This is a genomic window from Variovorax cryoconiti (assembly GCF_051216395.1).
Taxonomy (GTDB): domain Bacteria; phylum Pseudomonadota; class Gammaproteobacteria; order Burkholderiales; family Burkholderiaceae_C; genus Variovorax.
Map to the genome: position 1 here is coordinate 169,416 of NZ_JBPJZI010000008.1, position 94,637 is coordinate 264,052.

General features: G+C 67.7%; 94 protein-coding genes (1 of these 94 only partly in view). 43 read left to right on the top strand and 51 right to left on the bottom strand.

Annotation, left to right across the window (positions count from 1 at the left end; genetic code table 11):
- Both ACSFA2_RS19210 and ACSFA2_RS19215 read left to right on the top strand, forming a co-directional pair.
- Positions 1-261, top strand: partial view of a fumarylacetoacetate hydrolase family protein gene (locus tag ACSFA2_RS19210; protein WP_435456917.1) — the end only. 486 nt of this gene lie to the left of the window's left edge; 261 of the gene's 747 nt are visible here — the last part of the coding sequence; the start codon falls outside the window, past its left edge; it ends in the stop codon at positions 259-261.
- A gap of 29 nt (positions 262-290) precedes the next feature.
- Entirely contained in the window at positions 291-1,265 is a 975-nt protein-coding gene (locus ACSFA2_RS19215; RefSeq protein WP_435456918.1) for a Bug family tripartite tricarboxylate transporter substrate binding protein, read from the top strand.
- Positions 1,266-1,290: 25 nt separating this feature from the next.
- Here the strand turns inward: ACSFA2_RS19215 and ACSFA2_RS19220 are convergent, their stop codons facing one another.
- On the bottom strand, positions 1,291-1,596 hold the full coding sequence (locus ACSFA2_RS19220; RefSeq protein WP_435456919.1) for a hypothetical protein: 306 nt from the start codon (positions 1,594-1,596) through the stop codon (positions 1,291-1,293).
- Between the two features lie 202 nt (positions 1,597-1,798).
- On the opposite strand from ACSFA2_RS19220, the gene ACSFA2_RS19225 reads away from it, so the two are divergent.
- The gene (locus tag ACSFA2_RS19225; protein ID WP_435456920.1) at positions 1,799-2,779 is read left to right on the top strand and encodes a Bug family tripartite tricarboxylate transporter substrate binding protein; all 981 of its coding nucleotides are present in this window, start codon (positions 1,799-1,801) and stop codon (positions 2,777-2,779) included.
- Positions 2,780-2,818: 39 nt separating this feature from the next.
- On the opposite strand, the gene ACSFA2_RS19230 is transcribed toward ACSFA2_RS19225, so the two are convergent.
- The gene (locus ACSFA2_RS19230) at positions 2,819-3,550 is read right to left on the bottom strand and encodes a LysR substrate-binding domain-containing protein (protein WP_435456921.1); all 732 of its coding nucleotides are present in this window, start codon (positions 3,548-3,550) and stop codon (positions 2,819-2,821) included.
- A 90-nt stretch (positions 3,551-3,640) separates the two neighbouring features.
- Between ACSFA2_RS19230 and ACSFA2_RS19235 the strand changes: the two genes are divergently transcribed.
- Together ACSFA2_RS19235 and ACSFA2_RS19240 are read left to right on the top strand one after the other, a co-directional pair.
- Entirely contained in the window at positions 3,641-4,807 is a 1,167-nt protein-coding gene (locus ACSFA2_RS19235) for a mandelate racemase/muconate lactonizing enzyme family protein (RefSeq protein WP_435456922.1), read from the top strand.
- Between the two features lie 30 nt (positions 4,808-4,837).
- Positions 4,838-5,815, top strand: coding sequence for a tripartite tricarboxylate transporter substrate-binding protein (locus ACSFA2_RS19240; protein ID WP_435456923.1), 978 nt, complete (start codon positions 4,838-4,840; stop codon positions 5,813-5,815).
- A gap of 38 nt (positions 5,816-5,853) precedes the next feature.
- Here the strand turns inward: ACSFA2_RS19240 and ACSFA2_RS19245 are convergent, their stop codons facing one another.
- From ACSFA2_RS19245 to ACSFA2_RS19255, 3 genes are read right to left on the bottom strand one after another with little or no spacing between them, the layout of a single operon-like run.
- Entirely contained in the window at positions 5,854-6,618 is a 765-nt protein-coding gene (locus ACSFA2_RS19245) for an amino acid ABC transporter ATP-binding protein (RefSeq protein ID WP_435457009.1), read from the bottom strand.
- A gap of 29 nt (positions 6,619-6,647) precedes the next feature.
- Positions 6,648-7,538, bottom strand: coding sequence for a dihydrodipicolinate synthase family protein (locus ACSFA2_RS19250; protein ID WP_435456924.1), 891 nt, complete (start codon positions 7,536-7,538; stop codon positions 6,648-6,650).
- A 28-nt stretch (positions 7,539-7,566) separates the two neighbouring features.
- Positions 7,567-8,508 (bottom strand): dihydrodipicolinate synthase family protein, encoded by a 942-nt coding sequence (locus ACSFA2_RS19255; protein ID WP_435456925.1) that lies wholly within the window; start codon positions 8,506-8,508, stop codon positions 7,567-7,569.
- Positions 8,509-8,679: 171 nt separating this feature from the next.
- Between ACSFA2_RS19255 and ACSFA2_RS19260 the strand changes: the two genes are divergently transcribed.
- Genes ACSFA2_RS19260 through ACSFA2_RS19290 form a run of 7 tightly spaced genes read left to right on the top strand, consistent with a single transcriptional unit; the run spans position 8,680 to position 14,944 of the window.
- A complete protein-coding gene (locus ACSFA2_RS19260; protein ID WP_435456926.1) occupies positions 8,680-9,690 on the top strand; it encodes a LacI family DNA-binding transcriptional regulator in 1,011 nt (336 codons plus the stop codon).
- 8 nt (positions 9,691-9,698) lie between these two features.
- Positions 9,699-10,094: a tautomerase family protein gene (locus ACSFA2_RS19265; protein WP_435456927.1), complete on the top strand. Its 396-nt coding sequence runs from the start codon at positions 9,699-9,701 to the stop codon at positions 10,092-10,094.
- Positions 10,091-11,233: an acyl-CoA dehydrogenase family protein gene (locus ACSFA2_RS19270; RefSeq protein WP_435456928.1), complete on the top strand. Its 1,143-nt coding sequence runs from the start codon at positions 10,091-10,093 to the stop codon at positions 11,231-11,233. Before ACSFA2_RS19265 ends, ACSFA2_RS19270 begins: the two co-directional genes overlap by 4 nt.
- Before the next feature lie 13 nt (positions 11,234-11,246).
- Positions 11,247-12,836: an acyl CoA:acetate/3-ketoacid CoA transferase gene (locus ACSFA2_RS19275; protein WP_435456929.1), complete on the top strand. Its 1,590-nt coding sequence runs from the start codon at positions 11,247-11,249 to the stop codon at positions 12,834-12,836.
- Positions 12,837-12,841: 5 nt separating this feature from the next.
- Positions 12,842-13,300 carry a MaoC family dehydratase gene (locus ACSFA2_RS19280; protein ID WP_435456930.1) on the top strand — a complete coding sequence of 153 codons (459 nt, stop codon included), beginning with the start codon at positions 12,842-12,844 and terminating at the stop codon, positions 13,298-13,300.
- A 60-nt stretch (positions 13,301-13,360) separates the two neighbouring features.
- Complete coding sequence (locus ACSFA2_RS19285) at positions 13,361-14,200, top strand: ABC transporter substrate-binding protein (RefSeq protein ID WP_435456932.1); 840 nt, start codon at positions 13,361-13,363, stop codon at positions 14,198-14,200.
- A gap of 36 nt (positions 14,201-14,236) precedes the next feature.
- A complete protein-coding gene (locus tag ACSFA2_RS19290) occupies positions 14,237-14,944 on the top strand; it encodes an amino acid ABC transporter permease (protein WP_435456933.1) in 708 nt (235 codons plus the stop codon).
- Here the strand turns inward: ACSFA2_RS19290 and ACSFA2_RS19295 are convergent.
- Positions 14,934-15,890 carry a LysR family transcriptional regulator gene (locus tag ACSFA2_RS19295; RefSeq protein ID WP_435456934.1) on the bottom strand — a complete coding sequence of 319 codons (957 nt, stop codon included), beginning with the start codon at positions 15,888-15,890 and terminating at the stop codon, positions 14,934-14,936. The two genes, ACSFA2_RS19290 and ACSFA2_RS19295, sit on opposite strands and share 11 nt — an antisense overlap.
- A 210-nt stretch (positions 15,891-16,100) precedes the next feature.
- Here ACSFA2_RS19295 and ACSFA2_RS19300 point away from each other — a divergent pair, with 210 nt between their 5' ends.
- From ACSFA2_RS19300 to ACSFA2_RS19320, 5 genes are all read left to right on the top strand, one after another.
- On the top strand, positions 16,101-16,946 hold the full coding sequence (locus ACSFA2_RS19300) for a transporter substrate-binding domain-containing protein (protein WP_435456935.1): 846 nt from the start codon (positions 16,101-16,103) through the stop codon (positions 16,944-16,946).
- A gap of 78 nt (positions 16,947-17,024) precedes the next feature.
- Positions 17,025-17,798, top strand: a complete 774-nt coding sequence (locus tag ACSFA2_RS19305; protein WP_435456936.1) for a helix-turn-helix transcriptional regulator — start codon at positions 17,025-17,027, stop codon at positions 17,796-17,798.
- A gap of 104 nt (positions 17,799-17,902) precedes the next feature.
- On the top strand, positions 17,903-18,922 hold the full coding sequence (locus ACSFA2_RS19310; RefSeq protein ID WP_435456937.1) for a Bug family tripartite tricarboxylate transporter substrate binding protein: 1,020 nt from the start codon (positions 17,903-17,905) through the stop codon (positions 18,920-18,922).
- 10 nt (positions 18,923-18,932) lie between these two features.
- The gene (locus tag ACSFA2_RS19315) at positions 18,933-19,835 is read left to right on the top strand and encodes a PhzF family phenazine biosynthesis protein (protein ID WP_435456938.1); all 903 of its coding nucleotides are present in this window, start codon (positions 18,933-18,935) and stop codon (positions 19,833-19,835) included.
- Positions 19,832-20,314, top strand: a complete 483-nt coding sequence (locus ACSFA2_RS19320) for a RidA family protein (protein ID WP_435456939.1) — start codon at positions 19,832-19,834, stop codon at positions 20,312-20,314. Before ACSFA2_RS19315 ends, ACSFA2_RS19320 begins: the two co-directional genes overlap by 4 nt.
- Here ACSFA2_RS19320 and ACSFA2_RS19325 read toward each other — a convergent pair.
- The 5 genes from ACSFA2_RS19325 to ACSFA2_RS19345 all read right to left on the bottom strand — a co-directional run bounded on the left by ACSFA2_RS19325 (position 20,311) and on the right by ACSFA2_RS19345 (position 28,427).
- Positions 20,311-21,087, bottom strand: a complete 777-nt coding sequence (locus ACSFA2_RS19325) for an HpcH/HpaI aldolase family protein (protein ID WP_435456940.1) — start codon at positions 21,085-21,087, stop codon at positions 20,311-20,313. The genes ACSFA2_RS19320 and ACSFA2_RS19325 overlap by 4 nt on opposite strands.
- Before the next feature lie 2 nt (positions 21,088-21,089).
- Positions 21,090-22,502: a dihydropyrimidinase gene (hydA, locus tag ACSFA2_RS19330; protein ID WP_435456941.1), complete on the bottom strand. Its 1,413-nt coding sequence runs from the start codon at positions 22,500-22,502 to the stop codon at positions 21,090-21,092.
- Complete coding sequence (locus ACSFA2_RS19335) at positions 22,499-23,452, bottom strand: dihydrodipicolinate synthase family protein (protein ID WP_435456942.1); 954 nt, start codon at positions 23,450-23,452, stop codon at positions 22,499-22,501. Before ACSFA2_RS19335 ends, hydA begins: the two co-directional genes overlap by 4 nt.
- 485 nt (positions 23,453-23,937) lie before the next feature.
- Complete coding sequence (locus tag ACSFA2_RS19340) at positions 23,938-28,023, bottom strand: hypothetical protein (RefSeq protein WP_435456943.1); 4,086 nt, start codon at positions 28,021-28,023, stop codon at positions 23,938-23,940.
- Between the two features lie 5 nt (positions 28,024-28,028).
- The gene (locus tag ACSFA2_RS19345; RefSeq protein ID WP_435457010.1) at positions 28,029-28,427 is read right to left on the bottom strand and encodes a BrnA antitoxin family protein; all 399 of its coding nucleotides are present in this window, start codon (positions 28,425-28,427) and stop codon (positions 28,029-28,031) included.
- 469 nt (positions 28,428-28,896) lie between these two features.
- Here ACSFA2_RS19345 and ACSFA2_RS19350 point away from each other — a divergent pair, with 469 nt between their 5' ends.
- Genes ACSFA2_RS19350 through ACSFA2_RS19385 form a run of 8 tightly spaced genes read left to right on the top strand, consistent with a single transcriptional unit; the run spans position 28,897 to position 34,876 of the window.
- A complete protein-coding gene (locus ACSFA2_RS19350) occupies positions 28,897-30,096 on the top strand; it encodes a CaiB/BaiF CoA transferase family protein (RefSeq protein WP_435456944.1) in 1,200 nt (399 codons plus the stop codon).
- 16 nt (positions 30,097-30,112) lie between these two features.
- Positions 30,113-31,276: an acyl-CoA dehydrogenase family protein gene (locus ACSFA2_RS19355; RefSeq protein WP_435456945.1), complete on the top strand. Its 1,164-nt coding sequence runs from the start codon at positions 30,113-30,115 to the stop codon at positions 31,274-31,276.
- A 34-nt stretch (positions 31,277-31,310) separates the two neighbouring features.
- Complete coding sequence (locus ACSFA2_RS19360; RefSeq protein ID WP_435456946.1) at positions 31,311-31,712, top strand: MaoC family dehydratase; 402 nt, start codon at positions 31,311-31,313, stop codon at positions 31,710-31,712.
- Between the two features lie 20 nt (positions 31,713-31,732).
- Positions 31,733-32,173, top strand: a complete 441-nt coding sequence (locus ACSFA2_RS19365; RefSeq protein ID WP_435456947.1) for a MaoC family dehydratase — start codon at positions 31,733-31,735, stop codon at positions 32,171-32,173.
- Positions 32,170-32,493 (top strand): hypothetical protein, encoded by a 324-nt coding sequence (locus ACSFA2_RS19370; protein ID WP_435456948.1) that lies wholly within the window; start codon positions 32,170-32,172, stop codon positions 32,491-32,493. The genes ACSFA2_RS19365 and ACSFA2_RS19370 overlap by 4 nt, the downstream gene beginning before the upstream one ends.
- A 4-nt stretch (positions 32,494-32,497) precedes the next feature.
- Positions 32,498-33,007, top strand: coding sequence for an ureidoglycolate lyase (locus tag ACSFA2_RS19375; RefSeq protein ID WP_435456949.1), 510 nt, complete (start codon positions 32,498-32,500; stop codon positions 33,005-33,007).
- Between the two features lie 55 nt (positions 33,008-33,062).
- A complete protein-coding gene (locus tag ACSFA2_RS19380) occupies positions 33,063-33,623 on the top strand; it encodes a hypothetical protein (protein ID WP_435456950.1) in 561 nt (186 codons plus the stop codon).
- Positions 33,620-34,876 carry a PrsW family intramembrane metalloprotease gene (locus tag ACSFA2_RS19385; RefSeq protein WP_435456951.1) on the top strand — a complete coding sequence of 419 codons (1,257 nt, stop codon included), beginning with the start codon at positions 33,620-33,622 and terminating at the stop codon, positions 34,874-34,876. Before ACSFA2_RS19380 ends, ACSFA2_RS19385 begins: the two co-directional genes overlap by 4 nt.
- On the opposite strand, the gene ACSFA2_RS19390 is transcribed toward ACSFA2_RS19385, so the two are convergent.
- Together ACSFA2_RS19390 and ACSFA2_RS19395 are read right to left on the bottom strand one after the other, a co-directional pair.
- The gene (locus tag ACSFA2_RS19390; RefSeq protein ID WP_435456952.1) at positions 34,803-36,746 is read right to left on the bottom strand and encodes a DNA/RNA non-specific endonuclease; all 1,944 of its coding nucleotides are present in this window, start codon (positions 36,744-36,746) and stop codon (positions 34,803-34,805) included. The genes ACSFA2_RS19385 and ACSFA2_RS19390 overlap by 74 nt on opposite strands.
- Before the next feature lie 47 nt (positions 36,747-36,793).
- On the bottom strand, positions 36,794-40,288 hold the full coding sequence (locus ACSFA2_RS19395; protein ID WP_435456953.1) for a hypothetical protein: 3,495 nt from the start codon (positions 40,286-40,288) through the stop codon (positions 36,794-36,796).
- A gap of 142 nt (positions 40,289-40,430) precedes the next feature.
- Between ACSFA2_RS19395 and ACSFA2_RS19400 the strand changes: the two genes are divergently transcribed.
- Positions 40,431-41,528: an MBL fold metallo-hydrolase gene (locus ACSFA2_RS19400; RefSeq protein ID WP_435456954.1), complete on the top strand. Its 1,098-nt coding sequence runs from the start codon at positions 40,431-40,433 to the stop codon at positions 41,526-41,528.
- A gap of 32 nt (positions 41,529-41,560) precedes the next feature.
- Here ACSFA2_RS19400 and ACSFA2_RS19405 read toward each other — a convergent pair whose 3' ends face one another.
- The 5 genes from ACSFA2_RS19405 to ACSFA2_RS19425 all read right to left on the bottom strand — a co-directional run bounded on the left by ACSFA2_RS19405 (position 41,561) and on the right by ACSFA2_RS19425 (position 46,556).
- Positions 41,561-42,520, bottom strand: a complete 960-nt coding sequence (locus ACSFA2_RS19405; protein ID WP_435456955.1) for a Bug family tripartite tricarboxylate transporter substrate binding protein — start codon at positions 42,518-42,520, stop codon at positions 41,561-41,563.
- A gap of 22 nt (positions 42,521-42,542) precedes the next feature.
- The gene (locus tag ACSFA2_RS19410; protein WP_435456956.1) at positions 42,543-43,418 is read right to left on the bottom strand and encodes an amidohydrolase family protein; all 876 of its coding nucleotides are present in this window, start codon (positions 43,416-43,418) and stop codon (positions 42,543-42,545) included.
- A 3-nt stretch (positions 43,419-43,421) separates the two neighbouring features.
- Positions 43,422-44,618: a CoA transferase gene (locus ACSFA2_RS19415; protein WP_435456957.1), complete on the bottom strand. Its 1,197-nt coding sequence runs from the start codon at positions 44,616-44,618 to the stop codon at positions 43,422-43,424.
- A 14-nt stretch (positions 44,619-44,632) separates the two neighbouring features.
- A complete protein-coding gene (locus ACSFA2_RS19420) occupies positions 44,633-45,622 on the bottom strand; it encodes a tripartite tricarboxylate transporter substrate binding protein (protein ID WP_435456958.1) in 990 nt (329 codons plus the stop codon).
- Between the two features lie 64 nt (positions 45,623-45,686).
- On the bottom strand, positions 45,687-46,556 hold the full coding sequence (locus ACSFA2_RS19425; protein ID WP_435456959.1) for an HpcH/HpaI aldolase/citrate lyase family protein: 870 nt from the start codon (positions 46,554-46,556) through the stop codon (positions 45,687-45,689).
- 75 nt (positions 46,557-46,631) lie between these two features.
- On the opposite strand from ACSFA2_RS19425, the gene ACSFA2_RS19430 reads away from it, so the two are divergent.
- A complete protein-coding gene (locus ACSFA2_RS19430; protein WP_435456960.1) occupies positions 46,632-47,531 on the top strand; it encodes a LysR family transcriptional regulator in 900 nt (299 codons plus the stop codon).
- A gap of 23 nt (positions 47,532-47,554) precedes the next feature.
- Here the strand turns inward: ACSFA2_RS19430 and ACSFA2_RS19435 are convergent, their stop codons facing one another.
- On the bottom strand, positions 47,555-48,220 hold the full coding sequence (locus tag ACSFA2_RS19435) for a carboxymuconolactone decarboxylase family protein (protein WP_435457011.1): 666 nt from the start codon (positions 48,218-48,220) through the stop codon (positions 47,555-47,557).
- An 88-nt stretch (positions 48,221-48,308) separates the two neighbouring features.
- A complete protein-coding gene (locus tag ACSFA2_RS19440) occupies positions 48,309-48,764 on the bottom strand; it encodes a (R)-mandelonitrile lyase (protein ID WP_435457012.1) in 456 nt (151 codons plus the stop codon).
- Positions 48,765-48,897: 133 nt separating this feature from the next.
- On the opposite strand from ACSFA2_RS19440, the gene ACSFA2_RS19445 reads away from it, so the two are divergent.
- Positions 48,898-49,803, top strand: coding sequence for a LysR family transcriptional regulator (locus ACSFA2_RS19445; RefSeq protein ID WP_435456961.1), 906 nt, complete (start codon positions 48,898-48,900; stop codon positions 49,801-49,803).
- A gap of 12 nt (positions 49,804-49,815) precedes the next feature.
- Here ACSFA2_RS19445 and ACSFA2_RS19450 read toward each other — a convergent pair whose 3' ends face one another.
- Complete coding sequence (locus ACSFA2_RS19450; RefSeq protein ID WP_435456962.1) at positions 49,816-50,721, bottom strand: LysR family transcriptional regulator; 906 nt, start codon at positions 50,719-50,721, stop codon at positions 49,816-49,818.
- A 160-nt stretch (positions 50,722-50,881) separates the two neighbouring features.
- On the opposite strand from ACSFA2_RS19450, the gene ACSFA2_RS19455 reads away from it, so the two are divergent.
- The 7 genes from ACSFA2_RS19455 (at position 50,882) to ACSFA2_RS19485 (ending at position 58,170) form a co-directional block, all read left to right on the top strand.
- Positions 50,882-52,030: an alpha/beta hydrolase gene (locus tag ACSFA2_RS19455; RefSeq protein WP_435456963.1), complete on the top strand. Its 1,149-nt coding sequence runs from the start codon at positions 50,882-50,884 to the stop codon at positions 52,028-52,030.
- Positions 52,031-52,119: 89 nt separating this feature from the next.
- Entirely contained in the window at positions 52,120-53,250 is a 1,131-nt protein-coding gene (locus ACSFA2_RS19460) for an MFS transporter (protein ID WP_435457013.1), read from the top strand.
- 23 nt (positions 53,251-53,273) lie between these two features.
- Positions 53,274-53,726 (top strand): cyclophilin-like fold protein, encoded by a 453-nt coding sequence (locus ACSFA2_RS19465; RefSeq protein ID WP_435456964.1) that lies wholly within the window; start codon positions 53,274-53,276, stop codon positions 53,724-53,726.
- A 79-nt stretch (positions 53,727-53,805) separates the two neighbouring features.
- A complete protein-coding gene (locus ACSFA2_RS19470; protein ID WP_435456965.1) occupies positions 53,806-54,627 on the top strand; it encodes a 2Fe-2S iron-sulfur cluster-binding protein in 822 nt (273 codons plus the stop codon).
- On the top strand, positions 54,614-55,606 hold the full coding sequence (locus ACSFA2_RS19475; protein WP_435456966.1) for an FAD binding domain-containing protein: 993 nt from the start codon (positions 54,614-54,616) through the stop codon (positions 55,604-55,606). Before ACSFA2_RS19470 ends, ACSFA2_RS19475 begins: the two co-directional genes overlap by 14 nt.
- 13 nt (positions 55,607-55,619) lie before the next feature.
- Positions 55,620-57,812, top strand: coding sequence for a xanthine dehydrogenase family protein molybdopterin-binding subunit (locus ACSFA2_RS19480; protein WP_435456967.1), 2,193 nt, complete (start codon positions 55,620-55,622; stop codon positions 57,810-57,812).
- A gap of 1 nt (position 57,813) precedes the next feature.
- Positions 57,814-58,170 carry a cyclophilin-like fold protein gene (locus ACSFA2_RS19485; protein ID WP_435456968.1) on the top strand — a complete coding sequence of 119 codons (357 nt, stop codon included), beginning with the start codon at positions 57,814-57,816 and terminating at the stop codon, positions 58,168-58,170.
- Here ACSFA2_RS19485 and opgC read toward each other — a convergent pair.
- From opgC to ACSFA2_RS19515, 6 genes are all read right to left on the bottom strand, one after another.
- Positions 58,145-59,302: an OpgC domain-containing protein gene (gene opgC, locus ACSFA2_RS19490; protein WP_435456969.1), complete on the bottom strand. Its 1,158-nt coding sequence runs from the start codon at positions 59,300-59,302 to the stop codon at positions 58,145-58,147. The two genes, ACSFA2_RS19485 and opgC, sit on opposite strands and share 26 nt — an antisense overlap.
- 167 nt (positions 59,303-59,469) lie before the next feature.
- Positions 59,470-59,787, bottom strand: coding sequence for a hypothetical protein (locus ACSFA2_RS19495; RefSeq protein WP_435456970.1), 318 nt, complete (start codon positions 59,785-59,787; stop codon positions 59,470-59,472).
- A gap of 81 nt (positions 59,788-59,868) precedes the next feature.
- Positions 59,869-60,057, bottom strand: coding sequence for a hypothetical protein (locus tag ACSFA2_RS19500; protein ID WP_435456971.1), 189 nt, complete (start codon positions 60,055-60,057; stop codon positions 59,869-59,871).
- Positions 60,058-60,066: 9 nt separating this feature from the next.
- The gene (gene parC / locus ACSFA2_RS19505) at positions 60,067-62,460 is read right to left on the bottom strand and encodes a DNA topoisomerase IV subunit A (protein ID WP_435456972.1); all 2,394 of its coding nucleotides are present in this window, start codon (positions 62,458-62,460) and stop codon (positions 60,067-60,069) included.
- A gap of 34 nt (positions 62,461-62,494) precedes the next feature.
- Positions 62,495-63,310 (bottom strand): lytic transglycosylase domain-containing protein, encoded by an 816-nt coding sequence (locus tag ACSFA2_RS19510; protein WP_435456973.1) that lies wholly within the window; start codon positions 63,308-63,310, stop codon positions 62,495-62,497.
- Between the two features lie 40 nt (positions 63,311-63,350).
- Positions 63,351-65,327 (bottom strand): DNA topoisomerase IV subunit B, encoded by a 1,977-nt coding sequence (locus ACSFA2_RS19515; protein WP_435456974.1) that lies wholly within the window; start codon positions 65,325-65,327, stop codon positions 63,351-63,353.
- A 157-nt stretch (positions 65,328-65,484) separates the two neighbouring features.
- Between ACSFA2_RS19515 and ACSFA2_RS19520 the strand changes: the two genes are divergently transcribed.
- The 6 genes from ACSFA2_RS19520 to ACSFA2_RS19545 all read left to right on the top strand — a co-directional run bounded on the left by ACSFA2_RS19520 (position 65,485) and on the right by ACSFA2_RS19545 (position 70,348).
- Complete coding sequence (locus ACSFA2_RS19520; RefSeq protein WP_435456975.1) at positions 65,485-66,708, top strand: MFS transporter; 1,224 nt, start codon at positions 65,485-65,487, stop codon at positions 66,706-66,708.
- A gap of 4 nt (positions 66,709-66,712) precedes the next feature.
- Positions 66,713-66,853, top strand: a complete 141-nt coding sequence (locus tag ACSFA2_RS19525; protein ID WP_435456976.1) for a hypothetical protein — start codon at positions 66,713-66,715, stop codon at positions 66,851-66,853.
- The gene (locus ACSFA2_RS19530) at positions 66,838-67,428 is read left to right on the top strand and encodes a class I SAM-dependent methyltransferase (RefSeq protein ID WP_435456977.1); all 591 of its coding nucleotides are present in this window, start codon (positions 66,838-66,840) and stop codon (positions 67,426-67,428) included. The genes ACSFA2_RS19525 and ACSFA2_RS19530 overlap by 16 nt, the downstream gene beginning before the upstream one ends.
- 1 nt (position 67,429) lies before the next feature.
- Positions 67,430-68,356 carry a 4-hydroxy-tetrahydrodipicolinate synthase gene (gene dapA, locus ACSFA2_RS19535; protein ID WP_435456978.1) on the top strand — a complete coding sequence of 309 codons (927 nt, stop codon included), beginning with the start codon at positions 67,430-67,432 and terminating at the stop codon, positions 68,354-68,356.
- A gap of 112 nt (positions 68,357-68,468) precedes the next feature.
- The gene (gene bamC / locus ACSFA2_RS19540; protein ID WP_435456979.1) at positions 68,469-69,560 is read left to right on the top strand and encodes an outer membrane protein assembly factor BamC; all 1,092 of its coding nucleotides are present in this window, start codon (positions 68,469-68,471) and stop codon (positions 69,558-69,560) included.
- 11 nt (positions 69,561-69,571) lie between these two features.
- Positions 69,572-70,348, top strand: coding sequence for an MBL fold metallo-hydrolase (locus tag ACSFA2_RS19545; protein WP_435456980.1), 777 nt, complete (start codon positions 69,572-69,574; stop codon positions 70,346-70,348).
- An 11-nt stretch (positions 70,349-70,359) separates the two neighbouring features.
- Here ACSFA2_RS19545 and rlmB read toward each other — a convergent pair whose 3' ends face one another.
- Positions 70,360-71,106 (bottom strand): 23S rRNA (guanosine(2251)-2'-O)-methyltransferase RlmB, encoded by a 747-nt coding sequence (gene rlmB / locus ACSFA2_RS19550; protein ID WP_435456981.1) that lies wholly within the window; start codon positions 71,104-71,106, stop codon positions 70,360-70,362.
- 21 nt (positions 71,107-71,127) lie between these two features.
- Positions 71,128-71,826, bottom strand: coding sequence for an ABC transporter ATP-binding protein (locus ACSFA2_RS19555; protein ID WP_435456982.1), 699 nt, complete (start codon positions 71,824-71,826; stop codon positions 71,128-71,130).
- Positions 71,827-71,866: 40 nt separating this feature from the next.
- On the opposite strand from ACSFA2_RS19555, the gene ACSFA2_RS19560 reads away from it, so the two are divergent.
- Entirely contained in the window at positions 71,867-72,490 is a 624-nt protein-coding gene (locus tag ACSFA2_RS19560) for an arylesterase (RefSeq protein ID WP_435457014.1), read from the top strand.
- A 78-nt stretch (positions 72,491-72,568) separates the two neighbouring features.
- Here ACSFA2_RS19560 and ACSFA2_RS19565 read toward each other — a convergent pair whose 3' ends face one another.
- From ACSFA2_RS19565 to ACSFA2_RS19670, 22 genes are all read right to left on the bottom strand, one after another.
- Positions 72,569-72,772, bottom strand: coding sequence for a hypothetical protein (locus ACSFA2_RS19565; protein WP_435456983.1), 204 nt, complete (start codon positions 72,770-72,772; stop codon positions 72,569-72,571).
- Positions 72,773-72,841: 69 nt separating this feature from the next.
- A complete protein-coding gene (locus ACSFA2_RS19570; RefSeq protein WP_435456984.1) occupies positions 72,842-74,035 on the bottom strand; it encodes a PLP-dependent transferase in 1,194 nt (397 codons plus the stop codon).
- A 36-nt stretch (positions 74,036-74,071) separates the two neighbouring features.
- Positions 74,072-74,596 (bottom strand): phosphoribosyltransferase, encoded by a 525-nt coding sequence (locus ACSFA2_RS19575; RefSeq protein ID WP_435456985.1) that lies wholly within the window; start codon positions 74,594-74,596, stop codon positions 74,072-74,074.
- A 16-nt stretch (positions 74,597-74,612) separates the two neighbouring features.
- Positions 74,613-75,944: an adenylosuccinate synthase gene (locus tag ACSFA2_RS19580; protein WP_435456986.1), complete on the bottom strand. Its 1,332-nt coding sequence runs from the start codon at positions 75,942-75,944 to the stop codon at positions 74,613-74,615.
- A 20-nt stretch (positions 75,945-75,964) separates the two neighbouring features.
- Entirely contained in the window at positions 75,965-77,116 is a 1,152-nt protein-coding gene (locus ACSFA2_RS19585; RefSeq protein WP_435456987.1) for an ATP phosphoribosyltransferase regulatory subunit, read from the bottom strand.
- 83 nt (positions 77,117-77,199) lie between these two features.
- Positions 77,200-77,388, bottom strand: a complete 189-nt coding sequence (locus ACSFA2_RS19590; RefSeq protein WP_435456988.1) for a DUF2065 domain-containing protein — start codon at positions 77,386-77,388, stop codon at positions 77,200-77,202.
- Positions 77,389-77,396: 8 nt separating this feature from the next.
- Positions 77,397-78,293, bottom strand: coding sequence for a protease modulator HflC (gene hflC, locus ACSFA2_RS19595; protein WP_435456989.1), 897 nt, complete (start codon positions 78,291-78,293; stop codon positions 77,397-77,399).
- A gap of 16 nt (positions 78,294-78,309) precedes the next feature.
- Positions 78,310-79,641, bottom strand: coding sequence for an FtsH protease activity modulator HflK (gene hflK / locus ACSFA2_RS19600; protein WP_435456990.1), 1,332 nt, complete (start codon positions 79,639-79,641; stop codon positions 78,310-78,312).
- Positions 79,642-79,716: 75 nt separating this feature from the next.
- On the bottom strand, positions 79,717-80,886 hold the full coding sequence (gene hflX, locus ACSFA2_RS19605) for a GTPase HflX (protein ID WP_435456991.1): 1,170 nt from the start codon (positions 80,884-80,886) through the stop codon (positions 79,717-79,719).
- A gap of 59 nt (positions 80,887-80,945) precedes the next feature.
- On the bottom strand, positions 80,946-81,191 hold the full coding sequence (gene hfq / locus ACSFA2_RS19610; protein WP_162566896.1) for an RNA chaperone Hfq: 246 nt from the start codon (positions 81,189-81,191) through the stop codon (positions 80,946-80,948).
- Positions 81,192-81,360: 169 nt separating this feature from the next.
- Positions 81,361-82,695, bottom strand: a complete 1,335-nt coding sequence (gene der, locus ACSFA2_RS19615; RefSeq protein WP_435456992.1) for a ribosome biogenesis GTPase Der — start codon at positions 82,693-82,695, stop codon at positions 81,361-81,363.
- A 21-nt stretch (positions 82,696-82,716) separates the two neighbouring features.
- Positions 82,717-83,859 carry an outer membrane protein assembly factor BamB gene (gene bamB, locus ACSFA2_RS19620; RefSeq protein WP_435456993.1) on the bottom strand — a complete coding sequence of 381 codons (1,143 nt, stop codon included), beginning with the start codon at positions 83,857-83,859 and terminating at the stop codon, positions 82,717-82,719.
- An 8-nt stretch (positions 83,860-83,867) separates the two neighbouring features.
- Positions 83,868-84,551 carry a YfgM family protein gene (locus ACSFA2_RS19625; protein ID WP_435456994.1) on the bottom strand — a complete coding sequence of 228 codons (684 nt, stop codon included), beginning with the start codon at positions 84,549-84,551 and terminating at the stop codon, positions 83,868-83,870.
- Positions 84,552-84,557: 6 nt separating this feature from the next.
- On the bottom strand, positions 84,558-85,856 hold the full coding sequence (gene hisS, locus ACSFA2_RS19630) for a histidine--tRNA ligase (protein ID WP_435456995.1): 1,299 nt from the start codon (positions 85,854-85,856) through the stop codon (positions 84,558-84,560).
- Between the two features lie 19 nt (positions 85,857-85,875).
- Entirely contained in the window at positions 85,876-87,153 is a 1,278-nt protein-coding gene (ispG, locus tag ACSFA2_RS19635; RefSeq protein ID WP_435456996.1) for a flavodoxin-dependent (E)-4-hydroxy-3-methylbut-2-enyl-diphosphate synthase, read from the bottom strand.
- Entirely contained in the window at positions 87,150-88,031 is an 882-nt protein-coding gene (locus tag ACSFA2_RS19640) for a helix-turn-helix domain-containing protein (RefSeq protein ID WP_435456997.1), read from the bottom strand. The genes ispG and ACSFA2_RS19640 overlap by 4 nt, the downstream gene beginning before the upstream one ends.
- A gap of 37 nt (positions 88,032-88,068) precedes the next feature.
- On the bottom strand, positions 88,069-88,911 hold the full coding sequence (gene pilW, locus ACSFA2_RS19645) for a type IV pilus biogenesis/stability protein PilW (protein ID WP_435456998.1): 843 nt from the start codon (positions 88,909-88,911) through the stop codon (positions 88,069-88,071).
- Between the two features lie 4 nt (positions 88,912-88,915).
- Positions 88,916-90,052, bottom strand: coding sequence for a dual-specificity RNA methyltransferase RlmN (gene rlmN, locus ACSFA2_RS19650; protein ID WP_435456999.1), 1,137 nt, complete (start codon positions 90,050-90,052; stop codon positions 88,916-88,918).
- 127 nt (positions 90,053-90,179) lie between these two features.
- Entirely contained in the window at positions 90,180-90,605 is a 426-nt protein-coding gene (ndk, locus tag ACSFA2_RS19655) for a nucleoside-diphosphate kinase (RefSeq protein WP_435457000.1), read from the bottom strand.
- A gap of 151 nt (positions 90,606-90,756) precedes the next feature.
- The gene (locus ACSFA2_RS19660) at positions 90,757-92,418 is read right to left on the bottom strand and encodes a pseudouridine synthase (RefSeq protein ID WP_435457001.1); all 1,662 of its coding nucleotides are present in this window, start codon (positions 92,416-92,418) and stop codon (positions 90,757-90,759) included.
- Positions 92,415-93,155, bottom strand: a complete 741-nt coding sequence (scpB, locus tag ACSFA2_RS19665; RefSeq protein ID WP_435457002.1) for an SMC-Scp complex subunit ScpB — start codon at positions 93,153-93,155, stop codon at positions 92,415-92,417. Before scpB ends, ACSFA2_RS19660 begins: the two co-directional genes overlap by 4 nt.
- A 139-nt stretch (positions 93,156-93,294) precedes the next feature.
- On the bottom strand, positions 93,295-94,308 hold the full coding sequence (locus tag ACSFA2_RS19670) for an RluA family pseudouridine synthase (RefSeq protein ID WP_435457015.1): 1,014 nt from the start codon (positions 94,306-94,308) through the stop codon (positions 93,295-93,297).
- A gap of 35 nt (positions 94,309-94,343) precedes the next feature.
- Here ACSFA2_RS19670 and bamD point away from each other — a divergent pair.
- The coding region (gene bamD, locus ACSFA2_RS19675; protein WP_435457003.1) for an outer membrane protein assembly factor BamD at positions 94,344-94,637 on the top strand (294 nt) is incomplete at its 3' end.

Consider the following 94,637-nt stretch of genomic DNA (forward strand, 5'->3'; position numbering starts at 1 on the left):
GAACGGCAACGCGCCGACGTGGGCGACCTGCTGTGGCCGGTGCCAGAACTGGTGGCGATGCTGTCGCGCTCCGTCGCGCTGGCGCCGGGCGACCTGATCTACACCGGCACGCCCGCTGGCGTGGGCGCGCTGCAGCCGGGCGACGTCGTCAGCGGCGGCGCCGTGGGCATCGGCGAGTTCACGATGACGGTGGATGGCCAGTGCCATTCCGTGCGTCGGGCAGGGCCGAGTCACCGGCCCGCGCCCGCGGGTGCTTCATGACGATCGATCAACAACCAAAGGAGACAGACATGAAACTCATCCCCCTGTTCAAGGCCCTCGCCCTCTCGGCCACACTGACCGTGCTACCGCATGCGGCATCGGCCCAGGCCTACCCCACGCGCGCCATCAAGATCATCGTGCCCGCCCCACCGGGCGGCGCCATCGACACGCTGGCCCGCGTCGTCGGCGACAAGCTCGCCATCGCGATGGGGCAGCCGGTGGTCATCGACAACCGCCCCGGCGCCTCCAACAATCTCGGCACCGACATCCTCGCCAAATCGGTGCCCGACGGCTACACGATCGGCATCGTGGGCGGCAGCCACAACATCAACAAGTACCTGTTCAAGAACCTGGGCTGGGATCCGGAGACGAGCTTCGAGCCCATCGTCTACACCCACGAGGTACCGCTGGTGTTCGCCATCTATCCGCAGATTCCCGCCAAGACGCTGCCCGAATTCGTGGCCTGGATGAAGGCCAATCCAGACCAGGCCAAGGTCGCCACCTCGGGCCGCGGCAGTGCCCAGGAAATGGCGGCCGAGATGTTCCGCATGGCGAGCGGGGCGCCGATGCTGCTGGTGCCCTACAAGGGCTCTTCCGCCGCGCACCCCGACCTGCTGGCCGGACGCACCGCCCTCTACATCGACACGATCAGCGCCATTCAGTCGCAGGCCAAGGCCGGCAACGTGCGCGCCATCGCCGTGTCGACGCGCAAGCGGGCGTCGTCCATGCCGGACGTGCCGACCGCGGACGAACAGGGCTTGAAGGGCTACGACGCCAACACGAACGGCGGCTTCCTGGCGCCGGCCGGCACGCCCAAGGCGATCATCGCCAAGCTCAATGCCGAGATCAACGCGGCCCTGAAGCTGCCCGACGTGCGGACCAAGCTGGAAGCCGCCGGCATCGAGATCCAGGGCGGCACGCCGCAGCAGTACGCGGCGCTGATCAAGTCCGACCTCGCCAAGTGGGGCAAGGTCGTCAAGGACGCCGGCATCGCGGCGGAGTGATGGGCGGGTATGGCGTGTCGAGGATCTACAGCGAGGCCGTGCGCCAGATCGAGTCGTGCATCGAGCCGGAAAGAAAATTCCCGGCGGCCCTGCGCATGATCTCCCAGTAGCGTGCGTCGTCCGCAATGCGTGTGTTGAGCGCATCGAGCGCCGCGAGATCTGCGTGGCGGCTGGACCAGGCGACGCGCTGCGGATGGCCGACGACCGGCAGCAGCACCTCGAACTCGATGCCATAGGCGCCCTTCATGTAGCGAGCGATCTCGTGCGCCGCGGCGATCGCCTCGCCGTTGCGCGCGGGGGCAATCGATGCCACGCGTGTGAAGGCAATCATCGACACACTCCTTGCCGCGAACGGCGCGGCGTCAGTTGCAGAAGGCGAAGACCCGCGTGCGGTCTTCGACAAACCAGCCATCGTGCAGGCGCCGCCGGTCCCCCGTCAATTCCGCCGAATGGGATAGGGGCGAGGGGCCTGCTTCCCTCGCCGCGGCGCTGCGGCGCTCCTTATGATCGCCGCCACAACCACGGAGACGACCATGCGCCACCTTCCCGTTCGCGCCGCGATCTGCGCGACGCTGTTTCTCGGCCTTGCCGCCGCATCGCTGCCCGCCGCGGCGGCCTACCCCGACAAGCCGATCAAGATCGTGATCGGCTTCCCGGCCGGCGGCCCGCTCGACCAGCACGCGCGCCTCCTGACCGACAAGCTGCAGGCGGTGCTCGGCCAGCCGCTGATCGTCGACTACAAGCCGGGTGCGGGCGGCTCGGTCGGCGCCGACGCGGTCGCCAAGAGCCCGGCCGACGGCTACACGCTCATGCTGGCCAACACCGGCGTGGCCGTCATCAACGGCGCGCTCTACAGCAAGCTGCCCTACAACACGCAGCGCGACTTCGTGCCGATCGCACGCACGGCGATGCAGCCGCTGGCGCTGCTCGTCACGCCCAAGCTGCCGGTGCAGAACCTGCGCCAGTTCGTCGACTACGCCAAGGCGCGCCCGGGCCAGGTCAACTACGGCTCGGCCGGCAACGGCGGCATCAGCCACCTGGTGCCCGAGATGTTCAAGACCGCCACCGGCCTGTTCATGGTCCACATCCCCTACCGCGGCAGCGCGCCCGCCTTCACCGACCTGATGGGCGGCCAGGTGCAGTTCATGGCCGAGTCGATTCCGCAGGCGGCCAACTACCACAAGCAGGGCAAGGTGCGCGCACTGGCCGTGACCAGCCGCGAACGCAACCCCGCCCTGCCCGACGTACCGACCGTCATCGAGTCGGGCATCAAGGGTTTCGAGGTGGTGGGCTTCTACGGCTTCCTCGCGCCGAAAGACACACCCAAGGACGTGGTCGCCAAGCTCAGCGACGCCTTCCGGCAGGTGCTGACCAGCGCCGACGTGCGCGAGCGCATGGTGAGCCAGGGGGCCGATCCCGCCTTTCTCGGCAGCGAGGAGTTCGCGCGCTTCCTGGCGACCGAAACGCCACGGTGGGAGCAGGCTGTGAAGGCCTCGGGCGCTCGCATGGACTGATGGCGCAAGGCCGCCGTGGCCTCCTCCGCCCGGCCGTTTTCAGTCCGTGGTGGGCATGCGGTCGGTCTCTGCCTTTTGACGTGCCTCTTCCCACAGCGCCTCGGCTGCTCTGCCCAACCGGATGGCGTCGCGGTAGAGACGAATCTCCAGCGGGATGCGCCATCGCGGCGGGGCCGCCTCCACCAACCGGTGCGCGGCAAGGTCGTCGGCGATCAGCGTCCGAGGCAGCCATGCAATCCCGCGCCCCTCCAGGGCCATCGTCCGAAGCACGGAAGCCAGGTGCGCACTGAACACGGTCTGGACCGGCAATTTCTCCAGGTCGTGCCCGATCACGGCGCGCATGATGCGCCCCAGGCCTGACGCTTCGCTGTAGCTCAGCAAAGGCACCTGGCTGGCGCGGGGCTCCGGAAGCCAGCTTCTTGCCTTCCCTTGTGCATCGCCCGCAGAGACCGGGATCATCTCGTCGCTCCCGACCGTCGCGAACGCATAGCCGCTGGCCTCCAGCAAACCCGGCGCCTTGGCATGCGCATGGCACAGCACCATGTGGACCTTGCTCTGCTGCAAGAGCGATTCGCAGCGCTGCAGGACATCCGAATCGAGCTGGATGCGCCCGACGTCGGCTCGCGCCTCGAGGCCGCTGAGCCAACCCGGCAGAAAGGTCAACGAAAGCGCGTGGGTGGAGGCCAGCCGCAACGTGCTCGCGTTGGCTTCCGCCACGGTGCGCGCCTCGCCCGGCAGCCGCGCGACCTGTGCGAGCAGGTCCTGCGCCACGCCCTTGAGCCAGAGGCCTGCAAGAGCATTGGTCAGCCAGCGCGGAGGGCGCGAGCATAGCGCCACCAAATCAACCCGCAGAAGCCAACCATGAAGATCGTGGAAATCCGGGAGAAGACACTCCCCATCAGCTCACCCATCCGCAACGCGTACATCGACTTCAGCAAGATGACGCTGAGCCTGGTCGCCGTGGTCACCGACGTGATCCGCGACGGCAAGCCGGTCGTCGGCTACGGGTTCAACTCCAACGGCCGCTATGGCCAAGGCAAGCTGATGCGCGAGCGTTTCATCCCTCGCATCCTGGAAGCCGACCCTTCGTCGCTCGTCGACGCCACCGGCGACAACCTCGACCCGCACAAGATCTGGAACGCCATGTTCACCAACGAGAAGCCGGGCGGCCACGGCGAGCGCTCGGTGGCGATCGGCACGATCGACATGGCGGTCTGGGACGCGGTTGCCAAGATCGAAGGCAAGCCGCTGTTCCAGCTTCTCGCGGACCGCTACGGCGACGGCAAGCCCAACCGCAGGATCTTCGTCTACGCAGCCGGCGGCTACTACTACCCGGGCCAGGATCACAGGAAGTTGCAAGACGAGATGCGCAGCTACATCGATCGCGGCTACACCGTGGTGAAGAAGAAGATCGGCGGGGCCTCGCTCGACGAAGACTTGCGCCGCATCGACGCCATCATGGAAGTGCTGCAGGACGGCCAGAAGCTGTGCGTCGACGCCAACGGCCGCTTCGACCTCGAAACGGCGATCGCCTATGCCAAGGCACTGTCGCAGTACGACCTGTTCTGGTACGAGGAGCCGGGCGACCCGCTCGACTTCGAACTGCAGGCGGCCCTGCGCAATTTCTACAAGAACCCGATGGCCACCGGCGAAGACCTGTTCTCGATGCAGGACGCGCGCAACCTGATCCGCTACGGCGGCATGCGCCCCGACCGCGACTGGCTGCAGTTCGACTGTGCGCTCAGCTATGGCCTGGTGGAATACCTGCGCACCCTCGACATGCTCAAGGAACACGGCTGGTCGGCCAGCCGTTGCATCCCGCACGGCGGCCACCAGATGTCGCTCAACATCGCGGCCGGCCTGGGCCTGGGCGGCAACGAGTCGTATCCCGACCTGTTCCAGCCGTTCGGTGGCTTCCCGGACGGCGTGAAGGTCGACAACAGCTTCGTCACGCTGCCCGACCTCCCCGGAATCGGCTTCGAAGGCAAGGCGGACCTGTATCGCGAGATGCAGGCGCTGTCGGCCTGACGAACCCACCAAAAGAACAGGAGACAAGACATGACCAACACATTGCGCTGCGTCGCGAGCCTGGTCCTGGCCAGCGCCGCGTCGGCGGCATTGGCCGAATTCCCGGACAAGCCGATCACGCTGGTGGTGCCCTTCGCTGCAGGCGGGCCGACCGACAAGATCGCCCGCGATCTGGCCGAGGCGCTTCGCAAGCCGCTGGGGCAGACCATCGTCGTCGACAACGCCATCGGTGCAGGCGGCACGATCGGATCGGCCAAGGTGGCGCGCGCCACGCCCGACGGCTACACCCTGCTCGTCCATCACATCGGCATGGCCACAGCCCCGGCGCTCTACCGAAAGCTCAGCTACAAGGTGCCCGATGATTTCGAGACCCTGGGCCTCATCAACGAAGCACCCTCGGTCGTGATTGGGAAACCTTCGCTCACGGCGAACAGCTTCGCAGAGCTGCGCCAGTGGATCGCCGCCAACGGCAGCAAGGTGAACATCGCGAATGCAGGGCTCGGCTCGGCGTCCCACCTGTGCGGCCTGATGTTCCAGAACGCGCTCAAGACGACCATGACGACAGTCCCTTACAAAGGGACGGCGCCCGCGATGACGGACCTCATTGGCGGACAGGTGGACCTGATGTGCGAGCAGGCGGTCAACGCGGTGCCGCAGATCGAAGGCAAGAAGGTCAAGACGTATGGCGTCACGAGCCTGCAGCGCCTGCCGCTGCCTGTGCTCAAGGACACACCCACCTTGTCCGAGGTGGGCCTCAAGGACTTCAACGTCCAGGTGTGGCATGGGCTGTACGCCCCGAAAGGCACCCCCGCGCCGGTGCTAGCCAGGCTGAACAGCGCGTTGCGTGCCGCCTTGAATGATCCTGAGTTGATCAAGCGCGAAGAAGCACTGGGCCTGACCGTCGTGACCGACGACCGCCTCGATCCCGCAAGCCACCGGAAATTCGTCGAAGCAGAGAAGAACCGTTGGGCGAAGGTGATCAAGGACGCCGGCGAATACGCCGACTGAGCCCATGAGGCGCCATCTGCGCCTCCTCCCCCCTACCCTCAGTGCAGCAGCTGGCTCAGGAACAGTTTCGTGCGCTCGTGCTTCGGATGGCTGAAGAACTCGGCCGGTGCGGCCTCTTCGACGATGGAGCCCTGGTCCATGAAGATCACGCGGTTGGCCACCTGGCGCGCGAAGCCCATCTCGTGCGTGACCGACAGCATGGTCGTGCCGTCTTCGGCGAGCGACACCATGGTGTCGAGCACTTCCTTGACCATCTCGGGGTCGAGCGCCGAGGTGGGTTCGTCGAACAGCATGACCTTCGGGCTCATGCACAGCGCGCGGGCAATGGCGACGCGCTGCTGCTGGCCGCCGGAGAGCTGCGACGGGTACTTGTTGGCCTGGTCGGGGATCTTCACTTTCGTGAGGTACGACATCGCGACCTCCTTGGCTTCCTTGGGCGTGTACTTCTTGCTCCAGATCGGCGCCAGCGTGCAGTTCTCGAGGATGGTCAGGTGCGGGAACAGGTTGAAGTGCTGGAACACCATGCCCACGTCGCGGCGCACCGCATCGATGCGGCGCGTGTCGTTGGTGAGCTCGATGCGGTTGACGACGATGTTGCCTTGCTGGTGCTCTTCCAGCCGGTTGATGCAGCGAAGCAGCGTCGACTTGCCCGACCCCGACGGGCCGCAGATCACGATGCGTTCGCCGCGCCGCACCTCGAGATTGATGTCGCGCAGCACCTGGAAGTCGCCAAACCACTTCTGCACGTTCACCATGCGGATGACGAGTTCGGCTGCCTTCGGGTCGGTGTCGGGCGCAAGCATCGGAGCGGGCACAGCGGTCATGGCAATCCTCAGGCGGGTCGGGTGATCTTCAGGCCGAGTTCGTCGACCAGGCGGCGGGCGGCGGCGATGCCTTCGGGGCCCATTGGCAGCCGCGGCGGGCGGGGCCCACCGACGGGCATGCCCATGGCCGCGAGCATCGCCTTGGTGCCGGCCACGTACTGCTGGCCGGCGACGAAATCGATCATCGGGAAATACTTGAACGAGAGATCGCGCGCCTGCGCCAGCTCGCCGGCCATCACCAGGTCGTAGAGCCGCGCCATCTCGGCCGGCGCGCCGTTCGACGGCACCGCCGCCCAGCCCACCGCGCCTTCGACGTATGACTCGAAACCCATGATCCCGCCGAACACGTTCATGCGGCCGTCCGACAGCCGCATGATGTCGCGCACGCGGGTCACCTCAAGCGTCGATTCCTTGATGTAGCGGCAGTTGTCGATCTGCGAGAGCCGCGCCACCAGCTTGGGCTTGAGGTCGACGTTAGTCACCGCCGGGTTGTTGTAGACCATGATCGGGATGCCGATGGCGTCCGAGATCGTCTTGTAGTGCTGGTAGAGCTCGTCCTCGGTCGGCGTGCAATAGAACGGCGGCAGCACCATCACGCCATCGGCGCCCAGCGACTCGGCCATGCGGCTCTTGCGCGCGGCCACGCGGGTGTCTTCGGCGGTGGTGCCGATGAGCACCGGCACGCGGCCGGCGGCGCGGTCGATCACGGTCTTCGCGACCAGCTCGATCTCGTCATCGTTCATCGACAGGAACTCGCCGGTCGAGCCCAGCGGGATCAGCCCGTGAATGCCGGATTCGATCTGCCAGTCGACGTAGCGCTCGAGCGCGGGCACGTCGACGGCGCCTTCGGCGTCGAAGGGCGTGACCATGATGGTGTAGGTGCCGCGGAAATCTTTCATGTCGGTGAGGTCGGGTGGTCGGTGGTGATCAGAGGGCGTTGTCGAGCAAGCCGGCCGCGACCAGCGCGGCGCGGATGCGTGCTTTCTCGTCGTCGCCGACCGGCAGCAGCGGCAGCCGCGGGTCGGGATGCGGCAGGCGGCCGAGCAGGTGCAACGCGGTCTTCATGCGGTTGTGGATGTCGAGGGTCGGCGCGCGATAGAACACGCGGCACAGCGGCACCAGCCGGTCGTTCACGGCCCGTGCGACATCGAGCCTGCCGGCCGCGACGGCCTCGTGCAGCTCGACCAGCAGCGGCGCGACCACGCTGCCGATGCCTGACAGGATGCCGTCGGCACCGTAGGCGAGCGACGCGAAGAGCCAGCCGTTGTTGCTGGACAGCATGCTCACCGGGCGGTCCAGCTGGCGCAGGGCGCGCAGGCTGTCTTCGTACAGTTCGGGCACATCGCTGCCGTCCTTGATCGCGACGATCTGCGGCACGGCGTTGCACAGCTGCACCAGCATGTCCACCGAGAACGCCTGGTTCGACGCGCGCGACAGCTGGAACAGCACGATGGGCAGCGGTGTCGCGCGGGCCACGTCCTGCACGTAGCGCAGGATCATCTCGGGCCGCAGCGCGGCACCGCCGCCGAACATCGCCGGCGGGAAGAGCAAGAGCGCCGAGGCGCCCGCCTCGGCCGCATCGACCGCCAGCGCGCAGGCATCGCGCGGATCCTCGGCGACGACGCCGGCCACCACAGGCACCCGGCCCGCCGCCTGCACGGCCAGCCGGACGACATGCGCCCGCTCGGCGCGGTTCAGCGACGACGTCTCGCCGGCATGGCCGTTGACCACCACGGCGCGGACACCGGGGGTGGATGCGACCTCGCGCACATGGGTCGCGAGCGACGTGTCGTCGATGGCGCCCGCGGGCGTGAAGGGGGTGAGCGTGGCGGGCCAGATGCCGCCGACGCCGGCGATGGGGAAGGTCATGGGGCGCGATGAAAGAAGTGCCAGCCAGTATGCGCGATCTTTGCAATCGTTTGCAATTATCTGTGCCGTCAACTCGGCTATTTCAAGAATACAGTTGACGTTTTCCCTCTTAACAATCTACATTGTCAGAATGCAATCGTTTGCACAACATTCCATCCAAGAGGCTCCCCAGTGACCGTCACGTTGCGCGACGTGGCCCGTGCCGCCGACGTGTCCATCGCCACCGCCTCGCGCGCTCTGGCCGGCTCCAGCCTGATCAACCACGCCACGCAAAAGCACGTGGTGCAGGTGGCTGCTGCCATCGGCTACCGCACCAACACGGTGGCCCGCGCCCTGAAGACGCGCAAGTCGCGCCTCATCGGCCTGACCGTCCACAACCTCGAAAATGCCTCCTTCCGCGTGCTCGCCTCCGTCGTGCAGACGCGCATGCAGGCGCTCGGCTACCAGGTCATCCTCAGCATCAGCAACGACGATGCCGAGCAGGAACGCGAAATCCTCAAAACCCTCGTCGACCACAGCGTCGACGGCCTGATCGCCGTGCCCACCGGCAGCAACAGCGCCGCGCTGCTGGCCATGGAACACGCCGACATCCCGGTCATCTGCGCCGTGCGCCGCGTGGCCGGCGCCTCGCTCGAATCGATCCTGGCGGCCGACATGGAAGGCGCCTACACCGGCACGCAGCACCTGCTGGGGCTGGGGCATCGGCGCATCGGGCTCATCGTGGGGCCGGGGGACACGACGTCGGGCAAGGAACGTCTGGCGGGCTACACCCGGGCCATGCAGGAAGCGGGCCTGCCCGTCGACCCGGCCTACATCCACCGCGGCCGCTACCTGCCGGAAACCGGCGTGGCCGGTGCCAACGCCCTGCTCTCGCTGCCTGCGCCGCCCACGGCCGTCTTCGTGGCGAACCATGAATCGTCCGTCGGCGTGTTGCGCGTGGTGTCAGAACGCGGCCTGTCGATTCCGTCGGACCTGTCGCTGCTGTTCTACGAAGACTCGCCCTGGTTCGAATGGCAGCGTCCCGCGATCAGCGTGGTCGACAGCGGCGCGGCCGACATGGCCAACCTGGCGGTCGACCGCCTCATGTCCCGCCTCGGCGGCGTCGCCAACAGCGGCCGCGAATACCGCATCGGCTCGCAGCTTGTCGAACGCGCGTCCTGCCGAGCCCTGCCCAACGCCTGAAGTCCTTGATGCCCTACGTCGAAATCCTGGCGCCCCGCGCCGCCGAAACCCGCAAGCGCCAGCTGAGCCAGGCCGTCACCGACGGCATCGTCCACGGCTTCGCTGTCGCACCGTCGACCGTGACGATCTACTTCGTGCCCGTGGGTACCGACGACTATGCGCACGCCGGCGAATTCGGCCTGCCGCCGGCCGGCGCCCGCGTGTTCGTCAAGCTGCATGCCTACCGCCGCAGCGCCGACCAGCGACGCGCCGTCGCCGAGGCCATGACGCCGGCGCTGGCCGCCTGCTTCGACACGGCCGCCCACAACGTCGCCATCTACTTCCTCGACCGCGAGCGCGACGAGGTCGCGCACGACGGCCACCTGGCCAGCGACGAAGCCACCGAACCCGCCACTGCACCATGAGCCATTTCCATACCGAGGTCCAGATGTCGGTGCGCGACACCGCACGCCGCTTCGCCGAAAAGGAGGTGCTGCCGCGCGCCGCCGCCATCGACCGCGAAGACGTCTTCGACCGCACGCTCTACCGCGGCATGGCCGAGCTCGGCCTGTTCGGCGTCAGCCTGCCCGAATCGTCGGGCGGCACGGGCCTGGACACGGTCAGCCTCTGCCTGGTGATGGAAGAACTGTCGCGCTGCTCCGCCGCCATCGGCAACGCCTTTGCCATCCCCGTGGAAGCGGCGCTGTTCCTGCACCACCACGGCAATGCATCGCAGAAGGCACTGATCCCCGGCATCCTCGACGGGTCGATCGTGTTCGCCACGGCCATGACGGAGCCCGACTTCGGCTCCGACGCCGCCAGCATCCAGACCACGGCGCGCGCGACCGACGATGGCTGGGTGCTCAATGGCACCAAGGCCTGGGTCACGCTGGGCGGCGTAGCCGACCGCATCATGGTCTTCGCACGCACTGGCAAAGACGCCGGCCACAAGTCGATGAGCTGCTTCCTGGTGGACGCATCGTCGCCGGGCGTGAGCCGCGGCAAGAACGAAGAGCTGCTGGGCATGCACGGCCTGGAGGACTGCCAGATCGTGCTGCAGGACGTGCACGTGCCCAAAGACGCCATGATCGGTGCCGAGAACCAGGCCTTCAAGACGGCCATGGGCAACTTCAACTTCAGCCGCCTCTTGATGTCGTCGATGGCGCTGGGCATGGCGCAGGCGGCGATGGAAGACGCGGTGGCCTACGCCACCACGCGCAAGCAGTTCGGCGCGCCGATCATGAACTTCCAGGCCATCCAGTTCATGGTGGCCGACATGTCGACCGACATCGCCGCCGCGCGCCTGCTCATCCACCACGCATCGCGCGTGTTCGACGCCGGCCTGCCCTACGCCAAGGAGGCGGCGCACGCCAAGCTCTTCACCACCGACATGGCGATGAAGCACGTGTCGAACGCGCTGCAGGTGCACGGCGGCAACGGCTATTCGCGCGATTACCGCATCGAGCGCATCTTCCGCGACGTGCGCCTGGCGCAGATCTACGAAGGCACCAACCAGATCCAGCGAATCATCATCGCCAAGCAGGTCGAGAAGGAACTCGCCTGAGGGCGCACCGACCATGATCCACTGCATCACCCCCGACGAAGCCGCCGCCCTGCTGAAGGACGGCGACATGGTGCTGGCCGGCGGCAACGGCGGCTCGGGCGTGCCCGAAGCGGTGTTCGAGGCCATCGAACGCCGCTGGCTCGCCGGCGACGGCCCGCATGGCCTCACCCTCTTCCACATCACCGGCGTGGGCGCGCTCACCGAGAAGGGCCTGTGCCACTTCGCGCACAAGGGCCTGGTGCAGCGCGTGATCGGCGGCAACTTCGGCATGCAGCTGCCCTTCATGAAGCTGGTGCTCGACCAGGCGCTGGAGGCCTACAACTTCCCGCAGGGCGTGATGACGCACCTGTGCCGTGCCATGGCCGGCCGCCAGCCCGGCGTGCTGACGCACGTGGGCCTGGAAACCTACATGGACCCGCGCCAGGACGGCGGCCGCATGAACGCGCGCACCACCGAGAAGCTGGTGGAGCTGGTCCACATCGGCGGCAAGGACTACTTGTTCTACAAGGCACCCGGGGTGCCCTCGGTCGCGCTGATCCGCGGCACCTCGGCCGATGAAGACGGCTACGTGAGCATGGAGCACGAAGCCACTGCGCGCGAAGACCTCTCGATGGCGCAGGCCGTGCACAACGCCGGCGGCACCGTGATCTGCCAGGTCAAGCGCCTCGTCAAGCGCGGCACGCTGCACCCGCACATGGTGAAGATCCCCGGCTTCCTGATCGACCACTTCGTGGTGCAGCCGGACCAGATGCAGACGTACACCACGCAGTACGACCCGGCGCGCTGCGGCGAGACGATCGTGCCGAGTTCGAGCATCCCGCCCGACCCGATGGACGCCCGCCGCGTGGTGGCGCGCCGCGCCGCCTTCGAGCTGCGCCCGCGCGACGTGGTCAACCTCGGCGTCGGCATCTCGGCCATGATCCCCAACGTCGCGGCCGAGGAAGGCATCGACGAAATGATCACGCTCACCGTCGAATCGGGCGCGGTCGGCGGCGTGCCGGGCCATGCGCGCGAGTTCGGCACCTCGGTCAACCCGCGGGTCATCCTCGACCAGTCGTACCAGTTCGACTTCTACGACGGCGGCGGCCTGTCCTGCGCCTTCCTGTCCTTCGCGCAGGTCGACCGGCACGGCAACGTCAATGTCACCCGCTTCGGCAAGCGCTACGACGGCGCGGGCGGCTTCATCAACATCACGCAGAACACCAGGCGGCTGGTGTTCAACGGTTCGCTCACCGGCGGCGAGTTCGACATCGGCGTCGCCGACGGCGGGCTCGACATCCGGCGCGACGGCAAGTTCAGGAAGTTCGTACCCGAGGTCGACCAGATCAGCTTCTCCGGCCACCTGGCGCGCGAGCGCGGCCAGCGCGTCACCTTCGTCACGGACCGCGCGGTGTTCGAGATGGAGGCCGACGGCATCGTGCTGACCGAGATCGCCCCCGGCGTGCGGCTGCAGGAAGACGTGCTCGACCAGATCGGCTTCTCGATCCGCATCAGCGACACGCTCAAGACCATGGACGCGCGCATCTTCCGGCCCGGGCCGATGGGCATGCGCGACGCCTTCATGGCGCTGGCACCGCGACACATCGAGGTGCCAGACACATGAACGGCATGAGCGACATCTACTTCGACGACGTGGTCGTCGGCGCCACCTTCACGACCGGAACGCACGCCATCACCGCGGCCGACATCGCGCGCTTCTGCGACCTCACGCGCGACCACCATCCGCTGCACACCGATGCCGACTATGCCGGCTCGCGTGGCTTCGGCGGCGTCATCGCGCACGGCCTGTACGGCCTCGCGCTGATGGAAGGCCTCAAGACCGAACTGAAGCTCTACCAGCACAGCTCGATCGCCTCGCTTGGCTGGGACCGGGTGCGGTTCTTGCGACCGGTGATCGCAGGCGACGTGGTGCGCGTGCGCTTCGACTTCGCCGAGAAGCGCCCCTCATCGCGTCCCGGCCGCGGCATCGTGATCGAGACGCTGCAGTTGCTCAACCAGCGCGACGAATGCGTCATCGAGGCACAGCACAGCGCGTTGCTGGCCTGCCGAAGCGACGCGACGTCCTGAGTGTTCCACCGGCTTTCTTTTCTTTCAGTTCCACCCACCTTCGTCTCACGAAAGCACATCATGCAACGCTCCAAACTGGCTCTTGCGCTCTTCCTCGGCGCCGCGTTCTCGGCGTCGGCCCTGGCCCAGACCTGCACGCCCAAGGTCGGTGCCGAACACCTGGTGTCTGCCGGCAAGCTGCAGATGTCGATCAACCCCACGCTGCCGCCGCAGCAGTTCGTCGACGAGAAGGGTGAACTGCAGGGCCTGAACGTCGAACTCGGCAAGGCTATCGCGAAGAAGCTGTGCCTGGAGCCCGTCTTCATCCGCATGGACATGCCGCCGATGATCCCCGCCCTGCAGGCCGGCCGCTTCGACATGATCAACACCGGCATGTTCTGGACGGAAGAGCGTTCCAAGCTGATGTTCATGATTCCGTACGGCCAGCAGGCGATGAGCATCTACACCGTGCCCACGAGCCCGCTGAAGATCACCAAGTTCGACGACCTCGCAGGCCGTGTGGTCGGCATCGAGACCGGCACCTACCAGGAACGCAAGTCGCGCGAGTACAACGCCGACATGGTCGCGCGTGGCCTGAAGGCGATCGACTTCCGCACCTTCATGACGGCCTCCGAAACCACCGCCGCCCTGCGCGCCGGCCAGCTCGAAGCCGGCATCAACATCGACGAGACGGCCGCCAACTTCGTCGAGCGCGGCATCGCCAAGGTCTGGCTGAGCGGCATCAACGGCACCGACATCACCGTGACCTACCGCGACAAGACGACGGCCCTGGCCGCCGCGGCCGCACTCAACGAACTCAAGGCCGAAGGCACCTACGACAAGCTCTTCGACAAGTTCAAGATGACGCGCCTGAAGGACACGACCTTCGCCATCCGCGGCCCCGGCCCGGCGCCGAAGTAAGCGCCGCACCGCCACAGCGCAAAGGAAAACCGGGCCGTGTTCAACGTCGATGCCTTCCTGTCTTACCTGGTCAACCCGTACCTCCTGGGTGGGGTCGGGATCACGATCGGGTTGACGATCTCCACGATCCTGATCGGCCTGGCGCTCGCGCTGCCGCTGGCGCTCGCGAGCATGTCCACCAACAAGCTGCTGCGGGCGCCGGCCAAGTTCTACATCTGGATCTTCCGCGGCACGCCGCTCTTGGTGCAGATCGTGATCATCTACACCGGCCTGCCGCAGCTGGGCGTGCGCTTCGACGTGCTGACGTCTGCCATCCTGGCGCTGAGCCTGAACGAAGCGGCCTACCTGTCGGAGACGATCCGCGCCGGCTTCTCGGCCGTGGCCAAGGGGCAGATCGAGGCCGCCAAGGCGCTGAGCCTGTCGAAGATGGCGACGCTGCGGCTGGTCACGCTGCCGCAGGTCATCCGCATCATCATTCCGCCGCTGGGCAACTCGGTGAATGGTCTGCTCAAGGCCACGTCGCTCGCCTCCGTCATCTCGATGGAAGAGCTGATGCGCCGCAGCCAGGTGCTCATGCAGGCCAAGTTCGAAGTGTTGGAGCTGTACTGCGTGGCCGCCGTCTTCTACCTGGTGCTGACCTCCCTGTGGGACGTGGTGCAACGCCGCCTCGAGAAGCACTACGGCAAGGGTTATGCGCCGACGGAGAAGAAGACCACCGCCGTGCGCACGCCGGTCACGGCTTGACGCCGTCGGCGGCGTCGCCGTCGTCGGGTCGCCCGATCTGCGCCTGCATGTACTGCAGCGCATGCGTCATGAAGGCCTGCGCGAGGCGGGCGCGTGGCTTGTCGCGCAGAAACAGGCCGCATACCGGCACCGCGACGCGCGGCCGGAATCGATGCACATCGAACCCCGGCTCTTTCGCATAGCGCGCCGTGAGCTCGTCCACGAAGCCGATGCCCAGGCCACGCGCGACCACCGGGCTCACGACGTTGGCGAAGCGCGCCTCGATGTCGGGGTGGTAGTGGTCGGACGAGCGCTCGAAGGCCTGCGCGATCATCGCGCCCAGCGGGCTCGCGGGGCCCGGCCCGACGATGCGGCGCCCGCGCAGGTCGAAGGGCGTGAGCACCGGCAGGCCCGCGAGTTCATGCCCCTTGGGCGTGATGCACATCATCTCGGCCTCGACCAGCACCTCGCGCGCAAGGTTGGGCCGCGCCGGTGGCTTCATCGCGATGCCGACGTCTGCGCTGCCGCTTTCTACGCCTTCGAGCAGCGCGTCCATGCGCACCGATTCGATGGTGACCTGCACGTCGGGATGCTCGGCCATGAACAACGCCAGCACCGACGGCACGAGGTACTGCGACAGCTCGGCCGTCGCGTGGATGCGCAGCACGCCGGCGCGGCCGGTGCGCAAATCCCAGGCCTTGCGCTGCACGGCTTCGTGCACCACGAAGAGCGGCTCGGCATCGGCCATGAGGATCTGCGCGTCGGCCGTGGGCACCAGGCGGTTGCTCACGCGGTCGAACAGCGCGATGCCCAGCTTGGTCTCCGCCAGCTTGATCGCGTTGCTCACCGCCGGCTGCGACATGCCCAGCTCTTCGGCCGCGCCGATGGTGGTGCGGCAACGCATCACCGCACGCAGCACCTCGAGCTGGCGCAGGTTGATGAGGGAGCGGAATTGCGGGTCGGACATGGCGGCGTGATTCATGCCCGAAAACACGTCGGGTCGGTCGATGATAGCGGTCGATTCCGGTGCGCCGAACGCACCATCACGACGTATATCGGCGGCCTATAGTCCCGCCCCTCAACTGAATTGAGCACGCTGCGCAGCGATGGCTATTCTTTTCTTTTCGAGCACCCAGCACCGGCCTTGCAGGCTTCATTTCTTCTTCCAGGAATCATCATGAAATTCGCCCTTCTGCGCAGCACGCTCGCCATCGTGGCGCTCGCCGGCCCGCTCTCCGGCATGGTCGCTTCCGCGCAGACCTGCACCCCGACCATCCCGAAGAGCGAGCTGATCACCGAGGGCAAGATCCAGCTGTCGACCAACCCGACGCTGCCGCCGCTGCAGTTCGTCGACGCCAGCGGCGAACTCAAGGGCATGAACCTCGACCTCGCGGCCGAACTGGGCAAGCGCCTGTGCCTGAAGGCCGAGACGATCCGCATGGACTTCCCGGCGATGATCCCCGCGCTGAAGGCGGCGCGCTTCGACGGCATCAACACCGGTATGTTCTTCACCGAAGAGCGCTCGAAGGTGATGTGGGCGATTCCCTATGCCATGGCCGCGATCGACATCGTCGCCGTGCCGGGCAGCAAGCGCACGCTGGCCTCGGCCGAAGCGCTGACCGACCTGAGCATCGGCGTCGAGGCCGATTCGTACCAGGAGCGCTGGCTGAAGGAGCGCGAGAAGGACAACGTCGCCAAGGGCCGCAAGTCGATCAAGATCCTGTCCTTCCCGACCGCGAGCGAAGTCATGGCCGGCCTGCGTGCGGGCCAGTTCGACATGGCCGCCTTCCCCAACTACGCGGGTGGCGCCTTCGTGAAGGCCGGCCAGGCCACGATGCTGCTGCCGGCACAGGGCGGCTCGCCGACGATGATGAGCTTCCGCTCGAAGCCGGTGGCCGACGCCGTGGTCAAGGCCTTCAACGACATGATCAAGGACGGCACCTACGACCGCATCCTCGACCAGTACGGCATGACCAAGCTGCCCGAGAAGGTCATCGCGATCCGCGGCACCGGCCCGGTCTGACGGGTCAGGCGGGCCGCCACGGCCCGCGCCATGGTCCGAAAATCGCTTGGTTCGAAGATCCAAGCCGAAGGAGGCCCCATGGCAACAAGCATTCCCCTTTCGTCCAAGCTGGCGGCGACGGCCGAGCGGGGGTTCGCGCTGCGGCAGGACCGGCAACCCCGCTACCAGTTCGACTGGCACATGCACGACTGCGCCATGCTGCTGTGGCCGCAGGTCGGAACGCTCGACAGTTGCTGGCTCGCCGAAGCGGGTACCGCACCGCGGGCCTGGCGGCTGGCTCGCCACACCGCGCTGCTGCTGCCCGCATCGGCCGCGCACAGCACACGGACCAGCGCACAACGGCAACGCCACGGAGAGCTCTACCTGCGCCCCGAGCTGCTGGGCCGCAGGAGCCGCTATGGCGTCTTCCAGCTCGATGCCGCGGCCGCCTGCATGCTCGACGCGCTCCTTGCGCCGGCGCTGGCGCCGGAGGGCAGCGAACCCCTGGTCCGTGCCCTCATGGCGCAGATGGCCGCGCGCCGGCCCGAGCAGTTCCTGACATCACCGCCCCGAGGTCCCCAAGCGCTGCTCTCGCAACGCATGCTCGATTGCTACGCACTGGCGCTGGCGCTCGAATCGCCGATGCCGACGGTGGAGGCCGTGGCCGACGAGCTCGGTGTCTCCGTCCGACGGCTGCAGCGCGCCTGCGCCTCGGAACTCGGCAGCAGTCCCGTGGCGCTGCGCCGTCGCATGCTGGCGACGAAGGCCCGCGAACTGCTGGACCAGGGCGAAGCGCCCGCGCGTGCCAGCCAGCAGCTCGGCTTCACCCACAGCGGGCATCTGCACCGGCTGCTCAAAGGCGTCCCGTCCTGAGGGTGCTCTGCGGTGGCGGCGGCCCGCTGTCGCAAACGGGTTGACGCCCTGTCGCGTTCCGGTTGGTGCAGCACGCAGCGCACTCCTAGCATGAAGCCATCGTCATGCTCCCTGGACTCACCGTGCCACACCACCCGACCTCCCCTGCGCGCCGCCACTGGCTGGCCCCTGCGCTTTTCGCCGCTGCGACCCTCGGGCTCGGCGCAACCCCCGCCGTCTGCTCCGCGCAGGCGTGGCCAACACGGGCCGTCACCGTCGTCGTGCCCTTCCCGGCTGGCGGCGGCACGGACCTGGCCATCCGCAGCATCCAGTCCCAGCTCCAGAAGGAACTGGGCCAGCCGCTCGTCATCGACAACCGCGCCGGCGCGGGCGGGACCATCGGTTCGGCCTATGTGGCCAAGGCTGCGCCCGACGGCTACACGGCGGTGCTCGCCACGACGAGCACCCATGCGGTCAGCGTGAGCGTGTACCCGAAGCTCCCCTACGACCCCCTGCGCGACTTCGTCTACGCCGGGTTCGTCGGCACGTCGCCCTATGTGCTGGCGACGAACCCCGGCGTGCGCGGCACCGATGTCAAGACGCTCGTCGCCACGCTGAAGCAGAGCCCCGAGCAATACAGCTTTGCCTCGGTCGGCGCCGGCACGGTGTCGCACCTGCTGGGAGAACAGTTCAGAGCCTATGTGGGCGTGCCGCTGGTGCACGTGCCGTACCGGGGCGCAGCGCCCGCCTACACCGACCTCATGGGCGGCCAGGTGCAGCTGATGTTCGACAACCCGGCGGGCCTGGTGCCCTACATCCGCTCCGGCAGGCTGGTCGCCGTGGCGACGACGGCGCCGAATGCATTGCTCACCGGCGTGCAGACCTTCCAGCAACAGGGCATCCCGAACTTCACGCAGTCGCTCTGGTACGGCGTGGCCTTCCCGCGCGGCACGCCTGCGCCGGTGGTGGAGCGCTTCAATGCCGCGCTGAACAAGGTGCTGGCCGACCGTGCCGTCGCGGCTGACTTCGCCGCCAAGGGCATCAACGCCCGGCCCGGCACGCCGGCCGAGCTGCAGGCCGCGGTCGCAGCCGACATCCCCGCCTGGGGCCGCATCGCCAAGGCCGTGGGAGCCAAGGTTGACTGAAGCTCGCCGCATGCCCGACCCCACCACGCCGCCGGCGCCGGGCGAACGCCGACAGGTCGATGTGTTCGTCGGCGGCCCCGGCGGTGGCAACCCGGTGCCGCTGGTCGCGGACGCGTCCGCGCTGTCGTCCGAGGACATGATCGGCATTGCTCGCGCCACGGGCCACGAATCGGCCTTCGTGCTGACGCCGACGACGGCGGGCGCGGACTGGCGGCTGCGCTTCTTCGTGCCGCAGCACGAAATGGAGATGTGCGGCCATGCCACCGTCGGCACGCTCTGGGCGATGCGCCAGTGGGGACGCTGGAACACGCCCGCCGCGCGCATCGAGACCTTGAGCGGCCTCGTCGATGTCGAATGGGATGCGGCCGGCAGTCGCGTCTGGATCTCGCAGCCCGCGGTGCAGGCACAGGTGCTCTCGCCAGCGCAGGCAAGCCGCGTCGCGGCCGTGCTCGGCCTGCCCGCCGGCGCGGTGCCCGAGATGACCAACGCCAGCACCAGCCGCGTCAAGACACTGGTGCCGATGCCGGATACTGCCGCCCTGCAGGCGTTGCAACCCGACTTCGCGTCGATGGAAACGCTGTGCGAATCCATCGGCTCCACCGGCCTGTATCCCTATGCGCTGGCGGGCTCAACGCCACAGGGCGACCCCGTCGTGGCGGCACGGCAGTTCCCCAAGTCGTCCGGCTATCCCGAGGATGCCGCGACGGGCATCGCAGCGGCTGCGCTGTGGGGCCACCTGGCCGCCACGGGCGTCATCGCCATCGGCACACCGGGCGCGGGCGTCGTCTGCAGCGTCCGCCAGGGCGACGCCATGGGCCGGCCCTCGGTCATCGAGGTGCGCCCGCGCTTCGACGGTGGCTCGCTCGCCGGCTGCTGGCTGAGCGGACAGGTCGGCTGGAGCGGCCCCGCATGACCGCCGCGACGCCCGAGCAACGCCTGGCCGCGGCCGGCCACCGCCTGCCGGCGGCACCGCAGCCGCGCGGCCACTACGCACCCTTCCACCTGTTGCCGATGCCCCATGGCGGCCGCTCGCTCGCCGTCAGCGGCCAGACCTCCCGTGTCGAGGGCGTGGCCATCGCCGGCATCTGCACGCCCGGCGAACCCCTGGATCGCGCCCGTGCCGCTGCCGAGGTTGCGATGCTGAACCTCCTGGCCGCCGTCGCTGCGGCCTGCGGCGGCGCCCTGCCCGAGCGACTCGACGTGTGCCGCGTGCGCGGCTTCCTCCGGACGACCGCGGACTTCACGGCCCACAGTGCCGTGCTCGATGCCGCGTCGGACGTGCTGCACACCGCCTGGCCGGACGCACCCCGCCCTGCACGCACCGTCGTGGGCGTGGCGAGCCTGCCCGACAGCGCCTTCGTCGAGATCGAGCTGGACGCGCTGCTGGCCTAGACCCTCAGCGCCGCCACCCGTACCTCGCCGGCGGCCAGCAGCAGGTCGATGTCGTTGCTGGTCAGCACGAAGCGCATGCCGGCTTCGATGTGACGGCGCAGCAGCGCTGGGTCGACGATGCCGGCCAGCCCCGCGTGCTTGCCGTGCGCCTTGCAGGCCGCGATGACGGCCGCAAAAGCCGACTCGACCGCCGGGTCCTGCAGCTGACCCGGGATGCCGAGTTCGAGCGAGAGGTCGTTGCTGCCGATCAGCAGCACATCCACACCCGGCACCGCCGCGATGCTGTCAGCATTGGCGATGGCGCGCGGCGACTCGAGCATCACGATGCAGAGCAGTTCGTCGTTCGCTGCCGCCATGGCCTGCGGCGCCGGATGCCGCGCGTAGTCGAAGTGCGGCTGCAGCCCGAAGAAGGAGCGCATGCCCAACGGCGGGTACTTGCAGGCGCGCACCGCGGCTGCCGCCTCGACCGCATCGTCGACGTGCGGCACCACGATGCCCTGCGCGCCGCCGTCGAGCAGACGCGAGATGTCGGGCGAGTTCTTGCCCGGCACGCGCACCAGCGGCGCGATGCCCAGCGGCAGCGCGGCCGCGGCGATGTTGGCGGCGGCCGCCGCGTCGACCGGCGAATGCTCGATGTCGATGAAGAGAAAGTCGAAGCCGCAGCGCAGCGCCAGGCCCGCCACGGCCGCGCCCGTGACCTGCTGCACGCCCATGCCCAGCACGGTCTGGCCGGCCTCCAGTCGGCGGCGCGCCACGTTCGGTCGAACCATCATGGTCAGAAGCCCCCTACTTCGCCGCGCACCTGAAACTGGCCGCGCCCCGGGCGACCAAGCCACTGCTCGCCGTCGACGATGAGCTCGCCGCGTGAGAACACCTTCTTCACCACGCCGTGCACGTGCTTGCCTTCGAACAAGCTGTAGTCGACGTTGCTGTGGTGCGAGTGCGCGGAGATGGTCTGTGTGCCCTCGGGGTCGAACAGCACGATGTCGGCGTCGCTGCCGACCGCGATCGTGCCCTTGCGCGGGAACAGGCCGAAGAGCTTGGCCGGCGCGGTGGCCGTGAGCTCGACGAAGCGGTTGAGCGTGATGCGCTTGGGGCGCACGCCGCCGTCGTAGATCACCGTCATGCGCGTCTCGATGCCGGGCGCGCCGTTGGGGATCTTCGAGAAGTCGTGCCGGCCGTGTTCCTTCTGATGCACGCGGCCCATGTGGCCTTCCTTCATGCAGAAGGGGCAGTGGTCGGTCGAGATGAGCTGCAGGTCGTCGGTCTTGAGCGCGGTCCACAGCGCGTCCTGCGACTGCTTGTCGCGCAGCGGCGGCGTCATCACGTGCTTGGCGACCGAGAAGTCGTCGCTGTCGTACACCGACTCGTCGAAGAAGAGGTAGTGCGGGCAGGTTTCGGCGAAGACCGGAATGCCCAGATCGCGCGCCTCGATGACGTGCTTGAGCGCCTCCTTGGCCGAGAGGTGCACGAAGTACACCGGCGCGTTCGCCAGCTCGGCCAGCTTGATGCCGCGGTGCGTCGCCTCGCCTTCGAGGATGGCCGGCCGCGTGAGCGCGTGGTAGCGCGGCGACGTGTGGCCCTGCGCCAGCGCTTCGCGGATCAGCAGCTCGATCACGTTGCCGTTCTCGGCGTGCAGCGCGACCATGCCGCCGTGCTCGCCGACCAGGCGCATCGCCTGGAAGATGGCCGCGTCGTCGACCATCACCGTGCCCGGGTAGGCCATGAACATCTTGAAGCTGCTCACGCCTTCGTGGCGGATGGCGTGCTTCATGTCGCCCAGCACCTTGTCGTCGACGTGCGTGAGGATCACGTGGAAGCCGTAGTCGATGCTCGCGCCGACCGACGCCTTGGCCTGCGTGCGCGCGATGGCGTCGAGCGGACTGTCTTCCTTGCCCTGGAAGGCGAAGTCGATGATGGTGGTCGTGCCGCCGAAGGCCGCGGCGCGCGTGCCCGACTCATAGTCGTCGGCGGTGGTCGAGTCGCCGAAGGTGTTGTCGAGGTGGGTGTGCACGTCGACGCCGCCGGGCAGCACCAGCAGGCCGGCCGCGTCGATGACGCGGGTGTCGGGGCCGACGTCGAGTTGCTTGCCGATGGCGGCGATCTGGCCGTCGGCCAGCAGGATGTCGGCGCGGTAGTCGTCGACGGCCGTGACGATGCGGCCGTTGCGGATGAGGGTTTGAGTCATACGGCGGATTCCTCTGTGGTTGTCAGGCCCGCGGCCTTCAGCGCCTGCGCCAGCATCGCGACCTCGCCGTCGGGCAGCGGCCCCATCGGCGGGCGCATCGCGTCGCTCGGGATGTGGCCCAGCAGCTTCAGGCAGGCCTTGAGCCGCGCGTTGGCGTGGCCGCCGGGGGCCGTGCCGTAGATGGCCTTGGCCAGCGGGTAGATGCGGTCGTTGAAGGCGCGCGCCGAGGCCAGGTCGCCCGCCTGCATCGCGCGGTACAGGCCCACGACCAACTCCGGCGTGACGCAGGCCAGGCTCACCAGGCTGCCCGCGGTGCCGACCGCGAAGCAGGTCAGCAGGTGCTCGTCGCCCGAGGCCATCACCATCACCTCCGGCGCCACGCGCGCCACGAGGCGCAGGTTGGCTTCGTAGGCGGCGGCTTCCCAGCTACCTTCCTTGATGCCGATCACGTTGGGCAGCTGCGCGAGGCGCTCCAGCACGTCCGCCGTGTAGGCGAGCGCACCGGCGCGCACGCCGGCCTGGTACAGGAAGAGCGGCAGCGAGCTGTTCGACGTCGCGATGCGGTGGTGCCGCATGGCCATGTCGGCGTCTTGCGAGAGCGTCCAGGAAAACGGCGGAAACACCAGCACCGCGTCGGCGCCCGCGGTCTCGGCGTCATCGACATGGCGCTGCGCCTCCAGGCTGTCTTCGGCGTTGATGCCGCACACCAGCAGCGTGTGCGGCGGGCAGGCCTGCCGCGCGATCTCGACCACGCGGCGCTTCTCGTCGCGGCCCAGCATGAAGTTCTCGCCCGCATGCCCGTTGATCAGCAAGCCGGTGATGCCGTCGGCACGCGATACGGCCGACAGGTGCGCGGCCAGGGTGTCTTCGTCGATGCCGCCATCGCCCTGCAGCGGGCACACGGTGGCGGCATGGATGCCGCGGAAATGATCGAAGGACTCGGAAGGCATGGCGGCGCGCAATGAAGGACTGCGGCCACCTTAGCGGCGCGTCGGGGCGGCGGCCAATGCGGTTTGGGGGTGGGACTATAAGGGTAGCGAATAGCAGCGCCGCTTGGAGCAACAGCTTGTGCAACAACTTCGAGCCGCTGGGCAATCACAGTCACGACGCTGTCTTGGCTCATATCGGAGCGGCGAGGTTGTTGAGCTTGACCCGGTATGCGGCCGTCTGGCACGAGTTCGGAGCGACGGGGTATGCGGGTAAGTCAGATGACTGCTACGCAGCAGTAGCCGTCGGTCGTCCAGTGTAAGCAGCGGGCTACTCTCGGCCACAACCAGTCGTTGGCGAACGGAAGCTTTCTGGCCTGCTGGTGGATAACTTACAGATCCTCAATGCGGCTGCGACTTGCGCGCAAATGAAGCGCCTGCAGGAAGCGGCGTCGACAACTGCAGCTTGTTGTCAGTGGTGACGGAATCGGTGAGCTATTACAGCTGGGCTAGATAATTCGCTTTTTGGGGTTTGTCACAAAGTCGCGGCGCTGTCGTTGATCCTCAATCGTTGCTCTTGGAAGATCGACTACCACCCCATTGAACCCCTTTTCCGTGTGCTTCGTTATACGCACCTTCCACGGCGATTTGATAGGGAGCAATTTCTTCCATTCCCGAGGATCATGAGGAATGTCGTGGGCCATTATCAAGCCAACGGCCGATCTAGCGCGCATGAATATGCCGTACGGTGCGAAACCGTCGACCGTGCATTCGATCACTTCGCCTACGCATGGCAGTGCAACTGCCGTTGTTGGCCGACGTGCACGCACACGATCAAAGGTTCGATCAGCGTAAACCACCACTACGCGAATTGAATCTCGTACGCGCACGCTGCTGTCCGGCGGGCTGAGCACTGCAAACATGCCACCGGCAAGCTGTAGCCTAATTACGCGGCGCTCGACAGCCACAACAGTGGCGGGCACTTCCTGCCCGCTATCTATCCAGCGGTCAATCTCTGTCCACGCTGGACTTTCTTTGCGGCCGCGAATGCACTTTAGCAATTGCTGCAGCTCCAGTGGCGCAGCTCCAGCATCGAAAGAGTTGAGGATACGCTCTGCCTTGTGGAGCCAACCTGCGTTGGGATGAGCTTGAGCCATGAGTGCCAACTCAGTGGCCAGCTTGAGGAGCGCCTGATCCGTCGGCCAAGCGGTTAACGCCTTAATCAGAACCAATGGCCAAGATCCGTGGGTCCTATGGCCCATACACCATGCGCGCGCTGCCTCGGAAACGCCAGGAAGAGCTGTCAGTCCCCCATCGAGCATCGCCTCGAGCGCGTGACTGGCAGGACCTGGCGCGAGTTCAGCCATTTGGGGTAGCCAGCGAACGACGAGGATATCGGTACGTTGTAGGTCTTCAACCTCAAGCTGCGCGCGACTGAGCAAAAGCGCGTTAAGAATCGGCAAAACATTGTCCGCATTCGAGGCGCCCTGAGCCACGGCGAGCCCGGCTCTTAACAGTCGCTGTACGCTCCAGCCCTCGGGCAGGTCCTGCGCCCGCGTCAGCAGCGCTTTCCAGACGAACTTCCACTGGGCCATGTCTTCCCGCCCTTCCAGCCACTGACAACCCAGCTTAACCAGCCGCTGCTCGCTCCAGCCCTCGGGCAAGGCCTGCGTCCGCACCATCAGCTCCCTCCACATGTGCGCCCACGCGTCCTTGTCTTCTCGCTCTGCTAGCCATTCACCGCCGAGCTTCACCAGGCGCTGCTCGCTCCAACCCTCGGGCAAGGACTGCGCTCGCGTCAACAGTTCCTTCCAGACGTATCCCCACTGATCCTTATCTTCTCGCCCCGCCAACCACACGCAGCCGAGCTCGACCAATCGCTGCTCACTCCAGCCCTCGGGCAAGGACTGCGCCCGCGCCAGCAGTTCCTCCCATATGTACCCCCACTGGTCCTTGTCTTCCCGCCCTGCCAGCCATTCGCAACCCAGCTTGACCAGGCGCTGCTCACTCCAGCCCTCGGGCAAGGACTGCGCCCGCGCCAGCAGTTCCTCCCATATGTACCCCCACTGGTCCTTGTCTTCCCGCCCTGCCAGCCATTCGCAACCCAGCTTGACCAGGCGCTCCTCGCTCCAGCCTTGGGGCAAGGTCTGCACCCGCGCAAGCAGTTCTATCCATACATACCCCCACTGGTCCTTGTCTTCCCGCCCTGCCAGCCATTCGCAACCCAGCGCGATCAGGCTGATCAGGTCGTGTCCTTCCGGTGGGCCAGGCAGTGACTCTTGCCATACATGAGCCCAGTGCCCGCCGTTCTGATGCGGCAACGCATATGCCAGTAGATTTACAAGCGACTGCGGGTCAGCGTTTGGGGCACGACGCAGAGCCTTCCAGACAAAGTGCCAATCGGCCTTGTGACCTTGAAAGCGAAGCCACTGGCGAGCGCAAATTTCCAGCACCTTGCGCTGTTCGTCCTGCGCGTTGTGCCACACCGCTTCCCAGACCTGCGACCAACCCGCTTCGGGTGCGCCTGCGCTGTCGGCCAGCCGGGATACCGCCCAATCGATCAGCGCTGCATGAGCCGGATGTCGGGCCCAAAGGCGGCCCCACCATACCGGCCACCAGCCCAGACCAGCTAACTCAGTCTCTGCCAGATCGATAACCCGCAAGGCGTCCGCGATCAGTTCGTACATCGGCCTGCTCAACACAGGCAGGGCTGCCGGCCAGCAGGCCAAGCTGACGTACATGCCGGCCTGCTGCCGGATGTCGCCGCGAGCTGGGTATGCAAGCCAAGCCTCCACGCATCGCTCGGCTAGGCGTTGCTCGTCGACCACCTGCATACGCTGCGCGCGGGCCTGCCCCCCGTCGGCAGAAAAGGCAAGCAACAGGCGCTGGGCCAGCGCGCTGTGCCCACCCGACAAAGCTTGCTGGAAAGCATCGCCCAAGTCTTCAGCAAACAGACGTGGCCGTGCGGGCTGCAGCAAGTGCAAGTAGATCGCATCGCTCAGGTGCGGATGCGTCAGACGCAACCAGCCCTGCCCGGCTTCGGCCGTTTCGAGCGCAAAGTCGCCATCGCGGTTAATGTCTTCCAGATGCGCCCGGTCTTCGCGGCCCAGCCAAGTGGCCGGCGCACGCATGTAAAGGCGATTGACGGCCAGGCACAGCCGGATGCGCCGCATGAATTCATCGCCATGGTGCCGCAGTCGAGTTGCAAAGCGCTGGCCGAATTTCCGCATGTCGCCGCTGGCCAGTTCAGTTGCCACCGACACAAACAAGCCCTGCCCTTGGGCACACTGTGACAAGGCTAGGCCTGACCAGAGATTGGTCGCCACGGCCGGACCGCTGGTGCCTAGGTGCGGCGCGGCCCATGCCACGAACCTCTCGGTTTCCGCCCGGCCCAGCAGCGGCACCTCATGCGTCTCTACAGAGAAGCCTTGGAAGCGGCTCTGCTCTATGAAATCGTCAGCAAATTCGCTGGGACCGCAGGTAAGCAGCACCGGCCAGTGGCGTGCCCCCTGGTCATCGATCAAGATGCTGATTCGGCCAAGGTCGACAGTGTCTCGTGCATCTAGGTCAAAGATGTCGTCGACTGCCAGAAAGTCGGGCGTCGCCCAGCCTTCGCCGCGGGCAATCTGCGCAAGCGCGTGTTCCAATTCTTCCGGTTTAAGCCACAGCACGCTGTGCCCCGCCTGCACCAAGTCGCTCACCACGTTGAGCAACACCACACTCTTGCCAGCACCGGAGCGGCCCGCTAGCCAGTGCACGCTCAATTCGGACGAGAGTGTCTGCAGAGCCTGCTCGCGCAGTTCCACAGCGCGACATAAGGCTTCGCCAGCCAACCTAGGCCGAGGCATGTACTGGCCGCGACGCCAGCGCTCCCAAGTGACTCGCTTTCCTACCTCCAGCTGCTGTGAAGCTTGCTCTGCGACGAGCACATCGCCGGCTTCGAGTCGCTGCCCGCATGCCGCCGCCTGCACTCGGCCTTGCTGGTAGCGCTCGACTATCGCCTCCCAGCATGCCGAAGCATCGCTTACATCAATCCGCCGATGCAAGATGCTGTCCAGAGCGAAGCGCAGGAACCCAAATGGGTCTGAATGGCGGCCCCATAACGCAGCAAGCGCCTGCCAACGGGGGTTGGACAGTTGCTGGGGCACTCGCAGCCGGCCCTCAGCGTGCAACCTGTTCACCAGCTTGGCGTGCGGCGATGCAGAGGGTAATCTTGCCCAGTCAAGGTCGATGCTTCGGTGTTGGCATACCACACCATAGCAAGGCTTTACCGGCTGAGCCTGTGCTAAGTCCACCGATTCGATCGCTGCGACTTCTTCAGCTGCGCTGTCGAGCGTGGCAGCCGTCAGAGTGCGTTTCACCTGCAGAAGAACTAGCGACCCGTCGTGACCTCGAATGGCCACGTCCGACAGCGCTTCGACAAAGACCTGTCCCGCTTTCTCAAAATCATGTGAGGCGACCAGGCAGCTGACGGCTTGGGAGATCGCGACCTCCGCCTGATAAGCGAAGCCCGCCATCGCATAGATGCCCCCGGTCGCCCGGCGCGACTGAGCCCGCGAATACGCGTTAAGCAGAATATCGACGGCGGCAGGCAACGGAATCATAAGTAGTCTGGCAACCGACCGGCCAACCTTAACGAAACACGCAACATCGCGTAGATACATGTCTGGCAGCAGTCACCAGTTGCACGCAAGGCCTCCAGAACATCGGATTCAAGCCGCAGCTTCCACGGTTGCTTCGTCTGCGCAGCCTTCGAATCCAGGGGCCAGCAGGCCTTCCGCAACTGGACGCTATTACGCGAATGTACCTTGCCCACCCGCCCGGTTTTGATCGCGGGCAACCCCCGATTCAACTCGCGAATTTGACGCTTGATCGCTTCAGCAATCCTCTTACTCCTTCTGTCCGTCCAAGAGAACCGACGGCATGTTCTTGAGTCTGACGTTGACAAAGGCCAAAAGCAACACAACCTCGCTGCGCGGTCCACACCAACAAGACGCATCAATAGATGCAAGCATTGAATGTACAGCCGTTCAATCGCGTCTTTGCCCACGTTGCAATGCTTGGCTCGACGGCACCATCTAGGCGCTCAATCGACTTAACGCGCGCAGGCAGCAGTCGCTGCGCTCCAGAATGGCTTAAGTGCTTGAGGTCACACAGATTCCTCATGGCGCGATGTCTGGGCTCAACGTCGATAGGAAATTACCCGACGCTCGGCGGAGCGTTTGAGGTGGCTGCGAACAAGCAGCTCGAGCGGAATGTATAGCGGCTACTCCGAGCGCAGACAGTCGCACTGACTTCGCCGGCAGACCGCCGTCAGTCTGAAGCAGCCGCCGGCGACTACGCAGCAACTGCGCCACAGCTATGCGGCTAACTGATAGTGCCCCGCAAATATTGAATAAGCCGCACCGGCCTCGGTAAGCCACCCCGCGTCTATCCTGAAAGCGCCCCACCGCTTTTCAGGAACTCGCATGCTCTCCGGCTTCAAGGTCATCAGCTTCAACCACTTCCACGCCGGGCCGATGGCGGCCCAGTTGCTGGCCGACATGGGGGCCGACGTGATCGCGGTGGAGCCGCTTGACGGCGCCTTCCACCGCAACTGGGCGGTGGCCAACCACTTCGTCGCGGGCCAGAGCGTGAACCTGCTGACGACAGGCCGCAACAAGCGCAGCCTGGCGCTGGACATGAAGTCCGAGGCCGGCAAGGCGGTCGCGCGCAAGCTGGTCGAGGGGGCAGACGTGGTGATGGAGAACTTCCGGCCCGGCGCGATGGCGCGGCTTGGCTTGGGCTACGAGCAGATCAAGGCTTTCAACCCGCGCATCGTCTATGCATCGGTCAGCGGCTACGGCGCGAGTGGCCCCGACCGCGATCTGCCGGGGCAGGACTTGCTGCTGCAGGCGCGCTCCGGCTTCGCCGCGCGCACCGGCCGCGCCGACGGGCCGCCGACGCCCGCGGGCCCGGTCATCGTCGACCAGCATGCCGCGTCGCTGCTGGCGATGGGCATCCTCGCGGCGCTGCTGTCGCGCGAGCGCACCGGCCAGGGCCGCCTGGTCGAAGGCAGCCTGCTGCAGTCGGCCATCGATCTGCAGGCCGAGTCGATGACGGCCTGGATGAATGGCGCGCGCTCGGCCACGTCGCGTGGCCCGCACGGGCTGGCGAGCTGGTGCGGCTCGGGGCCTTCGGGCATCCACGCGACGGCCGACGGCCACCTCGCGATCTCGATGGCGGCGCCCGCCGACCTGGCGGTGGCGCTCGACCTGCCCGAGCTGGCCGGCTTCAACACCGCGGACAGCTTCTCGAACAGCACGGAGATCACGCGCATCGTCGCGCAGCGCATGCCCGCGCGCACCACGGCCGAATGGCTGCCGCTGCTCGCGGCGCGCGGCATCTGGCACATGCCGGTGAAGGACTACGACGAGCTGCGCGACGACGCCCAGCTCGCGCACCTCGGCGTGTTCATCGACGCGGAGAGCGTCGAGGGCGCGCCGATCACGATGCTCAACCACCCGCTGCGCTACGACGGCGCGGCGCCGCCCGTGCGCTTCGCGCCGCAGAAGCTCGGCATGCAGACGCGCGAAGTGCTCGGCGAACTCGGCTACGGCGCCGACGAGATCGATGCACTGCTCGCCACCAAGGCTGTCGGCGCACCGCCGGCGCCCTTCTCCCACTGATCCTCATCGCCCACCCATGTTCGACTTCTCCGTCCCCTCCGACACGCAACTGCTGGTCGACACAGTGCGCCGCTTCGTCACCCAGGAAGTGCAGCCGCTCGAAAACGAAACCGAAGCGCTCGGCCACGTGCCGCCCGAGGCCCTGAAGCGCGTGCGCGGCAAGGCGCAGGAGCTGGGCCTGTTCGCGATGAACATGCCCGAGGACTGCGGCGGCGGCGGGCTCGACAACGTGACCATGTGCCTGGTGGAAGAAGAGTTCGGCAAGACCTCCGACGCGCTGATCCGCCGCGTGTTCGGCCAGGTCTACCCGATGCTGCTGCCCTGCAATGCGGCGCAGCGCGAGAAGTACCTGCTGCCCACGGTGAAGGGCGACAAGATCTGCGCCATGGCCATCACCGAGCCCGGGGCTGGCTCCGACGCGGCGTCGATCTCGACCACGGCGCGGCTCGACGGCGACCGCTGGGTGCTCAACGGCGGCAAGCACTTCATCAGCGACGGCGACATCGCCGACTACGTGATCGTGATGGCGCTCACCGACAAGGAGAAGCGCGCCCGCGGCGGCATCACCCTCTTCCTGGTCGACAAGGGCACGCCGGGCTTCACGGTGAACCGCGTGCAGCCCATGATGGGCCACCGCGGCTACGGCCATGCCGAGCTGTCCTTCGACGACTGCCGCATCCCGTTCGATTCGGTGCTGGGCGAGGTCGGCGGCGGCTTCAAGCTGATCATGAACAGCGTGGCCGGCATCCGGCTGGCGCACATCGGCGCACGCGCCGTGGGCATGGCGTCGCGCGTGCTCGAGATGATGCGGACCTATGCGTCGGAGCGGAAGCAGTTCGGCCAGCCGATCGGCGACTTCCAGATGGTGCAGCAGATGATTGCGGACTCGGCCACCGAGATCTTCGCGACGCGGATGATGGTGCTCAACACCGCCTGGGAACTCGACCAGGGCCGCGAGCCGCGCGACAAGGTGTCGATGGTCAAGCTCTACGCCTCCGAGATGATCGGCCGCGTGGCCGACCGCGGCATCCAGGTCTTCGGCGGCATGGGCTTCTGCAAGGACCTGCCGCTGGAACGCATCTACCGCGACAGCCGCGTGACGCGCCTGTACGACGGCACCTCGGAAATCCACCGCATGCTGATCGCCAAGGCGGTGATCAAGAACGGCCTCGTGCTGTGAGCCGCGGCCCCCACGTCTTTCCCGGAGCTTTTCAATGACCGTTCTCAACGTCGGCGACGCCATGTCGTTCCGCAAGACCCTCACCGTCGCCGAACAGGCGATGTTCACCGGCATCAGCGGCAACATGGCGCCGCTCTACGTCGACAAGCGTGCAGCCGAAGGGGCAGGATTCGACAACATGCTGGCCTTCGAGCTGAACGCTGTGGCGCTGGCGACCACGGCGCTCAACCGTGTGGCCGGCACGGCTTGGCGCCTGGGCGGGTTGCAGATCGACTTCGCGCTGCCGGTGCTGGTGGGCGAGACGGTGGAGTCGCGCATCGAGGTGCTCGACGTGACCGACGCCGCCGTGTCGTGCAGCGTGCGCTGCACCAAGTCGACCGGCGAAGTCATGGCGCAAGGCACGGCCAAGCTGGTGCCCTTGCAGCCACGCGGCTGACGCGACGAGGCCAATCCGCCATGTACGAACTCAAGCCTTTCGACAGCCTGCACCTGGGCCAGACGGTGTCGGTGCGCAAGACCATCACCGAGGCCGACGGCGCGCTCTACATCGCCGCCACCGGCGACTTCGGGCCGGTGCATGTCGACGACAGCTACGCCCAGACCACGCGCTTCGGCCAGCGCCTGGCGCCCGGCATCCTGGTCGCGGGCATCTGCACCAGCGTGCTGACCGCCGAGCTGGCGGGCACGCTGGGCATCTCGATCGAAGACCGCTTCTGGTTCACCGGGCCGGTGTTCTACGGCGACACCATCGAGTTCAAGGTGTGGATAGCTCAGATGAACGCCGAGACGCGCAGCGTCATCTGGCAGGCCAGCGCCACCAACGAAGACGGTAAGGAAGTGCTCAAGGCCGAAGCCACGCTCAAGTTCCCGCGGGTCAAGCCGAAGGTGGGCGCGTGAGTGCAGCACCGCAGCTGCACATGGTGCGCGTCGACATCGATCCCGCGCACGAAGAAGCCTTCAACGCCTGGTACGACGCGGTGCACGTGCCCGCCCTGCTCGCCTGCCCGGGCTGGCTGTCGGCCAGGCGCTTCGTCTCGCTCGAAGGCGGGCCGAAGTACGCCGCCATCTACGAGGTGGCGGGCGACTGGGTGTACGACACGCCGGAGTTCCACGCGGTGAAGGGCTTCATGGAATTCACGCCGCACGTGAGCCACTTCATCCGCCAGCGCTTCGCGCCTTTCGCGCGCCCCGAGAAGTCCGAGACGTCCGAGAATTGAGGGCATGCAAACCCTCCGCCCCGAGCCCCTCACCGCCGCCGCCTTCGCGCCCTTCGGCGATGTCATCGAACTGGCCGGCGCCAAGCAGATGCCGATCAACGCCGGCACGACCATCCGCTTCCACGACCTGGCGCAGGTCGACGTGCTGGCCGAAGGCGGCCGCACGCTGATCAACCTGTTCCGCGCGCAGCCACGCGACGTGCCGGTGCGCCTGAGCCTGATGGAGCGCCACCCGCTGGGCTCGCAGGCCTTCCTGCCGCTGGCCGACGCGCCCTATCTCGTGGTGGTCGCACAAGACGAACACGGCCGGCCCGGCGAGTTGCGTGCCTTCGTCAGCAGCGGCTGGCAGGGCGTGAACTACGCGCGCAACGTGTGGCACCACCCGCTGCTCGCGCTCGGCGCCGTGCGCGACTTCATCGTGGTCGACCGCGGCGGCGCCGGCGTGAACCTGGAGGAGTTCCCGCTGGACGAGGCGGTGTGCGTGGCCACCGACGCGTTCGACGCAGCGCGTTGACCGGAACGGGCCGCCGATCCGCCAGCGCGCGGAACGCGTATGGCACGATCAACGGATGCATGAGCCGTCGCGCCGGATACCGTACCGCACCTGGCCTGGCGCACTCGGCGTGGTCCTGGCCATCGGCGGCTATGTCGGCGGCCTCGTCGCCTGGGACCGCCATACGCCCGGCGGCCGGCCGCTGGCTGCGGGCGAAACACTGACGGTCGGCCCGGCGCGCTTCGTCCCCGAGCCCGGGTGGGAGATGGACCTGGCCCGCTCGAAGTCGAGCAACACGCTGATGCTCTTCAAGGGCAGCCACAAATTCCGGGTGACCACGGCGTCGTGGGAGGGCGGCCCGAACGGGCCGATGGCGCGACAGTTGCGGCTGATGGAGCGCGGCCAGGGTCTTCGCATCGAGGGCGAGGTGTCCGACTTCATCAATGCCTGGGGCATGCAGGGCGTGACCTTCGCCTACTTCGGCCCGAAGCTGGCCGGCCGGCTGTGGCAGGTGGTCGACCTGCGGCGCAAGTCGGTCGTGCGGATCGACTTCTACGGCGCCAACGATGGCCTGAGCGATTCGATCGACGATGCGCGCCGCATGCTCGACTCGATGGACCTGGGAGCGCCGCTGTGACCCCGCTCGCCTTCGACCCCGCGCAGGCGGCATGGCCCGTGGGCACCGACTCGTTCTTCCAGCCGCGGCGCGCCGCCTTCTGGCTGCTGGTGGTGCTGATCGTCAACGGCCTGTTCTACACGGTCCAGGTGTTCACGACGGGCTTTCGCGTCGTCCCCATCACCGCCTTTCTCGGGCTGTTTGTGTGGGGGCTGTACGCGCTCGCCTTCATCCTGGCCTTCCGCGCACTCGACCTGCTCGAGCAGCACTCGCCGGAAGCCTTCCTCCTGGCCTTCGCCTGGGGCGGCTTCGGCGCGGTGTACTTCGCGGCACCGGCCAACGTCGCCATCCAGAACCTGTGCGCCAAGCTGGTGTCGCCCGCGTTCGCGGCGGTCTGGGGGCCGGCCATCGCGGGACCGATCACGGAGGAGTTCCTGAAACTCGCGGGCGTGGTGCTGCTGGTGCTGGTGGCCCGCACCCAGTTTCAGACCACGCTGTCGGTGCTGATCGTCGGCGCCATGACGGGGCTGGGTTTCCAGGTGATCGAGAACCTCAGCGACACCGTCAGCAGCTCGCTGAACTTCCCGCGCGAGAGCCAGGTCGCGCCAGTGCTGCTGAACCTGCTGACGCGCGGCATCCTCAGCGGGCTGTGGACGCATGCGGCCTACACGACGATCGCGTCCTTCGGCATCGCCTGGTTCCTGTTGCACCCGCAGCGGCCGATGGCGGCGCGGCTCGCAGCCGTCGTCGCCTGCTTCGCGCTGGCGTGGGCCATGCACTTTGTCTGGAACTCGCCGCTGCTGGAAAACCGCTTCGGCAACGGCTACGGCGACCTGGCGGCGCTGCTGGTCGTCAAGGGCATCCCGGCGATGGCGGCGGCCTGGCTCCTGTGGCGCGTGGCCGCCCGCGAGAACGGCGCCTACCTTCACGGACTCGCCGCCTATTTCTTTCCCGAGCGCGACGTGATCGCCGACGACGAGTGGCTGCGCCTCGGTGCGCCCGTGCTGCGCTACCGGGCGCGTCGGGCCATGGGCCAGGCCTTCGGCCGGCGGGCGCGACGCCTGAAGACGCAATTGCAGCGCGAGCAGCTGCGCCTGATCCGCAAGGCCGCGACCTATGGCCGCGGGCCGCAGACGGCGGGCCATGAGCAGGCCGTGCGGCGGCTCCGTGCCGAGCTGGATGCGCTGACCAACGCAGCTGCTACGCGAAGTAATCCGTCGGACCCGCAAGCAGCTTCAGCGCCGGCGCATCGTCCAACTGCTGCACCACGCTGAACGGGCTCTCGCGCGTGTGCAGCGCCTTCGCGAAGCGAACGCCGGTGCGGGCCTCCAGGTCGCGCAGCGTGATGCGCGCCCACACCCAGTCTTCGAGATCGAGCGCGAGCGACTCCGGCGTGGTCAGCGGCGCCACCAGGTGCTTCTGCGTGAGCAGGAAACCGTAGACCTTCTCCTTGCCGTCCTTCACGTCGACGAAGGCCACGAGCTTCCAGAACTCGTCGGGCACGCGACAGCTCTCGCCGTTCTGCGTGAAGGTGCGGTCGTTCCTGCCGAACACCGGGCCGGCGATCAGCCCGATGCGCAGGCCGTGCGGCGCCTCGGTGTCGAGCAGCGTGTTCTCCAGCCGCCCCCAGACGCCGCCTTCGGGGTCGTCGTCCTGGTTGGCGCTCTGGTTGAAGGCCTCGTGCTGCGGCACGATGTTGCTGTAGAAGCTGCTGTCGAAGTTGCCCTGCCGTGCCTCTTCCGCTGCGCCCCAGCACAGGTCGGCGCGCCGCGCGATGTGGCCCTTGTCGAAGGGGTTGCGCACGTAGATCGCGTCGGTCAGCTGGAAGTCTTCCAGGTCGCCGCGCCGGTCGGCGCGAAAGCCGGTGCGACTGATGCGCCTGAAGCTGTTGCCGTCGATGTTCCAGGCCACGCACAGCGGGTACTTGCGCGTTCGGCTGAGCCAGGCCGAGAAGTGGCAGTAGCGCAGCTCGACCTCGTCGTCGAGCACGGCGAGGTCCTTGCGCCGGCTCGCGGTGAAGGTGGGCACCGGCACGGCAAATCCGGCGAAGCGCGGGTCGAAGCCGGTGCGCAAGGCCTCTTCGTCGGTCGCGGCTTGCGTGGCCGGCGCGGTCGTGAAGGCACCGATGGGCTCGACGTCCAGCGCGGTCATCACCGATTTCGCGTAACAGGCCAGCGCGAACTCGGCCGCCGTGCCTTCGGCGTCGCCCGCGAAGTGAAGCCCCAGCATCACGCCGGTCGGCTTGCCGCGCGCGACGGCCAGCCAGGCCGCGCCCGAATCGCCGCCGCGCGAGATCTCGCGCTCCGGCGGCACCGCCTCCTCGTCGATGCCGATCTCGAAGCCGCCGACCACGGCCGACACGCCGTCGGGGTAGCTCATCTTGGTGTTGACCTCGATGCGCACCACGCGGCCGCGCGTGACCGCGGTGGTTCGACCGCTCTTGACGACACGGTCGCCGATCTCCGGGTCGGCAATGCTGTCGACCGACACGCCGAGCCCCATCACCTCGCCCGACAACGCCCGCCCGAAGACCGAGGCGATGGCGCAATCGCCGGCCGGGCCGAGGTGGCTGCGCAACAGCGTGCCCATGGTGTTGCGATCGACCCGGTTGTCGTCGTGCCGCCCCGGCTGCACGATGTCGGCCCCGACCTGCGCCTGCCCGCCGTGCAGCACATGCCAGTTCGACAGCAGCACGACGGCACCGCTCGTGCGGTCGCGCACGAAGGCGCCGATGGTGCCGGCCGTGGTGAAGCGGTTGCCCACGCTGAGGCCGGGCACCACGGTGTCGGCACGCACCTTGCGCGGGTCCTTGGCCTCGATCTGCACGGCGATGTAGCTGGGCTTGTAGCTGCGCTCGATGACGTCCGTCGGCACCGCGACGCCGTCGATCTCGATGTGCTCGGGAATCGGTGTGCTGCCGATGCCTTCGACCTGCTCAGGCGCGACCTTGCTGTTGACGGTGAACTGGATCGCCAGTGCGCCATCGGCCTTGCCCGCGGTCTGCTTGCGGCCGATGCCGACGCTGGAGATGTTCGGGTCGGCCAGCAGTTGAGCGGCCTTGGTGCGCACGTAGCTGCGCATCTTGTCGAGCAGTTGCTGTTGCTGCTTCGCGCGCGCGCTTGCAGCGGTTTTCTTCGTCGCCATCGAAAAGCTCCAGGTTCGTTCGGCGGGCCGGGTTGGCGCCGCGGTGTTCAGGACGCGGGGGACGACGCCGCCGGCCGCGGCAGCCAGACCTCGACCGTGCGCGGCTGCGCCTTCAAGCCCGCAGGCAGAGGCTTCATGTCCCAGGGTCCGGTCGGTGCCGCCGCCGTGGCCTTGAGCGCTTCGGCACAGGCCCGCATCCCTTCGCCGTAGATCAGGGTCGGCATGGCGTGGCCCGTGGGTGGCGAGCGACCGGCCTTGCGCGAACTCGCCAGCACATCTTCGACGGCCGGCACGTTGGCACCGAGCCCTTGCCATGGCGTGCGAAAGCGGTTGGCTGCACCCAGTGACTCGGGGCCGAAGACCTGGATGTAGACCGTGGCGTTGGCGCAGGCGGTGCGGCTCACGGCGGTCGGCCGCGCCGGCACCGCGGCACCGCTCGCGGGTGGCGCGATCGACGACGCGCCCGGTGCAGCGCCGGTCATGGGTGGTGGCGGCACGGGGGCGGTGTAGGGCGTGGTCGGCGCAGGCGTCGACGCAGCGACCGCAGTGCCGGCGGCGGACGGCGACCCCATGCAGTTCTCCAGCGCCGGCACGGTGCCGCTGTAGTCGCGCGCCCAGTAGCGCGGCGTGCAGGCGGGCGCGCTGGCGGGCTGCAGGCAATCGATGCCGTTGCTGGTGTCGAGCAGCCGCGTGCAGGCGGGGTTCGGGCTCAAGCCGGACGCATCGCCGGTCGCCGGTGCCGTCGCCAACGCCAGCCGGCAAGCGGCCTTGGCGTCGTCGACGATGCTCACCGACAGCTTGAAGTTGGCCATGAAGTTGTCGGCGCCCTGCCGGCACAGCAGCTCGCCGGTGCGCAGCAACTCGGCCGCCAGCGAGGCCGGCGCCTCGCCAGGCGGCGCATCGACGCGCAGGCGCGACCAGCGCTCGCTCAAATCCTTGAAGGCCAGGCCTTCGGCCGCGCGCTTCTCCGCCGCCTGCGTGCGCCAGCTGTCGATGCCCTGCCAGGCCGCGACGCCGAGCGTGGCCGCCGTGCCGAGGCCGATGGACGCGGTGACGGCGCCCGCCTTCAGCACGCGGGCCTGCAGACGACTCATCGTGGCGGCGGCGCTGACCGTGCCCGGGGTCGCCGGCGCCTGCATGGGCTGGCCGTCGTCGGCCTCGAACAGGCCCTGCGTGCCCTGCACGATGCGCGCGAGCAGGCCGCCGTCGATGCGCTGGCCGATCTCGCTCCCCAGGCGGAAGTAGCTTTCCCACTGGGCCTCGTCGAAGAACTGGTCGGTGGTCGGCTGCTGCGGGAACAGCGGGTGGGTCGCCTTGAAGTTCACCAGGTCGACCGGCAGCGAGGCCGACACGTTCGGCTTGACCAGCACGAGGTGGCCGCGGAGCCCGCTGGCGTAGTCGACACGCGCCAGCGCCAGGCAGGCCTGGCTGGTCGGCGAGGCCAGGTCGTTGAGCGAACCGAAGAGCCCGCTGTAGGGCCAGTCGGCGTTGCAGCAGGGCTTGAGGAAGAGGATGTCGGCGTTGAGGTCGATGCGCGCACGGCGGATCAGGATCTCGAGGTCGGTGAAGCGGTAGTCGGGGTCGGCGCCGCAGTCGGCCACGACGATCAGCTCGGCCTCCTGCCGCAGCAGCGCATAGGCGGCGGTGTTCTCGAAGTGGCCGCCGTCGCTCAGGTACCAGTTGGCCGAGCCGCTGCCGGGAAAGGCGCCGAAGCATTCGAAGAGCAGGAAGCGTGTCTTCATCAGCAGCTTGCTCACGCGCGCCGCCGCGCCCGGTTGCAGCAGCCCGGCGCGCTCGCTGTTCCACCAGTAGCCCAGGCGCAGGCCCGCGAACACCGACAGCGCCGCGATGCCGCGCTTGGTGAGGCGCCCCAGCCCCGGCGCGAAGGCCGCGCCCGAGATGGCGGCCCAGGCCCCCAGCGTGAGCGCGTCGTCGCCCTGCGCACGCGTCCACGGCCCGCCCACGGCCTGCATCCAGCCGCGCGGACCGATGGTCAGCGGGAGGCTGCGGCGGTCGCGGTTGAAGAGCTTCTGCCTGGGGTCGTGCGTCTGGTTGATGCACACGTTGATCAGGTGCACCGGCCCGCCCTGCGCATGCGGCGCGTAGTCGCGCTGCGGCAGGTCGTCGCCGGCATCGACCTGGCCCACCGGTACCTCGGGCGGCGTGAGGCCCGACACGTCTCCCAGCGGGTCGCCACCGAGCCGGTGCGCGTTGGCCGCGCCCAGGTAGCCGCGCACGATGCGCGCCTTGTAGAACATGTGCAGCGACGACAGGTTGAGGAAGGCGAAGTGCGGTCCGGTGACCAGCGCGTAGGTGCCGACGATGACGCCGATGGTGCCCAGCCACACCCAGCCCCGCACGAAGTCCAGCCCCACGTCGGGCCGGAACACCGGCAGCAGCACGCCGGCATAGAGCACGCCGATCCACCAGGCGGCCAGGCAGAACGCGACGACCAGGCCGAGCACGCTGGCCAGCGTCATGAGGAACTGCTTGCCGAGGCCGGGCATCTCGCGCTTGCTGCCGAAGAAGGTGGGCAGCACGCCGCGCAACGCCGCGGCGGCCACCAGCAGCACCGCGCCATAGGACGCACGGTTCTCACGCGGTTCGGCCGCCAGCCACCAGGCCAGGCGGTCGAGCGCGCCGAGCAGCGCGATCACCAGCACCGCATGCAGCATGCGGGCCAGCGCATCGGTGAGTTCGTTGCGCAGCGTGGCGGCGTCGCGGTCGCGGCCGCGCCACATCACCCAGCCCAGGCCCACGACCCAGGCGATGCAGAACGCGATGAAGGCCGGCGCCAGCCAGAGCGGGCCGCCGAAGCGGTCTTCGAAGGCCGGCTGGAACCACCGCGCCGCCACGCCCAGCGCGCACCACATCGCGAGGTTGCCGAGCAGGTGGCGCCACGCGCGCCGGTCGCGCACCGACCAGTAGGCGCAGGCCGCCACGATCGACAGCGCCCAGGGCACCAGCGCCAGCAGCCAGAGCGTCGGCAGGCCGGTCGCGATCTGCAGCGCACGCGGCGGCGCCTCTGCGTTGCCCAGGTCGACCCACGCCACCGCTGCGCCCCACGCACCCAGGTTGACTGCGGCCAGCCCCAGCCCGATGAGCGTGGCCGCGATGGCGATCTCGATGTGCGTGCCCAGCAGGTTGCGCAGGTACAGCGCGACGGCGAAGAGCGTGTCGCGCATGCCGCCGGGGATCAGGTAGCGGCCGTTGCCGCGCAGCCACCAGCCGAAGCGCACCTTGTCGACCTCGGCGAAGGCGCCCTCGACCGCGCGCACGTCGTCGGGCGTGGTCGCGCGGCTGCACAGCCGGCCCAGGGTCGAGCCGATGTAGCCGCCGCCCGAGACGGTCGACAGCAAGTCGAAGGCCAGCAGTTGCCGGTGCTGCGCCAGCGCCTTGAGCAGGCCCAGGCAGAAGGTCGCGCTGCGGATGCCGCCGCCCGACAGGGCCAGGCCCCAGGGCCGCCGCCCACTCTCTGCGCCCTCCGCGCCATGGAGCGCACGGCGGCGCTCGCTGACGAGTTCCTTGATGGTGTCGTCCATCCGGCTCCTCTCGGTGAAGGGCGCAATATTTCACGGTGACCGACAGGGGGCAATGTGGCGAACGGGATAGGCCGGGCGGGCGGGCTGGATAAGCTCGCGCGCACCCTCACTCCGAGACGCCGACGGCGCGTCCCCTCTTCCCATGCGCATTCCCCGACGACGCCTCGCAGCCTGGTTCATCGCCGGGCTGGCCGGACTTGCCGCGGCGGGCTGCGCCACCGGCGGCGATTGCGCCGCGAGCCTTGCGGCATCACCGCAGCTCAACGGCGATTGCCGTTTCCAGAACCCGCCCAACCCGCAGGCGCAGCCGTCGCAGAGCGGCTGGAAGATATGGTCGCGCTTCTTCACCGCCGACAAGATCGGCACGGTACCGGTCGACCCGATCCCCGTGCGCAAGCTCGACCGCGCGGCGCTCGATGCGCTCGACAACGGCGCGAACCACGTCGTGCGGCTGGGCCACTCGTCGCACCTGCTCAAGCTGCGTGGCAAGTACTGGCTGATCGACCCGGTGTTCAGCGAGCGTGCATCACCGGTGCAGTGGGCCGGGCCGAAGCGCTTCCATGCGCCGCCGATCACCCTGGCCGAGCTGCCGCCGATCGAAGGGCTGATCCTCTCGCACGACCACTACGACCACCTCGACCTGGCCGCCATCGACGCGTTGCGGGAACGGGTGCAGCGCTACTTCGTGCCGCTGGGCGTCGGCGCGCGGCTGCGCGACGCGAAGGTTGCGCCCGACCGCATCCAGGAGTTCGACTGGTGGCAGCAGGGCCGACAGGGCGAGGTGCAGGTCACGGCCACGCCGTCGCAGCATTTCTCTGGCCGCACGCTGTGGGACCGCGACAGCACGCTGTGGGCGTCGTGGGTGATCGAGAGCGGCGGCCAGCGCATCTTCTACAGCGGCGACTCCGGCTACAACCCCGGCTTCGCGCAGATCGGCGAACGCTTCGACGGCTTCGACCTGGCGCTGATGGAGAACGGCGCCTACGACACCTATTGGCCATCGGTGCACATGACGCCGGAGGAGACGGTCAAGGCCTTCCAGGACCTGCGCGGCAAGCTGCTGTACCTGGTGCACAACAGCACCTTCGACCTCGCCTTCCACACCTGGCAAGACCCGCTCGACCGCGTCGCCGCGATCACCGAACGCGAGAAGATCCCGCTGGCCACGCCAGAGATCGGCGAGGTGCTGACGGTCGGGAAGGCGCGTGCGAATGTGCTGTGGTGGAAGGGGTTGCGCTGACGGACACGGATGACGCTTGGAGGAGCCCGAGATCAATCGACCTTGATATTGCGCGCCCGCACGAGGGTGTTCACGCGCGCCATTTCCTCACGCACGAATCTATCGAAGGCCTCCGGCGTCGTGCCGGCAGGGTTCAACCCCAACTGAAGCAGCTTCTTGCGGACCTCGGGGTCCGCGACAGCGTCCTGCACGGCCTTGCCGAACCGCTGCACGATGTCGGCCGGCGTGCCCTTGGGCAGGAAGATCCCGTTCCACTCGACCACGTTGTAGCCCGGCAAGCCGGACTCGTCGAGCGTGGGCGTATCGGGCAGGCTGGGCACGCGCTTGCTCGAGCTCACGGCGAGCGCCCGCAGCTTGCCGCCCTTGACGTAGCCGATCGTCGAGGCGACGTTGCCGAAGTAGAGCGACACCTGCTCGCCCATCACGTCGGTCAGCGCCGGTGCGCCGCCCTTGTATGGCACGTGCAGAAGGCTCAATTTCGCCTGCTCGTTCAGGGCCTCGCCTGCCAGGTGCGAACCGGTGCCACCGCCTGACGAGGCGAACGTCAGCTTGCCCGGGTTCTTGCGGGCATGGTCGATGAACTCCGCGACGGTCTTGTAGGGCGCGCTGATCGGTACCACGAGGATCTGCGGCGCCGTCGCCACCAGCGAGACCGGGATGAAGTCCTTGGTCGCATCGAAGGGCAGCTTGCGCAGCGACGGGTTGACCGAGAAGGCCGAGGCGTCGTAGAGCACGGTGTAGCCGTCCGCGGCCGCCTTCGCGACATTGTCGGCACCGATCACGCCGCCGGCGCCGGGCCGGTTTTCGATGACGATCTGCTGGCCGAGCGCGGTGCTCATCTGCTGCGCCACGATGCGCGCCGTGTTGTCGGCGCCGCCGCCGGCCGCATAGGGCACGACCATGCGAATCGGCTTTTCGGGCCAGGCGGCCCAGCCGAGCAGCGGCGCGCAGGCGGCCAGGATAGCGATCGATTTCAGGATGCGTTGCTTCATTCGGATGTCTCTTGGTGGATCGTCAAAGAAAGTCGTAGAGCCGCGCCGGGTTCTCGACGAGCACGCGATGCCGTGTCGCGTCGTCGGGCACCCAGTCGCCCAGCAGGTCGAAGAGCTGCGCGTCATCGGGCACCGCGTGTCGTTCGGTGGGGTGCGGCCAGTCGCTGCCCCAGACCAGGCGCTCGGGTGCATGCCGAACCCACGCCTGCGCGAGGGCCGTGGTGTCGGCATAGTGGCCTTCAGCACCGAGCGCCGAATCGAGGTAGGCGCCGGACAGCTTGATCCAGGTGCGGCCCTCGTCGAGCAACCGGCACACCAGGCCGAAGGCCGGATGCGCATGAGGGGCCGGTTGCGGCAAGCGTGCGAGATGGTCGAGCACGACGGTGCCCGGCAGCCGTTCGAGCAATGGGGCGTGCTCGACGAGCTGCGCCGCACTCCAGTGCAATTGCACATGCCAGCCCAGCGCGTGCACGCGGTGCGCCAGCGGCTCGACCATGGCGAAATCCGTCGTCGCATGGGTGGGCGTGTAGAGCGTGAAGCGGATGCCGCGGATACCGCCGGCATGCAGACGCTCGAGTTCCGCGTCGCTCACATCGGGCCGCACGACGGCCACGCCGCGCGTGTGCGCAGCGCCGAGCGCACGGATGGCCGACAGCGTCACGCTGTTGTCGGTGCCATGCACACGCGGCTGCACCACCACCGTGCGCTGGGTGCCGTTGCGTCGCTGAAGCAGCCGGTAGTCGTCGGCGGTCGCGTCGTCGATCATGGCGTCAGCGGCGCCTTGGACCCCGAACCGCCGGTCATAGACATGCATGTGCGCGTCGCACGCCAGCGCGGGTGCGACCAGGGTGGGCTTCTGCGTGCCGGCACTGTGCGGAACGACCTGCGCGAGGTGCATGGCTCAGTCGTCTGTCTCGGCGACACCGTCCCGCGCGGCAAGCACCGCCCGCGTGTGCTGGCCCAGGGTCGGTGCGGCAAAAGGCGTCGGGCCCGGTGTCCGGCCGAACTGCACCGGCCGGGTGAAACCGCGGTAGGAGCCGAGCGTGGGGTGCGCGAACTCCGCCACCATGTCCTCGGCGAGGACCTGCTCGTTGTCGAACATGTCCTCGACCGTTCGGGCGGCCGCGCAAGGCACGTCCTCCCCGAAGATCTCTTCCCACGCCAGGGCACTGCGCCCCGCCAGCGCGGCGTGGAGTTGGGGGACGATCTCGGTGGAATGCTGTGCACGCTTGCGCACCGAGTCATAGCGCTCGTCCGCAGCGAGTTCGGGCAACCCGACCTTCGTGCACAGCGCTTGCCAGAAATGGGGCGTGTTGGCCGAGATGTAGAGGTAGCCCTCGCGCGTCGGATGCAGCCCGGTGATGCCGCCGGAGCGCATGTCGCGCCCCACCTCCTTCGGCTCGCCTTCGGCCCACACCATGCGAGCCGACTGCATCGTCAGGGCCGAACGCAGCAGCGACACGCCGACATACTGGCCTTCGCCGCTTTTCTCCCGCTCGTACAGCGCGGAGGCCACGCCGGCGGCCACCAGCGCGGCTGCGTAGTAGTCGACCACCGAGCCGTAGATGATTTCCGGCGGCCCGCCGCGCTTGCCCTGCAACGCGCACATGCCGGTCATGGTCTGCAGGACCTGGTCGTAGCCCGCCTTCTCGCGCAACGGTCCGGTGTCGCCATAGCCGGTGACGGCGCAATAGATGAGGCGCGGATTGCTTCGCTTCAATTGCTCGTAGGCGATGCCCAGTCGCGGCGGCACGCTGGGCCGGAAGTTGTGCACCAGCACGTCGGCCGTGCGCACCAGGACCATCAGCGCGGCAAGGTCCTCCGCCTTCTTCAGGTCGAGCACCACGCCCAGCTTGCTACGGTTCACGCCGACGAAAGCGCGGCTCTCTGCTTCGAGCGTCGAGGGGTACTTGCGCAGGTTGTCCCCGGCCGGGGGCTCGATCTTGATGACCTCCGCACCCTGGTCCGCCAACAACGAACAACCGTAGGGGCCTGCGATGTAGGCGCTCAGGTCGAGCACCCGCAAACCGCTCAGCGGGCCGGCGGGGCCGCTGCGTGGTGGCAGGCGCGCGCCCTCGTCGTTCGCGTCGGAGCTCATGGCGATTCTCTTTCTCAGTCGGCGGTGATGTTCTGCTGCTTGGCCAGCCGCTTCCAGCGCTCGACGTCCTCGGCAATGACGGTGCCGAACTGCGCCGGCGACATCGGCGTGGCAATGGCGCCTTCGCGCAGGAAGTTGCTGGCGACCGCAGGCCTGGCAAGGATCTGATTGACCGCGGCATTGAGCCTGGCGACCACGTCCGGCGGCGTGCCGGCCGGTGCCAGCAGGCCCCACCAGAGTTCGAATTCGTAACCCGGCACCGCAACGGCCATCGGCGTGAGTTCGGGTGCGATCGGGCTGGGCTGGAGGCTCGTGATGCCGATGGCGCGCAGCTTGCCCGCACGCACCATCGGGAGCAGCGACGGCCCGCTGGAGATGAGCAGCTGCGTCTGGTTGCCGACCAGGTCGGTCACGGCCGGGCCCATGCCTTTGTACGGGATGTGGGCGATCTGCAGGTCGCCCACCTTGGCCTTGAGCAGCTCGGTGCCGAACTGGTTGACGCTGCCCGACCCGGACGACGCGTAGTTGTACTGGCCCGGCTTGGCCTTGATGGCCGAGATCAGCTCGGCGGGTGTCTTGGCGGGGAAGTCGTTGTTGACCGCGACGATGAACGGACCCTTCGCGAACATGGCCACCGGCGCGAGGCCCTTCACCGGGTCGAAGGGCAGCTTGGACTGCACCGCCGCGTTGGTCGTCATGCTCGACGACACCGCCACCAGCGTGTAGCCGTCGGCGGTCGCGCGCGCCACCTGCGCCGTGCCGGTGTTGCCGCTCGCGCCCGGACGGTTGTCGATGATCACCGGCTGCTTCAGGCTCTCACCCAGTTCCTTGGCCACCTGGCGCGCAAAGGTGTCGTTCGATCCGCCGGCCGGGTACGGCACGACGATGGTGATGGCCTTCGACGGATAGGCGTCCTGTGCAAGGGCGGCGCCGCCGAACAGGCAGGTGCTGGCGATGGCAGCCGCCATCAAGGCGCGGCGTTGAAGGCGAAAAGGTGTGTGCATCGGTGTTGTCTCCTGGTTTTGGTATTTGTTGACCCTGCGCTCGTGCGTGGCGAGCCGGGTTTTTTCAGTCGGTCAGCAGTCCGAGGCTTCGCGCGCTCTCGACAATGGCACGCGCCCGGATCACGAAGGGGACATCGATCATTCGACCGTCCACCACGTAGGCGCCCAGGCCTCGCGCATCGGCATCGCGGGTCGCCTCGACCACCTTGCGGGCATGGGCGATCTCTGCGTCGGTCGGTCGGAAGACATCGTTGGCGACGGCGACCTGGCTGGGATGGATGCAGGTCTTGCCGAGAAAGCCGAGATTGCGCGCCAGCATCGCCTCGGCGCGGTAGCCCGCTGCGTCGGCAATGTCGGCGAAGGCACTGTCGTAGGCATACACACCGGCCTCGCCGGCGGCGATGCGCACGGCGAACATCGCCTGCTGGATCGCCGCCGGTTCGCGTCGGGCGATGCCCAAGGGCTCGAACAGGTCACCCAGACCCAGTTGCAGGCCCTTGACGCGCGGATGGGCGAGCGCGAGTTCAGACGCCAGGCGCAGCGCCGAGGGTGTCTCGATGTTCAGCAGCATGCCGATGGGCGAGCGCACGCCGTTGGCCCGCTCCGCGCGCTCCAGGGCGTCGATGGCCGCACGCACGTGCGCGGCGCTCGGCGGCTTCGGCAGATTGATCAGGTGCACGCCGGGCTGGGCCACCGCCGCGATGTCGCGTTCGAAGTGCGGCGTGTCCATCGCGTTGATGCGAACGATCAGCGTCTTGTCGGCCGCGGCCGCTTCACCGCCCTGCAACAGCTGCCGGACGATGTCGCGGGCTTCGTCCTTGCGCGACTCGGACACGGCGTCCTCGAGGTCGATGCAGATGCCATCGGCAGCGCTGCCCAGGGCCTTGGTGAACAACTCGGGTCGTGTGCCCGGAACGAACAGCTTGCTTCTCATGCAGGCAGTGTCTGCCGCTCATGAGATAAGAAAAACACATGCCTTCTATGATCAGAGCATAGAAAATGTATCTTCATGGAAACCGCCTATCTGCAGAGCTTTCTTCTGGTGGTGGACTCCGGCTCGATGTCGGAGGCCGCCCGGCGGCTCGATCTGACCCCCGCCGCCGTGGCGCAGCAGATCCGCGCCTTGGAGCGTGAACTGCACGTGCCGCTGCTGGCCCGCGCCGGCCGGACAGTGCAACCGACCGAGGCCGGGCATCAGCTCGTGCAGCGCGCGCGCAACCTGCTGCGGGAGGTGAGCGATATCAAGGCGGTGCTGGGCAGCGAGGCGGCCGGCGGCGAGCTGCTGGTCGGCACGATCAACACCGCCTTGCACGGCATGCTGCCGGACATCCTCGCAGCCTTCGTGAAGACGAATCCTGGCGCCAAGGTGTTCCTGCAGTCGGGCACGACCGCCCTGCTCTACAAGGCCGTCCAGCAAGGCGAGCTCGATGCGGCGGTGTGCCTCTATCCGCCGTTCGCACTGGCCAAGACCTTCGACTGGATGCCGCTGCGCGAGGAGCCGCTGGTCCTGCTGGCCCCGAGCCGGCTGGCGCGGCGCGACCCGCACGAGCTGCTGCGCACATCGCCGCTGATCCGATACGACCGCAGTCTGGGCGGTGGCAAGCAGGCCGATCGTTACCTGCGCGCCGCGGGCATCGTGCCGCAGGAACGTTTCGAACTCAGCTCACTGCTGGCGATCGCCATGATGGTCGACCGCGGCCTGGGGGTGTCGGTGGTCCCGGACATCGCCTCACCTTTGCTCGACCGCCAGCACGTGGTCAAGCTTCCCCTTCCGCTGCCGTCCGAGCCGCGGCGTTTCGGCATCCTGTGGCTGCGCGCCTCGCCGCGCCTGCGCCTGATCCAGAGCCTGGTCAAGAGCGCGGCCGGCCTCGGCGCGGGCGTGAGGGGCGCGGGCCGCGTGCACCGCTGACGACGCCAGGGGTTGCACTGAGCCTATCGGCCCGGTCGTGCCGCAAGTTGACGCGCCAGCGCATCACGCGCTCTGCCTGCCATGTCCGCGCCCACCCGTTCGGCCAGCACCTGCGTCAGCTGGGTCAACTGACTCGCCGTGATGCCGACGTTCATGCTGATGCCCATGTGCGATTGAAGTTGCGAGTCGGCGCCCGGCAGCGCCGACAACATACCAACGGTCGCGAGTTCGCGGCTTTGCCAGTCAAGGTTGTCGCGCTCGAAGATGTCGCCGAAAAGATGCGTCTTCAGGTACTCGTCCGCCGCGGGTGCGAATTCGAAGAGAGCGCCCCTCACCGGGCTGCCGACCAGCTTCGTTTGATTGGCAGTGCCCGCCGCCAGGAGCGCGTCGCCCTTCGGGATGGGACGACTCGGCGCCCGCCCCTGCGCATCCTGCAGGCCGCGTTGCTTGCGGGCCACGACCACCTTCATCAACTCGCCCAGTGCATTCAGGCTGCGTGGAAATCCGGCGTAGGCGTAGAGCTGGACCAGCACTTCCTTCGCGTCGTTCACGGTGAGCCCGACCGCCAGGCCATGCTCGAGCGCGGCACCGAGGCGCGGGATGTCGCCGGCCGCGCCGAAGGCGGCGATCGCAATGATGGCTTGCTGGCGAACCGACAGCGATTCCGAGGCGGTTTGGGGCTGGGACATGGCGGTCGAATCCGGTGAGGTGGAGGCCGCGTGCACACCGCCGGCCGACAAGCCGAGCGCGAGGCCGACGGCCATCTGCGCGCAGCGCTCAGCGAGCCGTGTACTGCGCATCGCTGACCTTCTCCATCCACTCGACGTTCTTGCCGTCGCGCGTGCCCGTGACGGCGAGGTGCGTCATGGCCGACGTGGGCGATGCGCCGTGCCAGTGCTTGATGCCCGGCGGACACCACACGACATCGCCAGGGCGAAGTTCCTGCATCGGCCGGCCCCACTCCTGCGTGAGACCCACGCCCGAGACGACGACCAGTTGCTGGCCGGCGGGATGGGTGTGCCAGGCGGAGCGCGCACCGGGCTCGAAGGTCACATGGGCACCCGACACCGGGATGTCCGGCCCGGCAGGCCAGACCGGATCCACCCGCACGAGGCCGGTGAAGAATGCCTCCGGCCCGGCGGCCGATGGCTGGGACCCTGCGCGGCTGATTTTCTGTTGACCGCCTGCAGCGGCTGGCGACGGCTCCACGGCGTGAGCGCTGCATGCCTGCATGACACCGAGGCAAGCGACGAGTCGGTAGAGGGGCTTCATGGCTGGTTTCTCCTGAGAATGCCCCACTCTATTTGCGGCGTCTTTGGTTGAGAAGACAGCAGAATCGGCATACACCTGTGAAACGAGATCACCAATGGCCAAAGAAAATCTGAACGATCTGCAGGCATTCGTCCTGGTGGCACGCGAGCGCAGCTTCACCCGCGCGGCCGCGCAGATGGGCGTCTCCCGCTCCGCGCTGAGCCATGCGATGCTGGCGCTGGAAGCGCGGCTGGGCGTGCGGCTGCTCACCCGGACCACACGCAGCGTGTCGACCACGGAGGCCGGCGAGCGGCTGATGAACACCGTCGCGCCTCGTCTGCAGGAGATCGAGGTCGAGCTGACGTCGCTCAGCGCGATGCGCGACACGCCTGCCGGCACGGTGCGCATCACGGCGCACGACCACGCCATCACCACGGCACTCTGGCCCCGCCTCCTGCCCTTGCTGCAGCAGTACCCGGACATCCAGATCGAGTTCAGCGTGGACTACGCCTTCACCGACATCGCATCCCAACGTTTCGACGCGGGCGTGCGCGTCGGCGATCGGGTGGACAAGGACATGGTCGCGCTGCCGATCGGGCCACCGCTGCGCATGGCCGTCGCTGCCTCGCCCAGCTATCTGGCGGGCAGGCCGCTGCCCAAGAAGCCGCAGGACCTCACCGCCCACCGTTGCGTGAACCTGCGCCTCCCCACCCGCGGCAACCTCTACGCCTGGGATTTCGAGAAAGGGAAGAAATCGGTCAACGTGCGCGTGCAGGGCCAGACCGTGTTCAACAGCACCTCGTTGATGCTGCAGGCGGCGCTGGACGGCATGGGTTTCGCCTACGTGCCGCTGGACCTGATGCAGCCGCACATCGATGCGGGCCGGCTCGTCCCCGCGCTGGAGGACTGGTGGCCACGTTTTCCCGGCTACCACCTCTACTACGCGAACCGGCGCCAGATCGCGCCCGCCTTGGCGCTGGTGGTCGAGGCGCTGCGGTACCGCGAAAGGTCCCAGCGATGACGCATCGCTACCTCAGAGCTGCCGCGCGCCACTGAAACGCAACGCCTTCACCACCAGCGAGAAAGCCGGCGAGGGTTGACGCTTGCTGGGGTAATACAGGTGATAGCCGGCGAACTTGGGGCACCAGTCCTGCAGCACACGCACGAGCGAACCGGCCTGGATGTGCGACATCACCTCGTCTTCCGGCAGCAACGAGATGCCCATCCCGGCCAACGCGGCATCCACCTGCGGCGGTGCGGTGTTGAAGATCAGCGGGCCGTCCACGCGCACGTTGACCTTGCGGCCTCGCTTCTCGAAGTCCCACACATACAGCCCACCCGACGTGGGCATGCGCTGGTTGATGCACTGATGCCTGGTGAGGTCAGCGGGGGTCTTGGGGATGGGATGGACCGCAAAGTAGTCGGGTGAAGCCACGACCGCCATCTGCAGCGGCGGGCCGATGGGCACGGCGATCATGTCGTTGTCGATCGTGTTGCCCATGCGGACCCCGGCGTCGAAACGGTCGGCCACGATGTCGCGAAAACCGTAGTTCATGTCGAACTCCAGCTTGATGTCCGGGTACTCGCGCAGCAACGGCATGAGCTTGGGCAGCAGAACGGTGTGCATCACGTGGTCGCCGCAGGTGATGCGCACGGTGCCTGCAGGCTTGTCGCGCAGCTCGGTCAACGCTTCGAGCTCCGCCTCGATCTCGTCGAAGCGGTGGCCGATGGCCTTCATGAGGCGCTCGCCGGCCGACGTCGGTGCGACGCTGCGCGTGGTGCGCGTGAGCAGGCGGATCTGCAACCCTTCTTCCAGGCCACGAATCGCCTGGCTCAGTGCCGACTGGGTCACGCCGAGTGTGCCGGCAGCCTTGGTGAAGCTGCCCTCACGGGCCACGGTCACGAAAGCCAGCAGGTCGTTGAGATTGCGTCGTGGCATGTCGATTTCCGTTTCATCTCGAATTGGTCTGTTTCTCTAATAAATGTATTAAGCATTCATTACCTAGTCAACGCTCGAGCCGATCGGCAAACTTCCGGGCAAGGCGCTCGAGGACGAGAACACCAGCACCTCGTCGCTCACCGCCAAAGGAACATCGACCATGACAAGCACCGCAGACCCCACTTTCGCCGCAGCCGCAGACCCAACCGGCAACGCTTCCGATCGACGCGATTTTCTGAAGATGGCCGGCACCGGTGTCGCTGCCGCGAGCCTGTTGTCGACGACAGGCGGCACGGCCTTCGCGGCGGCGCCGCGGAAGGACACCAGGCTCCCCAACGGCGCCGACAACTTCTACATGAGCGACATGGTTACCGTGCAGCCGGTCGCCTTCAAGAATCAATACCAGATGACCGTCGCAGGGAACCTCTTCGTTCCCAAGGCGCTGGACCGGAAGAAGCACCATCCGGCGATCGTCGTGGGCCATCCCATGGGGGCCGTGAAGGAACAAAGCGCAAACCTGTATGCCACCAAGATGGCCGAGCAGGGATTCGTGACCCTGTCCGTCGACCTCGCGTTCTGGGGCGGCAGTGCCGGCCAGCCGCGCAATGCCGTCTCGCCGGACATGTATGCCGAGACCTTCAGCGCTGGCGTCGATTTCCTGGGCAGCCAGGCCTTTGTCGACATGCAGCAGATTGGCGCCATCGGGATCTGCGGCAGCGGCAGCTTCGTCATCAGCGCCGCCAAGATCGATCCGCGCATGAAAGCCATCGCCACGGTGAGCATGTACGACATGGGGGCTGTCAACCGCCATGCGCTGAAGCACTCACAAACCCTGGCACAGCGCAAGCGGCTCATTGCAACGGCTGCCGAGCAGCGCACGGCCGAATACGCCGGCGGAGCGCTCAGGTACACCAGCGGCACCGAGCATGTCTTGGATGAAGAAACCCATCCGATCCAGCGCGAGTTCTACGACTTCTATCGCACGCCCCGTGGCCAATACACGCCTGCAGGGGCGTCGCCGCAAACCACGACCCACCCGACCTTGAGCAGCAACGTCAAGTTCATGAACTTCTACCCGTTCAACGACATCGAGACGATCTCGCCACGCCCGATGCTGTTCATCACCGGTGACCAGGCGCATTCCAGGGAGTTCAGCGAAGACGCCTACAAGCGCGCTGCAGAGCCGAAAGAGCTGTACATCGTGCCCGGTGCCGGCCACGTCGATCTCTACGACCGCGTGACGTTGATCCCGTTCGACAAGCTGACGTCGTTCTTCGGCAAGCATCTCGTCGCACCGAGCGCCTCATGACGGCGCAGTCCATGGGCGCACTCGCAGGCGGCGCTTCCTTCGAACACCAAGGTGAAGCGCCACCCGCACACTGGGGCGGCGTCTTCGCGATGACGCTGTGTGTTTTCGCGCTGATCGCGTCGGAGTTCATGCCCGTCAGCCTGCTGACGCCGATGGCGTCGGATCTGCATGTCACCGAAGGCATGGCCGGACAGGGCATCGCCATCTCGGGCGCCTTCGCGGTACTCACGAGCCTGTGTATCTCGGCGATCGCCGTGAGGATCGACCGCAAGACGTTGCTGCTTTCCCTGACGGCGACGATGTGCCTCTCAGGCGCCATCGTCGCGCTCGCGCCGAACTACCTGACCTACATGGCGGGCCGTGCGCTGATCGGCATCGTCGTCGGTGGCTTCTGGTCGATGTCGGCGGCCACGGCGATGCAGCTCGTGCCGCCCGCCAAGGTGCCTCGGGCCCTGGCAATCTTCAATGGCGGCAATGCGCTGGCCACGGTCGTGGCGGCACCGCTGGGGAGCCTCCTGGCGTCGATCGTCGGCTGGCGTGGTGCGTTCTTCTGCCTGGTGCCGGTGGCCGCGCTTGCCTTCGTCTGGCAATGGTTCAGCCTGCCCGCCATGAAGGCCCGACCGCGCGCGCAGGACGCGGGCAACGTGCTGCGCCTGCTCAGGCGCCCGGTGGTGCGGCTCGGCATGCTCGCGGTAGGCGTCTTCTTCATGGGCCAGTTCGCGCTCTTCACGTACCTGCGGCCTTTCCTGGAAACGGTGACGAAAGTCGATGTGCCGACCCTGTCGCTCATCCTGCTGACGCTGGGTGTCGCCGGCTTCATCGGCACCGTCGTCATCGGCCGGTTCCTGAAGATCGGCTTCTACGGCACGCTGGCGGTCATCCCGCTGCTGATGGCTGCGATCGCGGTGGTGCTCATGGCGCTGGGCAGCTCCGTGAGCGCCACGACGGTGCTGCTCGGCATCTGGGGGCTGGTGGCGACCGCCGCCCCCGTGGGATGGTGGCTGTGGGTGGCGCGAACACTCCCGCACGACGCCGAGGCCGGTGGTGGGCTGATGGTGGCGGTGGTCCAGCTGTCCATCGCACTGGGTTCGACGGCGGGCGGCCTGCTGTTCGACGGCAGCGGCCACCTGGGCACCTTTGCGTTCAGTGCCGGCCTTCTGGTGGCAGGTGCTGCCCTGGTGGTGCTCACAGCGCGCGCAGAGCGCGCCACCACCGCATGAAACTCGACCCGACGCAGTTGCCCATGACCCACTCACCTCGTCTTCCATGGCGCCTGCGACTGGCAGGCATGTGCGTCGGCCTGATCGTGCTCGCAGGTTGCCATGCAGCCTGGGCCCAGGCGAAGCCGTCACGCCTGTGGATGACCGTCGGCGAACGGCGCTTCGCGGTGACGCTGGCCGACACGGCGGCCGCCCGTGCCTTCGCTGCGCGCCTGCCCTTGACGCTCGACATGAGCGACCTCAACGCCAACGAGAAGAAATTCGACCTGCCCGAGGCATTGCCTGCGAATGCCAGCCGGCCGGGGGCCCTGCGCAATGGCGACCTCATGCTGTACGGCACGCACACCGTGGTCGTGTTCTACCTGAGCTTCGACTCGCCGTATGCGTACACGCGCCTGGGGCGGGTGGACGACCCCGACGGCCTGGCGCACGCGCTGGGACGCAACGATGTCAGCGTCGGCTTCTCGCGGCAATGAGCGACGGCGCCCACCAGACACCCCCCGCGGCGGCTTGGCGCACAGCCCACGCCGTCGATCTTTAAAAAGGACAAAGTCCATGCCCCACGAAATCAGCAACGACCCCCCGGCCGAACTCAGTGCCGACGAAGCCGCCCTTCTGCGGGAGATGCCGGCGCTCGACGACGTCGGCCAGGCGCGACGCACTTTCATGATGCAGACCGGCGGTGGCGGCATCGGGCTCTTCGCGGCCAACCTGCTGGCGACCGAGTCGGCGCTCGCGCAGATGGCACCGGTGCCCGGCGCGGCCTCGGCGCCCGTCGTGGCGCAGAACGTCGTGAAGATCGGCTTCCGGCTGAACGGCGCGCCAAAGACGCTCGAAGTCGATTCGCGCGTCGTGCTGCTCGACGCGCTGCGCGAGCGCCTGGCATTGACCGGCTCGAAGAAGGGTTGCGACCAGGGCCAGTGCGGCGCCTGCACCGTGCTGGTGGACGGCCAGCGCGTGCTGTCCTGCCTCACGCTGGCCGCGACGCTCGAAGGCCGTGAAGTGACGACCATCGAGGGCCTCGCGAAGGGCGATCAGTTGCACCCGATGCAGGCTGCCTTCATCAAGCACGACGGTTTCCAGTGCGGCTACTGCACGTCAGGGCAGATCTGCTCGGCCATCGGCATGCTCGGCGAGGCGCAGCGCGGCCAGGTCAGCCACGTCACCGAGAACGTCGGCAAGACCACCACACGACTCACTGACGACGAGATCAAGGAACGCATGAGCGGCAACATCTGCCGCTGTGGTGCCTACCCGGGCATCGTCGTCGCCATCCAGGAAGTCCATTCGGGCCGACAGGCCGCGCAGACCTGGGGCTTCGCGACCGAAACGCAATTGGCCACGGCCCGGAAGGAGGACGGCCATGCGACCGTTTGACTACGTGCGCGCGTCCGACGCCGCCTCCGCAACGGCCGCCCTGTCGGCCATGCCGCAAGCCAAGTACCTCGCCGGTGGCAGCAACCTGCTGGACCTGATGAAGGAAGATGTGGAGCGCCCCACCCGCCTGGTCGACATCACCCGCCTGCCGCTGCGCGAGATCCAACGGACCCGCGCTGGCCTGTCCATCGGGGCCCTGGCCACCAACACCGAGACGGCCAACCACCCGCTCGTCCGCGAGAACTACCCGCTGCTCACGCAGGCGATCGTTGCCGGGGCGTCGGGTCAGCTGCGCAACATGGCCACCAACGGTGGCAACCTGCTGCAGCGCACACGCTGCAACTACTTCTACGACACGTCGATGCCCTGCAACAAGCGCGAGGCCGGCAGCGGTTGCGGCGCGCGCGAGGGTCTCAACAAGATCAGCGCGATCCTGGGCTGGAGCGAGGCCTGCGTCGCGACCTACCCCGGCGACATGGCCACCGCGTTGTATGCGCTCGATGCCAAGGTGCGCGTCCGTGCGCCGGACGGACGCGAGCGGCTGATCACCATCACCGACTTCCACCGGTTGCCGGGCGATACGCCGCAACGCGACAACAACCTGGAGCACGGCGATTTGATCGTCGCCATCGAGCTGCCCGTGTCCTCGGGCGACTTCGCGCACAACTCGCACTACCTGAAGGTCCGCGACCGCGCCTCCTACGCCTTCGCAATGGTCTCGGTCGCCGCCGCACTGGAGATGGACGGCAGCAAGATCCGGCAGGCGCGCGTGGTGCTGGGCAGCGTCGCCCACAAGCCCTGGCGCAGTGCCGGGGCCGAAGCGGTGCTCGTGGGCCAGCGTGCCGACGAGGCAACCTTCCAGCGCGCCGCGCAAGCCGCGCTGCGCGATGCTCGCCCGCTGGCGCACAACGCCTACAAGGTCGAACTGGGTCAGCGCTCCGTCGTGCGGGCGCTGATGCGCGCGGCGCGACTGGCTTGAGAAAAGGAATCAGATGTCACGCTATCTAGGCAAAGAAACGACCCGGGTCGACGGGCTCGCCAAGGTCACGGGCCAGGCGAAGTACACCGCCGAGTTCCAGATTCCTCATGTCACTTACGGCTTCATCGTGTTGAGCACGGTGGCCAAGGGCCGCATCTCGGCGATGGACACGCGCGAGGCCGAGAAGGCCGGCGGCGTCATTCGCGTCTTCACGCACCTGAATGCCGGCAAGCTCGGCCCGGCACCTGCTTCCGGTGCACCACCGGCATGGACATGGCCGCTGCAGTCGGACCGCGTGTTCTTCAATGGCCAGCCGATCGCCCTGGTCGTGGCCGAGAGCTACGAACAGGCCCGGTACGCAGCGCGGCTGGTGAAGGCCACCTACGAGACCGAGCCGCACAACACCGACTTCTCGAAGGTGCTGGACCGCGCGCAGCCGGACCCCGCCACGGCGAAGGGCACGCCTCGGGGCAACCCCATCGCCGCGATACAGGCGGCGGCGGTCAAGGTCGAAGCGGAATACCGCATTCCGATCAACCACCACAACCCGATCGAGCCGCACGCGGCCATTGCCTTCTGGCAAGGCGATCAGCTCACGATCTTCGACAAGACGCAGGAGGTCTACGGCGTTCAGAAGCACCTGGCGCAAGCCCTGGGCGTGCCGGCTGCCAACATCCGCGTGGTGTCGCCGTTCGTCGGGGGTGCCTTCGGCGCCTCGCTCAAGCCGAACTACTACCCGTCGTTGACGGCCATGGCGGCGCGCGAACTCAAGCGCCCGGTGAAGGTGGTCTACACGCGGGCTCAGATGTTCACGGGGCATGGCTACCGGCCCGACACCCTCCAGAAGGTGGCGCTGGGCGCCGACCGCAACGGCAAGCTGTCGTCCATGATCCACGAGGCTTTCCACAACACCTCGTCGTTCGAGTCGTTCTCGGATTCGACCACGGGCTTCACCCGGCAGGTCTATGCCTGCCCCAACCTGCATGCACCGCTGAAGGTCGCAGCAACCGACCTGGCCACGCCCACCTGGATGCGCGCACCGGGCGCGGTGAGCGGCATGTTCGCGCTGGAAAGCGCCATGGACGAACTGGCCTACGCGCTCAAGATCGATCCGATGGAACTGCGCCTCATCAACTACGCCGAGGTCGACCCGGAGAGCGGCAAGCCCTTCTCCAGCAAGGCGCTGCGCGAGTGCTACCGGCTCGGTGCCGAAAAGTTCGGCTGGAAGAACCGCAAGGCCGAACCGCGTTCGATGCGCGACGGTCGGCTGCTGGTCGGTTGGGGCATGGCCTCGAGTGTGTGGGGCGCGATGCAGATGCCTGCCAGCGCGCGCATCACCTTCCGCGCGGACGGCACCGCCGGCGTGACCAGCGCGACCAGCGACATCGGGCCTGGCACCTACACCGTGATGACCATGATCGCGGCCGAATTCCTCGGTCTTCGGCTGGACCAGGTGCACTTCGAACTGGGCGACACGCGCCAGCCCAAGGCACCGGCGCAAGGCGGTTCGTGGACCACGTCCAGCGTGGGCTCGGCCGTGCGAGGCGCGGCGCTGACCATCGTCGCGAAGCTCCTGGACCTGGCGAACCGGGATGCCGCGTCACCGCTGAAGGGGGCGAGCGCAACGGACGTGGAAATGCTCGATGGTCGCCTGCGTCTGAAGAGCGATCCGTCACGTGCGGTCGACATCGCCGAGCTCATGCGCCGCACCGGCACGAGCGAGATCACCGAGACCTACGACTCGACGCCGTCGCCGGAGCGTGCAAAGTACGCCACGCTGGGCCATGGTGCCCAGTTCGTCGAGGTGAAGGTCGACCCCGACCTCGGCACGGTGAAGGTCACGCGCGTGATCGAGGTCACGGCCTGCGGGAAGATCCTCAACCCGCTCGCGTCCCACAGCCAGGAGATCGGCGGCGTGGTCTGGGGCATCGGCATGGCGCTGGAGGAAGCGACCGAGATCGATCACCGCTACGGCCGCATCATGACCGCCAGCCTGCAGCACTACCACGTGCCGGTGAACGCCGACATCCACGCCATCGAAACCATCTTCGTCGAGGAAGAGGACACCATCGTCAATCCGCTCGGCGTGAAGGGCATGGGTGAACTCGGCATGGTGGGCATTCCGGCCGCCATCGCCAACGCGGTGTTCCATGCGACCGGCCGGCGGGTGCGTGATCTGCCGATCACGCCGGACAAGCTGTTGTGACATGAACATCGACATGCGCTCGAACGGTACCGTCGTTGCGACGGCAACGCTCGACGACAACCCGAGCGCCCGCGATTTCATGGCGCTGCTGCCGCTGGACCTGACCCTGGAAGACTACGAGGCGACCGAAAAGATAGCAGGCCTTCCGCGTGCGTTGTCGGCCCGGCACGCACCCCCCGGTCATGTGCCCTCCGAAGGCGACATCAGCTACTACGCGCCGTGGGGCAATCTGGCGATCTTCCACAGGGACGACGACTACGCAGCCGGACTCGTTCGCCTGGGTCGACTGAAGTCGGGCGTCGAAGCCTTTCGGCGAGGTGGCGCGATGGTCATCAGGATCGATCGAGCCCGCCCCTGATGTTGCGCACCGGCGCGTTGGACGCACTGCCCCGCGCCTCCCACCGCAGCACCGCACGCGCCACCCCGTACAGCGACACAAACACGGCACCGAGGATGAGCAGGTCCGCGCCATAGGGCAGCGCGGCATACCCACCGCCTGTCAGCGACACCACGACGAACACCGCCACCAGGTGCGCGCAGAAGACGGGCAGCGACGCCGAGCCCATGTCCTCCAGCCAGCGCGGCCGCGGCAGCCTGGCCAGCAACGGCGGCCCGAATCGGATCGCGACGATGCACAGGGCCGCGAGGTTGATCAGCCGCAGCGGCCCGAGGCGCCACTTGTCGAACAGCAGGTTGAGCTCCGCCTGATCGCCGAACGGCGCCTGCCCGGTCGGGCCGAAGTGGCGCCAGGCGAAACACGCCGCGGCGATCGCCATGGCCATGCCGAGAATCCACTTCGGGAAAACGAAGGGCTGCGCGCCCGGTGCGCTGCGGCTCGCGCCCATCCACATGCCGAGGAACCAGAGGAACTGCCACGAGAAGGTGTCGAAGGATCCGGTCTCGTTGTAGGGCACCGGGATGTGCAGCGCCGCGCTGGTGACTTCGTAGAACCGCGGCGTGGTGCCGAACTGCGAGATGGCCCACAGGGTCGCACTGAGAGCGATCGGCCACGACCAGCCGTGGCGCATCGCGAAGGCGATCACCCACGGGCTCATCAGCATGAAAAGGATGTACATCGGCAGGATGTCCAGCAGCGCAGGCTGGTACACCAGCAGCAGCGAGAACAGCAGTCCCTCGTGCGGGTTGACGAGGTAGTACCGAACCATGTCCTTGACCGCGGGCTGGTCGAGCGTGAGCCCGAGCGCCACGATGACGGAGAAGACAAAGAGCAGCAGCGCCGCCTGGCTGAAGTAGATCTTGAGCGCGCGCTGCCAGAACCCGATCCGCATGGTGTCCACGCCACGCGTGTAGCCGATGCGGGCGTACACCACGCCCGAGACGAAGGCCGACATCAGCACGAAGCCCTCAGCGGCAGAGACGAAGCCGAAGGGCTGGCCGACCGGGTCGGTGAGCCGCGACGGCACGTGCGTGATCGTCATCAGCACCAGCATCAGGCCGCGCGCGGCATCGAGTTCCCAGAGGCGTTTCATGGCGTGCGGTGGCCCAGGTGAGTGAGTCGAACCGGGGCGATGCATCGCCCGTTGCCACATGGTTGCCCAGCGAACCCGACCGCTGAGGGTCAGGGACGCTGCGCGCGCTGACAGCGCAATGAGGATTCGCGCGTGGGCCCCGTCTCACAGGGCCGGGGTCGACGGGCTCAGCCCTCGTCGGGCCGCATCGGGATGTCGCCGAGCGCCTCGTCGTTGCGCACGTCGCGCGCTGCCTTCATGAGCCCGATCGACAGACCGTCGCCATGGCCCGCGAAGCCCTTCGCGATGCCCTCGAGCGCGGTCGACAGCGGCAGGTCGCCGTCGTCGGCGGCATCCATGCCGATGTTCAGCACGCGAGCGGCCATCTGGCGATAGGTCACGACGCCCGCCTTCTCGAGCACCGCCACCAGGTCCAGGTACAGCGCCAGGTTGAGGTCGAAGGCCAGCTTGGCCGTCACGTCGAGGTTCTCGTCATCGTTGTTCATGGGTGCTCCTGCTGACACTCATTATTGCCAAGGCCCGCCGGGCGATGCGTCAGAAAGTTGCGACACCTGCGGCGCATTCCCTCATTTGCGCGCGCTGCGTTCGCGCGCGCGCCGCACCTGGCGGCTCTGGGTGGCGAATTCGGCCGCACGCTGCTGGATCTGCTTCTTCTCGACGCGCCCCTTGCGCAGGTGGCGACCGAGAAAATAGCTGCCGATGCCGGTGGCCACGGCGATCACCAGGCCGATGGTGCTGAAGTCGATGTTGCCCATGTGTCTCCTTCACTGCACCCGCGTGATCTGCGCCGGCTTGAAGCCCAGGTCGGCGGCCTTGCCCTTGCGGCCGCGCGCGGCCTTGGCGTTGTTGAGCGAGCGGATCTCCAGCGTCTCGTCGCGCTCCTTGCCGCCACGGCCGATGCCTTCGATCTTCACGCTGCGCGTGTAGGCCGCGGCACCGGCGAGCGTGTCCTTGGGGTCGAGGTCGATCAGCGTGAGGCCGCGGCCGCCCTTGGGGAGCACCTTGAGCTCGGTGATGTCGAAGGTCAGGATGCGGCCACCGGTCGATGCGCAGACGACATGCGTCGCGGCCGGCATCGGCTCGGCGCCGCTCGCGCCGCCCACCAATGACGGACGGCAGAGCTGCTCGCCCTCGCCCACGTCGATGAAGGCCTTGCCGCCGCGCTGGCGCGACATCATGTTCTCGACCGAGGCGATGAAGCCGTAGCCGCCGGTGTTCGACAGCAGCAGCTGCGCGCCCACCGGGCCCGCGAAGTAGTGCGCCAGCTGCGTGCCGCTGTCGAGCTCGATCAGCGTGGTGACCGGCTGGCCGTCGCCGCGGCCGCCCGGCAGCGAAGCGACCGGCACGGTGTAGACGCGCACGCCCTTGTCCTTGGCGGTGCCGAAGACCAGCAGCGTGTCGACGCTGCGGCATTCGAAGGCGCCGTAGAGCGTGTCGCCCGACTTGAAGCTGTATTCGGCCGGCGCGCCTCCCGCCGTTGCGGCGGCCTTCTCGCTCGCCCAGCCCTTCTGCGTGCGGACCCAGCCCTTCTGCGACACGATGACCGTCACCGGTTCGTCGACCACCTTCACCTCGGCGACGGCGCGCTTCTCGGCCTGGATCAGCGTGCGGCGGGCGTCCTCGAAGGTCTTGGCATCGGCCTCGATTTCCTTGACCAGCAGGCGACGCAGCGCGGCCGGGCTGCCGAGGATGTCTTCCAGCTTCTTCTGCTCTTCCTTCAGGCCCTTGAGCTCCTGCTCGATCTTGATGGCTTCAAGCCGCGCGAGCTGGCGCAGCCGAATCTCGAGGATGTCTTCGGCCTGGCGTTCGCTCAGGCTGAAGCGCGCGATGAGCGCGGCCTTCGGGTCGTCCGCCGCGCGGATGATCGCGATCACCTCGTCGATGTTCAGCAGCACCAGCTGCCGGCCTTCGAGGATGTGGATGCGGTCCAGCACCTTGCCCAGGCGGTGCTTGGAGCGCTTCTCGACGGTGATCTCGCGGAAGGCGATCCACTCGTTGAGCATCTGCCGCATCGACTTCTGCACCGGCTTGCCGTCGATGCCCACCATCGTCAGGTTGATCGACGACGAGCTCTCCAGCGAGGTCTGCGCGAGCAGCGTGGTGATGAATTCCTCCTGGCTGATGCGCGAGGTCTTGGGCTCGAACACCAGGCGCACCGCCGCGTCCTTGCTCGACTCGTCGCGCACCACGTCGAGCACCGAGAGGATGGCGGCCTTGACCTGCACCTGCTCGGTCGACAGCGCCTTCTTGCCGGCCTTGATCTTCGGGTTGGTCAGTTCCTCGATCTCTTCGAGCACCTTCTGCGTGCTCACGCCCGGCGGCAGTTCGTTGACCACCAGCTGCCACTGGCCACGCGCCAGTTCCTCGATCTTCCAGCGCGCGCGCACCTTGAGCGAGCCGCGGCCGGTGCGGTACGCCTCGGCGATGTCGTTCGCGCTGCTGATGATCTGCGCGCCGCCGGGGTAGTCGGGGCCGGGCACGATCTGCAGCAGTTCTTCGTCGCTCAGCTTGCCGTTGGACTTGATGAGCGCCACGCAGGCGTCGGCGATCTCGCGCAGGTTGTGGCTCGGGATCTCGGTGGCCAGGCCGACCGCGATGCCGCTCGCGCCGTTGAGCAGGACGAAGGGCAGGCGCGCGGGCAAGAGGCGCGGCTCCTCGGTGCTGCCGTCGTAGTTGGGAATGAAGTCGACCGTGCCTTCGTCGATCTCGTCGAGCAGCAGGCTGGTGATGCGCGCAAGCCGTGCTTCGGTGTAGCGCATCGCTGCGGCGCCGTCGCCGTCGCGGCTGCCGAAGTTGCCCTGGCCGTCGACCAGCGGATAGCGTTGCGAGAAGTCCTGCGCCATGCGCACCAGGGCGTCGTAGGCGGCCTGGTCGCTGTGCGGGTGGAAGCGGCCGAGCACGTCGCCGACCACGCGGGCACTCTTCACCGGCTTGGCGCCGACCGTGCCGTTGCTGCCGCCGAAGCCCAGGCCCATGCGCGACATCGAATAGAGGATGCGGCGCTGCACCGGCTTCTGGCCGTCGCTCACGTCGGGCAGCGCGCGGCCCTTGACCACGCTGAGTGCGTATTCGAGGTAGGCGGTCTGCGCGTAGTCGGCCAGCGTCAGCGCGTTCGGGTCTTCGGGGCTCGGGAGGTCGAGCGTGGGTTGGTCGTCCATGTCTTGTTGGCTTCTCTGACTCTGTCTGTCGTGTCTATTCGGTGGCCGGCGGGGCCGTGTCGACGGGTCCCTCGGCCGCGGCGCGCGGCGCGGGGATTTCCATGCGCACCCGGCCCGGCGCCTTGCCGCGGCCGGTGGTCATGCCGGGCTTGAGATACGCGTAGAGCTGCAGCACGGTCTTCACGTAGTTCTGCGTCTCGCGGTAGTTGGGGATCTGGTTGCCGGCGCGCTGCACGGCGCCCTCGCCAGCGTTGTAGGCGGCCAGCGCCAGCTCGATCTGCCCTTCGAACAGGTCGATCAGGTGGTCCAGATAGCGGGCGCCGGCCGTGATGTTGATGCGCGGGTCGAACAGCTTCGCTTCCTGCGTCTTGCGCTTGTCGCCGCGCACGCCGTAGCGCTCGGCCGTGCCGGGCATCAGCTGCATCAGGCCCAGGGCGCCCTTGGGCGACACGGCCTGCGCGTCGAAGCCCGACTCGGTGGCGACCAGCGCCTGCAGCAGCTCGTAGTCGATCGAATGCGTGCGCGCGGCGTCGCGCAGCGCGGCCTTGGCCGACTTGTAGTTGGGCGAGGCCTCGAACAGCGCCAGCAGCGTCTGCGCGGCCGGCGTCACGCTGCCGCCGTTGGCGCCCTTCGGCGCGCGTGCGATGCCCAGCGGCGCGATGCCGTCGGCCGTGTCGAACTGCTGCCCGCCCTTGAAGAAGAGCTGGTAGCGCTCGTCGAGCTTCTCGGCGGCGAAATGCGCCACGCCCTGCGCGTCGACGTAGCCGTAGATGTCGGCGGCGTGCGCGAACACCGGCGCGGCGATCAGCACGAGGCTGGCCAGCAGGGTTCGAAAGCGGGATGCAGACATCAGGGGTTCGTTCGGTCGGTGGGTTTTTCGGTGAGCCGCGTCAGACGTCGATCTCGATGTCGTCCGCCCGGATTTCCATCAGCTCGCGGCGCGCCGCCGCCTCGCCCTTGCCCATCAGCTTGGTGATCTCGCCCTCGGTCTCGCCGAAGGCCAGCCGGCCCAGGCCAACCTGCAGCAGGCGGCGCGTGTCCGGATTGAGCGTGGTTTCCCACAATTGTTCCGCACTCATTTCGCCCAGGCCCTTGAAGCGGCTGATGCTCCAGGCGCCTTCCTTGACGCCGTCCTTGCGCAGCTTGTCGAGCGTGGCGACGAGTTCGCCCTCGTCCAGCGCATACACCTTGGATGCCGGCTTCTTGCCGCGCGCCGGTGCGTCGACGCGGTAGAGCGGCGGCTTGGCGACGTAGACGTGGCCGGTCTCGATCAGCTTGGGGAAGTGGCGGAAGAACAGCGTGAGCAGCAGCACCTGGATGTGCGAGCCGTCCACGTCGGCATCGCTCAGGATGCAGACCTTGCCGTAGCGCAGGCCGCTCATGTCGGGCGTGTCGTTGGGGCCGTGCGGGTCGACGCCGATGGCCACCGAGATGTCGTGGATTTCGGTGTTGGCGAAGAGCCGGTCGCGCTCGACTTCCCAGGTGTTGAGCACCTTGCCGCGCAGGGGCAGCACCGCCTGCGACTCCTTGTCGCGGCCCATCTTGGCGCTGCCGCCGGCGGAGTCGCCCTCGACCAGGAAGACCTCGTTGTGGCGGATGTCCTTGCTCTCGCAGTCGGTCAGCTTGCCGGGCAGCACGGCCACGCCGGAGCCCTTGCGCTTCTCGACCTTCTGGCCGGCCTTCTGACGGGTTTGCGCGGCCTTGATGGCGAGTTCGGCCAGCTTCTTGCCGTAGTCGACGTGCTGGTTGAGCCACAGCTCGAGCGCCGGGCGCACGAAGCTCGACACCAGGCGCACCGCGTCGCGCGAATTCAGCCGTTCCTTGATCTGGCCCTGGAACTGCGGGTCGAGCACCTTGGCGCTGAGCACATAGCTGGCGCGCGCGAACACGTCTTCGGGCAGCAGCTTCACGCCCTTGGGCAGCAGCGAGTGGAACTCGATGAAGCTCTTGACCGCCGTGAACAGGCCGTCGCGCAGGCCGCTTTCGTGCGTCCCGCCGGCGCTGGTGGGAATCAGGTTGACGTAGCTCTCGCGCACCGGCTGGCCGTCTTCGGTGAAGGCCACGCACCAGTCGGCGCCCTCGCCTTCGGCAAAGTTGTCGGCGTTCCTGTCGGCATGGCCGGCGCCTTCGAACAACGGGATGACCGGCTCGCCGTTGAGCGTCTGCATCAGGTAGTCGCGCAGGCCGCCCTTGTAGAGCCAGGTCTGCGCGTCGCCGCTCTTTTCGTTAACCAGCGTGACGCTCACGCCGGGCATCAGCACGGCCTTGCTGCGCAACAGGTGCGTCAGCTCGTGCATCGGCAGCGTCGCCACTTCGAAGTACTTGGCGTCGGGCCAGGCGCGCACCGTGGTGCCCTGCTTTCGGTCGCCGCCAGTTTGCGGGCGGATCTGCAGCGGCTCGATCACGTCGCCGGCCGAGAAGGCCAGCTGGGCCACCGAGCCCTCGCGGTGCGAAACGACCTCGAGCCGCTTCGACAGCGCATTGGTCACCGACACGCCCACGCCGTGCAGGCCGCCCGAGAAGCTGTAGGCGCCGCCCGAGCCCTTGTCGAACTTGCCGCCAGCGTGCAGGCGGGTGAACACGAGTTCGACGACGGGCGCTTTTTCCTCGGGATGCAGGCCGAAGGGGATGCCGCGGCCGTCGTCCTCGATGCTGACCGAGCTGTCGGTGTGCAGGATGACCTTGATCTTCTTGCCGTACCCGGCCAGCGCCTCGTCGGCGGCGTTGTCGAGCACTTCCTGAATGATGTGCAGGGGGTTGTCGGTCCGGGTGTACATGCCCGGACGCTGCTTGACCGGCTCGAGGCCCTTGAGGACGCGGATCGAGCCTTCGGAATATTCGGGGAGAGTCTTGGGGGAAGTCGCCATGGGGGCGGATTGTAGTGATCCGCGCGTCACAGGACTGGATGCTCATACAGTACCCGGCCGATCGATGCGCCCACCGCATCGCCAACCGGACGAAATATCAAGAATGCCAGTCGCCCGGGTAACGACAGCGGCCGGGCCGATTGGCTACAGTCGCCGGATGTCTGCGTCCACCCCCGCCCCACCCTTGTCGCTCAAGCAGGTCCTGATCTGTGGCGCCATGATCGTCACCCTGTCCATGGGCATCCGGCACGGCTTCGGCCTGTGGCTGCAGCCGATCACCCAGGAGCAGGGCTGGACGCGCCAGACCTTCTCGCTGGCCATTGCCATCCAGAACCTCTCCTGGGGCGTGATGGGCGTGTTCGCCGGCATGCTGGCCGACAAGCTCGGCGCCTTCCGCGTGTTGCTGATCGGCGCGGCCTGCTATGCGCTGGGGCTGGCCGGCATGGCGCTGTCGCCGACGCCGCTGCTCTTCGCGCTGACCGCCGGCGTGCTGATCGGCGCGGCGCAGGCGGGCACGACCTACGCCGTGATCTACGGCGTGATCGGGCGGCAGATCCCCGCGGCGCGGCGCTCGTGGGCGATGGGCGTGGCGGCGGCCGCCGGCTCCTTCGGCCAGTTCCTGATGGTGCCGATCGAGGGCCAGTTGATCGCCCGCCTGGGCTGGCACACCGCCCTGCTGGCGTTGGCCGCGGTGGTGCTGCTGATCGTGCCGCTGGCCTTCGGGCTGCGCGAACCAGCGCGCGTGGCCACGCTCGGCGCCCGGCGCGAGCAGAGCATCGTCCAGGCTGTGATCGAGGCCTTCAAGTACCCCAGCTTCGGCCTGCTGATGGCCGGCTACTTCGTCTGCGGCTTCCAGGTGGTCTTCATCGGCGTGCACATGCCCAGCTACCTCAAGGACAAGGGCCTGTCGCCCGAAGTGGCCAGCTACGCGCTGGCGCTGATCGGTCTGTTCAACGTGTTCGGCAGCTACGCGGCCGGCACGCTCGGGCAGCGGCTGTCCAAGCGGAAGATCCTGGCATCCATCTACTTCGGGCGCGCCATCGCCATCTCGCTGTTCCTGATCGTGCCGCTGTCGCCGCTGTCGGTCTACGTCTTCGCGGCGGTGATCGGCTTCCTCTGGTTGTCGACCGTGCCGGCGACCAACGCGCTGATCGCGCAGATCTTCGGCGTGGCCCACCTGTCGATGCTCAGCGGCTTCGTCTTCCTGGGCCACCAGGTCGGCTCGTTCCTGGGCGTGTGGCTGGGCGGCTTCCTGTACGACCGCACCGGCAGCTACGACGTCGTCTGGTACATCGCCATCGCGCTGGGCGTGATGGCGGCGCTGGTCAACCTGCCGGTGAAGGAAGGGGCGATCGCCCGACCGACACCGCAACCGGCCTGAGCGCATGCACGCCTCTACCCGCCATCGCTGGATGCAGGCCGCTGCCCTCGTCATTGGGCTGGCGGTGCTCGCGGGCGTGTTCATGCTCTACACCCAGCCGGCCTTCATGGTGACGCTGATCGACCAGGTGTGGAGCTGCTTCTGACCGCCGATCCGCACGGCGCGCTGCAGGCGCCCTCCCCCTGGATCGTGCGCTGGTCGCACCTGGTGCCGCCCGCCGGCGCGGTGCTCGACGTGGCCTGCGGAGCGGGACGGCACATGCGCTGGTTTGCCGACCGCGGCCATCCGACCACCGGCGTCGACCGCTCGGACCCAGCGGTGCAGGCCGCCTCGCGCCATGGGCGCGTGCTGCAGGCCGACATCGAGGACGGGCCCTGGCCCTTCGACGGGCGGCGCTTTGCGGCCGTCGTCGTGGCGAACTACCTCTGGCGCCCTCGCCTGCCCGACATCGTGGCGGCGGTGGCGCCGGGCGGTGTGCTGCTGTACGAGACCTTCGCCGCCGGCAACGAGACGGTCGGCAAGCCTTCGCGGGCGGACTTCCTGCTGCAGCCCGGCGAACTGCTGGCCGCCTGCGCCGGGCTGCGGGTGGTGGCCTACGAAGACGGCTTCCTGCCGTCGCCGGACCGCTTCGTGCAGCGCATCGCCGCGGTTCGGCCGGCCGCGGGGCTCGGTGGTTCCCCCGAACGGCACCCCCTCGGCGGCCCCGCGCCGGGTCAGTAGAATGCATCCTTTCGTCCCAACCGACAAAGAGACCCCCTTGGAGCAACTCACAGGCAGCATCGTCGCGCTCGCAACGCCGATGCATGAAGACGGCAGCGTCGATTACCCCGCCCTGCGCCGGCTGATCGACTGGCACATCGACGAGGGCACCGACTGCCTGGGCGTGGTCGGCACCACCGGCGAATCCCCCACGGTCGACGTCGAGGAACACTGCGAAATCATCCGCGTGTCGGTCGAGCAGGCCAAGGGCCGCGTGCCCGTCATGGCCGGCTGCGGCGCCAACTCGACCAAGGAAGCGATCGAGCTGGCCAAGTTCGCCAAGGGCGTCGGCGCCGACTCGCAATTGCAGGTCGTGCCCTACTACAACAAGCCCACGCAGGAAGGCCAGTACCAGCACTTCAAGGCCATCGCCGAAGCGGTGGGCGACCTGCCGGTCGTGCTGTACAACGTGCCGGGCCGCACCGTGGCCGATATGGCGCACGACACCGTGCTGCGCCTGGCGCAGGTGCCCGGCATCATCGGCATCAAGGAAGCCACCGGCAACATCGAGCGGGCCCAGTGGCTGATCCGCGACCTGCCCAAGCACTTCGCCGTCTATTCCGGGGACGACCCCACCGCCGTCGCGCTCATGCTGTGCGGCGGCCAGGGCAACATCAGCGTGACGGCCAACGTGGCGCCGCGCAAGATGCACGAGCTGTGCGTGGCAGCGCTGGCCGGCGATGTCGCCACGGCCATGCGCATCCAGTTCGAACTGATGCCCCTGCACCGCCACCTCTTCGTGGAACCCAACCCCATTCCGCTGAAGTGGGCGATGGCGCGCATGGGCCTGTGCGGCGGCGCACTGCGCCTGCCCCTGACCGAACTCGGCGAAGCCAGCCGGCCGGCCGTCGAAGCCGCCCTGCGCGCCACCGGACTGCTCAAGGACTGAGCGGGTCCGCCGAGCCCACCGCATCTCACGCAACCTTTTGCGCATGGCCGACTCCGACAGGGCGGCCGATGCGGCCTCGATTGATCGAACCATTCCACCAAGGAAGACGACGTTGAAGAATTTTTCGCGATTTGCACTGCTGGCCCTGATCGCCAGCCTCTCGGCCTGCTCGGTGCTCGAAGGCGACAAGATCGACTACAAGAGTGCCGGCAAGGCCCCGACGCTGGAGGTCCCGCCGGACCTGAGCCAGCTGTCGCGTGAAAACCGCTACGCCGTGCCGGGCGGTGCCGTGTCGGCCAACAGCTACCAGGCTGGCAAGGCCGATGCGCCGAGCATCCCGACGGCTGTTGCGACGCTGGGCGACGTACGCATGGAACGCGCCGGCAACACGCGCTGGATCGTGATCAACCGCCCGGCCGAGCAGCTGTGGGAACCGGTGCGTGACTTCTGGCAGGAGAACGGCTTCCTGCTGACCACCGAGCAGCGCAACCTGGGCATCATGGAAACCGACTGGGCCGAGAACCGCGCCAAGCTGCCGCAGGACATCATCCGCGGCGCCCTGGGCAAGCTGATCGACTCGGTCTACTCGACCAGTGAACTCGACCGCTTCCGCACCCGCATCGAGCGCACGCCCGCCGGCACTGAGATCTATGTCAGCCACCGCGGCATGGAAGAGGTCTACACCAACAACGCGACCAAGGACCAGACGGTCTGGCAGCCGCGGGCGAGCAACCCCGAACTCGAGACCGAGTTCCTGCGTCGCCTGATGGTCAAGCTGGGCGTCTCGCAGGAGCAGTCGAAGGCCCTGACCGCCAGCGCCGCCAACGTGAGCACCGTGAGCAAGGTCGCGAGCGTCGACGGCCGCCCGGTGGTGCAGATCCCCGAAGGCTTCGACCGCGCCTGGCGCCGGGTCGGCCTGGCGCTGGACCGCACCGGCTTCACCGTGGAAGACCGCGACCGCAGCGCCGGCACCTACTTCGTGCGCTACGTGACGCCCAACCCCGACAAGAAGGAGCCGGGCCTGTTCGCCAAGATGCTCAGCTTCGGCAAGGCCGGCAAGGACGAGAGCCCGCTGAAGTACCGCATCGTGGTCAAGAGCCAGGGCGAGGCCAGCACGGTCTCGGTGCTCAACGAAGCCGGCGTGCCCGACGCCACGGAGAACGCACAGCGCATCGTCAAGGTCATCGCCGACGACCTGAAGTAAGGGCTGCCCGCGTGCTGCGCTTTCGCAGTCTGGGCAGTGGCAGCACGGGCAACGCCACGCTGGTCGAAGCGACCAGCGGCGGGCGCACCTCGCGGCTCCTGGTCGATTGCGGCTTCACCCTGCGTCACCTGGACGCCCGCTTGGCACGCGTCGGCCTGGCGGCCAGCGACATCGACGCCGTCTTCATCACCCACGAGCACGGCGACCACATCGGCTGCGCCCACGCGCTGTCGCGCCGCGAGCGCCTTCCAGTCTGGATGAGCGAAGGCACCTGGCTCGCGACCGGGGGGCGCGACTTCCAGGGCCGCCTGAACCTGGCCCGCGACAGCGTCGACTTCACGGTCGGCGACCTGTCGGTCCATCCCTTCACCGTGCCGCACGACGCGCGCGAGCCGCTGCAGCTGCGCTGCACCGACGGCGCCCGCAGCCTGGGCGTGCTGACCGACCTCGGCCACGTCACGCCCTACGTGCTGGCGCAGCTGGCCGGCCTCGACGCCCTGCTGCTGGAGTGCAACCACGACAGCGACCTGCTCGCCGCCTCGACCTACCCGCCCTTCCTGAAGCTGCGTGTCGGCGGCAACTACGGTCACCTGTCGAACACAGCTGCCGCCGAGATCGCTCGGGCGGTGCATCACGGCGGCCTGCGCCATGTGCTGGCCGCCCACCTGAGCGAGCAGAACAACCGGCCGGAGATCGTGTGCCGGGTGCTGGCCGAGGCGCTGGGCGCCAACGAGCAGGACATGCTCACCGCCACGGCGGCCGACGGCTCGCCCTGGCTGGACGCCTGAGGCGCCGCTTTTCAGAGGGTGCGCTGGCGCATCGCCTCGTACAGGCAGATGCCGCTGGCCACCGAGACGTTCAGGCTCTCGACCGCGCCCATCATCGGGATGCTGATCAGCTCGTCGCAGCTCTTGCGCGTGAGCTGGCGCATGCCGTCGCCTTCGGCGCCGAGCACCAGCGCGAGCGGGCGCTTCAGGTCGCTCTGGTAGAGCGTGCCCGGCGCATCGTCGCTGGTGCCGACGCACCAGATGCTGCGTTCCTTGAGCTCGCCCAGGGTGCGGGCCAGGTTGGTCACCATGAAGTACGGCACCGTCTCGGCGGCACCGCTCGCCACCTTGGCGACCGTGGCGTTGATGCCTGCCGCATGGTCCTTCGGGGCGATCACCGCATGGGCGCCGGCACCATCGGCCACGCGCAGGCAGGCGCCGAGGTTGTGCGGGTCGGTCACGCCGTCGAGCACCAGCAGCAATGGCATCGTGCCTGCGGCTTCCAGGCCTTCGAGCAATTCGTCGATGGAATGGGTTTGCGGAATGGGTTCGACGCGGGCGGCGATGCCCTGGTGGCCGTGGCTGCCGGCGAGCTTGGCGATGCGCAGGGCGTCGGCCTCGACCAGACGCACGCCGGCGTCCTGCGCGCGGGCCTTGAATTGCTGCATGCGCGCATCGCGGCGGCTGGCATCGAAGAGCACCTCGATCACCGACTTCGGCGCGGTCTTGATGCGCACGCCCACGGCATGGAAGCCGAAGATCACTTTGGGAGAAGACATGCGGGGATTATCCCTGCGCGCTCAGGTCCTCTTTTCGTCAGCCGCGACGCGCCCGGCCTCGATCGTGATGCGCCGCTCGCACTGCGCGGCGATGGCGCGATCGTGCGTGACCAGCACGAGCGTGGTGCCGAGCTCGCGGTTGAGGTCGAACATCAGTTTCATCACCTGCTCGCCGGTCGCGAAGTCGAGGCTGCCGGTCGGCTCGTCGGCCAGCAGCAACTGCGGCTGCACGACGAAAGCGCGCGCCAGCGCCACGCGCTGCTGCTCGCCGCCCGACATCACCTTCGGGTAGTGGTTCAGGCGCTGGCCGAGGCCGACGCGGCCCAGCATCTCGGTGGCGGCCTTGCGTGCGTCCTTGCGGTCGGCGAGTTCCAGCGGAAGCATCACGTTCTCCAGCGCCGTGAGGTTGGCCAGCAGCTGGAAGCTCTGGAACACGAAGCCGACCTTCTGCGCACGCAGCGCCGCGCGGTCGTCCTCGTCGATCGCGAAGATGTCGTCGCCGGCGAGCTTCACCGTGCCGCGCGTCGGCGTATCCAGGCCGGCAACGATCGACAGCAGCGTGCTCTTGCCCGAGCCCGAAGCCCCGACGATGGCTGCGGTCTCCCGCGCGCCCAGGGTGAAATGGATGTCCTGCAGAATGTCCAGCGTGCCTGCCGAATCGGTGACCGACTTGAAAACATGATCGACGGCAACAATTGCTTCGGAGGGGGTTGGGGACATTGAAAGGCTTTGCGTGGTGAATCGACGTGACTTTATCGTGATGGGCGCCGTGCTCGGCAGTACGGGGCTTTCTCTTGGGGCCTTCGCGCAGACGCCTGGGACGAAGCCGGTGATCCTCGTGGTCGGCGATTCGCTCTCGGCCGAGTACGGGCTCAAACGCGGCGAAGGCTGGGTGCCGTTGCTCGAGAAGCGGCTGGCCGATCAGAAGATCGCCGCGACGGTGGTCAACGCCAGCATCAGTGGCGACACGACATCGGGCGGCCGTGCGCGGCTGGCTTCGTTGCTCAAGCAGCACCAGCCGACGCATGTGGTGCTCGAGCTTGGCGGCAACGACGCGCTGCGCGGCCTGCCGATACAGAACACCGAAGACAACCTGACGCAGATGACGAAAGCCGCACAGGCCGCCGGCGCCAAGGTGCTGATCGTCGGTATCCAGGTCCCGCCCAATTACGGCAGCGATTACCTCAAGCGCTTCGAGGCGATCTTCCAGAAGGTGGCGACGACGACCAAGGCGGCCGTGGTGCCCTTCCTGCTGCGCGGCGTGGCCGATGGGCCGGACGCGGCGAATCTCTTCCAGCCCGATCGCATCCACCCGGTGGCCGCCGCGCAGCCGCGCATGCTGGACAACGTCTGGCCCGAGTTGAAGAAGCTGCTCGGGCGCTGATGGCCGCACGGCCAAAGAAAAGGCCGCCGCTGCAATGCTGCAGGGGCGGCCGTTTCAAGGCTTTGGAACCACCGGCGATCAGCCGTTCTTGGTGGGCGTGTCCGGCACCGTGGGCGGATCGCGTTCCAGCGAAGCGACGTCCGTTTCAGGGTCTCCGGGGGCCAGCCCCTCGCTGCTCGGGTTGAGCTTGCGGTCGGCTTTTTCCCGCAACTTCTCTTCCTTCTTTTTCTTCTTGGCCAGTTCTTTCTGGCGCTTTTCGTAGCCGTAGTTGGGTGTTGCCACTGCTTCTCCTTGAGCGAGGCAGTCCGGGTGACTGCGTGTAGGTTGACTGTAAGCGATAACCGACGCGATTCAGAGCGCGGAGAGCGCCTGCGCCAGGTCGGCCAGAAGGTCTTCCACGGCTTCGAGCCCGACCGAAAAACGCACCAGCGTGCCGCGGTGCGGCCAGCGTGCCACGCTCGCGTCGCGCATCAGGCCGATGTCGTAGGGCACCACGAGGCTGATGGGTCCACCCCACGAATAGCCCAGCTTGAACAGGCGCAGCGCGTCGCAGAAGCGGTCGACCTCCTGGGCGCTGAAGCGCTCGTCGAACACCACCGAGAAGAGCCCGGCCGCACGGTCGGTCGACCCACACAGGCGCTGCCAGTTCGCGTGGCCGGGCGAACCCTCCAGCGCCGGATGCAGCACCTGAGCGATCTCGTCGCGGCCCTGCAGCCAGTGCGCGATCTCGCGGGCGCTGCGGTCGTGCGCCTCGTAGCGCAGCGTGATGCTCGGCAGCGAGCGCAGCAGCGTCTCGACGTCGCCGATGCCCACGCCCCAGCCCATGCGCATATGCGTGAGCTTGAGCGCCTGGTGCAGCCGCGCGTCGCGCGTGATCACGCTGCCCATGAGCACGTCACCGCCGCCACTGGGGTACTTGGTGAGGGCGTGCACCGAGATGTCGACGCCCTGCCCGCTGCCGTCGAGGTCGAAGGGCGGGAAGGCCAGCCCGGCGCCCCAGGTGTTGTCGAGCGCGGTGACCACGCCACGTTCGCGGCAGACAGCCACCAGTGCCGGCAGGTCGGGGAATTCCATGGTGACGGAGCCTGCGGCTTCCAGCCACACGAGCTGGGTACGATCCGACAGCTTGGCCGCCAGATCGTCCGGGTCCATCGCGTCGTAGAGCCGGTAGCTCACGCCGAAGCTGGCCAGCTCGCCGGCCGCCAGCGCCTTGTTGGGACCGTAGGCGTTGTCGGAGATCAGCACCTCGCCACCGGTCTTGAGCAGCGCGAAGGCGACGAGCGAGATGGCGGCCAGTCCGCTGGGCACCAGCAAGCCATCGGTGCCGCCTTCAAGCGACGCCAGCCGCGCTTCCAGCGTGAAGGTGGTGGGCGTGCCGTGCAGGCCGTAGGTGTAGCCGGCCTTGGTCTTCCAGTCGCGCGCCCGCATGGCGGCCACGTCGGCGAAGAAGACCGTGGAGGCCTTGAAGACCCCGGGCTGCGGTGCGGCGAAGGTCGCCGGCGGTTGATAGGGGTGGTGGATCAGGTCGGTGATGGGGTCGGACATGCCGCCAATGCTAGAGCATCGACGGCAGGACCCCGGTCAGACCGACCACTTCTGGATCAGCTTCTCCGGCCGCATGCTGTCGTAGCCCTCGAAGGGCTGGTGGATCCAGGGGTTGGTCGGCAGGAACTCCACCGAGTAGTCGGGCGTGAAGGTCGACAGGGCCTTGGTCCAGAGCACCGCGCTGCGCAGCTCGGTGATCGGCGAGTACTGCGTGCGCAGCATGTCGACCACCGCATGCAGCGTGTGGCCCGAATCGGCCAGGTCGTCGACCAGCAGCACCTTGCCGGCGATCTCGCCCTTGGGCGTGGTGATGAAGCGCGCGATGTCGAGGTGGCCCTGCACCGTGCCGGCGTCGGCACGGTAAGAGCTGGTCGACATGATCGCCAGCGGCTTGTCGAAGATGCGCGAGAGCACGTCGCCCGGGCGCATGCCGCCGCGTGCCAGGCACAGGATCGTGTCGAACTCCCAGCCCGACTGGTGCACCTTGATCGCGAGCTTCTCGGTCAGGTTGTGGTACTCGTCATAGCTGACGTAGAGATGCTTGCCGTCTTCGGTCAACATGGGTTGTGGTTCCTGTTCAGTCGGCCAAGTAAGGGTGGCGCATCATGATCGTGTGGTCGCGGTCGGGGCTGGTCGAGACCATGTGGATCGGCACGCCGGTGACCTGCTCGATGCGCTGCAGGTAGAGCCGCGCGTTGACCGGCAGCTTGTCGTATTGCGTCACGCCCACGGTGCTTTCGGTCCAGCCTTCGAGCGTTTCGTAGACCGGCGTGCAGCGCGAGATCTCGTCGGCGCCCATCGGCAGGATGTCGGTGTACTCGCCGTCCAGCTCGTAGCCGGTGCACAGCTCCAGCTTCTCGAGGCCGTCCAGCACATCGAGCTTGGTGATGCACAGGCCCGACAACCCATTGACCTGCGCCGAGCGCTTGAGCAGCGCAGCATCGAACCAGCCGCAACGGCGGCTGCGGCCGGTGGTCACGCCCTTCTCGGCGCCCACGGTGCTCATGTGATAGCCCGGCGTGCCCGGCGTTTCCCAGTCGAGTTCGGTCGGGAACGGGCCGCCGCCGACGCGCGTGCAGTAGGCCTTGGTGATGCCGAGGATGTAGTGCAGCATGCCCGGGCCGACGCCCGAACCGGCGGCCGCGTTGCCGGCCACGCAGTTGCTGGAGGTGACGTACGGGTAGGTGCCGTGATCGACGTCGAGCAGCGTGCCCTGGGCGCCTTCGAACAGCAGGTTGGCACCCGCCTTGTGGGCGTCGTTGAGTTCGCGCGAGACATCGGCCATCATGGGCTTGAGCAGCTCGGCGTGGATCATCGCCTCGTCGAACACCATGTCGTAATCGATCGCGGCCGCACCCAGCACCTGCGTCAGCACATGGTTGTGCAGGTCGAGCAGCACGCGCAGCTTGTCGGCGAAACGCTGGGGGTGCTTGAGGTCCTGCACGCGCAGCGCGCGGCGCGCGATCTTGTCTTCGTAGGCCGGGCCGATGCCGCGGCCGGTGGTGCCGATCTTCTCGCTGCCACCCTTCTCGCGGTAGAGCTCGCGGGCGATGTCGAGTGCGGCATGGAAAGGCAGGATCAGCGGGCAGGCCTCGCTGATGCGCAGGCGCGAACGCACCTCGACGCCGGCCTTCTCCAGGCCCTCGATCTCCTCGAACAGCTTGGCCGGCGACAGCACGACGCCATTGCCGATGTAGCACTTCACGCCCGGCCGCATGATGCCGCTGGGGATCAGGTGCAGCGCGGTCTTCACGCCGTTGATGACCAGCGTGTGGCCCGCGTTGTGGCCGCCCTGGAACCGGACCACGCCCTGCGCGCTCTCGGTCAGCCAGTCGACCAGCTTGCCCTTGCCCTCGTCGCCCCATTGGGTGCCGACGACGACCACGTTTCTTCCGGTGGTAACGCTCATGATGGTTCGCTTCTCAAGATTCAGATGGCTTGGACGTTCCACTGGCCGGCGCTCTGGACGAGCTCCCGGTCGCATTGGAACTCGTCGATTTCGCTGTCGTGGCCCGGCAGCACGCAGACCACGGTTTCGCCCTGCGCGCGCAGCGCGGCGATGGCCGCACGCAGGCCGGCCGCGTCGCTCCACGGTGCGCGGATGGCGGCGCGCAATGGTCGGCTCGGCACCACGCCGACCAGCTCGCGCAGGTCGACGCTGAAGCCGACGGCCGGCCGGTTGCGGCCGAAGACCGCGCCTACCTCGTCGTAGCGGCCGCCGCGCACCAGGGCGTCGGCGGCGCCGTTCACGTAGATGCCGAAGCGCATGCCGCTGTAGTACGCATAGCCGCGCAGGTCGGACAGGTCGAAGCTCACGGTCGCGCCGTCGAGGCGGGCGGCCAGTTGCTTCAAGTCGTGCAGCGCGTCGCGCACGGCGGCCGTGTCGGGCAGCGCCGTGGCCGCCTCGTCCAGCACGGTGGCGTCGCCGTAAAGCTGCACCAGGGCCAGCAGGCCTTCGCGCGAGGCCGCGGGAAAGTCGCGCGTCAGCGTGCGCAGTTCGCTCGCATCCTTGGCAGCCAGCGCGGCATGCACACGGGCGATGACGGCCGCATCCACCATGACGCCAGCGAAGAGCGAACGCACGATGCGGGCATCGGCCATGTCGACGATCACACCCGATGGCAAGCCTGCCGCGCGCAGGCAATCGAGCGCCAGCAGCAGCACTTCGGTGTCGGCTTCGAGCCCGGCGTGGCCGTAGATCTCGGCACCGAATTGCAGCGGCTCGCGCGTGGCATGGGGGCGGTCGGGCCGGGTGTGGACCACCGGGCCGCAATAGCAAAGCCGCGTGACGCCTCGGCGGTTCAGCAGGTGGGCATCGATGCGCGCGACCTGCGGCGTGGTGTCGGCACGCAAGCCCATCGTGCGGCCCGAGAGCTGATCGACCAGCTTGAAGGTTTGAAGGTCGAGCGCCTCGCCCGTACCGGACAGCAGGGACTCGAGGTGTTCGAGCAGCGGCGGCATCACCAGCTCGTAGCCATAGCCACGGGCGGTGTCGAGCAGTTCGCGTCGAAGTTCTTCGATGTGGCGCGCCTCGGAAGGCAGCACATCGGCAATGTGATCCGGGAGGACCCAGGCGGACATGGGGATCGGGGGCGTGGTTAAACCGGGATTCTACCGGGCGCGGACAGGGAGCCCGTCGTCGGGCCGACCCGCAAGATGAACGCTCAGTTCAGAATCCAGAGCAGCAACAGGCCAACGAGGATGCTGCACAGGCCGAAGAAGCGCAGCTGGCCGTCGCGCAGCTGCATCAACTGGCCGAAGCCGCGGCGCCAGCCACCCGGCGACACGAAGGGCAGCAGCCCCTCGATCACCAGCACGAGCGCCAACGCGCTCCACAGGGCGTCAGCGCTCATGAAAGCGCTCAGCGCTGGGGCGTCGGGCTGCCGGGACCGCGCAATGCGCGGAAGAAGTCAGACGATGCGGGATCGACCACCAGCACGTCGCTCTTCTTGTTGAAGCTCTGCTTGTAGGCGTCGAGGCTGCGGTAGAACTGCGCGAACTGCGGGTCGCGGCCGAAGGCTTCACTGTACGCAGAGGCGGCCTGGGCATCGCCCTCACCCTTGATCTTTTGCGCGTCGCGGTAGGCATTGGCGACCGTCACTTCGCGCTGGCGATCGGCATCGGCGCGGATCTTCTCGCCTTCGGCGAAGCCGGTGGAACGCAGCTCGTTGGCCACGCGCTTGCGTTCGGCCTCCATGCGTCGGTAGACCGACTCGGTGATCGCTTCCACGTAGTCGACGCGGGTGATGCGCACGTCGACGATGTCCACGCCCCAGGGCTTGGCACCCTTCACCACCGACAGCACTTCGCGCTGCACGTCGGCCATGAGTTGCTCGCGCCGCACGGAGATCAGGTCGCGCACGGTGCGCTTGTTGACGTTCTCCTGGAAGGCGTTGCGCACCACGCGGTTGAGCTGCACGGCACCGGCGTTCTCGTCGAGACCGACGTTGCGGATGTACTCCGACGGGTTAGACACGCGCCAGCGCACGTACCAGTCGATCACCACGCGCTGCTTTTCGGCCGTGAGCATGGGCTCGGTCTCGAGGCTCGACAGCGTCAAGAGGCGCTTGTCGATGTACGACACGTTCTGGAACGGCGGCGGCATCTTGAAGTTGAGGCCGGGCTCGGTGATCACGTCCTTGATCTGGCCGAGCTGGTAGACCACGCCGAACTGGCGCTGGTCGACCACGAAGAGCGTCGAGCTCAGCAGCGCGAGCGCCACCAGGATCGTCGATGCAATGAATCCGATTCTGTTCATGTTCTTGTGCTCCGCTTCAACGTGCGTCGCGGTCGCGCGAGCGGCCGTCGCGCAGTCGCGCGTCGTTGCTGGCCGGTGCCACCGGGATCACCGAAGACTGCGTCGGCGCAGTGCCGGCCACGTTCGGGCTGGCGCCATCGACCGGCGCCCCGGCCGTGCCGGCACCGGTGCCCTGCATCAGCTTGTCGAGCGGCAGGTACAGCAGGTTCGAGCCCTGCTTCGAATCGACCAGCACCTTGGTGGTGTTGGTGTAGATCTGCTGCATGGCGTCGGTGTACATGCGGTCGCGTGTCACCTGGGGCGCCTTCTGGTACTCGGCCAGCACGGCGGCGAAGCGGCCGGCGTCACCCTGCGCCTGGGCCACGATGCGTGCCTTGTAGGCTTCGGACTCTTCCTTCAGGCGCGATGCCGTACCGGTGGCGCGTGGCACCACGTCGTTGGCATAGGCCTGCGCTTCGTTCTTGGCCCGCTCGCGTTCCTGGCCGGCCTTGAGCACGTCGTCGAAGGCCGCCTGCACCTGCTCGGGCGGACGCACGCCGCCCTGCTGCAGGTTGATGTTCACGACTTCGACGCCGACCTTGTAGCGGTCGAGGATGGTCTGCATCAGCGTGCGCACGCGCGGGGCGATCTGGTCGCGCTCCTCGGCCAGCGCCGCGTCCATCTTCATCTTGCCGACCACTTCGCGCACCGCCGTCTCGGCAACCTGCACCACGGTGTCGGCTGGCGCCTTGCTCTCGTAGAGGTAGGCGCGGGCATCGCTCAGGCGGTACTGCACGGCGAACTTGATCTCGACGATGTTCTCGTCCTCGGTCAGCATGGCCGATTCGCGCAGGCCGGTGGAACGCACGATGCTGTCGCGGCCCACGTCGGTCGAACGGATCTGCGTGACCACCACCACCTCGTGGCGCTGGATCGGGTACGGCAGGCGCCAGTTGAAACCGGCGCCGACGGTCGTCTTGTAGCGGCCGAACTGGGTGATGACGGCCTGCTGGCCTTCGTTCACGATGAAGAAGCCGGTGCCCAGCCAGATCAGCACGGCCACGCCGACGATCAGGCCCAGGCCGTAACCGGCGTTCTTCATGTCGGGCTTGAAGCCGCCACCGTTGCCGCTGGGCGGACGGTTGCCGCCGCCCTTGCCGCCGCCGAAGAGGCCGCCGAGCTTGCGGTTGAAGTCGCGCCAGAGTTCGTCGAGGTCCGGCGGGCCCTGGTTGGGGCCCTGGCCTCGCGGGCGTTGGTTGTTGTTGCCCGAAGGCGGCGGATCGGCGTCGGGGCGGTTGGCTGTCGGGCGGTCGCTGTTCGACGCGGGCTCGTCGCCCCGTCCCCATCGGCCGTCGTTCAGGTTGAACATGCCCTGAAAACGTCTCCACACTGGCTTTGCATTCATTCTGTTCGGTTCTCTCGTCAGTGGAGGGATTGTGCCCAATCAGCCGGGTGCATCGTGCAATTCAGCCCCGGCCTCCAAGGACATGCCCGCGGGGACCGAACCGGAGCGGCGCGCCAGCTCGCTGCGCAGCGCCGGCAGCCCGGCGCCGCTGTGCGCGCTCACGAACAGGCGGGGGACCTGCACGCCGTCGACGTCCATCTCGTCCTGCATCTGCAGGGGTTGCTGCGCGCTTTCAAGGGCGTCGAGCTTGTTGAAGATGAGCAACTGCGGAATTTCGTCAGCGCCGATCTCGCGCAGCACCCGCTGCACTTCGGCCAGCTGCTCGGGATGGTGCGGGTTGGACGCATCGACCACATGCAGCAGCAGATCGGCGTCGACCGCTTCCTGCAGCGTCGCCTTGAAGGCGTCGACCAGGCCGTGCGGCAGGTCGCGGATGAAGCCGACGGTGTCGGAAATGGACACCTGGCGCCGGGCATCGCCCAGGTAGAGGTTGCGCGTCGTCGTGTCCAGCGTGGCGAAGAGCTGGTCCGCCGCGTAGGCCCGTGCCTTGACCATCGCATTAAAGATCGACGACTTGCCGGCATTGGTGTAGCCGACCAGCGAGATGTTGAAGGTGTCGCGCCGCTCGCGCTGGCGCCGCTGCGTGCTGCGCTGCTTCTGCACCTTGGCCAGGCGCTCGCGGGTGCGCTTGATCGACTCGTCGATCATCCGGCGGTCGAGTTCGATCTGCTTTTCGCCCGGACCGCCACGCACACCGGCACCGCCGGTCTGGCGCTCCAGGTGAGACCAGCGGCGCACAAGGCGGGTGCTGAGGTATTGCAGCCGCGCCAGCTCGACCTGCAGCTTGCCTTCGTGCGAGCGCGCACGCTGGGCAAAAATCTCCAGGATGAGGAAAGTGCGGTCGTAGACCGCGCAACCCAGCGTGCGCTCGAGGTTGCGCTGCTGCGCCGGGCTCAGGGCCTGGTCGAAGATGACCTCGCTGGCGCGGTGCAGCTCGGCCAGTTCGCGGATCTCGTCGGCCTTGCCGCTCCCGACGAACAGCGCGGCGTCGGGCGCCTTGCGTTTGCAGATCAGGCGCTCGACCGGCGTGAGGCCGGCGGTCTGCGCGAGCAGGCCGAGTTCTTCGAGGGCGCTGTCGAAATGGGGCAGCCCGAAATCGACACCGACGAGAACGACGGCGCCATCCTGGCGGGGAATGTCTTCAGACAAGCGGAATGGGGGTTGGCAGAAAAAGGCGCGGCAGGCGAGCCTGCCGCGCGGAGTGCCGGTCAGGCAGCAGCGTCGTCGCTCTCGGCAGCCGAGAAGTTGACCGCGCGGCCAGGCACGATGGTGGAGATGGCGTGCTTGTAGACCATCTGCGTCACAGTGTTCCGCAGCAGCACGACATATTGATCGAAAGATTCGATCTGACCCTGAAGCTTGATACCGTTTACCAGATAAATGGAAACCGGCACATGCTCCCGACGCAAAGTGTTCAGGAACGGGTCTTGCAAAAGTTGCCCTTTGTTGCTCACGATATTCTCCGTGTTCAAGGAAGAGTTAGAGGACCGAGAACCTTAACACAGGGTTTCCCCGCTGCAGCACGGCGCCCAATGGCCTTGAAAAAATAACGTCTCTTCGGTAAGGGAACTTTGGGTTTCCACCAAGCTCGCCCGCCTCGATTCAGGAAGCGGACTCGCCTCTTTACTTGTCCGCGTAAGGATTCTGCGACGACTTGAATTCGATCCGAAGCGGCGTACCGACCAAATCGAATTCCTTGCGGAAGCGCCCTTCGAGAAAACGCTTGTACGACTCGGTCACGTGTTCCAGCGAATTGCCATGGATCACGATCACCGGCGGGTTCATGCCGCCCTGGTGCGCATAGCGCAGCTTCGGCCGGAACATGCCGGCGCGTTGCGGCGACTGGAATTGCACCGCCTCGAGCAGCAGGCGGGTGAGCACCGGCGTCGACATCTTGCGGGTGGCCGACTTGTGCGCCTGAGCGATGGCCTGCCAGACCGGGCCGAGGCCCTGCCGCTTGATGGCGGAGATCAGGTGCAGCGCCGCGAACTTGAGGAAGGGCAGCCGGGTCTCGATCTGCCGCTGCACCTGCTCGCGCTGGTAGCTGTCGACCGCGTCCCACTTGTTGACGGCGATCACCACGGCGCGGCCGGACTCGAGGATGTAGCCGGCGATGTGCGCGTCCTGGTCGGTCACGCCCTGCGTGGCATCGAGCAGCAGCAGCACGACGTTGGCCGACTCGATGGCCTGCAGCGTCTTGACCACCGAGAACTTCTCGATCGCCTCGAACACCTTGCCCTTGCGGCGCAGGCCAGCGGTGTCGATGAGTTCGAAACGCTGGCCGTTGCGCTCGAAGGGCACGGAGATCGCGTCGCGCGTGGTGCCCGGCATGTCGAAGGCAACCAGCCGCTCTTCGCCCAGCCAGGTGTTGATCAGCGTCGACTTGCCGACGTTCGGCCGGCCGGCCACGGCCAGCTTGATCGGCTTGGCCTCGCCGTTGTCCTGCTCGTCTTCCGGCTCCGGCAGGTTCAGCGGTTCGAGCGCGAGCTCGACCAGGTCGCGGATGCCCTGCCCGTGCGCCGCTGACACGCCGTGCACGTCGCCCAGCCCCAGCTCGTAGAACTCGACCAGCTTGGTGCCGTCGTGCATGCCTTCGGCCTTGTTGGCCACCAGCACGCAGGGTTTGCCCAGCCGGCGCAATTCCTTGCCGATCTCGTAGTCCTGCGCCGAAAGACCTTCGCGCGCATCGACCACGAACACCACAACGTCGGCCTCGGCGACGGCCTGGCGCGTCTGCTTGGCCATCTCCTTGAAGATGCCGCTGCCCGCGTCGGGCTCGAAGCCGCCGGTGTCGATCACGATGAACTCGTGCCGACCCAGGCGGCCGTTGCCGTAGTGACGGTCGCGGGTCAGGCCCGCGAAGTCCGCAACGATGGCGTCACGCGTTTGCGTGAGGCGGTTGAACAGGGTCGATTTGCCAACGTTGGGGCGACCGACCAGTGCGATGACCGGTTTCATGAGCAGCGCCCCTTGGTTGCGTTATTCAGGGCGATAGCCGAACACACCGCCATTGCGGGTGACGACGACGACCGTGTTGCCGGCGAGCACCGGCGTGGCGACGATCGGCGAGCCGTCCGGCGTGGCGCGATCGAGCAGCTTGCCGTCATCGCGCGACACCAGGTGCAGCATGCCGAGTTCGTCGCCGATGATCAGCGAGCGGCCCACGGCCAGCGGCGCGGTCAGCGTGTGGTACTTGAAGTGGTCTACCGACCAGGCGCGCTCGCCGTCGGCACGGCGCCAGGCCACCACGGCACCGTTCGATTCGGTGCCGTAGACGAAGCGGTCGTCCCCGGTCACGCCTTCGGCACCGGACGCCGGCTTGCTCCACAGCAGCACGCCGCGGTTGGTGTCGACGCAGCCCACGCTGGCGTAATACGCCCGTGCGCAGACGGTGTCGCCCACACGGCTCACGCTGCCGGTCAGGTCGACCAGCCGCTCGACGTCGTTGGTGCCGCGCGGTGCCGCGATGGGCGATTCCCAGCGCGAGGAACCGTTCGCCGGATTGAGCCCGGCCAGGCGGCCGCCCACCCCGGTGACCAGCGTGTCGCCCACGGCGAGCAGCACGCCCGGCTTGCGCAGCACCAGGTTCTCGGCGGTGCGCTGTTGCGCCCACAGGCGGCGGCCGGTCTGGCCGTCCCATGCCGTCATGGTGCGGTCGGCGCTCTGCACGAACACGCGCCGGCCGGCCACCAGCGGCGCGGTGAACGCCTGTGCCGGGAGGCGCTGCTTCCACAGCACCTTGCCAGCCTGCAGGGCGACGAGTTCGTTGTCCTTCGTGACGACGGCGGCGATGGCGCCGTCGCTGCCCACGCCTGCGATCAGCGGTGCGCCAGCGTTGGCCCGCCAGCTCTCCTGGCCCGAACGCGAATCGATGGCCACCACGGTGCCGTCGGCGCTGGCGACCGTCACCGTGTCGCCGCTGACGTCGATCTGCAGCGAGAACTCGGTCTTGGGAATGGCGATCTTCCAGGCCTGGCGCACGCCGAACAGCGCCGGGTTGGCCGGCAGGTCGACGGGCTTGGGCTTGGGCGTGCCGGAACAGGCCGCCAGCGCAGCGACCAGCACGGTCATCGCGACGGCGCGCAGCGCGGGTGTGTGGGACACGAGACGAGACAGATTCATGATGGCGATCAGGGGTTCTTGGCCGGCGCCGCAGCGGCGGAGGTCAGTGTCTTGGGGTCGACGCCGACGGCGTTGAGCTTGATCTCGACCAGGCGACGGTATTCGTTGCCGGCATCGAAGGCGGTCCACGCCTTCTGGTACTCGGTCTTGGCCTCGTCGCGCTTGCCTTGTGCCAAGTAGATGTCGCCCTTGCGGTCGGCGATGAGCGCGTCGAATTCCTTCGGAACCGGCGACGCGAGCTGCTTGAGCGCGTCGTCGTAGGACTTCTGCTGCAGCAACTCGGCCGACAGGCGCAGCCGGGCGATCGCCTGGTAGCCGGGGTCGACCGCGTTCTGCGCGACCCATTCGAGTGCGGCACGCGATCCATCGGCCTTGCCCTGCTCGTTCAGTGTCTTGGCCGCCAGCAGGCCGGCCTGCTGCGCGTAGACGGTACCGGCAAAGCGGTTCTTCATCTCGCCGAGCGCACGCTCGATGCGTGCGGCGTCATTGGCCTGGGCGCTGCGCTCGACTTCGTCGTAGAGCGCCGACGCCTGCGCGGCCTTGGTCCGCTGGAAGTACTGCCAGCCGTTCCACGCCATGAAGGCGCCGGCCGCCAGCAGCACGACCCAGGTGATGAGCGTGCCGTAGGTGTTCCAGAAATGCTTCAGCTGGTCGAGCTGTTCCTGCTCTTCGAGGTCGAGATGGGTGGCCATGCGCTGTCAGGTGAGAAGGGTCGGCGATTGTAGAGTGGCCGCCCAGGCGCCCACGTCGGAGAGCGAACGCACGGTCTGGGCGCCGCTGCCGTCGCGCAGCGCCTTCACGGTGATCTCGCCGCGGGCCAGCTCGTCGGCGCCGAACACCAGCGCATAGGCTGCGCCGCTGGCGTCGGCCTTCTTGAATTGCGACTTGAAGCTGCCGAGCCCGTCGACCGTGCTGGCGTGCATCTGGACGCGCACGCCGGCCTCGCGCAACTGCTGCAGCACACGCAGCGCCACCGGCATGGCCGCGGCATCGGGGATCACGGCGTAGGCGTCCGGCACCGGCAGCGGCACCGGCGTGCCCTGCTCCTTCACGAGCTCGAGCACGCGCTCGATGCCCATGGCCCAACCCACCGCCGGCGCCGGCTTGCCACCGATCTGCGCGATCAGGTCGTCGTAGCGGCCACCGGCACACACCGTGCCTTGCGCCCCGAGACGGTCGGTCACAAACTCGAACACGGTGAGGTTGTAGTAGTCCAGGCCGCGCACCAGGCGCGGGTTGATCGTGTAGCCGATGCCGTTGGCGTCGAGGATGGCGCGCAGGCCGTCGAAGTGCGCAAGCGACTCGGCACCGAGGAAGTCGATCAGCTTCGGCGCCGACTCGACCACGTCCTTCATGGCTGGGTTCTTGGTGTCGAGGATGCGCAGCGGGTTGCTGTGCAGCCGGCGCTTGGCCTCTTCGTCGAGCGTGTCGGCGTGGGCCTCGAAATGCTGGATGAGTTCCGCACGGTGCGCCGCGCGCTCCGGCGGCTGGCCCAGGCTGTTGAGTTCGAGGCGCACGTCGGCGAGGCCGATCGCCTTCCAGAGCGCCGTCGCCAGCAGGATCAGCTCGGCATCGACTTCGGGACCGGCGAAGCCCAGCACCTCGGCGCCGACCTGGTGGAACTGCCGGTAGCGGCCGCGCTGCGGACGCTCGTGGCGGAACATCGGGCCGGTGTACCAGAGGCGCTTGCCGCCGTCGTACAGCATCGAATGCTCGATGACCGCGCGCACCAGGCTGGCGGTGCCCTCGGGGCGCAGCGTGAGCTGTTCGCCGTTGAGCTTGTCTTCGAAGGAGTACATCTCCTTCTCGACGATGTCGGTGACCTCGCCGATGCCGCGCACGAACAACGCCGTGTGCTCGACGATGGGCGTGCGCACGTTGCGGTAGGCGTAGCGGCCCATCAGGTCGCGCACGATGGCTTCGAGCCATTCCCAGCGCGCCGATTCCGGCGGCAGGATGTCGTTCATGCCTTTGACGGCATTCAATTTGTCGGCCATGGGATCCAGGGAGAAAAAATCAGGCGGCGGAAGCAGCGTGCTCGCTGCCGAAGCGCTTCTCGATGTAGGTTTCGACGAGCTGGTGGAACTCGTTGGCGATGTTGTCGCCGCGCAGCGTGAGCGCCTTCTCGCCGTCGATGAAGACCGGCGCGGCCGGGGCCTCGCCGGTGCCGGGCAGGCTGATGCCGATGTCGGCATGCTTGCTCTCGCCCGGGCCGTTGACGATGCAACCCATCACGGCCACCTTGAGGTTCTCGACACCGGGGTACTTCGTGCGCCACACCGGCATCTGTTGCCGCAGATAGTCGTCGATCTGCTTGGCCAATTCCTGGAAGGTCGTGCTGGTCGTGCGGCCGCAACCCGGGCAGGCGGTGACGCTCGGCACGAACATGCGCAGGCCCAGCGCCTGCAGGATCTCGTTGGCGATCACCACCTCCTGCGTGCGCGCTTCGCCCGGCTGCGGCGTGAGCGACACGCGGATGGTGTCGCCGATGCCTTCCTGCAGCAGGATCGACAGCGCGGTCGCCGACGCCACCGTGCCCTTGGTGCCCATGCCGGCTTCGGTCAGGCCCAGGTGCAGCGGATAGCTGCAGCGCCTGGCGAGTTCGCGGTAGACAGAGATCAAATCCTGCACGCCGCTCACCTTGCAGCTGAGGATGATCTGGTCGCCGTTCATGCCCATCGACTCGGCGAGCTTCGCGGAATCGATCGCCGACGTGATCAGCGCCTCGTACATCACCGACTTGGCACCCCACGGCGTGGCGCGCTGGCTGTTGACGTCCATCAGGTGCGCCAGCAGATCCTGGTCGAGGCTGCCCCAGTTCACGCCGATGCGCACCGGCTTGTTCCAGCGCATCGCGGCCTCGATCATCTGGCCGAACTGCTTGTCCTTCTTGTCGCCCTTGCCCACGTTGCCGGGGTTGATGCGGTACTTGCTGAGCGCCTCGGCGCAGGCCGGATAGTCGGTGAGCAGGCGGTGGCCGTTGTAGTGGAAGTCGCCGATCAGCGGCACGTCGATGCCCATGCGGTCGAGCTGCTCGCGGATGTAGGGCACCTGGGCCGCAGCCTCGGGCGTGTTGACCGTGATGCGGACCATCTCGGAGCCGGCGATGGCCAGCTCCTTGACCTGGATCGCGGTGCCGATGGCGTCGACCGTGTCGGTGTTGGTCATCGACTGCACGCGCACGGGTGCGTCGCCGCCCACCGTCACGGTGCGCGGCCCCCAGACCACGCTGGCCTGGCGCGAGCGGCGCGCCAGCGGCGCGGCGGGTTCGATCGGCAGGCTTTCTTCGCTCATGGCTTCACCTCGAAACGCGCCACACCACCGGAACGCGCGAGTGGCGTCAGGTCGAAGGGCTTGCCCTTGACTTGCACCGTGACCCCGCTGGCGCGCCCGACGACCACCGACAACGGCAGCGTGCCGCTCAGGCCGACGGTTTCGCCAGGCGTCACGATGCGGCGCAGCAGCGCCTTGCCCGTCGCGTCGGTCACGGTGATCCACGAGTCGGCACTCGCCACGAACACCAGCGCGTCGCTGCCGCTGGATGCCGGCGTGGCCACTGAGGCCACCGGCACCGACGGGCTCGGGACCGTCTGAACGGACGATACCGCCGGCACTTCGCTCGGTGGCGGCAGCGTCGGCACCGACTCGACCACCGTGCCGGCGGGCGCATCGGCGCTCTGCTGAGGCATCCCGGTATCTGCGCTCGACGCCGAACGCTCCGCCGTCAGGCCCGACACCCACTGGCTCAGTTGCTCGAAGGCGCCCGAAGGCAGCCACACCAACGCCGCAGCGCCTGCCAACAGCAGCGCCACGACCACCAGCAACGCCCGGGACGGCGTGGCGCCCGCGCCGCCGTGCGTGCGCGGTGCACCCGAGCGGAAGCTGCCGCTCAACGGGCGGTCGGCCTCGGCCAGGCTCGGACGCACGGCACCCGGCAGCTTGGCCAGCACCGGCGCCGGATCGACGCGCAGCGCGCGGCAGACGCTTGCGGCCAACGCGCGTGCGAAGACCGGGTCGGGCAAGGCGTCGATGTCATCGTCTTCCAGCGCCTGAAGCTTCCGTGTCGGCACCTTGAGAGCCGCCGCCACCACGTCGATGTGCAGGCCATGCCCCTCGCGGGCTTCACGCAGCAGGTCGCCGGCCGTCTTGTGGGTGCTGTCGCCATGGCTCAAGGGAGCCGTTTGTGAGCTGCCGAATTCGCTGGCGCGTTCAATCATCGAAATTCCCGCGTTCGTACGCTGTTGCCTCCCGGGACTGGGGGAAGCGGCGCTGCAATTGACCGCCGAGCTGGGCCATGGCCTCTCGGTTGCCGAGCTTGCGTTCGATCTTGATGCCGAGCCACAGCGTTTCCGCGTTGGCCGACGGACTGTTGTTGACCCGGCGGATGTAGAACTGTGCGCGCGACCAATCTTCGCGCTGGGCCAGCAAGGCCGCCAGGTTGTAGCCGATGACCGGGTTGCCGGCATCGATCTCGTAGGCCTGCGTCAGGCTGCGCTCGGCCTCCGGACGCTGGCCGGCCTGCATCTGGCAGACACCCTGCGTCATCAGCGTCTTGGCGCGATCGGGGTAATTCGGCACGGCGAGTGCTGCGCTGAACTGCTGGGCCGCGTCGCCATAGCGCTTCTGCTGGCACAGCAGCCAGCCGTAGTTGTGCAGCGTGTTGGGCTCGCGCGGGTTCAGCGCGATGGCCCGACGGAAGCTGTCTTCGGCCAGACCGGCATCGTCCAGCCGCATGTAGGCCAGGCCGCGCAGGTTGTACGCGTCGGCAAAGTTCGGGTCGGCCGCGAGCGCCTGCTTGATCTCGTCGAGCGCCACGGTGGTCTGGCCGGCTTCGAAATACCCGATGGCCAGCTCGAGGCGGATGCGGGCGCGTCGACGGCCGGAAGGCTCGTCCGACGCGGTCACCATTTCGGCACGGTTGCCGTCGCCGCTTCCCACGGGCCGGGTGGTCTGGGTCGTGGTGCTGACGCAGCCGGCGAGCAACGCCAGCAGCGCCGCGCCCATCAGACCGCGCAGCAAGCCGGCGTGCGGCGTCGAGAAAACCATGCTCATCGCTTCAGTGCTCCTCGGAGGCCGCCACACGGACGGGATGCAGCGTGACGATGCGACGCTGCGCCATGCGCTCGGCCGCGTGCGTGCGGTCCTTGACGTCGCCGGCCAACTGGCCGCAGGCGGCATCGATGTCGTCGCCGCGCGTCTTGCGCACGGTAGTCACGATGCCGGCCTCGCTCAGGGTGCGCGCGAAGGCCACCACCCGCGGCTGCGGCGAACGCAGCAGACCCGACGCCGGGAAGGGGTTGAAAGGAATCAGGTTGAACTTGCAAGAAATGCCGGTGCTGCGCACCAGGTCGACCAGCTGCTTCGCATGCTCGGGCTGGTCGTTCACGCCGTCGAGCATGCAGTACTCGAAGGTGATGAAGTCGCGCGGCGCGTGCGCCAGGTAGCGCTTGCAGGCTTCGAGCAGTTCGGCGATCGGGTACTTGCGGTTCAGCGGCACCAGGTCGTCGCGCAGCGCGTCGTTGGGGGCGTGCAGCGACACCGCCATGGCCACCGGGCAGTCGGCACCGAGCCGGTCGATCATCGGGACCACACCGGATGTCGAGACCGTCACGCGACGGCGCGACAGCCCGTAGGCGTTGTCGTCGAGCATGGTGCGCAAGGCGGGCACCAGCGCCGCATAGTTCTGCAGCGGCTCACCCATGCCCATCATCACGACGTTCGAGATGACACGTTCGTCGCGCTTCAGGTGCTTGCGCAGAAAGTGCTCGGCGAACCAGAGCTGCGCCGTGATCTCGCCGGTGCGCAGGTTGCGGCTGAAGCCCTGGTGCCCGGTCGAACAGAACCGGCAACCTACCGCACAGCCAGCTTGGGACGACACGCACAAGGTGCCGCGATCGTCCTCGGGAATGAAAACGGCTTCGACGGCATTGCCGTCGCCCACGTCGAACAGCCACTTGATGGTGCCGTCGGCCGACTCGTGTTGGGTGATGACCGGCAACGCCTCGATGCGCGCCGTGGTCGCCAGCTTCTCGCGCAGCGACTTGGCCAGGTCGGTCATCTGCGCGAAATCACTCGCGCCGCGCTGGTGGATCCAGCGGAAGAGCTGCGTCGCGCGGAAACGCTTCTCGCCCAGCTTTTCGCAGAACGCGGCCAACCCCTCCAGATCGAACTCGAGCAGGTTGACCGTGGTCATGCGATCACCCCCGGGCCTGGGCAAGGCGAGGCGCATGCGCGGGCACCCGCGGAACCGGCTTTGCCGGGCCGCTGGGTGCGCCCCCTTGAGGGGGAGGCGCCGCAGGCGCTTCGGGGGTGGGTCATGTTCAGCGTGCGTAGACGTTGAGGCCGGCGAAGAAGAACGAGATTTCGTTGGCAGCGGTTTCCGGTGCGTCCGAACCGTGCACGGCGTTCGCGTCGATGCTGTCGGCGAAGTCGGCGCGAATGGTGCCGGCAGCGGCCTTCTTCGGGTCGGTGGCGCCCATCAGGTCACGGTTCTTGGCGATGGCGTTGTCGCCTTCGAGCACTTGCACGAACACCGGGCCGGAGATCATGAACTCGACCAGGTCCTTGAAGAAGGGACGCGCGCTGTGCACGGCGTAGAACTGCTCGGCTTCGGCGCGCGACAGGTGCACCAGCTTGGCGGCAGCGATCTTGAGGCCGGCGGCTTCAAAACGGGAAACGATCTTGCCGATGACGTTCTTGGCGACGGCGTCGGGCTTGATGATGGAGAGGGTGCGTTCGATGGCCATGGAGAAGTTGCTTCCTGAGCAGTTGATGTCGAAATGAGGTCCGCCGCGGCGCCGCCAGCGCAGCCCGCGACCTTGACAAAGCCTCTGATTTTAACCGGCGCGCCGCGAGCGCCCGGCTGAAAGACCGCGAAAACCGCGGTCCTGAAAAGTTTTAGCGGCCGCGGCGTCGGCCACCGCCGGAACCACCCGGCCCGCCGCCGCCGAAGCCGCCACCGCCCGGCCCACCCCGACGCGGCCCTTGACGCTGTTCCTTGCGCTGGCGCGAGAAGCTGTCGGCGCCGATGTAACCCAGCGAGGTCTTCATTGGATCGGGTTGCGCGCCGCCTGGTGCGCGGTCGTCACCGGCCGCCCGGCCCTGCCCCGGTTGACCCTGCCCCGGCTGGCCCTGGCCCTTGTTGTTGCGACGCCCCTGCGGCGGTCCGCCGGCGTTGCCGCCCCGGCCCCGATCGCCGCGCGCCGCCTGGCCACCGCCCGGATTGGGCATCGGCGGACCGCCGGCATTGCCGCCGTTGCGGCCACCGCGGCGCTTGTTGTTGCCGCGACCGTTGCGGCCGCCGCCCTCGGCACCCTGCTCGCGCGGACCCGGTGCGGGCCGCGGCGCACCGCCACCGGCCGCCTGGAACAGCGATCGGATGTCGCGCTCGTCCAGCTCCATCCACGCACCGCGCTTGAGGCCGCGCGGCAGCAGCATCGCGCCGTAGCGAATGCGGATGAGCCGGCTCACCGCATGGCCGACCGACTCGAACAACCGGCGCACCTCGCGGTTGCGGCCTTCGGAGATGGTGACGCGGTACCAGTGGTTGGAGCCCTCGCCGCCGCCTTCCTCGATGCTGCCGAACTGGGCCATGCCGTCGTCCAGGCGCACGCCTTCGAGCAGCTTCTTCTTCTCTTCGGCGTTGAGCGCGCCGAGCACGCGCACCGCGTACTCGCGCTCCAGGCCGAAGCGCGGGTGCATCAGCTGGTTGGCGAGCTCACCCGAACTCGTGAAGAGCAGTAGACCTTCGGTGTTCAGGTCGAGGCGCCCGACCGATTGCCACTTGCCCTGCACCAGGCGCGGCAGCTTGCGGAACACGGTCGGACGGTTCTGCGGATCGTCGTGCGTGACGACTTCGCCAACGGGCTTGTGGTACGCGATGACGCGGGCCGGCGGCGGCGCGATCCGGTAGCGGATCGGCTTGCCGTTGATCTTGACCTGGTCGCCGTACTGGATGCGCTGGCCGATGTGGGCCGGCTCGCTGTTGACCGAGATGCGGCCCTGCAGGATGAGCGCCTCCATCTCGAGCCGCGAGCCCAGGCCGGCCTGGGCCAGCACCTTGTGCAGCTTGGGCGAGTCGGCCTCGGGCAGCAGCACGCGCTTGAGCGGCGGCACTTCCGGGCTTTCCTCGTCGGCATCGAACTGGCCGGAGATGACGTCGGCAAAGCGGATGGGCTCCGGCTCCGGCGCGTTGCGGCGCTCGCGGTCGGCGGCACGGCGGGCGCGGTCGAGTTCGTCCTCGTCGTCATCCTCGTCTTCTTCCTCCTCCTCGTCGGCGCGGTCTTCGTCTTCCTCTTCGGCGCGCGGTCGCACGTCGGCAACAGCGGGTGCAGGACGCGGCGCGGCCGCTTCGACGACGGGCGCCACTGCGGGTGCGGCAGGCGCGGCGGGCGGCTCGATGGCCGGCTCACCGGGCTCGCCGGAGCCTTCGACTTGCACCTGCGGCTCCACCACGGCCTTGGGCTTGCGGGGTCGGCGCTTGGCGGGCGCGGGGGCAGCCTCGGCGGCGGCGTTGTCGGCAGGCGGGATCACCGCGTCATCGGGTTCGGAGGAGCTCATGGGGGTGTGGTTCCGGAAGGCACGGCAGGTGCATCGGGGTCGTCGAGGCCGGTCGGCTCGATCGGGCTATCGGTCGTTGTCGTTGTGTCGGCAGCGGCTTCGGCCAGTGCTGCAGCGTCGGCGCCGCCGTCCTGGGCGTCGTCCAGCGAAGGGCCATCCATCGGCAGTGCCGACTGCTCGGGGCTGACGGCTTCGGCCAGGGCGTCGAGCAGCGCACTCTGCTGGGCCGGGGATTCAATCACCGGCAGCTGGTCGAGCGAGCCCAGGCCCAGGTCGTCGAGGAACTGCCGCGTGGTCGCATACAGACCCGGCCGCCCGACGGTCTCGCGGTGGCCGATGACCTCGACCCAGTTGCGGTCCTCGAGCTGCTTCAAGATCTGCGAGTTGATCGTGACGCCGCGGATGTCTTCCATGTCGCCGCGCGTGACCGGCTGGCGGTACGCGATGATGGCCAGCGTCTCGAGCGCGGCGCGGGTGTAGCGCGGCGGCTTCTCGGGGTGCAGGCGGTCGAGGTGGTCGCGCATCTCCGGCCGGCTCTGAAAGCGCCAGCCGCTGCCCACGCTCACCAACTCGAGGCCGCGCTGGGTCCAGTCTTCCTGCAATTCGATCAGCAGCGACTTGATCGTGTCGGCGCCCAGTTCGTCGTCGAACAGCACGCGCAGTTCGCGCACCGGCAGGGGCTGCGTCGAACAGATCAAGGCGGTCTCAAGAATGCGCTTGGCATCCGCCGTATTCATGGTTCGCGTTATCCGGAAAAAGGCGCCAGCGGCGCACGTTCAGATGGATGGAGAGTCTCGTGATGGAGAAGCGGCGTGGCCGGCACATGGCGGGCGGAACGCAAGGCCGGCTTGAAAGGCCAGCGCGGCCCTCGGGCCGTTAGGCGCGATTGTAGTCCAGGCCCCAGGCCGCGAAGCCCTGGGCTAGGTCGTCGGGCGGCGGCGCCAAAAAGACCAGCGGCTTCTGCGTCTGCGGATGCACGAAGGCCAGGCGGAACGCATGCAGCGCCTGGCGCGACATCCCGGCCGCCGGTGCCCCGCCGTACAGCGCGTCGCCCACCAGCGGATGACCGATGGACGCCATGTGCACGCGGATCTGGTGGGTGCGTCCCGTTTCCAGCGTGCAACGCACCGCGCAGCCCTCGGCGGTGCCGTCCAGCCGCTCAATCAGCGTGCGCGCCGTCTTGCCCGGGTGGCGCTGCAGATCAACCACCGCCATGCGCAGGCGGTTGCGTGGGTCGCGGCCGATCGGCGCGTCGACCTGCCGGGCCGCCGCGCCCGTCCACGGCCGGTGCGCCATGGCGAGGTACTGGCGCGAGACATCGCGCGCCGCGATCAGTTGCACCAGCGCGTCCATCGTGGCACGCGTGCGCGCCACGACCATCAGGCCACTGGTGTCGCGGTCCAGCCGGTGGACGATGCCGGCGCGCGGCAACAGCGCCGCCTGCGGGTCGAGCGCCAGCAGGCCGTTGAGCAGCGTGCCGCTCCAGTGGCCGGGCGCGGGGTGCACGACCAGCCCGGCGGGCTTGTCGATGATCCGCAGGTGCGCATCCTCGTAGACCACCCGCAGGTCCATCGGCTCGGCCTTGAAGGCCTGGCTCTGCGGCGTGGGGCGCAGTTCGATCTGTCCGGCCTCGCCCACGCGCACCGTGAGCGAGGCCTTGGTCACCACCCGACCCTGGAGCATGACCGCGCCCGCATCGATCAGTTGCTGCAGGTAACTGCGCGAGAACTCGGGAACCAAAACGGCCAGCGAACGGTCCAGCCGTTGCCCGTGCTGCGCCATGCCGATGGCAAAGGCCCGCACCTCGCTGGTCTCGCCGAGATCGGCACTTTCGTCGGCCTCGTTCGCGTCAGGGCCGCCCAGGGCTTCGTCCAGAGGGTCGGTCGATATAATCGAAGGTACTTGTTTCAAGAAAGCTTCATGTGATGTTTCGCGCCAAATTATCGGTTGTCCCCGCGTGGACGGCGCTCGCTGCGGCCGCGTGGCTCGTTGCCGGCTGCTCGACCACCAAGGTCGACGAGACGGCCAACTGGAGCCCCAACAAGATCTACAGCGAAGCCAAGGACGAAGCCGGCTCCGGCGCTTACGACAAGGCCATCCCGCTGTACGAGAAGCTCGAAGGCCGCGCCGCCGGCACCCCGCTGGCCCAGCAGGCCCAGCTGGAGAAGGCCTACGCCCAGTACAAGGCCGGCGAGAAGCCCGCCGCCATCGCCACCATC

Excerpts from the sequence above, each read along its gene's own strand:
- ACSFA2_RS19435 (WP_435457011.1), bottom strand. The coding sequence starts at position 48,220 with ATGTCCCAGCCCCAAACCGCCTCGGAATCGCTGTCGGTTCGCCAGCAA.
- ACSFA2_RS19495 (WP_435456970.1), bottom strand. The coding sequence starts at position 59,787 with ATGAACAACGATGACGAGAACCTCGACGTGACGGCCAAGCTGGCCTTC.
- ACSFA2_RS19375 (WP_435456949.1), top strand. The coding sequence starts at position 32,498 with ATGCAAACCCTCCGCCCCGAGCCCCTCACCGCCGCCGCCTTCGCGCCC.
- ACSFA2_RS19250 (WP_435456924.1), bottom strand. The coding sequence starts at position 7,538 with ATGAAAGATTTCCGCGGCACCTACACCATCATGGTCACGCCCTTCGAC.
- ACSFA2_RS19500 (WP_435456971.1), bottom strand. The coding sequence starts at position 60,057 with ATGGGCAACATCGACTTCAGCACCATCGGCCTGGTGATCGCCGTGGCC.
- ACSFA2_RS19360 (WP_435456946.1), top strand. The coding sequence starts at position 31,311 with ATGACCGTTCTCAACGTCGGCGACGCCATGTCGTTCCGCAAGACCCTC.
- bamB (WP_435456993.1), bottom strand. The coding sequence starts at position 83,859 with ATGAATCTGTCTCGTCTCGTGTCCCACACACCCGCGCTGCGCGCCGTC.
- ACSFA2_RS19280 (WP_435456930.1), top strand. The coding sequence starts at position 12,842 with ATGAGCGACATCTACTTCGACGACGTGGTCGTCGGCGCCACCTTCACG.
- scpB (WP_435457002.1), bottom strand. The coding sequence starts at position 93,155 with ATGAATACGGCGGATGCCAAGCGCATTCTTGAGACCGCCTTGATCTGT.
- opgC (WP_435456969.1), bottom strand. The coding sequence starts at position 59,302 with ATGAAACGCCTCTGGGAACTCGATGCCGCGCGCGGCCTGATGCTGGTG.
- ACSFA2_RS19380 (WP_435456950.1), top strand. The coding sequence starts at position 33,063 with ATGCATGAGCCGTCGCGCCGGATACCGTACCGCACCTGGCCTGGCGCA.
- ACSFA2_RS19485 (WP_435456968.1), top strand. The coding sequence starts at position 57,814 with ATGAACATCGACATGCGCTCGAACGGTACCGTCGTTGCGACGGCAACG.
- ACSFA2_RS19430 (WP_435456960.1), top strand. The coding sequence starts at position 46,632 with ATGGAAACCGCCTATCTGCAGAGCTTTCTTCTGGTGGTGGACTCCGGC.
- ACSFA2_RS19315 (WP_435456938.1), top strand. The coding sequence starts at position 18,933 with ATGCCCGACCCCACCACGCCGCCGGCGCCGGGCGAACGCCGACAGGTC.
- ACSFA2_RS19395 (WP_435456953.1), bottom strand. The coding sequence starts at position 40,288 with ATGGACGACACCATCAAGGAACTCGTCAGCGAGCGCCGCCGTGCGCTC.
- ACSFA2_RS19480 (WP_435456967.1), top strand. The coding sequence starts at position 55,620 with ATGTCACGCTATCTAGGCAAAGAAACGACCCGGGTCGACGGGCTCGCC.
- ACSFA2_RS19275 (WP_435456929.1), top strand. The coding sequence starts at position 11,247 with ATGATCCACTGCATCACCCCCGACGAAGCCGCCGCCCTGCTGAAGGAC.
- hisS (WP_435456995.1), bottom strand. The coding sequence starts at position 85,856 with ATGGCCGACAAATTGAATGCCGTCAAAGGCATGAACGACATCCTGCCG.
- ACSFA2_RS19335 (WP_435456942.1), bottom strand. The coding sequence starts at position 23,452 with ATGCCTTCCGAGTCCTTCGATCATTTCCGCGGCATCCATGCCGCCACC.
- ACSFA2_RS19520 (WP_435456975.1), top strand. The coding sequence starts at position 65,485 with ATGTCTGCGTCCACCCCCGCCCCACCCTTGTCGCTCAAGCAGGTCCTG.
- ACSFA2_RS19660 (WP_435457001.1), bottom strand. The coding sequence starts at position 92,418 with ATGAGCTCCTCCGAACCCGATGACGCGGTGATCCCGCCTGCCGACAAC.
- ACSFA2_RS19570 (WP_435456984.1), bottom strand. The coding sequence starts at position 74,035 with ATGTCCGACCCCATCACCGACCTGATCCACCACCCCTATCAACCGCCG.
- hflK (WP_435456990.1), bottom strand. The coding sequence starts at position 79,641 with ATGTTCAACCTGAACGACGGCCGATGGGGACGGGGCGACGAGCCCGCG.
- ACSFA2_RS19285 (WP_435456932.1), top strand. The coding sequence starts at position 13,361 with ATGCAACGCTCCAAACTGGCTCTTGCGCTCTTCCTCGGCGCCGCGTTC.
- ACSFA2_RS19575 (WP_435456985.1), bottom strand. The coding sequence starts at position 74,596 with ATGTTGACCGAAGACGGCAAGCATCTCTACGTCAGCTATGACGAGTAC.
- ACSFA2_RS19295 (WP_435456934.1), bottom strand. The coding sequence starts at position 15,890 with ATGTCCGACCCGCAATTCCGCTCCCTCATCAACCTGCGCCAGCTCGAG.
- ACSFA2_RS19460 (WP_435457013.1), top strand. The coding sequence starts at position 52,120 with ATGACGCTGTGTGTTTTCGCGCTGATCGCGTCGGAGTTCATGCCCGTC.
- ACSFA2_RS19590 (WP_435456988.1), bottom strand. The coding sequence starts at position 77,388 with ATGAGCGCTGACGCCCTGTGGAGCGCGTTGGCGCTCGTGCTGGTGATC.
- ACSFA2_RS19440 (WP_435457012.1), bottom strand. The coding sequence starts at position 48,764 with ATGCAGGCATGCAGCGCTCACGCCGTGGAGCCGTCGCCAGCCGCTGCA.
- ACSFA2_RS19325 (WP_435456940.1), bottom strand. The coding sequence starts at position 21,087 with ATGATGGTTCGACCGAACGTGGCGCGCCGCCGACTGGAGGCCGGCCAG.
- ACSFA2_RS19470 (WP_435456965.1), top strand. The coding sequence starts at position 53,806 with ATGCCCCACGAAATCAGCAACGACCCCCCGGCCGAACTCAGTGCCGAC.
- ACSFA2_RS19320 (WP_435456939.1), top strand. The coding sequence starts at position 19,832 with ATGACCGCCGCGACGCCCGAGCAACGCCTGGCCGCGGCCGGCCACCGC.
- ACSFA2_RS19255 (WP_435456925.1), bottom strand. The coding sequence starts at position 8,508 with ATGACCTTCCCCATCGCCGGCGTCGGCGGCATCTGGCCCGCCACGCTC.
- hydA (WP_435456941.1), bottom strand. The coding sequence starts at position 22,502 with ATGACTCAAACCCTCATCCGCAACGGCCGCATCGTCACGGCCGTCGAC.
- ACSFA2_RS19450 (WP_435456962.1), bottom strand. The coding sequence starts at position 50,721 with ATGCCACGACGCAATCTCAACGACCTGCTGGCTTTCGTGACCGTGGCC.
- ACSFA2_RS19465 (WP_435456964.1), top strand. The coding sequence starts at position 53,274 with ATGACCCACTCACCTCGTCTTCCATGGCGCCTGCGACTGGCAGGCATG.
- ACSFA2_RS19410 (WP_435456956.1), bottom strand. The coding sequence starts at position 43,418 with ATGCACCTCGCGCAGGTCGTTCCGCACAGTGCCGGCACGCAGAAGCCC.
- ACSFA2_RS19420 (WP_435456958.1), bottom strand. The coding sequence starts at position 45,622 with ATGCACACACCTTTTCGCCTTCAACGCCGCGCCTTGATGGCGGCTGCC.
- rlmN (WP_435456999.1), bottom strand. The coding sequence starts at position 90,052 with ATGACCACGGTCAACCTGCTCGAGTTCGATCTGGAGGGGTTGGCCGCG.
- ACSFA2_RS19345 (WP_435457010.1), bottom strand. The coding sequence starts at position 28,427 with ATGCGTCTTGTTGGTGTGGACCGCGCAGCGAGGTTGTGTTGCTTTTGG.
- ACSFA2_RS19365 (WP_435456947.1), top strand. The coding sequence starts at position 31,733 with ATGTACGAACTCAAGCCTTTCGACAGCCTGCACCTGGGCCAGACGGTG.
- ACSFA2_RS19355 (WP_435456945.1), top strand. The coding sequence starts at position 30,113 with ATGTTCGACTTCTCCGTCCCCTCCGACACGCAACTGCTGGTCGACACA.
- ACSFA2_RS19245 (WP_435457009.1), bottom strand. The coding sequence starts at position 6,618 with ATGCTTGCGCCCGACACCGACCCGAAGGCAGCCGAACTCGTCATCCGC.
- rlmB (WP_435456981.1), bottom strand. The coding sequence starts at position 71,106 with ATGTCTTCTCCCAAAGTGATCTTCGGCTTCCATGCCGTGGGCGTGCGC.
- ACSFA2_RS19305 (WP_435456936.1), top strand. The coding sequence starts at position 17,025 with ATGGCAACAAGCATTCCCCTTTCGTCCAAGCTGGCGGCGACGGCCGAG.
- ACSFA2_RS19235 (WP_435456922.1), top strand. The coding sequence starts at position 3,641 with ATGAAGATCGTGGAAATCCGGGAGAAGACACTCCCCATCAGCTCACCC.
- ACSFA2_RS19350 (WP_435456944.1), top strand. The coding sequence starts at position 28,897 with ATGCTCTCCGGCTTCAAGGTCATCAGCTTCAACCACTTCCACGCCGGG.
- ACSFA2_RS19390 (WP_435456952.1), bottom strand. The coding sequence starts at position 36,746 with ATGGCGACGAAGAAAACCGCTGCAAGCGCGCGCGCGAAGCAGCAACAG.
- hflC (WP_435456989.1), bottom strand. The coding sequence starts at position 78,293 with ATGAACAGAATCGGATTCATTGCATCGACGATCCTGGTGGCGCTCGCG.
- ACSFA2_RS19225 (WP_435456920.1), top strand. The coding sequence starts at position 1,799 with ATGCGCCACCTTCCCGTTCGCGCCGCGATCTGCGCGACGCTGTTTCTC.
- pilW (WP_435456998.1), bottom strand. The coding sequence starts at position 88,911 with ATGAGCATGGTTTTCTCGACGCCGCACGCCGGCTTGCTGCGCGGTCTG.
- ACSFA2_RS19405 (WP_435456955.1), bottom strand. The coding sequence starts at position 42,520 with ATGAAGCAACGCATCCTGAAATCGATCGCTATCCTGGCCGCCTGCGCG.
- ACSFA2_RS19300 (WP_435456935.1), top strand. The coding sequence starts at position 16,101 with ATGAAATTCGCCCTTCTGCGCAGCACGCTCGCCATCGTGGCGCTCGCC.
- ACSFA2_RS19475 (WP_435456966.1), top strand. The coding sequence starts at position 54,614 with ATGCGACCGTTTGACTACGTGCGCGCGTCCGACGCCGCCTCCGCAACG.
- ACSFA2_RS19560 (WP_435457014.1), top strand. The coding sequence starts at position 71,867 with ATGGGCGCCGTGCTCGGCAGTACGGGGCTTTCTCTTGGGGCCTTCGCG.
- ACSFA2_RS19525 (WP_435456976.1), top strand. The coding sequence starts at position 66,713 with ATGCACGCCTCTACCCGCCATCGCTGGATGCAGGCCGCTGCCCTCGTC.
- parC (WP_435456972.1), bottom strand. The coding sequence starts at position 62,460 with ATGGACGACCAACCCACGCTCGACCTCCCGAGCCCCGAAGACCCGAAC.
- ACSFA2_RS19270 (WP_435456928.1), top strand. The coding sequence starts at position 10,091 with ATGAGCCATTTCCATACCGAGGTCCAGATGTCGGTGCGCGACACCGCA.
- ACSFA2_RS19515 (WP_435456974.1), bottom strand. The coding sequence starts at position 65,327 with ATGGCGACTTCCCCCAAGACTCTCCCCGAATATTCCGAAGGCTCGATC.
- ACSFA2_RS19215 (WP_435456918.1), top strand. The coding sequence starts at position 291 with ATGAAACTCATCCCCCTGTTCAAGGCCCTCGCCCTCTCGGCCACACTG.
- der (WP_435456992.1), bottom strand. The coding sequence starts at position 82,695 with ATGAAACCGGTCATCGCACTGGTCGGTCGCCCCAACGTTGGCAAATCG.
- ispG (WP_435456996.1), bottom strand. The coding sequence starts at position 87,153 with ATGAGCGAAGAAAGCCTGCCGATCGAACCCGCCGCGCCGCTGGCGCGC.
- ACSFA2_RS19425 (WP_435456959.1), bottom strand. The coding sequence starts at position 46,556 with ATGAGAAGCAAGCTGTTCGTTCCGGGCACACGACCCGAGTTGTTCACC.
- ACSFA2_RS19585 (WP_435456987.1), bottom strand. The coding sequence starts at position 77,116 with ATGTCCGCCTGGGTCCTCCCGGATCACATTGCCGATGTGCTGCCTTCC.
- ACSFA2_RS19555 (WP_435456982.1), bottom strand. The coding sequence starts at position 71,826 with ATGTCCCCAACCCCCTCCGAAGCAATTGTTGCCGTCGATCATGTTTTC.
- ACSFA2_RS19400 (WP_435456954.1), top strand. The coding sequence starts at position 40,431 with ATGCGCATTCCCCGACGACGCCTCGCAGCCTGGTTCATCGCCGGGCTG.
- ACSFA2_RS19580 (WP_435456986.1), bottom strand. The coding sequence starts at position 75,944 with ATGAGCGTTACCACCGGAAGAAACGTGGTCGTCGTCGGCACCCAATGG.
- dapA (WP_435456978.1), top strand. The coding sequence starts at position 67,430 with ATGCATCCTTTCGTCCCAACCGACAAAGAGACCCCCTTGGAGCAACTC.
- ACSFA2_RS19265 (WP_435456927.1), top strand. The coding sequence starts at position 9,699 with ATGCCCTACGTCGAAATCCTGGCGCCCCGCGCCGCCGAAACCCGCAAG.
- ACSFA2_RS19415 (WP_435456957.1), bottom strand. The coding sequence starts at position 44,618 with ATGAGCTCCGACGCGAACGACGAGGGCGCGCGCCTGCCACCACGCAGC.
- ndk (WP_435457000.1), bottom strand. The coding sequence starts at position 90,605 with ATGGCCATCGAACGCACCCTCTCCATCATCAAGCCCGACGCCGTCGCC.
- ACSFA2_RS19220 (WP_435456919.1), bottom strand. The coding sequence starts at position 1,596 with ATGATTGCCTTCACACGCGTGGCATCGATTGCCCCCGCGCGCAACGGC.
- ACSFA2_RS19310 (WP_435456937.1), top strand. The coding sequence starts at position 17,903 with ATGCTCCCTGGACTCACCGTGCCACACCACCCGACCTCCCCTGCGCGC.
- ACSFA2_RS19240 (WP_435456923.1), top strand. The coding sequence starts at position 4,838 with ATGACCAACACATTGCGCTGCGTCGCGAGCCTGGTCCTGGCCAGCGCC.
- ACSFA2_RS19625 (WP_435456994.1), bottom strand. The coding sequence starts at position 84,551 with ATGGCCACCCATCTCGACCTCGAAGAGCAGGAACAGCTCGACCAGCTG.
- ACSFA2_RS19510 (WP_435456973.1), bottom strand. The coding sequence starts at position 63,310 with ATGTCTGCATCCCGCTTTCGAACCCTGCTGGCCAGCCTCGTGCTGATC.
- ACSFA2_RS19445 (WP_435456961.1), top strand. The coding sequence starts at position 48,898 with ATGGCCAAAGAAAATCTGAACGATCTGCAGGCATTCGTCCTGGTGGCA.
- ACSFA2_RS19455 (WP_435456963.1), top strand. The coding sequence starts at position 50,882 with ATGACAAGCACCGCAGACCCCACTTTCGCCGCAGCCGCAGACCCAACC.